The organism is Ruegeria sp. AO1 (assembly GCF_056535985.1).
Genome location: NZ_JBQFJC010000001.1, coordinates 2,202,109 through 2,313,441, shown reverse-complemented (window position 1 = coordinate 2,313,441; position 111,333 = coordinate 2,202,109). Strand labels below are relative to the sequence as shown.

The window sequence follows — 111,333 nt, the reverse complement described above, 5'->3', positions numbered from 1 at the left end:
TATCCCCGGATAGTGAGGCGATTGTCAGCTGGTTCGAAAAGGTTTCGGCCCAGCGGGCGGATGCCGCATAAGGGCAGCCTCACGTAGCGTAATGCGCTGATATCCTGACTTGTTTGGTTGTGCCTTGGCTGCAATCCTCTCTCTGGGAGGACAATAAGCATGTGGTCAAACTGGGCCGGGAACGAAACCGCCACCGCTCCGATTGCGCGCCCTGTGGGATTGGAACAGCTGCAGGCGACGGTGGCGGAGCCTGCAAACGTGCGGGTCGTTGGGGCAGGGCATTCCTTTACCCCAATCGTAGGCGGGGCCGAGCGGATATTGGATTTGTCGGAGTTGCATTTGCCTACGGTTGGACCGGTCGAAGATGGGCAGGTTTGGGTCAACGCAAATGCGCGTTTGCGAGATCTTTCTCCTGCTTTGGCCGAGCAGGGTGTGGCGTTCCGCAATCTGGGCGACATCAACACGCAGTCTCTGGCCGGGGCCGCGTCCACGGCTACTCATGGCACTGGTCGCACTTTGCCCTGCCTTGCGGCCGAGATTACTGATACCAAGTTCATCGGTGCGAGCGGTGACATATTGACCACTTCGCAAATCCCGCTGGAGATGGCGCAGGTGACGCTGGGCTTGCTGGGTATTCTGACCGAGGCGCGGATCAATGTCGTGCCGAAATACAGTCTGCGCCGTCAAGTCACGCTGACCGATCTGCCGGATGTCTTGGCCAACATGCATCAGAACTGGGCCGAGAACCGGAATTTCGAGTTCTTCTACATCCCCTTCACCGGCAAAGCGGTCGAGCTGCGCCACGCCCTCACCGATGCCCCCGAAAGCAAAGCACCGCGCGATCTGGATATGCTGGCGGTCAAGGTGCTGAAGCTCGCCCGAAACGCGGGACGCTTCAGTCCCGGCCTGCGCAATCTTTTGCTAAACCTGCTCACGCTGGCCCAGTCGGATGAAGACTACGTGGGCGAAAGCTGGCGGGTGCTGTGCAGCGACAGGCATATACGGTTCAAGGAGATGGAGTATCATCTACCCGCCGATATCGCTGGTGATGTGTTGGCCGAGGTCTTTCGTCGTCTGGAGCGTGACCACAAGGACATCTATTTTCCGATCGAAGTGCGCCAGACAGCAGGTGACACAGCCTGCCTGTCACCGTTTCAGGGCGGCCCGCGGATCTCGATCGCACTGCACACGGATGCGGGTGAAGATCACAGCCGCTATTTCAACGCGCTAGAGCCATTGTTTCTTGAGGCTGGAGGGCGCCCGCATTGGGGCAAGATGCACAGTCTTTCCTACAAAGACTTGTCCGGCCTGTATCCGGATTTCGACCGGTTCTGCGCCTTGCGTGAGGAATTGGACCCACAGGGCAAATTCATGACGCCCGCCTTGGCCCGGCTGTTCCAGCCGTGAGCGATCCCTACCTCACCGAGTTGTCCGAGGCCCTGCGCAAGTACGGGGTCGATCAGCCTGTCGTCGCAGTAGACCTGGATCGTGTTGAGGCAAATTGCCGGGTAGCGCAGGCCGCAGCTGACGCCGGTCTGGACCGGCGTTTGGTCGCAAAATCCCTGCCTTGTCTGCCCTTGCTGGATCATATCCGCGGGCTGATCCCCAGCTCAGGAGTGATGACCTTTTCCGAGCCTATGTTGACGGAGTTGCTGCTGGCGGAACAAAAGACAGATCATCTTATTGGAAAACCGCTGCCCGTCACCTCTGCCGCGCGCGTGTTACAGACTTGCCCGGACGCCGTGGACCGAGTGCAATGGCTGATCGACACCCCAGAACGATTGCGTGACTTTCTAACCTTGGCGGAGACAAGCCAAACGTCCGTGCGTTTGTCGCTTGAGGTGGATATCGGCCTGCATCGCGGCGGGTTGAAGGTGGATCAGCTTACCGAACTCGCGCGAGCTATCTCGGCGCATCCAAACGCGCGTTTAAGCGGGCTTATGGGGTATGAGGCGCATCTGGCGAAGCTGCCTGGTTTCCTCAAGTCCCGCGCGAGCAAGTCGAGCGCTAAGGCGTTTGCTCAAGCCGTTGCTTCGCTGCCTGAAGGTGCGGACTATTGCCTGAACACTGGCGGTAGCCTTACGTTCCAGAGCTACCGCGCACCCGGGCCAGCCACCGAGGTTGCGTTTGGCTCGATCCTCGTGAAGCCATCCGATTTCGACCACGCGACCACCACTGGCTTTCAACCGGCTGCGTTTCTGGCCACCCCTGTCCTCAAGACCATGCCGTCAAATCCTCTGCCCGGATTGGAATTCCTGCCCCAGCGCAAAACCCATTTTGCGATCTCCGGAGGGCATTTCTCCGGCCAACCCGTTCACCCCGTCGGGTTTACCTATTCCTCGGTCTTTGGGCGGTCGAGCAATCAGGAGGTTTGGACTGGCCGCCCAAGCCATGCCGTCAAACCCGGTGACATCGCGTTGATCCGCCCGAGCCAGAGCGAGGCTGTTCTGAACCTATTCGGGTCGGTTTTGGCAGTGCGAGAGGGGCAGGTGATCTCGGAATGGCCATGCTTGCCGAATTGACTCCGATAGCACAGCGAAACTTGTGCGATTTTTCAGCCGTTTTTCACCGCGAAGCGCATTGAATTCGCAAAGCTATGGGCGTAGGTCTCAACGCGTGCCGACCGCGTGTCGACACAGCTTGCCCGCGTGGTGGAATGGTAGACACAAGAGACTTAAAATCTCTGGGCCGGAAGGCCGTGCCGGTTCGAGTCCGGCCGCGGGTACCACACACAGCTCCTTAGACCGGATAGTCGAGCCTTGTGATCAGCTGCCAGATATCTCGGTTCAGGGTGGACAGATCTTCGACAACCTGTTCGATCTCGCGCAGGGCCTCACCATCCAGAGTATCCGTGCGACCCATTTTGATGTCTGTTTTCCGGTCCGCAATGCGCATCAGAATGGTCTTGGGGTTGCCGCTTTCTGGGTCAAACGAATAGATGCAGTGATTGAACCGGTTGCGAATGCCGGACAGTTTTCCAAGCCGTTTTGTGTGCTCCAGGATCGGGTCCCGAATGTCCTCGGGGCGGCCATCCATTTTCGCCAGCCGCTCAACCAGATCAATCCGGGCGCGGGTCGTGTTCAGGGTCAGAAAGATGATAACGGCAGAGTCTTTGCTGGTTCCAGCCAGACCGGCAATCAGGTGGATCAACAGGCTTTCGGTGTTGGTCCACATATAGTTTAACCGCCCCACCAACAGAATAAGCCGGTCAAACCGTTCTTCCACGAGATCAGCCAACACGGGGGCTTTGCGCATCAAAAGGCGCAACCTCGAAATAGAAATGAGCGGCGGCGGTCCGGTTGCTGACCCCGATTTTGCCGACCACATTGTGCATATGCAGTTTGACGGTATGTTCCGTAATCCCCAGCCCGGCCGCGATGACCTTGTTGCTCTGCCCTTGAGACACCAGCCTGAGAACCTCCTTTTCCCGTTTAGTCAGCTTGTCGAAGAGTTCAACCTGCTGTGTGTCCGCAGGCTTGGGCGTTACAGATGACGCCGGTGCCTTGCACGGGTTCGCCTGAGGGCCTGCGACACAATCGGCGAGGAAGCTGGGCAGGTGAAGCTGCTCATGCATAAGGAGCCTCAGGATCGACCGCCACACATCAGGGGCGACGTTCATAGGCAGAAAGCCGATCTCGCCGTACCGACTGCGATCCCAGCGTTCAAACAGATGCCGGGCTGCCGCGTCCTTGCGATAAGAAAACGCGAGGCATCCAAACGGAACCTGTGCCGCGTATTTACTTGGCCGTTCCAGCAGATCCTCCAGCATGACCTGATCTACGACGAGAACGCGGCTATCCTTTGCTTTGGTAGATGTTAGGTCGTCCAGTGAATCGAAACGCGATGCGCGAACGTCAAACTCGTTCTGGACGCTTCTGAGGGTTTGATTGGAGAGAAAAAGCTCCCGACCAATGAAGTGAATTGAAAGGTCTTCGGTCTTGATATTCTGGTAGGCGTAGTCACGCTCAGACGAGTCAATCATTACTGTCCCCCCCCAACTAAAAAACCGAACTGCAATTCGCAGTTTTTCACACAAGCAATTCGGGCAGTTCGAAAGCCGAAATAGTTTTAAAAATATAGACTTATTGTAGATGAAATGTAGGGGGTCAGCAACCGGATATTCGGATTTGATACTTGGTCCTAGAACCATTGATTAGGGTTGTGTTCCGGTGATTTCGGGTAAGTAGAGGGAATTCAACGGCTTCTTTCGTATAGGCCCAATCGGTAGGGTTTTAGGTCCGCTTTTCGGCGAAAATTCTGACCGAGCTGGCAATATTCCCGGATTTCAACAGACTAGCCGTTCTAGAGCTTTTCGACAGCTTGGCAGCTTTGTCAAAGGCTGCGACGCTTCCTCTACTTCAGATTGCGAAGGTTTTTCCTTTAACGCCCGCTTTTCGCGCATTTTCGCGAATCTCTTTTCAGCGGGGACGTCGGCTTAGCCGGGAAAGGAGGTGCAAAGAGCTCGGAACCAGTAGACCGCAGGGATATGCGCTTAGGCATACCGTGCGGATTTTTGTTTCAACCGCACAGGTAACCACCTTTGAGATGAATGGTGGTCAGGTGCGCCAATAGAGTGGAAATCAATATGTCTGACCGTAGAATTCTATCCCCAGTCACAACCGTCGAAGAAATTGATGTCGAAAACATGGACCCGGTCGTTGATGAACCGGTTGTTGAAGATCCCGAAATGGAGATGGCTGCAAACGCGCAGCAGCAACAACAGCAACAACAGCAGTCCGTTGACAACACCACCGGTGGTGATGACACCAACACCAATGGCGGCAACGACAGCAACACGAACGGTGGCAATGACAGCAACACGAACGGTGGCAATGACAGCAACACCAATGGTGGCAATGACAGCAATACCGTACGCGACAATGGCAACAGCACCAATGACAACGTAAACCGGGTCGATATCGACTTTGGTGAAGGTGAGTGGATCCCGCGTGACGATGACAAAGTCGACGTGGATATTGCCGATTCTGCATCCACCGGTGATGTCATCACGGCAGGTGATGACGTGAACTATGATCCGGGCGACGATCTGAACCTAGACTTCTCGTTGAACGGCGAAGGCAACGACATGGCCTCGTTCAACAACCAGTATGCCAGCCTGACGGACAATGACACGCTGAACGGAGCGACAGTGTCCAACACCGGCACTTTCGAACAGAACGGCCATGCGACCGGAGGTAACGCAACTGCGGAAGAGGGCATTGATTCCTCGTCTGATGGTGGAGCGTCCGGTAGCGGCGGCACCAGCCATGGCGGCGAAGCCTGGGGTGACACCTATGGCAGCACTTCGATGGCTCTTGGTGGCCACTCCGGAGATGCCAACGGCGCGGCAACTGGTGGTGCAGGCGCAAGCTCGGGCGAGGCGCATAACGGCAGCATCGGTCTAGGCCTGTCTGGGGCACAGTCGGATGGTGACGGTACGGGCGCCGCTGGCGGCAACGCCAACAGCACCTCGAACGCGACGAACTCTGGAACATCCAGTGCCAGCGGCTCCGGCAATGGCGGAGAAGGTGGCGCGGCCGGATCTCTTGGTCTTGGCTTAGGTCTTGGCCTGTCTGGTTCAAACGCTGACGGCAACGCCAACGGCGGCGACAATACGTCTGGCTCGCTAGGAACCGGCTTGGGTCTTGCAGGAACAGATGCATCCGCACAAGGCTCGAATGCTGGCAGCGGCAATGCGCAATCCAGCGGCAGTGCCGATAACACAAGCTCTGGTAGCAATCAGGCCAACGGCGCGACCGCAGGCAGTAATAATGCTGCGGGCATCGCGGGTTCTGGCGCATTGGGTGCCAATGACGCAGATGGCGGCAACGGTCCGGGCGGTAGCGGCTCCGGTGGTAATGGGACCGGAGGCAATGGTCCGGGCGGTGCCGGGACCGGCGGTAACGGACCGGGCGGATCCGGCACTGGTGGCGACGGACCGGGTGGTTCGGGCACCGGTGGTAACGGACCAGGCGGCACAGGTTCCGGCGGTAATGGTCCGGGTGGTGCTGGCCCAGGTGGCACAGGCTCTGGCGGAGCCTCTGGAACGGCCGAGGGCGCACTTTCTGCGCTGAACCAGCAGAATCTTGGTCTTGGTTTGAATCTGGCAGATCCTGATCCGACAACGGGCGGTGGTGGCACAGCCGGAGATGCAACTGGAACAGGTGGCGCCGGATCTGGCGGAGCAGGCTCTGGCGGCAATGGCCCCGGTGGCGCAGGCTCTGGCGGTAACGGTCCGGGCGGCACAGGTGCCGGCGGCAATGGTCCTGGCGGTGCGGGTTCGGGCGGTAATGGTCCGGGCGGTGCAGGCACCGGTGGCATGGGCATGGGCGGGAATGGTCCCGGCGGTGCAGGTGCTGGTGGTGCAGGCGGTGGCCGCGTTGACACAAGTTCGGACGCGCAAGGCGTTGGCGACCAGTCCGCGACAGGTCCTGACATCTCGCAAAGCCCGGGTGATGTGACAGGTGCGACCAACAACCTGCAAACTCCGGATGGATCGGGCGGCGGCGGTGGCAGCAATGCGACCGATGGCACAGCCGAAGCAACCGGAACTGGTGAATCGACTGCCGAAGGTACTGGCGGTGCAGGTGGCATGACCTCGCCGACATCGAGCTCGGCCGGTAGTGGCGCCGGATCTGCGGATGCGACCAACACAGCTGGCGATGGTGGTGACAACGAGGTGTTTGCAGAAGCTGACACCGATGGAACCGCTGACAGTCTGGCCGAAGCGATTGCCGGGTATGGCGGCGCGGGGTCTGCTGACAATGATGCGACCTCGACTGGAACCGGCAGCGCGACGGGATCGGCAATGTCCGGTGACGGCGGCTATGGTGGAGCGGCCACAGCGGCTGGCGGCACTAGCGGCGCGGTCATGGGAAGCTCGACCGGCGGCATGACAAACGGTGCAACCAATACCGGTGGCGAGGCCTCGGGCGCCAATTCTGGTGCAGGTGGTGCAGGCGGAAACGCCGGTACCTGGGGCTCCGACAACGGTGGCGATGGCATCGTGAACGGCGAATCCTACGCATCGGCTGCAGCTGTTGTGGATACGGCGGCGTTCAACCAGTCGATCGTCATGGGCGCAAACGTCCTTGGTAACTCGGTCGATACGACCATGGTGGGCGGCTCGATGACGTCGTCCTACGCCAGCGACGATACCGAGGTCTAAGACCCGTTTCGGGCTCTGCCATTTTCAGAGCCCGAGCTTTTTTCAAAACCGCCGGGGGCGCGCCACGTGGCCCCGGCTTAGCAAACCCAAAGCGGAAATTTTCAGCCGTAGCGGGTGACAAGGAACGTTAATATGTCCCTCGACAGTATTACTGAAACGATTGCACATTTTGTTGGAACTTTTGAGCTGACAATCGAACAAGGACGATTGAGAGACCAGTATGAAGAGTTCACCGCGCTACGGCGGAAAGTCGAACTTGAAGACCTGTCAGACCCCACAAGAATTGAGGTCAAGGCCACGTTGAAGGCCGATCCGGGCGACTATGCCCCGATCCCTTTCAAATTCAACACACCTCCGGCCGAGCTGCCGCCACCACCCCCGGCAAACGGCCCGAACTATGAGACAAACATTTTCCTCGACCCACCGGAGGGTCCTTCTGAGGCGGTACGCGAGGCGGCATTGGGGCCGGCAGATGCGCCGCCTTTGATGCTGTTCCAGTTTCAGAACGAACTGATAGGGTCAGCAGTCACCTACACGTTCCAGACACTGTTCCTGCGCGACAATGACGTCGTCGGAGAAGGGGAGTTCCGCGATGTCGGCGCCCTGATCAGTGCAGGGCAGGACATGCTCGAGGCCGCCCTGACATTCCATTCGGTGGCGGCGCCGTCCTTTGCGTTGGCCGATTATGCGTCGCTTGAACTGCTCTCTGAGATTGCCGAGCAGATTGTGAACCCGATGAACTCCGAGATCGAAGGTGTCACGGTTCATCAATTCCACGGCGAAGACGCCGTTGGTGTGATCATAAACGGCGAAAAGGTTGAAGAGGCTCTGGAATGGGACGACCTGCTTCCGGCCTATCACCACCCAGATGAGGAAACCGAAACGCCGGATATGCTGCCCGTAGAATGGGACCGCTCGGATGACGAAGAATTTGCCGACGGCCATATGGTCATCTCGGGCGGCAACCTTGCGGTCAACGAAGTGGCGGCAACGATTGCCTGGATTGATGCGCCCTACATAGCCGTAGGCGGCAAGGCGATGGATTTGACTGTGATCAGCCAGGTCGCTGTGATTTCCGATTGGGACCAGATCGAAGAAGGCGGTAGCAGCGGAACCAAGGTGGTGCAGTCAGCCTCGGTCGGCGTTGAAGCGAAAGCTGCCTTTTGGCTGAACCAGGCCGAGGGGGCCGAAGGGCAACCCGCCTTTGCCTCGGTCGATTGGATCAGCGGCGATCTGGTCGTTGCGAATTTCATCAAGCAAGAGATCGACGCCACGGATATCGACCACATACAGGCCGAAATCTCGGCAAGCACGACGCTTTATGCGATGGGCGACAACCAGATGGTCAACGTCACCGAGATTGTCCAGCTGGGCAGCTACTATGATGTGATCATGATCGGCGGCAATATGATATCCGTCGATATGCTGTTCCAGACCAACGTGTTAGTGGATGACGATATCGTAACGGGCGGCTCGATCTCGGCGCAGGGTGATGAAAACCTTGTCATGAACGAGGCCTCGGTGTCGAAAACGGGTGAGGACAGCCACCAGGAGCTGCACCAGGATATGGCTAATGCCATGGCGCTGGGTGAAGCAGACATGGACGCGCTTGAGGACGCATTGCTCAACGATCCCATGTTCGCAGGGATGGAGCAGATCCGTGCCCTGAAAATCGAGGGCGATCTGCTGCAAGTCAACATCATGGAACAGGTCACCATGCTGCTGGATCAGGACGATGTGCATGTGTCCGGGCCCAAGGCTGCCGAGACGGAAATCACCGCGGGCAGCAATGCTCTGCTGAATGCGGCGAATGTTGCCAAGGCCGGGATCGACTCGGTGGTGATGGCGGCTGAGGAGACCTATTCAGATCTGCTCCTGCATCAGGCGAGCCTGTATGATGTACCTGATCAGGATGACATCTCTGAGCTGACGAATGACGCCATCGCCGTGTTGATGGAAGAGGCCAATAGCGAACTGGCCAAGATCCACGAAACCGTCGCCAAACAAACAGCCCCGACCGAGATGGCGGGCGCTGACGACGGCCTGCAGACCATGCTGGCGTGATTTCCCGTAATTTTAGCGAGTGACCGAAAGGTTAGTTTATGTCGATTGTGTTTTCGTCGCGCCGCACCATCTGTTCCAGCCCTTTGGATCGAAATGGCGGCGTTGCCGTGTCCGAGGCGCCGCGTACCGAAAAGCGATCAAATGCGCCGCAAGAACCCAAAGAGTCAGCCCTGCTTCTGCTGCATGAGGCGCTGCGCGTCGATACGCCAGACGCCTCGCAGGGCAAGGAGCAAAGGGCAGCCAAAACGAGTCCTGCAGAACCGAAGAACACTCACCGCGCCGATTCTCCCCTTCGGCGCGAACAGCCGCAACCTTCGCAAGATACGACCTCGGAAGGTAGCGGCGCTGGGGTGGCCGAAGCCGAGGCCTCTGATCCTGTTGACACCAACATACCCAAAGCGCGTAAGACCCCCTCTGCGCGCACAGATGGTGGGGATCGCATAGGCACTACGATTGAGGCCAAGGCAAACGAACCGTTGCCGCCGACCAAATCTGGCGGTGGTGACGGCAATGGGCCACCCCACACCTTTCACAAGCGAACCCCGCCCGAGGATTTCCGGCGCACATTGCGGGTCTCGATGCGCGCGATCTACCGCAATCTGGTGTTCGTTCTGGTGCTGACTTGTGCCACCAATATTCTGATCCTCGCCATTCCGATCTACCTGTTTCAGATCAGCGACCGGGTCCTGACCAGCCGATCCCTGGATACGCTGATCATGCTGACCACGATCGTCGCCGGTGCGGTGATTTTTCAAGCGGCCTTTGATGCGGTCCGTCGGTTCATGCTGATGCGCACGGCGGTCGAAGTGGCCGCGCGGCTGGGCGCCCCTGTGCTGAGTGCTGCGGCCCATGCCTCATTGCACGGCAATGGTCGCGAGTATCAGACCCTTGGGGATCTGCAGCAGGTGCGCGGTTTCTTGGTCTCGGGTACGCTGATCTCGTTCCTGGATGTGCCCTTTGCTCCGCTTTTCATCCTGATGATCTTTCTGGTGCATCCGCAGCTTGGAATGATCGTGGTCGTGACGGCCTTGCTGCTGATGACAATTGCCCTGATCAACCAGAAAACGACCGCGAAACCGTTTGCCGAGGCGAACAAAGCCCAATCCATGGCGAACCAGCATCTGGATTCGATGTCGCGCAATAGCCAGATCATCAACGCGCTGGCGATGATCCCCGAGGCCGTTCGGATCTGGGGCCGCGACACTGCGCAATCTCTGACATGGCAGGTGCGTGCGCAGGATCGCAACGTGATCTTCGCCGCTATTTCGCGCGCGGTACGCCTGCTGACTCAGATCGCTATCCTGGGGTGGGGGGCGTTTCTGGCTCTGCAGGGTGAGATCACCGGTGGCATGGTCATCGCAGCCTCGATTATCGCCGGGCGTGCCTTTGCGCCCATCGAAGGCTCGATTGAAGGGTGGAACGGCTTTCTTCTTACCCGCGGGGCGTATGGGCGGATCAAGGCGCTCCTGTCCAATTCCGCGCTTCAGTTCGAAAAACTGCGCTTGCCGCGTCCCGAAGGTCGGCTGGATGTTGAACGCCTACTTTACGTTCCCGGAGGGACCAAACGCGTGGTTCTGAACGGTATCACATTCGCACTTAATCCCGGTGAAACGCTGGCGATCATCGGCAATTCCGGCGCGGGCAAGACGACGCTGGGCAAGACGCTTGTGGGTTCGATCCTGCCGACCTCGGGCAGTGTGCGGCTGGACCTGATGGACATCCGCAACTGGGACCCTCGCCAGTTTGGTGAAAGCATCGGCTACTTGCCGCAGGACGTGCAGCTGTTCCCCGGCACCATCAAGGACAATATCGGCCGGATGCGAGAGGACGCGACCGACGAACAAATTCACGACGCTGCCGTTCTGGCCGATGTCCACAACATGATCGCAACCTTGCCGCAGGGGTATGAAACCGTGGTCGCCGCTGACGGATCGCCCCTGTCGGGCGGGCAGAAACAGCGTATTGCGCTGGCGCGCGCCTTCTTTGGCAACCCGCGTCTGGTGGTGTTGGATGAGCCGAACTCGAACCTCGATGTGGCAGGGGATCAAGCGCTGGCGCGGGCGATAGCTCAGGCCAAGGACAGCAAGATCACAGTCGTTGTGATTACGCAAAAGCCGACACTTCTGAATGTGGTGGACAAGATCATGCTGCTGACCGACGGGCGCGTCGCCTTGTTCGGCCAGCGTGAACAGGTGCTGCAGCAACTGAATGCGCCACGAAAACAACCCGGCATTGAAGGCCAGCAGGGGGGCTGATCATGAACGATATCGTACCCGTCAACACGTCTCCGTCCGAGCCGACCGTTTGGTATGCCGAGGTTCCGCGCTCGATCAACCGTCTGATCGTGGTGGGGTTCGTGATGCTGGTCGTGTGTTTCGGCGGCTTCGGTGTCTGGGCATTCAGCGCGCCACTGGCGGCAGCCGTCATCGCGCAGGGCAGCTTTGTTGCCACCGGCCGTAACAAGATCGTCCAGCACCTTGAGGGGGGGATTATCGAGGATATCAAGGTCTCGGAAGGTGAGGCCGTGCAGGCCGGTCAGGTACTGATGACGCTTGATCAGACCTCGGCTGAGGCTAATGAGAGAGAACTGTTTATCCGCAAAATCCGCCTGCAAGCCATGACCGAGCGGTTGCTGGCTGAGTATGGCGAGCGCGAAAAGCTCAACTTTTCCCCCGACCTGATAGAGGCGTCAAATGATGTCGAGGTGATGACGATCCTCGATGGCCAACGGCTCAGCTTTGATGTCTCGCGCAAAACACTGCTGAACGATGTCGCGCTTCTGGCGCGCAATATGGAGGCCTTAAGGATCCGCGCCAGCGGGTTTGAGGCTCAGTTGAAAAGCATGCAGAGACGCTCGGAGATCCTGCAAGAAGAGTTCGAAACAAAGGAAGCCTTGTTCGAAAAAGGATTGGTGCGCAAAGGCGATCTCAACACGATCCGCCGCGTTCAGGCCGAGGCCGATGGCCAGCAGGCGCGCTTGCAGGCCGAAGCCGCCGAAATTAACCAGATGCTGTTGAAATACGAAGAACAGATCTCCCGCACCCGTTCCGCCTATCGCGAGGCCGCGCTGGATGAGTTGGGTGTGATCGAAGCCGACCTCGAAAGTGTGCGCGAGAAATCCCGTCAGGCCCGCAGCGTTCTGGCTCGCGCGGTCGTGCGTGCGCCCGTCACCGGAACCGTCGTGCGCCTGCACTACCACACACCCGGCGGTGTGATCGAAACCGGCGAGCCCATCGCCGAGATCCTGCCCGCCGACGCCCCGCTGATTATCGAGGCGCAGATACCCCGCACCGAGATTGACAGCGTCGTTACCGGCCAGGACGCGACGGTGCGCCTGATCGCGCTCAATCAGCGCACAACCCCGGTTCTGAGCGGTCAGGTCTTCTATGTCTCAGCCGACGCGCTGGTCGAGGATTCCCAAGGCGTCCCGCAAGAGGTCTATCTGGCGCGCATTTCCCTGACACCCGAGGAGCTGAAGCGCGTCCGGGGGTTCGTGCCCACTCCGGGTATGCCGGCCGAGATCATGATCCAGACCGAAGAACGCACCTTCGCCGCATATATCGCCAAACCAGTCTCAGACAGTATGTCTCGGGCGTTTCGCGAGCAATAGGTTGATTTGGCTACACCAACCCGTCATCGCATGCTAATCCTCGCATGTGTGGGCAAAAAAGGGGGGCGGTGCAAATGCCACTGACAGTCAAGGATATGATGGAAGCAGCCAATGCGGTGGTCGCGCGTATCGATGTGGATCAAGCCAAAGCGCTGATCGAGGGCGGAGCGCTACTGCTGGATGTTCGCGACGTGGTCGAGCTTCAGCAATCGGGTCGTGCAACCGGCGCGCATCACATCCCGCGCGGCATGCTTGAGTTCCGTGCCGATGACACGCTGAAATCCCATGACCCCGAGCTGCGCAAAGACCGGGCTGTGATCCTCTACTGCGCCGCCGGAGGGCGTGCGGCGCTGGCAGGGAAGCTCCTCAAGGATATGGGCTATGACGAGGTCTACAACCTTGGCGGCCTGGCAGATTGGGTCAATGGCGGCGGCGACACCGAGTCCGCCTAAAGGCGCAGGTTATGCGTTCAGGAAAGCCCTGACGGCGGCCTCGAATTCACGGGGCTTTTCGGCATGCAGCCAATGCCCGGCCCCGGGGATTTTGGCAAAACGCGCGGCGGGAAACAGGGTTTTGATCTTGTCGCGGTGTTCGGGCAGAACATAGTCGGAATTGGCCCCGGCCAGAAACAGCGCCGGGCCATCCCAATGGGCGTCTATTTCGGGGAACCCCATGATCTTGGGCATCTCGGATGCCAGAGCGTCAAGGTTCAGAAGCCAGCGTTTCCCCTCGATATCCAGCGATTGGGTGAAGAAGCTCTGCAAAGCCGGATCAACCCCTTGCTCTGCCAGCTGCTCCGCCGCGTCCGACCGGCGCGTGACCCGCGAGAAATCGACCGCGCGCATCGCCTCGATGAACTGGATCTGGCTATGGCCGTAGGTCACCGGCGCGATATCGGCGACCACCAGTTTGCGGACCATATCCCCATGCTGTAGAGCCAGCATCATGGCGGCCTTGCCTCCCATCGAATGCCCCACGACATCGGCTGATCCGCCAAGGCTCTCGATCACTTCCGCCAGATCGGACGCGAGATCGGGATAGCCGTGCTCATCACTCCACAAGCTCTGCGAGTGGTTGCGCATGTCGACAGCAATCACCTGCCGCCCGTTGGAAAGACGCCGCGCGATGACGCCCCAGTTGCGGGCCGAGCCATAAAGCCCGTGCGCAATCAATAGGGGAGGGGTGTCCGTCGGGTCGCCATGGATGATCGTGTTAAGCATAGTCTTGTGATACGCGCGACTGCACCGAACAACCAGCCCCATTGTCGCCCCAATGCATGGCGGTTAAGTTGTCCCGTCAGGAGGGGCAGATGACGCAGGAAACAGATATCCAGACTCAGATCGCGCAGACCATTCAGTTGCTGCGCAAGAAACTGGGGGTCAAGGACAAGACGCTGATCGCCTCGGTGCGCCGCGCCAAGCGACGCTTGCCGCGCAACGTCTACAAACAAGCCATGGTGTTGGCGGAAGCCGAACCGATGGCAGAACATCCGAAACTGCGCCTGGTTCTGGACGGGGCGAAGCTTGAGAAAGCCTCGGATGAGGTGCAGAGCCATCTGAATGCGATCAACTTGGCGGAGCGTCGATTGGGTTGGTTTCTGAGCTTTCTTGGCTCAGTCGCGTTGGGTCTGATCGCTTTGGCGGCAGTTACGATGATTGTGCTGCGCTGGCGCGGGTTCATCTGACCCAAACGTTGTTGCAACGAAAAACGGCGCCGTGTGCGGCGCCGTTTTCTTTTTGTGTACCCGAGACGAATTACAGGTTCGGATAGATAGGGAATCTGGCGCAGAGGTCGGCGACTTCTGCTTTGACCTTGGCCTCGACCTCGGCATTGCCGTCTTCGCCATTGGCGGCCAGACCGTCGACCACTTCGATGATCCAGTCCGCGATCTGGCGGAATTCGACCTCGCCGAAGCCGCGCGTGGTGCCAGCTGGAGAACCCAGACGGATGCCCGAGGTGATGGTCGGCTTTTCCGGATCAAACGGCACGCCGTTCTTGTTGCAGGTAATATGCGCCCGGCCCAAAGCCTTCTCGGTCGCGTTGCCCTTCACACCTTTGGGGCGCAGGTCGACCAGCACCACATGGGTGTCGGTGCCATGGGTCACCGTGTCCAGACCGCCCTTGATCAGCTGATCCGACAGCGCCTGCGCGTTGGTGATGACCTGCTTGATATAGGTCTTGAACTCGGGGCGCAGAGCCTCGCCGAAGGCAACCGCCTTGCCTGCGATGACATGCATCAGCGGACCACCCTGAATCCCGGGGAAGATCGCTGAATTCACTTTCTTAGCGATATCTTCATCATTGGTCAGGATCATACCCCCACGCGGTCCGCGCAGGGTCTTGTGGGTTGTCGTGGTCGCCACATGCGCGTGCGGGAAGGGGCTGGGATGCTCGCCTGCGGCCACCAGGCCGGCGAAATGCGCCATGTCCACGTGCAGGTAGGCGCCAACCATGTCGGCGATCTCGCGCATGCGGGCAAAGTCAATCTGACGCGGGATGGCCGAGCCGCCTGCGATGATCAGCTTGGGGTTATGCTCTTTCGCCAGCGCCTCGACCTGATCGTAGTCGAGCATGTTGTCTTCTTTGCGGACACCGTATTGCACGGCGTTGAACCATTTGCCCGATTGGTTCGGGCGGGCACCGTGGGTCAGGTGACCACCGGCATCCAGGCTCATGCCCAGAATGGTGTCGCCGGGCTGGATCAGCGCCTGGAACACGCCCTGGTTCGCCTGGCTGCCCGAGTTCGGCTGCACGTTGGCAAAGCCGCAACCAAACAGCTCTTTCGCGCGGTCGATGGCCAGGTTTTCGGCGATATCGACGAACTGGCAGCCGCCATAGTAGCGACGGCCAGGATAGCCTTCGGCGTATTTGTTGGTCATCACAGAGCCCTGCGCCTCCATCACGGCGGCAGAGACGATGTTTTCCGACGCGATCAGCTCGATCTCGTCGCGCTGACGGCCCAGCTCGGACGTGATCGAGCCAAATAGCTCAGGATCACGGTCCGACAAAGACTGGGTGAAAAAACCTGTGTCACGGAGATTGGCGTTCATGATAGCTCCACATGTCTGGGGTATTGCTTGCGGATTTCCTATCGGAAACCCTGCCGAGGCAACAGCTTTAAAGCGACGAATTGCACGGCGTGGGCGTCAACTCTGGCCTATTGGGGAAAGGTATGTTTGTTTCGGAACCAAATGTGCAGCACCGGAAACCGGAAAATGAAAAAGAGAATCGCTTTTCTCGCAAGCGAGGCTGATGTCGCGCAATCAGCCCGCGAAGTCCTGGTCGCCAAATACGGAAACGCTGCGCCACGTGATGCGGATGTGGTGGTGGCGCTGGGTGGCGATGGGTTCATGCTGCGCACGCTTAAGAACATGCAGCACCTCGATGCGCCGGTATACGGGATGAACCGCGGGACCATCGGGTTCCTGATGAACACCTATTCTGACACTGATCTCTTGGAACGTCTCGATGACGCCGAGGTGGAGGTCATCAATCCTCTGGCCATGCGCGCCATGGATCAATCCGGGAAATTGCATGAGGCGTTGGCGATCAACGAGGTCTCCTTGCTGCGCGCAGGTCCGCAAGCAGCGCGTCTGAAGATCAGCGTCGATGGCCGCGAAAGGATGGGAGAGCTTGTCTGTGACGGCGCGCTTCTGTCTACGCCTGCGGGATCGACAGCGTATAACTATTCGGCCCACGGTCCGATTTTGCCGATCGGGGCGGATGTGTTGGCCCTGACCGCGATTGCTGCATTTCGACCCCGTCGGTGGCGCGGGGCCTTGCTGCCCAAAACCGCAACAGTTCGCATAGACGTGCTGGATGCCGACAAACGCCCGGTGATGGCCGATGCCGATTCTATTTCCTTTCCTGACATTGATTGGGTCGAAATCTGCTCGGAATCCGAAATCACCCATCGCATTCTTTTCGACCCCGGACATGGCCTTGAAGAGCGCCTGATTTCTGAACAATTCACTTAGAATTTCGTCAGTTTTGAAAATTAATTTTTCCTTGTGTGAACAAGTTCACATGCGAGTGAGCATGCAATAGGTAATGTGATCTTGCCTGGAGAACACGCTTAGGTGGGAGTGAGTGGCCACCAAACAGCGTTTTCGACATACTTGCGCATTTTTTGCGCTGGCGAGGGTGGGTGGTGCCACGCTCGTTATCTGAAATCCAGGCATATTTAAGCAAGCGGACCCCGGGCACAAAAACCCGGGGTCGATTTTTTGGGGGGGTCAGTCGGAGCGGGTCATTTGGTCCCAAAGAGGTTTGCACATCTGCCCGACCCGCGCCTCGATCGCCGCCGCCGCCTCGACCGCCAGATCTTCACGCCAACGACGCGCTGCGATCTGAACATTGATGGGCTGCAGGCCGTTGGGCAATTCTGCCAGTCTTGCCGGAACGCAGGCGGCGGGCAGGCCAAGGAAGTTCATCGCATAGGAATAGACCGCGCAGCCCAGAACCTCATGCACGCCTTCGGCCCCTTCGGTGTCGCGGTCCGGCTTGAAAAAGGGTTGAGGCAGGAACGGCGACAGGACCAGAGGGTAGTCTTCAAGGAAGAGGGACCATTCACGGGCATAATGGCTGCGTTTGGCGAGCATTTGCAGCAGTTCAGTCTCAATTATGGGCGGAAATTCCTGAAAATAGACATCGAAGATATCTTGGATGGTTTGGGAACCGGCCGCTTGGATATCGGATTTCAGAAGGGTCAGAACCTCACCCATCAATGTTCGGTATCCGATGCGACCGCATTCGAAGACATCAGGAGGATCGACCTCGTCGACCTGATAGCCCGCATCGACTAGCGCGTCGCGCGCAGTGTCCAGCGCCTTTTCGACCTCTGTATGCAGGGCGTATCCGAATGTGTTCTTGGTAAAGGCCACTTTGATCGGGGTGTCCAAAGCCTCACCCCGCCATGGCAGGGGTACATGAAACGGGTCGCGCGGGTCTGGGGCGATCAGGCTGGGCATCGACAGGGACAGGTCGGCTGCGGATCGCGTGATCAGGCCCTGAACGGACATGGATTGGGCGAGTATTCCGCGCTCGGCCGTTTGACTGGGGTTCCAGGCGGGGACGCGACCAAGGCCGGGTTTGACTGTCACCGCCCCGTTGGCGGCAGCCGGAAACCTGAGGCTTCCGCCAATGTCGTTTCCATGCGCCAAAGCGCCAATCCCGGCCATGACGGCCGCCCCGGCACCGCCCGACGACCCTCCGGCCGAGATATGCCTTCCCCACGGATTATGCGTGCGCCCATAGAGCGGATTGTCAGTGTCGGCGCGGAAGGAAAACTCGGGCGTGTTGGTGCGACCGATCACGATAGCCCCGGCATTCTGAAGGTTTGATACAACCGGCGCGTCATTAGGGGCGATGACATCCTTCAGCGCCACGACCCCGTTTGTCGTCGCGTGGCCCTTTTGGTCGACATTTATCTTGATGGTCACCGGCACCCCATGCAGCGGCCCGGTCGGTGCCCCAGCTGCCCGCGCGTGATCCAAGGCGCGCGCGCGTTCTAAGGCCTGCTGGCTCAGATCCTCGACCACGGCGTTCAGGTCGGGATTGACGGCATTCATACGTGAGATGGAGGAGGCAACGGCGTCCTCAGCACTCAGGTCACCGTTGCGGGTCAGGGTGGTCAGCTCAGTGGCGCTGAGTTGCCAGATTTTGCTTTGAGTCATGGGCCCTCACTGTCTTAGCAAGACAGTAAGGGGCCTGTTTCAGGTTGCAAGAGGGGGGCCGCGCTACTGAGCGTAACCAATCGTCTGCAACGCGTCCTTGATCTCGTCCAGGATGGCGGGATCGTCGATGGTCGCGGGCATCTTGTAGTCTTTGCCATCGGCAATCGACACCATGGTGCCCCGCAGGATCTTGCCCGAGCGGGTCTTGGGCAGGCGGTCCACCACCACGGCCAGTTTAAAGGCAGCCACAGGGCCGATTTTGTCTCGGACCATCTTGACGACTTCGTTCGAAACCTCGGCATGGTCACGGTCGGCACCGGTATTCAGACAAAGGAAACCCACTGGCATCTGGCCTTTCAACTGGTCTGACACTCCGATCACCGCGCATTCGGCCACATCGGGGTGGGCGGCCAGTACCTCTTCCATGCCGCCGGTCGACAGGCGGTGGCCCGCGACGTTGATCACGTCATCGGTGCGCGCCATGATATATAGGTAACCATCCTCGTCGATCATGCCCGCATCGCCGGTCTCATAGTAGCCGGGGAAGTGGTTCAGGTACGAGCTTTTGAACCGCTCTTCGGCGTTCCACAGCGTCGGCAAAGTGCCCGGAGGCAGCGGCAGCTTGACCGCGATCGCGCCTAGCTCACCCGGTTTCAGCGGATGGCCGCCTTCGTCGAGGATCTGAACGTCATAGCCTGGCATCGGCTTGGCCGGAGATCCCAACTTGACCGGAAGCTCCTCGATCCCCAGCGGGTTGCCTGCGATTGCCCAGCCGGTCTCAGTCTGCCACCAGTGGTCAATGATCGGAACGTTCAGCGCGTCCTGCGCCCAGGTGATCGTATCGGGGTCGGCGCGCTCGCCCGCAAGATACATGGCGCGCAGACCGGACAGGTCGTATTTGCCAATCAACTCACCCTTGGGGTCTTCACGCTTGACGGCGCGGATCGCGGTGGGGGCGGTGAAGAAACTGCGCACGTTGTGCTCGGAGATCACCCGCCAGAAGGTGCCCGCGTCGGGGGTGCCGACGGGTTTGCCCTCGAACACGATGGTGGTGTTGCCGTGGATCAGCGGGGCGTAGCAGATGTACGAGTGGCCAACGACCCAACCTACATCCGATGCGGCCCAGAACACATCACCCGGATCGACATTGTAGATATTCTTCATCGACCAGTTCAACGCAACCAGATGCCCGGCGGTCGGGCGCACAACGCCTTTGGGCGCTCCCGTGGTGCCCGAGGTGTAAAGGATATAGGCTGGATCATTGCCCGCGACCGGCACGCATTCGGCAGGTTCGACGCCGTATTGGAAGCCATGCCAGTTGAAGTCGCGCCCTTCGATCAGCTGTGCCACTTCCTGTTCGCGCTGGAAGATGACGCAGAACTCGGGCTTGTGGCTGGCCAGGTCGATGGCGCCGTCAAGCAGGGGTTTGTAATGAACCACGCGGCCCGGCTCTAACCCGCAGGAGGCGGCGATGATGGCCTTCGGCTTGGCGTCGTCGATCCGTACAGCCAGTTCGTTGCTGGCAAAGCCGCCGAACACCACCGAATGCACCGCGCCCAGACGGGCACAGGCCAGCATCGCCTCGAGCGCTTCGGGGATCATCGGCATGTAGATGATGACACGGTCGCCTTTTTCAACGCCTTTGGCGCGCAGCGCACCGGCCAGCGTTGCTACCCGGTTCCGTAATTCGACATACGAGATTTCGCGCTTAGTATGGGTGATCGGGCTGTCGTAGATAATGGCGGTCTGTTCGCCGCGCCCGTTTTCCACGTGGCGGTCGACGGCGTTCCAGCAGGTATTGACCTGAGCATCGCTGAACCATTCGTACAGAGGGGCGTTGTCGGCGAACAAGGCTTTGCTGGGGGCCGAGACCCAATCAATGCCTTTGGCGGCATCCATCCAGAAAGCCTCGGGGTCGTTTTTCCAGCCATCGTAAACGTCTTGATATGCCATCAGGCCCTCCTCCCAAAATTGCTGCGATTGTTGTTAGGCAGCGAAAGGGCAGCGGGCAAGCGGTGCGAGTGACGGCGCGTCAGTTTATCGCAAAATATTTGCAGGATGACCGAAAACAGCCTGCAAATTTTTGCAAACCTCAAGATTTTATGGAATTTAGAAGGTTCAAATTAAGATTTTGCAAACCTGCAAATTTATGAGTGCAAAGGGTATTGGCTGAGTCGGACAGCCAGACACCCGCAGGATGTCTGGCATCGATCTAGCCGCTCTAGCCGTAGTGGGTTACGGGCGTGCCGGCGATTGCAGCCATATTCAGCAACCCCCGTGAGGTGATCGAAGGGGTCACGATATGTGCCTTGTTGCCCATGCCCATCAGGATCGGACCAACTTCGATTCCGTCGGCTTTCATCTTCAGAACGTTGCGCACGCCACTTGCGGCATCCGCATGCGCGAAGATCAGGACATTCGCAGCACCCTCAAGGCGTGAGGCGGGAAAAATACGCTCGCGCAGTTCGGGGTTGAGGGCCGTGTCTAGGTTCATCTCGCCTTCATAAGTGAAGTCGCGCGGTTCGCTGTCCAGAATGGCAATTGCCTCACGCAGTCGCTTGCCCGAGCCTTCGGCCTGGTTGCCGAATTGCGACTGCGAGCAGAAGGCAATCTTCGGCTCAAGCCCGAAACGCCGCACGTGGCGGGCTGCGCCCAGCGTGATCTCTGCCAGTTCCGCCGGATTAGGCAATTGCCGTACATGAGTGTCGGCGATGAATAGAGGGCCGTCCTCGAGAATCATCAACGACAAAGCCCCATGTGGACGCAGGTCTGGGGTGCCCAGAACCTGCTCGACGTAATTCAAATGCCAACGGTATTCGCCGAACGTGCCGCAGATCATGCTGTCGGCTTCGCCGCGCTGAACCATGATTGCGCCAATCGCGGTGGAATTTGTACGCATGATCGCCTTGGCCAGATCAGGGGTGACGCCGCGGCGCTGCATGATCTGGTGGTATGAGTTCCAATAGTCGTAGTAGCGCGGATCGTTTTCCGGGTTCACGATCTGCAGATCCTTGCCGGGACGGACGACCAGACCCAGACGCTCACAACGGGCCTCGATCACTTCGGGGCGGCCAATCAGGATCGGAGTTTCGGTCGTTTCCTCAAGGATGGCCTGTGCAGCGCGCAATACGCGCTCATCCTCGCCCTCGGCGAAGACGATCCGGCGGCTTGAGGCTGCGGCGGCCTCGAACACGGGGCGCATAAGAAGGGCAGATTTGAAGACGGTCTGGTTCAGCTTTTCCTTGTAGGCCTCAAGGTCGTCGATCGGACGTTTGGCAACGCCGCTCTCCATTGCGGCCTTGGCGACCGCCGAAGATACGATCCCCACAAGGCGTGGATCGAAGGGTTTAGGGATCAGGTAGTCCGGGCCAAACGTCAGTTGCTCACCCTTGTAGGCAGCGGCAGCCTCGGCACTTGTGGTGGCGCGGGCCAGTTCTGCAATGCCTTCGACGCAGGCAATCTGCATCTCGTCATTGATCTCGGTCGCGCCGACATCCAATGCCCCCCGGAAGATGAATGGAAAACAGAGCACGTTATTGACTTGATTTGGAAAATCACTGCGTCCGGTCGCGATGATCGCATCCGGCGCGACCTCACGCGCGGCTTCGGGCAGGATTTCGGGCGTCGGGTTGGCCAGAGCGAAGATGATCGGGCGGGCGGCCATTTTCTCGACCATCTCGGGCGTCAGAACATTCGGGCCGCTTAGGCCAAGGAACAGATCGGCCCCACCAATCACGTCGTCCAGTGTGCGAAGGTCGGATTTCTGGGCGAACTGATCTTTGTGTGGGTTCATATCCTCGGCGCGACCCTCGTAGACCAGCCCGTGAATGTCGCACAGCCAGATATTCTCGCGCTGGACGCCAAGTTTGACCAGCATATTGAGGCAGGCGATCCCGGCCGCTCCGCCACCGGTCGAGACGATTTTGATATCCTCGAACTTCTTGCCAGCGACGTGCAGTGCGTTGCGGGCGGCGGCCCCGACTACTATGGCGGTTCCGTGCTGATCGTCGTGAAAAACGGGGATGTTCATGCGCTCGCGACACAGCTTTTCGACGATGAAGCAATCGGGGGCTTTGATGTCCTCAAGGTTGATTGCGCCGAAGGTCGGCTCCAGCGCGCAGACGACATCGGCCAGTTTTTCAGGGTCTGGCTGGTCGACCTCGATGTCAAAGCAGTCGATCCCGGCGAATTTCTTGAACAGGACGGCCTTGCCCTCCATCACCGGTTTCGAGGCGAGGGCACCGATATTGCCCAGCCCCAGCACAGCGGTTCCGTTCGACACCACTGCCACAAGGTTGCCGCGTGCGGTGTAATGCTCCGCGTTCGAGGGGTCGGCCTTGATCTCAAGACTGGCCTCGGCCACGCCGGGTGAATAGGCGCGGGCCAGATCCCGGCCGTTTGCCATCGGCTTTGTAGCCTTGATTTCAAGCTTTCCGGGCTTGGGATGGGCGTGATAGTCAAGCGCGGCCTGCCGCAAGCTGGGTGTGTCAGACATCGGCGGTAAAGCTCCCTTCAAAATTTGATTTAGCCTTAAACTATTTTTTTCGGCTTGGCTATGCCGCGCCTGAAGCTTGGCAAACCCGACCGTTTCCTTGATTAATTGTCGCAAAATTTTTACAAACCGCAAACTCCCGCGAATTGTTCTGAGACACCAAAATGCCCAACGACCTCAAAATGTCATCTTCCGAGGTGTTCACGCCATCCCGCTTCTGCTTTGGGGTGGACCGGTTCTGGTTCTGGGCTGCGCTGGGCGTCGCAGCTCTGATCCTCGGGTGTATCGCCTTGTTCCCCTTGCAGGCTGAGGTGTTCAATCAGGAAGGCGGATTGATCGAGACGATCTCGGCGGCTGGCTTGTTCACGGCTGGGATTGTGGCCTTGTTTAAGTATCGAGGCCTCGCGCGGCTTTACATCGGCGTGGGGTGCCTGCTTCTGGCCGAGCGTGAGCTTGAGGCGGATATTTACGCGGAAGGCTCAGTGCCATTCGCGGTGCTAAGCGGCTTGGACGGACTGCTGGACATGACACTGGTGCGTGTCGCTCTGGCGGTCGTCGTGCTGGGGGGCGTGCTATGGCATGGCATTCCCAACGCGTGGCGGGCGGTCAGGGTTCAGGCGCCCTTTCTTGCGATCTTTGTGCTGGCCGGGCTGGCCGCAGTCGTGGCGCAGGGGCTCGAAGAAATCTCGGGCCTGTATGAGGCCACGATGTCTTCGGTCATGAAGACGCGGCTGTTTGTTCTGGAAGAAACGCTCGAGATGTATTTTTCGATTGGCATTCTGGCGTCGGTTCTGATCGGATGGCCGAAAGAACCGACTGACGAGAGCTTGCATGACCCAGACAGCGCACGCGGCGAACACCCGCGCTGAAATCCGTTTGCCGACGCAGGAATTGCGCGACGATATTCCGTTTTACACCAAGGTGTTGGGGATGCAGATGGATATGATCTATCCTGCTGACGATCCTCGCACTGCCGTGTTTTCCGGCCATGGCCTACGGGTGCGGATCGAGAAGGATGCGCCCGAAACCCCCGGCACGTTACGCATTCTGACCGAAGACCCCGAAGGATTTGCCAATGGCGACCGGGTTCTGGTCGCTCCGAACGGCACACGTATCGAAATCGAGGACCTCGACCCCCCGCTAGTGATGCCCGAAACGGTGCATTCCTTTGTCGTGCGCAGGCTCAAGGATCAGGCGCCGTGGATCATCGGGCGGGCCGGGATGCATTATCGCGATCTGGTGCCGGATCGTTTGGGCGGGTCGATCATTGCCAGTCATATTCGCATCCCCGATGGCGGCCCTGTGCCGGATATGGTGCATTTCCATAAGGTCGGGTTTCAGCTGATCTTCTGCATACATGGCTGGGTTGATGTCGTTTACGAAGATCAGGGAGACAAATTGCGTCTGACCGCCGGGGATTGCTTTATCCAACCGCCGGAAATCCGTCACCGCGTGCTGGAAGCCTCGGACAATGTGCAGGTGATCGAGATCGGCGTTCCAGCCGAACATGTCACCGAAATAGATCATGAGATGGAGCTGCCGACGCCGCATCTGCGCCCCGACCGGGAATGGCAGGGGCAACGCTTTGTTTACAATCAGGCAAAAGATGCGGATTGGGTGCCGTTCCGGCTGCCGGGATACATCTGCCGCGACACCACGATTGCCGAGAACACCAAAGGGGTCGCCGGTGTTCAGGTCGTCCGGCGCGGGCAGAGTGATCCGGTCTGGGCCAGCCACGACACCGACATCCATTTCACCTTCGTCATGAGCGGAGAGGTCACTCTGGAGGGCGAAGGCCGTGACCCCTATCAACTGGAGCAGGGGGATGCCTTTGTGATACCACCGGGTATGCGTACACGCTTGTCACAGCCCTCTGACGATGTGGAACTGCTCGAGGTGACCTTGCCGGGGGTGTTCAAGACGGTTCTGGAATAAATGCGCGGTGGGGCTTCTATTCGCCCCTCGTTTTCCGGTAGGGTCTGGATTTCTGACCAACTGATCAAAAAATGGGGAATCGCCATGTCGCTTAGAGATGCCGCTTTGAAGGTCCGCGAAAACGCCCATGCGCCTTATTCGAACTTCAAGGTGGGCGCGGCGATCCTGTCGGGATCAGGGACGCTTTATGTTGGATGCAACGTAGAAAACGTGGCCTATCCCGAAGGCACTTGTGCTGAGGCAGGCGCAATTGCCGCCATGGTCGCTTCGGGCGAGACCGAGCTGGCCGAGGTCTATGTCGTTGCCCAAAGCCCGCAGCCGGTGCCGCCGTGTGGTGGCTGTCGTCAGAAACTGGCCGAGTTCGGCGCGCGGGATGTGAAGGTCACTTTGGCGACAACCGACGGCGCGGAGTTGGAAACCACGATCGGACAGCTTTTGCCCGGCGCATTTGACGCCTCGCATATGCAGGACAGCTGATCGCATGGACGCCCGTTCGATCATCGTTAAACTGCGCCGCAGCGAAGTACCCACCGGGCCAGAGCTTGCGTGGTTTGCCCAAGGTCTGGCCGATGGCAGCGTCAGTGACGCGCAGGCTGGGGCCTTTGCGATGGCTGTCTGCATGGGCGGGTTGGGCGCGCAGGGTCGTGCCGACCTGACCGTGGCGATGCGAGATAGTGGTGACGTGTTGCGCTGGGATCTGGATGGCCCGGTGATCGACAAACACTCCACGGGCGGTGTTGGCGATTGCGTCAGCCTGATCTTGGCTCCGGCTCTGGCTGAATGTGGGGCCTATGTGCCCATGATCTCGGGCCGCGGGCTGGGCCATACAGGAGGGACGCTGGACAAGCTTGAGGCGATTCCGGGCGTCACCACTCAGGTCGGGCAGGAGCGTCTGGCGCAGGTATTGCGCGACACCGGGGCTGCGATTGTCGGCGCGACGGGGCAGATCGCACCTGCGGACAAACGGCTTTATGCGGTGCGGGACGTAACAGCGACGGTGGAAAGCCTCGATCTGATCACGGCCTCGATCCTGTCCAAAAAACTCGCGGCCAGTCCCGATGCGCTGGTGCTGGATGTCAAAACCGGCAGCGGTGCGTTCATGAAAACCATTGAAGACGCGCGCGAGCTGGCTCAGGCACTGACCGCAACTGCGAATGCTGCTGGATGCCGAACCTCGGCCGTTATTACCGATATGAACCAACCTTTGGCCTCGGCGCTGGGCAACGCGTTGGAGGTGGCCGAGGTCATGAAGGTCCTGACCGAAGGAGGTCCGTCCCCTCTGGCCGAAATCTCTGCCGAATTGGGCGGGGTGTTGCTAGCGGATGCGGGTATCTCTGAAACAGTAGATCTGGGCCGCGCCAAAATTGCAGAGATCATTCGGGATGGCCGCGCCGCAGAACGGTTTGGTCGCATGATGGCCGCCGTTGGAGGCCCCGTGCATTTTGTTGAGACGTGGTCGCGTTTCCTGCCCGAAGCCAGCGTGATCACCGAAGTGGCAGCGCCGTGTGACGGCTACATCACGGCCATTGACGGCGAAGCTTTGGGTTTGGCCGTGGTGGCTCTTGGCGGTGGACGTCAGGTGGAAAGCGATGTGATCGACCCTGCGGTGGGTTTGTCAAACATGGTACGGCTAGGCGAGCGTGTAACCAAAGGCGCGCCTTTGGCCGCTGTTCACGCGGCGCGCGAGGACGCGGCCGCTCAGGCGGCCCAGAGTGTATTGGCGGCGATCACGATCGGCGATACTCCGGTTGCCGTACCCGATCTGGTGCATGAAAGGATCATGGCATGAGCCGCGCCTTTCTCGTCGTGATGGACTCGGTCGGTATCGGCGGGGCACCTGATGCAGGCGTGTTCTTCAACGGGGAGGTGCCTGACACCGGGGCCAACACACTGGCCCATATCGCGCAAGCCTGCGCCGAGGGGCGGGCTGAGGACGGGCGCAGCGGCCCGCTTGTGTTGCCCCATCTGGATGCGCTGGGATTGGGTGCTGCGACGCGTTTGGCTTCGGGCGACGCAACGCCGGGGCTGGCGGCTCAACCAACGGGCCTGTGGGGATGTGCGCGCGAACTATCGCCGGGTAAGGATACGCCCTCGGGCCATTGGGAATTGGCGGGGTTGCCGGTGCCGTGGGACTGGCACTATTTTCCTGACACACAGCCCGCATTTCCTCCCGATTTGAGTCAAGCAGCAGCGCAAGCTGCGGGGACCGAGGGTATTCTGGGCAACTGCCACGCATCTGGAACAGCCATCATTGCCGAGCTGGGGGCCGAGCATATGCGCACCGGCTGGCCGATCTGCTACACGTCCGCTGACAGCGTGTTTCAGATCGCCGCGCATGAGGGAAGCTTTGGCCTCGATCACCTGCTTGCGATGTGCCGAACGCTCGCGCCGCGTCTGCATGAGATGAAGGTGGGCCGTGTCATCGCGCGGCCCTTCGTCGGCTCGTCTGATGCGGGGTTCACGCGCACAACGAACCGCAAGGACTTTGCCATCTTGCCGCCCGCGCCCGTGCTGACGAACTGGGTTCAGGACGCAGGTCGCCGCGTGCATGCCGTTGGCAAAATCGGAGACATCTTTTCGATGCAGGGCATCGACACGCTGCGCAAAGGCTCCGATGCCGAATTGATGGGGCACCTGTCCGATCTGGTAGATGAGGCCGAGGATGGCAGCCTGAGTTTTGTCAATTTCGTCGAGTTCGACAGCCTCTATGGTCATCGTCGCGATATCAGCGGCTATGCCCGTGCGCTGGAATGGTTCGACCGGGAAATCGGAGCCATCCTGCCTAAGCTGCGCCCGGATGACATGCTGGTATTGACGGCGGATCACGGCAATGACCCCAGTTGGATCGGCACCGACCACACCCGTGAACAGGTGCCGGTCTTGGTGGCCGGGCAAGGTTCAGGCCAGCTCGGTCAAATCCATTTCGCCGATGTCGCCGCCAGCATCGCCCATCACCTGAATTTACCGGCGCAAGGGCCAGGAAAGAGCTTTCTATGAGTGTCGCAGACCTTCCGAAAATCGAATTGCACCTGCACCATGAAGGCGCGGCGCCCCCCTCATTCATCCGGCAATTGGCGCATGAAAAACGCATCGATCTGAGCGGTATCTTCAAGCCCGATGGCAGCTATGACTTCCGCGACTTCGCCCATTTCCTCAGCGTCTATGAGGCCGCGTGCGAAGTTCTGAAATCGCCCGAGGATTTCCGCCGTCTGACCCTGGCAATTCTTGAGGAAAGTGCCGCCAATGGGGTGGTGTATTCCGAGACCTTCCTCAGCCCCGATTTCTGCGGCGGTGGCGATCTGCACGCGTGGCGCGACTATTTGAACGCCATTCAGGACGCCGCCGATGAGGCCGAGCGCAAGTTCGACATCACTCTGCGCGGTGTGGTCACCTGTGTCCGCCATTTCGGCCCGGAAAAGGCCAAGATCAGCGCCCGCTGCGCTGCGGAAACCGCAGGCGATTGGATCACCGGTTTCGGTATGGGCGGCAATGAATCCATCGGCACTCAGGGCGACTTCAAATGGGCCTTCGATTGCGCCCGCGAGGCCGGTTTGAGCCTGACCACCCATGCAGGTGAGTTTGGCGGTCCAGAAAGTGTGCGCGACGCGGTCCGTGATTTGGGTGTTGAACGTCTCGGCCACGGCGTGCGCGCCATTGAAGACCCCGATCTGGTGCATGAATTGGTCGACCGGGACGTCACGCTTGAGGTCTGCCCGGGATCAAACGTGGTTCTGGGACTCTACCCCGATTTCGCAGCGCATCCGATTGCGCGGTTGCGCGACGCAGGGGCGAAAGTCACCGTTTCAACGGATGACCCGCCATTTTTCCATACCACAATGCGGCGTGAATATGAGATGTTGCAGGCAGCCTTTGATTGGGGTGCCGAAGACTTCGCAGCCCTGAATGAAACGGCCCTGAACGCCGCCTTTTGCGATGAAGACACCCGTGCGCGGGTCAAGAAAAGACTGGAGAACACATGAGCGAACACCTGACCGTCGTTGACCACCCGCTGGTGCAGCACAAACTGACGCTCATGCGGGACAAGGGAACCTCGACCGCCGAATTCCGCCAGTTGCTGCGGGAAATCACCCTGTTGCTAGCCTATGAGGTAACTCGCGAGCTTAAGCTGACCACCCGCCATATCGAAACCCCGATGGAGGAGATGGACGCACCTATTCTGGCTGGCAAAAAGCTGGCCCTGGTCTCGATCCTGCGCGCCGGGAACGGGATGTTGGACGGGGTGCTGGAACTGATCCCGTCGGCCCGTGTGGGGTTCGTCGGGCTTTACCGCGACGAAGAAACGCTGAAGCCGGTTCAGTATTACTTCAAAGCGCCCGAGGGCCTGAAAGACCGGTTGGTCATCGCAGTTGACCCGATGCTGGCCACCGGCAACAGCTCGGCCGCGGCGATTGATCTCCTGAAAGAGGCGGGCGCAACCGAGATCCTGTTCCTTTGCCTGCTAGCGGCACCAGAAGGGGTGGCGCGGATGAAAGAGGCCCATCCGGACGTGCATATCGTCACGGCAGCGCTGGATCGTGAGCTGAACTCGAAAGGCTATATCATGCCCGGCCTCGGTGATGCCGGAGACCGTATGTTCGGCACCAAATAAGCTCGATCACTCGCTGCAGATGTTTTGAAGCTGGACCCAATCGCGGTCCGGCAACACCTGTTCCAGCGTGCGTCCGGCCATCGGGTCGGCCTCAATCAGGCCAAGAACCGTTTCCCCGGTCACATCCCGCGCAAAGGCATATGGGGTCGAGGGCAGGGCGGCCTGTGCAAAAACTGCCAGCAGCGCCTCATCCGTCAGGGACGGACGGGGTTCCGACAGGACTTGCTCGGTATAGCTGTCGACGATCTCGGGCGTCAGGCCTCCGGTCGTCAGCAGGCGAAAGGCCGAGGACGCGCCGGTTCGGTCCAGAACATCATCCAACGGGTCTTGTGCCGCGATACGGGCGCGCTCGGCAATGACATAGCCGGCGGCCACGGCGGGATCTTCATGATCCTCGACCAAGGCCCGGTTCAACAAGACCGTCCCGCCCGGCAGGCTAAGGCTGTCTTGCACTCCTGCAGGCAGAATGATGATTTGCCGCACGCCCGTGCGCTTGGCCAGCCGATCCAAAGAGGCCTGCGCATCGCGTGAGGCACAGGCGCGTCCCGAAACCCGCTCGATTCGTTTCAGAATCTCATCGCCGATGTCCTGCCGTTTGACCTCGGGCACAACCGAGACCACGTGGTTTTGCAGTGCCCCGGGCAACCAAAGCAGCAACACCGCCAAAACCGCGGCGACGACGCCTGCAACGCTGACCCAACGCAACCGACCGGGATGCGGACGCGAGCGGTCGATGGCGCGCTGCAGCCGGTCGATAGCCTCGAGCATCGTCTTTTCGCTTTCGGCCAGTTCCAGCGTTTCCTCCGGGTCGCCGTCAGGGTTGAAAATCGCAGGGAAACTGCCCGGATTCTGCCGCTCCAACGCGGCCAGAGACCAGTGCGTCAGTGCTCGGTCATTGAAATCCGAGATCGTCAGGGTCGCCTCACCGATTGAGACCACAACCTCGCGCCGCTGTTCATCGGGCGAGGAGCGCCACAGACCGGTGGCTTCGATCCGCTGATACTGTTTCAGGGCCGTCATCTGGATTGGGCTGCTCGTGTTTTTCTTTTGCCAAAGCATAGCATGTGGAAATCGCGGGGCGCAAACCTGTTGCGCAGGCTTTCAGAAATATGCTGGATGGCACAAGCGCTGTTGCGCGCATCTAACCCGAGACAGGACATGCAGCCAGGCAAAGAAACGCTCCCCTTTTTGGCCTCAGTGCTGATGGTCTCGGCAATGGCCATTCTTGGTGTGATCGACAACGTGGTGATCCTGCTGGCCGAAACCATTGGGCTGTGGCAGTTCCACCTCAGCCGTGCCGTTTTGATGTTGCCTCTGATCATCGGGCTGTCCCTGTTGGGTTTGGGAAGTCTGCGGCCAAAACGGCTGCGATTTGTCTTGCTGCGCAGCGTTCTGATCGCGACGGGCATGCTGTTCTATTTCGCCTCGCTGGCGTTGATGCCGATTGCGCAGGCCCTGGCGGGCTTGTTCACCTCGCCGATGTTTGTGCTGTTGATTTCTGCATTGGGCCTAAAACAGGTCATCGGACCCTGGCGCATCGGCGCGGTTCTACTGGGGTTCGTGGGCATCCTGTGCGTGTTGCAACCCAACCCGACCGAGTTTGATGTCAGGACCTTTTTGCCGGTCGTTGGAGGGTTCTTCTACGCGCTCAGCGTGATCGTCACGCGGACCTATTGCTCGGACGAAAGCACAGTCGCCCTTCTGGCCAACAACATGCTTGTTCTGGGCATTGCCGGGGCCATCGGTTTAATCGTTTTCACGGCCTTTCCCGTGTCCGGACCCGACGGTCCCGAAGGTTTTGTGACCCGTGGTCTGGTCCTTGATATGCGCGCTGCCTTGCCATGGGTCGTGGTGCAGGCTGTCGGGTCCACCGTGGCCGTCTTCATGATGATCAAGGCTTATCAGGTCGGAGAGCCCTCATTCGTTGCCGTGTTCGAATATTCGATCATGATCTTCGGTCCTCTGTTCGCCTGGGTCGCTCTTGGACAGACGATCGGAGTGATGCAGATCTTTGGCATCGGCCTGATCGCAACAGCCGGCGCAGTTCTGGGCTGGAGAGCCAGGCGCGCGGCCCCCGAGCAGGAGGTCGCATGATCATCTCTCGCGGCCGCCGCTATGTGTTTGTGCACATGCCTAAGACGGGGGGAACCTCACTGGCCTTGGCGCTGGAGCAGCGGGCCATGAAGGATGACATCCTGTTAGGAGACACGCCCAAGGCCCTGAAACGGCGGCGCCGCGCCAAGGAACTGACCGCGCGGGGGAGGCTGCACAAGCACGCGACGCTTGCGGATATAGACGGGGTGTTGCCGGATGGTGAGCTTGAGGAGATGTTTGCTTTCACGCTGGTCCGCAACCCGTGGGATCGCATGGTCAGCTATTACCACTGGCTGCGATCTCAGAGCTTTGCGCATGAGGCAGTCACCCTGTCGCAGCAATTGGCGTTCGAGCCTTTTGTCCTGCACCCGACCATCCGCCGCTCGTTTCAGGACCATCCGGCACGGCGCTACATGACGCGTGCAGATGGTGTTGAACAGTGCCAGCTGTTCATACGGTTGGAACAGTTCGAACAGGACGCTCAAGCTCTGTTTCGCCATCTGGGGTTTGAGGTGGAATTGCCCCATATCAACCCCTCGGACCGGCAAGCAGACTATCGGGCATACTATTCCGACAGGTCCGCCCAATCCGTGGCAGAAGCCTGCGCAGAAGACATCGAGAGATTCGGCTACGCTTTTGACGTTACGTCCGGCTAATAGTTTCCGATTGGTCAATAAACCCATTCTTGAAGGGCTGTCTGTTGCAGGAAACGCCTTGTTTTAACCCAAATTGGGCGTAAATACGGCCAAACTAAGACGGAAAGCCGCTGCGTCTGCTATCTCTTGAGATGTGAGTATTTGTGCCAAAAGGGGGTTCGGCACGTGTTGGAAGTAGTGAGTTTTTCGGATGTTTCCGAGTATCATGACGATGCGGATCTGCCAGTTGCGCTGGACGCAGTGTCATCGCGCAGAGGAGGGTTCCTGCACGGAACCAAAATCGCGACCACCAGTGGATGGAAGCTAATCGAGCGTATCGCCGCCGGTGATCTGGTTCGAACTCTGGATCACGGTTTCAAGGAGGTGCGCAGGGTCTCGACCAGTTGGGTCAATATCCCGGCAGGTGAGAGGCGATCGGCCTATCTGCCCATCTTTGTGCCTGCGCGGGCGGCCTATAATGGGCGCGCGGTTTGGTTGATGCCGGAACAGGGCGTCGCGCTGGATCGCGGCAAACTGGACCTGACGGATCAAGGTGTAACGGTGTTGCCTGCGCGGGTATTGGACGGGGCCTGTCGGTTGACCTCGCAATCTCCGGGATCGTCGTTCGAGGTCACAACCCTGTTCTTCGACCAGGACGAGGTGATCTATATCGAAGGTGGCTTGCAAGCCTATTGCCCTTCGGGGCGCTTCAGCCGCACGTCTGGTCAGGCAAAAGAGTATGCGGTGGCCGACGAAGACGCGGCGACTGCGTTGGTCGGTGCGCTTGCTGCAAGTGGTGAGATTTCGGCACTGGCGAACCCATTGGGCGCTTTGCCTGCTCCGATCCCGACGGATCCGATTTTCCCGATCCGCCCCGCGGCCGGTATTCGCAGGCCCGGACGGCCGGGTCGACCAAATACGCCGGTTCTGTTTCTCCGGCCTGAATGGCAAACCGCTCCGGCTGTTCAGTAAGGAAGACGCAGGCGCAAGGGGAGTTGCGCCTGCGTCGTTGTTTTAAGCGGCTTTGGCGTCCGGGTTGAACCGGCCGTAGAAGCTCTGACCTTTTTCAGCCATTTCACGCAGCAGCGGCGGGCAGGCAAAACGCTCGCCATAGGCCTCGGCCAGTTGATCGCAACGCTCGGCTGCGTAGGGCGTGCCGATGATGTCCAACCAGCTGAGCGGACCACCGGACCAAGGCGCAAAGCCCCAGCCCAAGATCGCGCCTACGTCACCTTCACGGATGTCTTCCAGAACACCTTCTTCCAGCGCGCGGACCGCCTCTAGAACCTGTGCGAACATCAGACGTTCCTGCACTTCGATCAGGTCAGGCTGCTCGGCGGCCAGCGGGTACTTGTCCTGCAGACCTTTCCAGTACTCGACGCGTTTGCCCTTCTCGTCATAGTCGAAGAAGCCTGCATTGGCCTTGCGACCCAGACGGCCCTGTTCCTCCATCCAGAAGATCAGATCGTCCGAGGGGCTTTCGGGATAGGCATTACCCATCGCCGCCTTGGTCGCCCGTGCAATCTTGGCACCCAGATCAATCGAGGTTTCATCGGTCAGCTGGATCGGTCCTACCGGGAAGCCCAACTGACGCGCCGCGTTGTCGATCAAGATCGGGCTGACGCCCTCGGTGATCATGCGGGCACCTTCGTTGATGTAGGGGATGATGCAGCGGTTGGCGTAGAAGAAGCGCGCATCGTTGACCACGATCGGCGTCTTGCGGATCTGGCGCACGTAGTCCAGAGCCTTGGCGACCGCGCGATCACCGGTTTCCTTGCCCTTGATGATCTCGACCAGGAACATCTTCTCAACGGGTGAGAAGAAGTGGATGCCGATGAACTGCTCAGGCCGAACGGAGGCTTTGGCCAGATCGGTTATCGGCAGGGTCGAGGTGTTCGAGGCAAAGATGCAGTCCTCGGGGATGATCGCCTCGACCTTTTTGGTCATATCGGCCTTGACGCCCGGGTCTTCGAAAACGGCCTCGATGATCAGATCACACCCTTTCAGATGCTCCAGATCAGGGGTCGCGGTGATACGGGCCAGCAGGGCCTCTTTCTTCTCAGCCGTGGCTTTGCCGCGCTTGATGCCCTTGTCCATATAGCTTTCGGAATAGGCTTTGCCCTTGTCGGCGGCAGCCTGATCACGGTCAACCAGAACAACCTCCATCCCGGCCTGCGCCGAGACCAGAGCGATACCCGCACCCATCATGCCTGCGCCCAGAACGCCGACCTTTTTCACGCGTTGATCGGCCACATCTTTGGGGCGGACCGCGCCTTTCTCCAAGGCTTCCTTGTTCAGGAACAGCGACCGGATCATGGCCGATGATGATGGGTTCATCAGGACGTTGGTGAACCAACGCGCCTCGATCTTCAGGGCGGTGTCGAAGTCGACCAGCGCCCCTTCGTAGATCGAACTCAGCAGAGCCTTGGCCGCCGGGAAGGCGCCTTGGGTCTTGCCGTGCACCATGGCGCTGGCACCGACGAAAGTCATGAAACCCGCAGGGTGGTAAGGCGCGCCGCCGGGCATTTTGTAACCCTTCGCGTCCCAAGGCTTGACCAGATCGGCGTCCTTGGCGTTCAGAACCCATTCCTTGGCGGCTGCGACCGGATCGTCCGAAACATCGTCGATCAGCTGCGCACCTTTGGCTTTCTTCGGATCCATCATCTTGCCTTCCAGCAGGACTGGAGCGGCCGCCATCGCGCCGACCATACGGCTAAAGCGCATCGTGCCGCCGCCGCCGGGGAAGATGCCCAGCAGAATCTCGGGCAGGCCGATCTTGGCTTTGGCGTTCGAGGTCATGACACGGTGATGACAGGCCAGCGCGATCTCGGTCCCGATCCCGGCGCAGGTGCCGTTGATGGCACAGGCGATCGGTTTGCCGCCCTTCTTGGTCTTGGGGTCCATGCCCGCCAGTTCCATCTTGCGCAGGATGTGGTGGCCGCCCATGACAAAATCGAACAGCGCTTGCGCCGGTTCATCACCGGCCTCCTGACGGATGGTGGCGAGGGTATTCAGATCCATGCCACCAGCGAAAGAGCCTTCTTTGCCCGAGGTAATAACGATCCCCTTGATCTCATCATCGCTCAGGGCCTGATCGATCAGCTGGCTGACCTCCTGAAAGGCCTCGCGGGTCAGAACGTTCATGGATTTACCCTGAGCATCCCAGGTCACAAAAGCGACGCCGTCTGCGTCTTTGGTCAGAGTGAAATCAGTCATTGTCATCTCCAATCTGGTCAGCCGTCAGCGGGCTGCCGTCTTTTTGGGTGAAAGAGAATCCGTTCTCATCATCCTTCACCATCATGTCTATGTCGCTGTAATAGCCGGTCTCGGTCGGGGTCCGAGTGCCCACCACCAGAAAACTCGCGGGCGCATCGGTCTTGTTCACAAGGTGATGGCCGTTCGCCTCACCTGCGGGCCAGGCGGCGCAGTCACCGGGCAGCATCTCATGCTCGCCATCATCATCAATCAGCACGCAGGTGCCGGACAGCATGATGGCGAACTCGTCCTGCTGCATGTGGTAGTGCCGCAACGAGGACATCCCTGCAGGCTCCAGCCGCACGATGTTGACCCCGTATTGGGTCAGCCCACCCGCATCGCCGACGCGCTGCACGAAACGACCCGCAGTCGCCTTTGCCAGCTTGCCGGGATAGGCCGAGCCGCCCTTGAACGGGATCTGAGAGAGGTCCAGTTTGGGCATCAGACCCGCTCGATAATGGTTGCAGCCCCCATGCCGGACGCAATGCACAGCGTGGCCAGACCGGTTTCCTTGTCCTGACGCTCCAGCTCATCCAGCAGCGTGCCGATGATCATCGCGCCGGTTGCACCCAGCGGGTGGCCCATCGCAATCGAGCCGCCGTTCACGTTGACCAGCGCAGGGTCCACATCGAACGCCTGCTGGAACCGCAGCACGACCGAGGCGAAGGCTTCGTTCACTTCAAACAGGTCCAGATCGCCGATCTGCATGCCGTTGTCGGCCAGAATCTTCTCGGTCACCGGAACCGGGCCGGTCAGCATGATGGTGGGATCGGTGCCGATTTTGGCGGTCGCCTTGATGCGGGCGCGCGGCTTGAGGCCGTATTTCTCACCGAATTCCTTGTTGCCGATCAGAACCGCCGCAGCCCCATCCACGATGCCCGAGCTGTTGCCCGCGTGGTGGATGTGGTTGATCCGCTCCAGATGCGGGTATTTCAGCATCGCCACCTTGTCGAAACCCGGCATCTGTTCCCCCATCATCGCGAAAGAGGGGTTCAGCGCGCCAAGGCTCTGCATATCAGTACCGGGGCGCATGTATTCGTCGCGATCCAGAATGGTTAGGCCGTTCTGATCCTTGATGGAGATGACCGATTTCTCGAACCGGTTGTCTTCCCACGCCGCTGCCGCACGTTTCTGAGATTCAACTGCCAGCGCATCCGCATCATCCCGGCTGAACCCATATTCGGTCGCGATAATATCGGCCGAGATACCCTGTGGCACGAAATAGGTGTCCATCGCCAGCGAGGGGTCAACGGCAATCGCCGCCCCGTCGCTGCCCATGGCCACGCGACCCATCATCTCAACACCGCCGGCGATGTAAGCCTCACCCGCGCCGCCTTTGACCTGGTTCGCGGCCAGGTTCACGGCTTCCATGCCCGAGGCGCAGAAGCGGTTGATCGCCAGACCGGGGATCGATTGGTCGAGGTCCGAGGCCAGAACCGCCGAGCGCGCCAGACAGCCGCCTTGCTCCATCACCTGCGTGACGTTACCCCAGATCACATCCTCAACGGCGTGACCTTCAAGGTTGTTGCGTTCCTTGATCGCGTTCAGGGTCAAGGCGGACAGGCGCACCGAGGTTACCTCGTGCAGGCTGCCATCCTTACGGCCCTTGCCGCGCGGAGTGCGCAGGGCGTCATAAATGTAAGCTTCGGTCATGGGTCTTCTCCTTAAGCTCGATCCGACGGGTTGCCGGGCATCAGGTCATAGGGGTGTTTCCAGCCGGGCTGCTCGGATAGGCGAGTCAGCCAGGCGTCGATGTTGGGCCAGTCGGCGCGGTCAAAGCCGAATGGTTCGGGATAGTAGAGGTAGCCGCAACAGCTGAGATCGGCGTTTGTCACGCCGTCCCCAACGATCCAGTCGCGGCCCTCAAGGTGGTTGTTCAGAACATCGTAGGCCGCTTTCAGACGGCCTTGGTTGAAGGCAATCACATCGGCATTGCGGTGTTCTTCTGGCAGGAAGTTCATCAGAAACCGCGTCATGCCGGCCATCGAGCTGAGTTTGTGGTTGTCCCACAGCACCCAGCGAAAGATCTCGTAGTTCTCTTCCCGCGTCTTGCCGCCGAACTTGCCGGATTTCTCAGTGACATAAGCCTGAATCGCACCAGATTGGGAGGTTTTGAAATCACCGTCGATCAGGAAGGGCGCTTCGCCCATTACGTTGACGTCCGAGCGGAACTCGGGGCTGCGGGTGACGCCTTTGAAGAAATCGACAAAGACCGGCTCCCACTCGAGGCCGGACATTTCCAGCGCCAGAGCGGCCTTGAATGAATTGCCGCTTTCACCGAAGCAGTGCAGTTTTATGGTCATGCGGTCGCCCCTCCCGTGGCGTTTTGTGCATCGTCCGCCCAAGCTTTTCGGCCTTGATGCCTAGCGCTTGCGTGCCTCCAACTCGGAATTGAAGAGGCGCAACCGATGGGTCAGGTTGTCTTCGTCAATGACGCTGTTGAAGTTCTCGAACAGAAAAGACAGCGCTTCGCCTTCATCCAACCCGGCCTCGCGGGCGAAGCCGCGGAGTTTGCGATAGCCGTCCTCGGTCATGGCGACCGGGAAACGGCGGGTCAGGCGAAAGCGTTTGGGCATTCTGTCTCCTCCGAATAGTAGGGCCCGAGTTGTGATGCCCGAGCCCAGACTTTGATCAGAAGTTCGCCGCGTCCAGAACCATCACAGTGTCTGCGCCGGTCTGAATGCGGGAAAGATGCATCGCTGTCGCGGGCAGGCGGCGGGCCATGTAGAACCGGCCGGTGTTGATCTTGGTCTCGTAGAACTCTTTGTCCGAGGCGCCACCGTCCAGCGCGTCTTGAGCTGCCTTCGCCATCTGTGCCCACATCAGGCCCAGGCAGACATGACCGAACATGTGCATAAAGTCATAAGACCCGGACAGAGCGTTGTTGGGGTTCTTCATGCCTTCCTGCATGAAGTACATGCCAGCGGCCTGTAGATCCTTGGACGCCGCTTTCAGCGGTTCGATGAAGGCTTTGTCATAGGCTTCGTTCTGGCCTGCGTTTTCCTTGCAGAAGGTTTTGACCATTTCGAAGAACGCCATGACGTGCTTGCCGCCATCCTGCGCCAGCTTACGGCCGACAAGGTCCAGCGCCTGAACGCCGTTCGCGCCTTCGTAGATCATGGCGATACGGGCATCGCGGGTGTATTGCGACATACCCCATTCTTCGATGTAGCCATGGCCGCCATAGACCTGCTGGGCCTGAACGGTCATGTCGTAGCCTTCGTCGGTCAGGAAACCCTTGATGACCGGTGTCAGCAGCGAAATCAGCCCGTCCGCGTCTTTGTCTTCGGAACGGTGCGCCTTGTCGATCATGGTCGCGCCCCACAGAAGGAACGCTCTTGCGCCTTCGGTAAAGCTTTTCTGATCCATAAGGTTACGGCGGATGTCAGGGTGGACGATCAGCGGATCGGCGGGGCCGTCCGGGTTCTTTACTCCGGTCACATCGCGGCCCTGTAGGCGATCTTTGGCATATTCCAGGGCGTTTTGATAAGCAGCTTCGGCCTGTGAGACCCCCTGCATACCCACACCCAGACGCGCTTCGTTCATCATGGTGAACATGGCGCGCATGCCTTTATGCTCTTCGCCCAGCAGCCAGCCTGTGGCTTCGTCATAGTTCATGACGCAGGTCGAGTTGCCGTGGATGCCCATCTTTTCTTCGATCTTGCCGACCGAAACGCCGTTACGCTCACCCACTGATCCGTCTTCATTCACGATGAACTTGGGCACGATGAACAGCGACACGCCCTTGATGCCCTCGGGGCCACCGGGGATTTTAGCCAAAACCAAATGGATGATGTTGTCGGCCATGTCATGATCACCGGCCGAGATAAAGATCTTCTGGCCCGAGATTTTATAGCTGCCGTCGCCCTGAGGTTCCGCTTTGGTGCGCATCAGACCCAGATCGGTACCGCAATGCGGCTCGGTCAGGTTCATGGTGCCGGTCCATTCACAGCTGATCATGTTCGGCAGGTATTTGTTCTTTTGCTCGTCCGAGCCGTGCGCCAAGATCGCCGAGGCCGCGCCGTGGGTCAGGCCCTGATACATCGTAAACGCTTGGTTCGCGCCCGAGAACATCTCTCCCACGGCCGTTCCAATCACGTAGGGCATGTTCTGGCCACCATACTCTTCCGGCATGTCGAGGCCAGTCCAGCCGCCTTCTTTCATCTGCTCGAAGGCATCTTTGAAGCCTGTGGGTGTGTACACGATACCGTTTTCCAAACGGCATCCTTCGGTGTCGCCGACAACATTCAGCGGGTGAAGAACATTGGTGGCGACCTTGCCAGCTTCTTCCAGAACGGCGCCGGTGAACTCGGCCTCCAGTTCGTTGTAACCCGGAATGTCAGACTCCGAGATTTTCAGGACATCATGCAGGATGAACTGCATATCTTTGGTTGGCGCGTTGTAGACGGGCATGTGAAGCTCCCTTAATTCATATGTCCGGAGGGCAGGGCGAAGTTATTCGGCCGCCTTCTTTTCCTGTTTCATCGAGGCGATAACTTTCTCGCCCCAGCGCAACTGCTCTTTCAGATCGTCGATAGCCTGTGTCAGCTCTTCACGGCGCGATTCCATATCGGCCAGACGTTCGCACGCGATTTCATAGGTGCGCGCCATCTGGGTCACCTGCTGGTCGCCCACGTGATACAGGTCCAGAAGCTGTCGAATTTCCTCAAGGCTGAAACCAAACCGCTTGCCACGCAGAATTAGCTTTAGCCGCGCGCGGTCGCGTTTGGTGAACAGACGCTTCTGACCCTCGCGGATCGGAAACAGAAGTTCTTTCGCCTCATAGAACCGCAAGGTGCGGGGCGTGACATCATAGGTCTCGCACATTTCACGGATGGTCATCAGATCTTCGGTCATTCGTCATACTCTCGTCACTGGCGTCGTCCGAATAGAGTTGCGCAGTTGCTGGACGCTTTACAACATGTAGGTGACGTTTACGTAATCCAGACGCTGCGTCATTTCTAAGTTGACGTAACTTCCAGTCGCGTAATGACGGGTTTTGCGAAATTTTCTTTCCCTAGGGGCAAGAGAAATTCGCCCTCAGATTGGTCCTAGGACTCGATTCCAAGGTGCATTTTTTGGTTTCACCAGAACCCAGAAGGGCAGAGTGTTCTACTTTATGGACTTAGCCGTTTGGTCCCGAAGCTGTTTGAGGGCATCCATCGCCTCGTCAAGCTGCGCGCGCTGCTGTCGCAGCTCTTCCATCTGTCGATCTGCCATTTCTACGAAAGTTGCCATCTGCGCTTCGTTGCCTTGATCTTCGTAGATCAACAGCCACTGGCGAATCTCTTCCAAAGGAAATCCGAATTTCCGGCCGCGCATGATCAGCGTCATGCGGGCGCATTCTCTGGGGCCATAGTACCGGGATCGCCCTTCTCGGTCGGGCTGCAAGAGCTCGATGTATTCGTAGTAACGCAGGGTGCGTGGAGTCACGTCGAACTCGGCACACATCTCTTTGAATGACAAACGGTTGTCGGACATTCGGGGTCTCCTCGGCAGCAACCTAGGACGTCATGCGAACAAGCGCAACAGGTGGGCTTGCCCTTTGATCGGCTGGCGGCTCATAAAGGGGCAAGACAACAGGATATGATCATGGTCGACAAAGCAAAGCTAGCCCGCCAGTTTATCGAAGCCATTCCGCATGCGCGCGCGATGGGCCTTCATCTTAGCCAGATTGGGGAAGGTGAAGCCGAAATAACAATGCCTTACAACGAGGATCTGATCGGAGATCCGCGCACGGGCGTGATCCACGGCGGCGCGATTTCAACCATCCTGGATACCTGCTGCGGGGCCGCAGTCATGAGCCACCCGTCTTCTCCGGGCGGAACAGCGACGATTGATTTGCGCATCGACTATATGCGCGCTGCCACGCCGGGGCAGAGCATCACCGCGCGGGCCAATTGCTATCACATCACCCGAAATGTGGCCTTCGTGCGTGCAACGGCGATGGATGATGATCTTGACCTGCCAGTGGCGACCGCCTCGGGGTCTTTCACGGTTGAGGGGAAGTAATATGGCCCGTTCCCGTCCCGAACCTATGCAGGTGGTCAAACAACGGCGCGACGCCGCCTTGCGCGCTTTGGTTGATGGTGTGCCCTATATCCGGTTTCTCAACATCAGCTTCGACCGGCGCGGGGATGAGCTTACCGGCGTGCTGAACTTTGACGAGAAACTGATCGGAAACCCGTTTCTTCCAGCCCTTCATGGCGGCGTTACCGCGGCGTTTCTTGAGGTCACTGCCGTCATCACGCTGAGCTGGGAACACATGTTCTCGGACATCGAAAGCGGCGAAATTGATGCCGAGGCCATTGTTACGGATGAATCGATCCGCTTTCCCAAAACCATCGACTTTACGGTCGACTATTTGCGCTCGGGCCTGCCCCGCGACGCCTATGCACGCGCCTTCGTGAACCGGGCCGGACGGCGCTACGCCTCAGTTCGTGTTGAGGCCTGGCAGGACAACCATGCCAAGTTGTTTGCGCAGGCGACGGGGCATTTCCTGATGCCGCAACAGCCCCGCGACAAGGGCTGAGAATGCAGGATGCCTCGGCACCCATAACTCACAAACGGGTGCTGAAGATCGCGGTTCCCATTGTGCTGTCGAACGCGACCGTACCGATCCTTGGGGCGGTGGATACCGGCGTTGTCGGGCAGATGGGAGCGGCTGCTCCGATCGGCGCGGTGGGCATGGGCGCGGTGATCCTGTCCGCGATCTACTGGATTTTCGGCTTTCTTCGCATGGGCACAACGGGCCTTGCCGCGCAGGCGCGCGGGGCCGGAGAGAGCGCCGAGATGCGCGCCTTGCTCGTTCGCGGGTTGATGCTCGGCGGGGCGGCAGGCCTTGTGTTTGTCCTTGCCCAGATCGCGATCTTCAGTGGCGCGTTCTGGTTGTCCCCGGCCAGCCCCGAGGTTGAAACACTTGCGCGCTCGTACCTTGAGTTTCGAATCTGGGGAGCACCCGCGACCATTGCCCTATATGCGATCACCGGCTGGCTGATTGCGGTCGAGCGGACACGGGGCGTTTTCCTGCTACAGATCTGGATGAACGGTCTGAACATCGCGCTGGACCTGTGGTTCGTTCTGGGGCTGGGCTGGGGCGTCGAAGGCGTGGCGATTGCGACCCTGATCGCAGAATGGACAGGATTGGCGCTGGGTCTGTGGCTGTGCCGGGACGGGTTTGCCGGGCAAATCTGGCGTGACTGGCCGCGCATTTTCGATGCCACCCGGCTGCGGCGGATGGTGCAGGTGAACGGAGACATCATGATCCGCTCGGTTCTGCTGACTGGCTCGTTCACCACCTTCCTGTTCGTCGGGTCCGATTTAGGAGACGTCAATCTGGCGGCCAATCAGGTACTGCTACAATTCCTGGAAATCACCGCTTTTGCGCTGGACGGATTCGCCTTTTCTGCCGAGGCGCTGGTCGGAGGCGCGGTTGGCGCACGGGACCGATACCAAGTACGGCGCGCCTCGGTCATGGCGTCTCAGTGGGGTGTCGGTGGCGCGGTGCTTCTCAGCGCCGTTTTCTTCTTTGCAGGTCCCGCGCTGATTGATCTGATGTCCACCTCTCCCGAAGTACGCGAGGCGGGACGCACGTTCCTGTTCTGGGCGGCCTTGGCTCCGATCATCGGTGTCGCAAGCTGGATGTTCGACGGTATCTACATCGGAGCCACATGGACCCGCGACATGCGCAATGCGATGCTGCAATCGGTAGCGATCTATGTCGTCGCTTTGTTCATTCTGGTACCCGCGTTCGGCAACCATGGTCTGTGGGCCGCGCTGATGGTTCTGAACCTGGCACGCGGCGTGACGATGGGCTGGCGCTATCCGAAGCTTGAAGCTCAGGTGGCCTAGAGAAGGGCGAGTAGATTTTCAGGCGGGCGGCCAATTGCGGCTTTACCGCCCGAGATGGCCAGAGGACGTTCGATCAGGATCGGGTTGTCTGCCATGGCTTGGATCAGCTCCGCATCCGTCGCTTCCTTTGAAAGGCCCAGCTCCTTGAACCGCTTCTCACCCGTGCGCATCATCTCGATGGCAGGCAGGTCCAGCAGGGATTGCGCGGCGCGCAATTCGTCGACCGAGGGGGCGTTCTCAAGGTACTTGCGAACCTCGATCTCTGCACCGCGCTCTTCCAGCAAAGCCAATCCCATGCGGGATTTTGAACAACGCGGGTTGTGCCAATATTCGATCACAGCCAATCCTCTCGTTTGCTGCCCACAGCCTGTGCAACGGTGTCAAACCCATCGCGGGCCAATAAGTCATCAAGACCCTGTGCGATATCGGCAGCCAGGGACAGGCCGCCATAGACCATCGCGGTGTAAAATTGCACCGCCGACGCGCCTGCGCAGATCTTGGCGTAGGCCTGTTCCGGCGAGCTGACACCGCCCACACCGATCAGAGGGATTTTGCCGTCGGTCAGCTGGCTCAACCGGGCCAGAACGCGGGTGGATTTCTCAAACAGAGGCGCACCGGACAGGCCGCCTTTTTCGTCCTTGTGCGGGCTGCGCAGCCCGTCGCGCGACAGGGTCGTGTTGGTGGCGATGACCGCATCCACGCCCGTCTCAGCAGCCACTTCGGCGATGTCCTGTAATTCATCTTCGGTCAGGTCAGGCGCGATTTTCAGGAAAATGGGCAGTGGGCGCGGCAGAGCGTCCCGCGTCTCGATCACACCACTCAACAAAGCACCAAGGGCCGCCTTGCCCTGAAGATCGCGCAGTTTTTCGGTGTTGGGGGAAGAGACATTGACCGTCGCGAAATCCAGATGCGCGGCGCAATGGGCCAGCACTTTGGCAAAGTCGCCGGGCCGGTCATCGCTATCCTTGTTGGCCCCGAGGTTCAGGCCGATCACCGCATCCTTAGGACGGTTGGCCAGCCGTTCGGCCATCACTTCCATACCTTCATTGTTGAAGCCAAAGCGGTTGATGGCGGCTTTGTCCTCGGTCAGGCGGAACAGGCGGGGTTTCGGGTTGCCGGGTTGCGGGCGCGGGGTCACCGCTCCGACCTCGATGAAACCGAAACCGGCACGGGAGAGAGGGGCCAGAACCTCTCCGTTCTTGTCGAACCCGGCGGCGAGGCCTACGGGGTTGGGCAGGCGCAGCCCTGCGAGCTCGGTCCTTAAACGCGATGACGTCACCGGTCCGGGCGTCGGGGCCAGACCGGCCTGCAGGGCCTTGATCGACAGACCATGGGCCGCTTCAGGGTCCATACGGTGCAGGGCGGCGAGGCCCAGTTTTTCGGTTAGTTTCATCCGAAGGACGCGCCTCCTTGCGCGGTGCCACAGCGGATCAGGCGGGAGGTTGCGACGGCGGCCTGACGGTGGACCACCGCAGACCGGTAGGTTGGATCTGTTACCATCTCAAGAAACGCGTGAGCGGTAGGATAGCGGGCAATGAACACTTCGTCCCAAGCCTCGTGTTGCGGTCCGATCAATGTGGTCTGAAACGCCCCACGCCACAGGATCGACGCACCGATTCTGGCGATGATCGGGGCGGTCTCAGCCCCGTAGTGGCGATAGGCTTCTGCTCCCGTCAAATTTTTATCCGCCAAGGCGTGGCCCACCGGATAGTCGGCCTTGGCACGAAACCTGACAAGGTTCAGCATCTCGATGGGTTGATCCCGATCCAATGCCTTGAAGGCTTCGAACTGTTCACGATCGGGATCAATATAGGCGGTCATACCATCTCGCTCGGGAATTGGTGGGTTTGGCCATCGAAGGGCAGGGGGCGGGACCAAACCACATCGCTGAGCCGGATTTGGCGGTAGAGATGCGGAAACAAGGCCCCACCGCGCGACACTTCCCATTTCAAGTCGTCGCCCATGGCGTCAGCGTTGCAGCCAAGCAGTGTCAGACCTTCAACCCCAGCAAAGTGTTTGGCTGCGGTTTCAGCCGCCTGTTCGGCTGTCGAAAAGTGGACGAACCCGTCAGCGATATCAATTGGCGCGCCATCAGTTGCGCCATTTGCCTGCAACGCGGCCCATTCCTCGGCCCGGAATATCTTGTAGATCAGCATGAGGGTCTGATGCCCCGCATGGCCCGCGGAATCAAGCCGGATTTCCCCCTTTGACTCTTCCGCCGCATCAGCGCACGATCCCGAAAAACAAAGACAGGGAGTTTCAACATGGTAAGCCGTCTATTGACGTCGGTCGCGATCCTCGGCCTGAGCGCAGGCATCGCCGCCGCCGACTACAAGCTGACCATTCTGCACACTAACGACATTCACAGCCGGATCGAGTCGATAAACAAATACGATTCCACTTGCGATGCCGAAGATGAAGCCGAAGGGAAGTGCTTTGGCGGCGTGGCGCGTCTGAAAACAGCCGTTGACGCCAAGCGCGCTGAACTGGCGGATGAGAATGTACTGTTGCTGGACGCAGGCGATCCGTTTCAGGGCTCACTGTTCTACACGACCTACAAAGGTGCTGCCGAGGCTGAGTTCATGGAAGCGATCGGTTATGACGTGATGGCCGTCGGCAACCACGAATTCGATGACGGGCCTGAAGGTCTCGCGGCCTTTATCGACGCGGTCAGCTTTCCCGTGATCTCGGGCAATCTGGACCTGTCGTCTTCGGCTGAGCTGAAGGACAAGGTGCAAAACCACGTGGTGCTTGAGGTGGGTGGCCAGAAGATCGGCATCATCTCGGCCCTGGCCACGGATACGGTGGACACGTCCAGCCCGGGCAAGGACGTTGTTTTTCAGGATGAGGTCGAAAGCCTGAAGGCGGATGTGGCGGCTTTGGAAGCCGAAGGTGTGGACATCATCATCGCGCTGAACCACGTCGGTCTGGCTCAGGATATTAAGATCGCCGAACAGGTGCCCGGCCTTGATCTGGTTGTCGGTGGGCACTCGCACACCCTGCTGTCCAACACGGATGAGGACGCGGCAGGCGCGTACCCGGTGATGGTGGGCGAAGTTCCGGTGGTTCAGGCCTATGCCTATTCGAAATATCTCGGCGAAATCACACTGACCTTTGATGATGACGGCAATCTGATTTCGGCAGAAGGTGAGCCAATTCTGTTAGATGCCTCCGTCACACCGGACGAGGGCATCGCGGCCCGTGTCGCAGAAATGGGCGCCCCGATTGAAGAGATGAAGGGCCGCGTCGTAGCCAGCTCAGCTGCAACCATCGAAGGCTCGCGTGATGTCTGCCGTGTGCAAGAATGCGAGATGGGCAATCTGGTTGCAGATGCCATGTTGGCCCGCGTTGCGGATCAGGGCGCTCAGATCGCGATTGCGAATGCGGGTGGTCTGCGTGCCTCGATCGACGAAGGCGAGGTCACCATGGGCGAAGTCCTGACGGTTCTGCCGTTCCAGAACACCCTGTCGACTTTTGAGATCACCGGGCAGGGCGTAATCGACGCACTGGAAAATGGCGTAAGCCAAGTCGAAGAGGTCAAGGGCCGCTTCCCGCAGGTCGCAGGCCTGACCTTTACATGGGACCCCTCAGCCGCCCCGAATGAAGGGCGCATCACCGAGGTGATGGTTGCCGATGGTGACGGTTTCGTTCCGATTGATCCCTCGGCCACATATCTGGTTGTGACCAATAACTACGTGCGCAACGGTGGTGACGGCTACAGCGTCTTCGAAGGCGACGACAAGAATGCCTATGATTTCGGCCCGGATCTGGCGGATGTGACGGCGGAATACCTGGCCGAAAACGCGCCGTACCAGCCTTATCTGGATGGTCGCATCAAGCAGAAGTAAGACCTGAAAAGCCGTGCCCGTTTGGGTGCGGCTTTTTCTTTTGGCTGAAATCGCATCCCGCGATGATCCGGGATTGGACAACGGACTGATGTGCGGACGGTTTGCAATCACTTTGCCCAATGACGCGATGGCGCAGCTGTTTGCCGCGCGCCCTGCCAATGCCTTGCCCGACGTGCCCAACTATAACGTTTGCCCGACCAATCAGGTGCACGTCGTTCGTGCAGGAGATGCTGGCCGTCGCTTGGATGCGCTGCGCTGGGGCTTTCTGCCCCATTGGTACAAGGCCGAAAATGCAGGCCCCTTGTTGATCAACGCACGAGCCGAGACACTGGCTGAAAAACCCGCTTTTCGCGACGCCTGCCGATCGCGGCGCTGCCTGATCGTGGCAACAGGGTTCTATGAATGGACCAAGACCCAGCAGGGCACGCGCCTGCCGTGGTACATCCACCGCAAGGACGGTGCGCCCATCGCCTTTGCGGGAGTTTGGCAGGATTGGGGGCCGGAAGAGGCACGGCAATCCACCTGTGCCATCGTGACGACCCAGGCGAACCAGAACCTGTCGACCATTCACCATCGGATGCCATTAATCTTAGAATCCGACGATTGGCCGCTTTGGTTGGGAGAAGCAGGCAAAGGTGCCGCGCGTTTGATGCAACCCGGCGCTGAAGATGTGCTGGAGTTTCATCGTGTCGACCCCGCCGTTAACTCCAATCGGGCGTCTGGCCCGGACCTGATTGAAGTCATCGAGGACTAGCTGCAGATGCGTTCCATTTACTTGCGACTAAGAGATGTGCGCTTGGTATGGCACTGAAATTCACAGAATTACCGCAGCTCTACGCGCACGGGTTCGATACAGTTATCGACGTCCGCAGCCCGGCAGAGTTCGCCGAAGACCACCTGCCGGGGGCGATCAATCTGCCGGTTCTGGACAATGAAGAGCGCGCGCGGGTCGGCACGATTTACAAACAGAAAAGCCCTTTTCTGGCGCGAAAGCTAGGGGCGGCGCTGGTGTTTCGCAATGCAGCGAACCATATCGAACATCGCCTCAGCCATCATGAGGGGAACTGGCGGCCCTTGGTTTATTGCTGGCGCGGCGGGCAACGCTCGGGCTCGTTTACATGGACGTTGCAGCAGATTGGCTGGCAGGCGGATGTCGTCGATGGAGGTTATCGGACCTATCGCCGGCTAGTGAAGGCCTACCTGTACGACCAGCCGCTGCCCTTCCAACTGATCGCGCTGGATGGCTACACTGGCACCGCCAAGACTGAGTTGTTGCACCATCTGGATCAACGCGGCGTGCAAGTGGTTGATTTGGAGAGGCTAGCCAACCATCGCGGCTCGCTGCTTGGCGAAAGGCCAGGTGGGCAGCCCAGTCAGAAAGCCTTCGAATCTGCTCTGTCTGCCACCTTTTGCGCCCTAGACCCATCTCGCCCTGTGGTGGTCGAGGCGGAGTCGTCGAAAATAGGCGATCGTATCCTGCCGCCCAGCGTCTGGACAGCGATGTGCGCCGCGCCTCGTATTCATATCGACGCGCCTTTGTCCGCCCGGTCGGCTTACCTGACCCAGGCCTATGACGATATCCTGTCGGATACCGAGCGTCTTCGGGATCGTTTGTCTCCACTGCGATCTCATCGCGGGCATGAGGTCGTGGACGGGTGGTTGAGCCTCATCTCGTCGGGCGAAAAACAGGCTTTGACGCGTGCGTTGATGGAGCAGCACTATGATCCGGCCTACGCCAAATCCCAGCGTCAACACCCGGCCAAGACTTTGGTGCGGATCAATATCGCTCAGTTGGATGACAATGGCTTGAGGGGTGCGGCGGATCGCATCAAAAATACGCTGGATCAGCTTTGAAGCTTTAACCCCGGAGTGCCGGTCAAATGCCCGATCCGCGCGGCCGGGTAACCCGTCGCTCGCAGATCCTCTAGCAATTTGTCGGCGATCTCGGGTGCTACCGCAGCCAGCAGTCCGCCCGCTGTTTGTGGGTCGAACAACAGCGCCGCTTTGCCGTCCATGGGCAGCTCGGGCGCGATAGAACGGTTATCTGCAAAAAGGGTCGATTGGATGCCGGCGTCGCTCAGCTCGATGGCTCCGGGCATCACGGGGACGGCCTCAAGATCAAGCACCGCTCCGCAATCTGAAGCCTCGCACAACCCGTTCAAGTGCCCGGCCAAGCCGAACCCTGTGACGTCGGTCATCGCGTGGGCCTCTGCCAGAATGCGCGACGCTGCGCCTTGCGGTTTGGTCATCATCTTATAGGCTTGCGCGACCGTTGCGCCCTCGGCGCGTCCGGCCATTTCGGCAGCCATCACAACGCCGCTGCCGATGGGTTTGGTCAGGATCAGCGCATCGCTGGGCCCGCCACCGGCCAGAGTGATCGGGTCTTTGTCGCAAAGCCCAGTCACCGTGAAGCCAATCGTCATCTCATCGCCCATTGAGCTGTGGCCGCCGACGATCTCGGCCCCGGCGCCTCGCATGACGTCGCTGGCGGTTTGCATGATCTCGGAAAGCGTCCGTTCCTGCAGGTCAGAGGACATGCGGGGCAGGATGAGAGTGGCCGTTGCAGCCTGCGGCTCTGCGCCCATCGCCCAAATGTCCCCCAGTGCATGGACGGCGGCGATACGGGTCATCAGGACCGGGTCATCGGTGACACTGCGCAGGTGGTCCGTGGTCATGACCTGCCGCGCTGTCCCAATTGTCAACAGCGCGGCGTCGTCTCCGGGCAGCGCTGTCACATCTTGACGCAATGGTTCGGGCAGCGCTGACAGTGCGCCACGCAGAGCGCCGCGACCGAGTTTCGCCCCACAGCCGCCGCACATTGGTTTGTCACCAAGGGTTTCGGCCATACCGGCAGCATGCGCGCGCGGGAGGGCGGGGGTCCCCATGGCAGGGAGATCGCGGAACTTGTTCATGAAGCTCTGGTCGATATGGTCCTTCCAGCACCACATCAGAGCGCCGCTGAAGGACGTGCCCAGACGCTCGGCCAATGCGGACTTTCCACCCAATGAGATCAGCTTGAGATAATCCTTCTGCGGCACATAGCGCTGCATGGTCCCAGCCCCCAGCGCAGCGCGCAGATTGTTGAAAAGCACTGGCGCTTCGCGCACTGCGTAGACGCCCGCCTTGGGGCGCGGATTCTCGGTCAGGTGGGCGCAGTCTCCGGCGGCGAAGATGGCGGCGTCGCTGGATTGCAGGTGGCCGTTCACACGGATGAAACCTTCGTGCAGATCCAGCCCGGTGTGCTGGATCCAGCTATAGGGTCTCGCCCCCGCAGCGCCGGTCACAAACTCGGCAGGGATCTGGCGGCCATCGTCCAGTGCGACATGATCTGCGGCGATCTCTTTTATTGAAACTCCCTCGAGCACGTCGATGCCAAGACCGGCCATAGCCTTGCGGATCGTCGCTGCGGCCTTGGGGCCGGTCGCTGTCAGGGCCGAGGCATTGTCGATCAGCGTGATCCGCGCGGGTCTGCCCTTGGTTTCCAGCGCGTGGGCCATGGCCATCGCCAGCTCGACCCCAGCGACGCCTCCGCCTATCACGGCCACCGAGGCAGGGCCGGTGCTGTCTAGATATGCAGACCAACGCGCGGCAAAGACGCCCAAGGGTTTGGCCGGAACGGCATGGTCTGCAAAACCTGGCAGGGCGGGCATGTCCGAGGTGATCCCGACGTTGACCGAGGCGACATCGAATGCCACCGGAGGTCGTCCTGGCACATGCACATGGCGCTGGGCGGTGTCGATCCCCTCAACCGCGCCCAGAATGACCCGCGCGCCCGCGAAACGGGCCAGCCGGACCAGATCAATATCCAGATCAGAGCGGAAGTAGTGACCGGCGACAAAACCGGGCAGCATCCCTGAATAGGGCGCAGTCGGGCCGGGGTTGATCACCGTTACGCGCGCGCCTGGCAGAGGGTTCATCCCCCATTTGCGCAGCAGCAAAGCATGGGTATGACCTCCGCCAATCAAAACCAGATCACGGGTCAGGGGCAGCGGAGGGTTATGCATCAGGCTCAGTTCGTGCTGTGATCAGGGACGTCTTCAACCTGCTCGACCGCGTGGGTGGCCCAAAGCTCGTCCTCGCCCGCATCCGGCAGATCCTGCGGCTTTTCATGACGATGAATGTGCCACTTGGCAATGAACAGGGCCGTGATCGGGGCCGTCAGGAACAAAAACAGCGTGATCAGCAGCTCATGCATCGACAGTTTGCCCTCAAGCAACACGGAATGTGCAATCGAGGCCAGTAGCACGCCGCCCACACCCAGCGTTGTCGCTTTGGTCGGCGCGTGCAGGCGCGACATCGGGTCTTTCAGTTTGATCATCCCAAACGATCCAACGAAGCCGAAGATACCCGACATGATCAGGAAGGCGGCAATCAGCAATTCGACAAGAAATGTCATGTCGCCCTCACTCGATGATGTTGCCGCGCAGCATGAAGCGCGCATAGGCCACGGTTGAAACGAAACCCAGCATGGCGATGATCATGGCAGCCTCGAAAAAGATCTCGGTGCCTTGATCCAAACCGTACAGGATCATCAGCGCGATGGTGTTGATCACCATCGTGTCCAGCGCCAGAACGCGGGTGCCGACACCATCGGCGGTGATGATCCGCCACAGGCACATCATGATGGCGGCTCCGAAGCAGGCGAAGGCGAAGTAGATCGCATAATCAATCATTCGAAAATCTCCTTCAGGCGGCGTTCGTAGCGCTGTTTGATCTGATCGCGCACGGCCTCAGGGTCAGGAGCATCAAGGCAATGGACCAGAAGGTTATGCCCCTGCGCCGACAAATCGCAGCTGACGGTACCCGGCGTCATGGTGATTGTCCCGGCCAGTACGGTGATTGCCTCGGGCGTACGCAGTTCAAGCGGGACGCAGATCCAGTTTGGTTGGCGAGCGTTGTCGCGTTTGAACAGGATGATCCGGGCGACGGTGATATTGGCGATAACGATATCCCACAGGACCACCAGGATGTACTCGGCCACCATGGGCCAGTTGCGTAGTTTGGGACGGTCGGGCCAGTAGGGTTGGGTAATAAAGGGAATGATGATCCCCAGAATCAAACCAAAAACGAGCGAGTTTAACGACCCGTTATTGGCAAGCAGAACCCAGACCAGTGTCAGCAAAAAGCTCAGGTGAGGGTGCGGGAATATGCGATGTAGCAGCTTGATCATTCTGCCTCTCCCAATACGGCCGAGATGTAGTCTTCGGGTGTGAACAGTTGCTCGGCGGTTTTGCTGGTGTATTCGAGTGCGGGGCCAGCAAACAAGGTCAGCAGGATCAGACCGCCGACCAAACCGAAGACCGATGTAAACGCCAGACCCGGGTGCGGTTCAGGGGTGGGTTGAGGCTCGGCGTCTTCCCCCTCGGGCTGAGGGTTATGGTCCGCGTCGTGGCTTTTCCAGAAGATCAACGTGCCGGTCCGTGCGAGACCAACGATTGTGACAAAGGATCCGATCAGGATGACCGCCCAGACAGAGGTTGCGTCGGGTGCATCCCGGGCCGCGTCCAGAACCAGCAGCTTGCCGATAAAGCCGGACAGCGGAGGCATCCCGGCCATGGCAATCGCTCCGACGAAAAACAGCGCTGAGATCAATCCGGTCTGCGCCATTGGTCTCGTAGGCGCGATCGCACCACCGCGGCGTTCCATCACCAGATCGGCGACAAGGAACAACAGGGCCGTCGCAAGCGTCGAATGGAACACGTAGTACAGCGCGGCTGCACTGGCATCCGGCGTGAACAGTGAAATGGCAATCAGCAGCGTCCCCATCGAGGCGATGGCACAAAAGGCGACCATCCGCGCGATATGTTGCGAGCCGAGGATGCCGATAGCTCCGACGGCAAGGGTGACCAGCGCAGCAGGTTGCAGCCAATTGCCGACCAGACCTTGCGTTGCCTCGACCTCCGGGCCGAAGGCCAGAGTGTACATCCGGATGATCGAATACGCCCCAACCTTGGTCATAATCGCGAACAAGGCCGCCACGGGTAGGGGAGCGTTGGCGTAGCTGGCCGGTAGCCAGAAATGCAACGGCAGAACGGCGGCCTTGATACAGAACACCAACAACAGCAACACAGCGCCAACCCGCAGCAGCGCGGTATCCTCGGGCGGTATCTCGGCCACGCGCAGGGCAATGTCGGCCATGTTGAGCGTGCCGGTCACACCATAGAGCGTCCCCAAGGCAAACAGGAACAGGGTCGATCCCAACAGGTTATAGGCCACGTATTGCACGCCCGCCTTCAGCCTGACCGCTCCGCCGCCATGGGTCATCAGACCGTAGGAGGCGATCAGCAGGACCTCGAAGAACACAAAGAGGTTGAAGGCGTCTCCGGTCAGGAAGGCCCCGCACACGCCCATAAGCTGGAAATGAAACAGGGCGTGAAAATGCTTGCCACGCTCATCCCAACCCGAGCCGATGGCGTAGAGCACAATGGGCAGAGCCAGCAGCGCGGTCAGCAGAACCATCATGGCTGAAAGCCGGTCCAGTACCATGACAATCCCGAAGGGGGCGGGCCAGTTGCCCAGCTCATAGACCTGAATGTCGCCTCCCGCAGCCTGCGCGGTGATGGTCAAGGCAATACCCAGCAGGGCAACAACCCCCGCGACCGAGAAGATGCGCTGCAGGTCGAGGTGGTAGCGCAGGACCATGATGATGAACGGGGCCAGGATCGCAGGAAGGACGATCGGCGCAACGATCCAATGGTTCATGCGTCTTCTCCCGGCGCGTCCACGCTGTCATGCGGGCTCATGTCGATATGGTCATCCTTCGAGGATAGATAGGCCGAGAGCGAGATCATCACGATCACCGCCGTCATCCCGAATGAGATCACGATGGCCGTCAGCACCAGTGCCTGCGGCAGCGGATCGGTATAGGGGACGTCTTCGTATTTGTTCAAAACGGCAGGCGAATTCAGCGCCAGACGTCCGGTTGCGAACAGGAATACGTTCACCGCGTAGGTGATCAGCGAAAGGCCAAGAATGACCGGGAATGTCCGGCGACGCAGGATCAGGAAAATCCCGGCGGCGGTCAGAATACCTACGGCAGAGGCAACGAGCGCTTCCATCAGGCCTGCTCCTTCTCTTGTTCTTCTTCCGGCGGAGCGTCCCGCAGCGGGTTGATATCCATCGGGAACTCCTGCGCCATGCCCGGCTGCCACGCAAAGCGGGACAGGCTGTCCAAGGCCAGCATCACCGCGCCCAGAACAGCGAGGAAGACACCGGTGTCGAACAACATCGCGGTGGCCCATTCGAATTCTTCCAGCGGGGGCCAGTTGATGTAGCCGAAATCGCTTGTCAGGAAGGGGCGTTCATTGAACCAAGCGCCCAGACCAGTAGCGGCGGCGATCAGCACACCCCAGCCGATGGTGCCGTGATAGTAGAACCTCTGCCTTTCGATCGCCCAGGTGTAGCCGCTCGCCATGTATTGCATCAGATAAGCGATGGCGACGATCAGGCCTGCGATGAAGCCTCCTCCGGGCTGGTTGTGGCCGCGGAAGAAGATGTAGGCGCCCACCATCAGGGCAATCGGCATCATCACGCGGGTCACGACGACCATCATCAGCGGATGCGAGTCGCCCGATTGCGGCCAGTGCGGCTTGCGGTTCAGCAGGTAGCCTCGGACATTGCTGCTCAGGACCGCTTCGGTCAGGGCAAAGATGATCAGCGCGGCAATGCCCAGAACGATGATCTCGCCAAAGGTATCAAAGCCCCGGAAATCCACGAGGATGACGTTCACCACGTTGGTGCCGCCACCACCTTTGTACGAGTTGGCAAGGTGGAACTCGGAAATCGTCGGGAAGGCAAAATCACGCAGCATGATCGCATAGACCAGAGCACCTGTCCCAAGCCCGGCCACGACCGAGATCGCAGCGTCCCGCCAGCGCCGCGCGGCGGTACTGTCCCATGGGGTCTCGGTCGGCAGGAAGTTCAGCGACAGCAGCAACAGGATCATCGTCACCACCTCGACTGAGATCTGCGTCAGTGCCAGATCCGGAGCCGAGAGGTAGTTGAACGCAACCGAAACGATCAGCCCGACAACACCAATTAGAACCAGCGACAACAAGCGGTTACGGTGGAACCACATGATGCCCAGCGTTGCGCCCACGAGACAGATCCAGCCAACGATCGGAATGATCTGCGCAGGCAGCGGCACGCGGGTTTCAACTCCGATCGTCCCTGTGGAATAGGCGTAGTAGCCAAGGCCGACGGTAAAGGCCACAAAGATGATCGCATACCGGCTGAGGACACCATTGTGCAGCTCATCCGTGATCCATTGGCTGAGCCGCGTAAACGCATTGATAATGGCCTCAAAGATCACTTTGGCCTCAGGCCGGGGCAGGGTGTTCCAAAGCTGCTGCGCGCGTTTGTGTTGCGACATCAGGAACAGACCGCCCAACGTCGCGACAACGGACATATACAGCGCAGGGGTAAAGCCGTGCCACAGTTTCAGCGAATAATAGGGCAGCTTTTCGCCACCGATCACGGCGCTGGATACGACGGCCACCAGCGGGCCGACGATAGCCGCTGAATAAAGGCCGATCAGCACGACCAGAACGACCATAAACGCGGGTGCCAGCCACAGCCCGACCGGAGGGTCATGCGGATGGGCCGGGTAATCCTCGCGCTTTGGTCCAAGGAAGACATGGCTGACAAAGCGGAAGGAGTAGGCCGCCGAGAACAGCGCTGCCAACAGGGCCAGACCCGGCACGAGATAGTGAGAGTTCAGCCATGTGGTGTGGACGGTCTCCTCCAGCATCATCTCTTTTGACAGGAACCCGTTGAGCGGAGGTAGCCCGGCCATGGACAAAGCTGCGATGGTGCCGATGGTGAAGGTGATCGGCATCAGATGACGCAAGCCGCCCAGCCGTTTGACATCGCGGGTTCCGGTTTCGTGATCCACGATCCCGGCGGTCATGAACAGCGCGGCTTTGAACGTCGCGTGGTTGATGATGTGGAACACCGCGGCCACGGCTGCAAACTTGGTGCCAAAGCCCAGCAGCATTGTGATCAAGCCCAGATGTGACACGGTTGAGAACGCTAGCAGCGCCTTCAGATCGTCCTTGAACAGGGCGATTACGGCCCCCAACAACATGGTCACCAAACCGGTTGTTGCGACGATATAGAACCACGCCTCCGTCCCCGCCAGAACCGGCCACATCCGCGCCATCAAGAACAACCCGGCCTTTACCATGGTGGCCGAGTGCAGATAGGCGGAAACCGGCGTCGGGGCAGCCATGGCGTGAGGCAGCCAGAAATGGAATGGGAACTGTGCCGATTTGGTAAAACAGCCCAACAGGATCAGGATCAGCGCGGGTAGATAGTAGGGCGAGGCCTGGATCAGCTCTTTGTTCTGCAAAATCACGCTGAGGTCATAGGACCCGACGATATTCCCCAAAATCAGCATCCCGGCGATCATCGCCAATCCGCCGCCTCCGGTGACGGCCAGCGCCATGCGCGCGCCTTGTCGGCCTTCGGGCAGGTGTTTCCAATAGCCGATCAGGAGGAATGAGCTGAGCGAGGTCAGCTCCCAGAAAATGAGCAAAAGCAGGATGTTATCGGATAAAACAATCCCAACCATCGCGCCCTGAAACAGCAGCAGATAGGTGTAGAACTGCCCCATCGGGTCTTCACGCGACAGGTAGAACCGCGCATACAGGATGATCAGCAGGCCGATGCCGAGGATCAGCAGGGCAAACAGAAAACCAAGCCCGTCCAGCATGAAATTCGCGTTCAGCCCCAGCCCCGGTATCCAGTCAAACCGCGCTGTCACGACATCGCCGCGCATCACGCTGGGGATATGGATCAGCAACCCCATCAGGGCCAGGAAAGTGGTCAACCCTGCGGCCGAAGCGGCTGCATTTCGTCCCGCCCGTATCAGGAGGGCTGGGAAAACAGCTCCGAGGAAGGGAAGGGCCGCGATGAGGAATAGGGACAAGTGCGATACTCCGGTCTGGGCGGTCAATATGACAGATTTTGTAGGATAATTTAATGATTGTCCAAAAATTGCAAGGTTTTGACAGATGTTAAAAGGTGTATATCGAACCTATCTTTCTGCGTGATAATGACGCGAACTTGATCCCGCTGCCGGAATTCCCCGGCGCGCGGTTGCAACCCTTGTGATAGAACCAAGCCATGAGTGCAGGAGAACGCCATATGGCAGACGGGAAAAGCCGAACGCGACGGTGGGTATTGATGGGCGGGGCAGGCGCAATTGCCGCAGGAATTGCCATTCGTGAGTACCGTTTGATCCCGCAGGACTACACGGGCGGCCAACTGGAAGTGACGCAGGCGCATCAGAAAGCCGTCGCCGGAGATGTGTTGCTGGTGGACATCCGCACACCTCGGGAATGGAGGGCCACAGGCGTCGGACAGGGGGCGCAGCCTCTGGACATGCGGCGCGAGGATTTTATTCCGGCCCTTGTGCAAATGGCTGGCGGTGACAAGTCCGCCCCTGTGGCTCTGATCTGCGCGCGTGGGGTCCGTTCGGCACGGTTGAGCAATCAACTGACCGCAGCCGGGTTTACCAATATTATTGACGTGCCAGAGGGCATGTTGGGTTCGGCCGCCGGGCCGGGCTGGGTGCGGGCCGGTCTGCCGGTTGAGACCTTTGTTGAGGGGACGTGATGAAACACAAATGCTGGCTATCGTTCTGTCTGGCCGCAGCGGCGCAACCGGTCTTGGCCGATTGTGGCCCGGATGAAGGCACCTGCGAGATTGCTTTGGGCGCGTATCACATCGAACTGCCCGAAGCTGAAAACCCGCCTCTGGTCGTGTTCCTACATGGCTACGGAGGCAGCGGCTCAGGAACGATGAACAATCGCAGCATGGTCGAGCCTCTGCTGGCGCGCGGCTATGCGGTGATGGCGCCGGAGGGGTTGGAGCGGCCGGACCGGGGCGGCATTCAAAGCTGGAACTTCTATGCCGGCTTTGGCGAGCGTGACGAAACGGCCTTTCTCAGCGAAGCGGTGGATGACGCCGCTGAGCGGTTTGGCATTGACGGTGAACGCGTTGTTCTAGGAGGGTTTTCCGCCGGCGGCTTCATGGTGAATTACCTCGCCTGCGATGCGCCTGAGACCTTCTCGGCCTATGTCCCCGTCTCAGGTGGCTTCTGGCGTCCGCATCCCGAATCCTGCGCCGGACCGATCCGCATGTTTCACACCCATGGCTGGATCGACAATGTCGTTCCGCTCGAGGGGCGTTTGCTGGGCGGTGGCCGTTTCCATCAAGGCGATATCTTTGCCGGGCTGGAGATCTGGCGCGAGGCAAATGGCTGCGTTGATACCAAGCCCAGCGGGTTCTCGACCACGGGCCAGTTCATGCGGCGCAACTGGATGGGATGTGCCGAGGGCAGCGCGCTGGAATTCGCGCTGTTCCCCGGCGGCCATACGGTGCCCAGCGGGTGGGCGGATATGATGCTGGACTGGTACGAAGGATTGCCCGGCGGTTGATTATTCCGCCGGGGTCATGCTGCCCTTGCCCTCGATCAGGCGCTTCAACTCATTGCGATGACGACGGGCCGAGCGGGTGATGGCGGGCTCAGCAAAATCCTCGCGCATACCAACCATACGGCGGGCGGCACCAGCCGACACACCGCTGAGCGCCGACAGCGGGATCGCCAGTGCAAGGCTGATCGCAATCGGGGCCAACCAAACCGAGACCAGCCCGGCCAGAATACCAACGCTAAGTGCTATGCCACTGACGGTTTCCAGCGCATGGCACAGGACCAGCGTGCGTAAGGAATAGCTGCCACCGTCACGCGCCTGCGGGGACCAGCCCTTCTGGATGCCCAATGCCGTGCGGAACACAGCGATCATTTGCTGCACCATTAGGATTGGCGCATAGAGGATCGACAGGATGACCTCGAACAGGAACGAGGTGAAGAATCGTCTCCAACCGCCGAAATCGGAATAGCGCACTCCGCTGAGGGGGAGGGCGGCAACGCCCAGAACCTTGGGGGCCAGCAGCATCGCATACATGACGAGAATGATCAGCACATGGCGTGTCTCAGACATCTCTGGCCATTGCGGGAACAGAGGGTTGTCGGGGCTGAAATAATGCAGGACCGAGGCTTCCTCACCCTGACCAATCAACGCCCACATAAGCAGTAGCGCAAACCACAGCGGGGACATCAAATAGCCGACCGCCCCGTGGAACATATGAAACCGCGAGACGGACCGGAACCCGCGCGAGCCCAGCAGTTTCAGATGTTGCAGGTTCCCCTGACACCAGCGGCGGTCCCGCATGGCGTGGTCGATAAGGGTGGGTGGTGTTTCTTCGTATGAACCACGAATGCGCGGCAGGAACCGAACGGCCCACCCGGCACGGCGCAGCAGACCGGCCTCGACAAAGTCGTGGCTCATTATCAGTTTTTCCTGCCCGTTGAAGGCGCGCAGCTTGGGCAGTCCGGCACAGGTGGCAAAGGCCTTGGTGCGGATGATGGCGTTGTGGCCCCAATAGTTGCCCTCTTGCCCACACCAGCGGGCCAGACCTTCGGCAAAGGCGATGCCGTAGACGCCATTGGCGAATTGCTGCATCCGGGCAAAGACGGACTGTGCGCCAATGAGTTGCGGGTAGCTTTGAATCAAGCCCGCGCTGGGATCACGCGCCAAAGAATCCGTCAGTCGAGCAATCGCGCGGCCTGTCATCAGGCTGTCGGCATCCAGCACCAGCATCGCGTCCCAATCCGCGCCCCAGCGGCTGACCCAATCGGCGATATTGCCAACTTTTCGGTCAGTATTCTGTTCGCGACGGCGGTAGTAGAGCTTCAGGTCGGGGGCTAGCGTGGTGCGCAGTGCCTCAATACTGGCTTGCTCTTGCGCCGCGATGTCCGGATCGCGGGTGTCCGAGAGGATGAACATCGCATATTCATGCTGCCCGCCCCGGGCGCGCAGTTCTTCCAGCATGGTGCGGGCATTGCCCAGTACAAACCACGGAACCTCATTGTAGGTCGGCATCAGCAGGGCAACGCGCAGCGGTTGCGCGCGGTCTTGTCTGATCGGACGCTCTTGCCGGGACAGAGAGATCATACCCAACAGCACGGTGCAGACCGTGAAGGAGATCCAGAAGAAGTTGAACGAGATCAGGGCCAGCAGAATGGCTTCGACAAGGTTTATGCCCTCGGACCCAAACCAATCGCTCATGACCCATAACAAACCCAATGTGGCTGCCATTGCGGGCGAAAACGCCAGCGCGCGCCAGAATCCGGCCGATGGGCGGGCACCCGCAGGGACCTGCGCATCCCGGAATCCTGCGCGGAAATCCTGCGCTGGCATTGCTAGCGGTGCCTCGGGTGGCATGATATGCAGGTCGCGGCTCATGCGGTCCAACGGTACAGCCACACTTCGGATGCGGGTTGCTTGCCGACCAAAAGCTGCGCGCGCAGCTCCACATGGTCGCGGTCACCCGGCTGGAACGAGAACGCCAGACGCACACCGCCGGTATCCGGATTGCGCTGCAACACACCGTCCGAGGTTTCTGAATGAGGCGAATTGGCAAAAATGCTGACCGCCTCCAGATCGTCGAACAGAGGGCTGGGCTCAAAGTCGATCACGGCCAGACGGCCTTCGCCAAAGGTGTTCTCACCCATCGCCGTGTTGATGACCCGTGGCATCGGCGTGCGCTGAGGTTCCTCGCCCCAGACAAGGCGATAGCTCAGGTCAACCTGGCTACCGGCGGCATAGGGTTCGGCGGGGCGCCAGTAGGCGACGATATTGTCGTAGATCTCCTGATCGGCGGGTATCTCGACCAGCGTCACCGTGCCCTTGCCCCAATCGGAGCCGGGCTCGACCCACAGGCTGGGACGCTTATGATAGTTCGCCTCAAGATCCGCGTAGTCCGAGAATTCGCGCTTGCGCTGCATCAGGCCAAAGCCCTGAGGGTTCATGTCCACGAAAGACGAGATTTGCAAACGGGTTGGGTTCGCCAGCGGACGCCAGATCACCTCACCTGCGCCGTTGCGGATCAGCAGCCCGTCGCTGTCATGCACAGCGGGGCGGAAATCGTCGAACCGGCTGTGATTGGTCTGATCGAACAGGAACATCGAGGTGCCGGGCGCGATACCCACATGCGGCAGTACTTCGCGGGGGAAGAGGGTGGCCTCGATATCCATGATGCAATCGGCACCGGCGGTGACGTTAAAGCGGTATGCACCGGTCACGCTCGGGCTGTCCATCAGGGCGTGGACAACCATGTTGCGCTGACCGGGTTCGGGTCGTTCCAGCCAAAAGCGGATGAATTCGGGGAATTCCTCGCCATCCGGGTCGCCGGTTTTCAGGGCTAGGCCGCGGGCAGACAGGCCGTAGACTTCGTGCAGACCAATGGCGCGGAAATAGCTGGCCCCCTGCCAAACGCAGAATTCATCGGTCTTACCGGGGCGGTGCATTTCCGTACGCAGACGCAGGCCCGAGAACCCAAGCGTTTCGTCGATTGGAAGGGTCGGGACCTCTTCGGCCTTGTCAAACATCTCAAGGTCGAAAGCGACCGGCTTGGCCATCCCGTTCTCGACAGTCGAGACCTTGACTGTGCGCGGGAAATACAGGCCGGGGGTGAAGAAATCGACGTTGAAGGGGGTCTCGGTCTCGTACCAAAGCGCGCGGTCCAGCCGGAACCGGATCGAGCGGTATTGCGTATAAGTCAGGTCCTGCCATTCCTGCGGCACCATCTCGCGCTCGGCAAACGGACGGCTGGCCAGTTCACGGGCGAGTTCGATCACGTCATTGCGGTCGAACGGAACCTCTGACCCCGAGGCAAAGGTGGCCGGCGCCAGAAACAGCGCAGAGGTCGAGGCCAGAAATGCGCGGCGAGTCAAAGTCATTTCTTTGATTTCCATGGCTGAGATTTGAACCAGGCGGCCAGATAGGCCACCCCGATGATCATGGCAAAGCCAATCATGTTAGCGACAAAGACACTGGCAACATCCCGCTCGGTCTGATCCAGCGCGACCCCGATCAGGCGGGCTGCGGCCATCGAGAAGACAAAGACCGCGAGCGATTGCTGTCCCACTTTGGTGATCAGTTTCAGAACCACCTGCCAGATGCGCGCGCCCAATGAGTGCCCAGTGGCGATTAGACGGTGACCATGCTCACCGGCAACAACCCACCCCAGATAGGCCAGTGACAGGAAGTGGATGTAGCGGAACAGGCCGAACTCGGTTTTTCCACGCAGTTCTTTCGTCAAAGGCCAAAGTTCGCGGATTTGCTCGGCCAGACCGGGGGCCGCGGATTGAACCCACAGGAAAACCTTCCACGACCCGAAGGGCGCAGACAGAACCAGAAATGCAATGGCCGCCCAGATCAGTGCTTTTGATACCGGAGGCGCCGGAAGCCAGCCGCGCATAAAGGCGAACCCAGTGAAGAACAGCAGTTGCCAACCGAATGGGTTGAAGAACCATTGACGGTCCGACCACGGCTCAGCCGGAAGGGCCAGCACTCCGGTCTGGGCGACAAGCCAGATCGCGACCGATACAGCCGCCATCAGCCAAAAGCTGACGCGGTAAAGGGCCATGTAGAGCGGCATCATCGCCAGAACGACCAGATACATCGGCAGGATGTCGAAGTAGTTCGGCACATAGGTCAGGGTGAAAATCCCGACCATTTGCGGCAGCGGGTCATTGAAGAAATGCTGCAGGTTCAGCGACGATACGTAGCTTTTTTCAAACAGGCCGGAATTGTCCAGAGCGGCCATGCTCATGGCGACAAAGAAGAACAGACAGATATGCGCCCAGTAGACCTGCCAGATGCGGAACGCCACGCGGGCCGTCCCCATCCACCAGCCTTTGCGCAGGAAGGCGCCGCCAAAGGCGATGGCCGAGGCCATGCCCGAGCAGAACACAAAGATCTCGGTCGCGTCCGAAAACCCGAAACGGGCCGGGATCCATTTGGCCCAAGGATCGTTCGGGATATGGGCGATCAGGATGATGAACATCGCGATGCCGCGATAGAAATCCAGTCGCGGATCGCGCACACGGGCAGTGGGCGCTGCGGCCGAGGCCGCAACAGTCGCAAAATCAGAAGCGGGCGAAACAGTCGCCATACGTTTTCTGTCCTTCTTGGTCTTTTTGTTATTCAGCCGGGACGCTTTGTGCGTCGCCGTTGTCGCGGGCTGCGTTGATCAGGGCGCGGCGCGCGAGTGCGTAATTGTCCTCGCCTCCGGCGCGTTTGGCGCGGCGGTCATCCAGAATACGCTCGACCGCATCCAGGCGCCCGGCGCGCAGGCCGGAATCAATTGTGATGCGCTCGAATACATCACGTTGGGCGTGACTGCCACCGGCCAACTGCATGCCCGAGCGGGCGGTCGACAGGAAATCAAACGCCGCGCCGTACAGACCGTCCCCAAAGGCCTCAAGCCCTTTGGCGGCGGCAATGCCCGGGTCAGACATGCGGATCGGTGTGTCGCCTTGGTTGCGCTGGGCGTCTTTCTGGATGCGCTGCAGCATCTTGCCCGTCGCGTCCGAGCGGTTGTCGCCGGTCAGCGCCAGCAGATAGTGCAGGTCGGCGAAAATCAGGCAGCCATCTTCGGTTCTGGCGGCGCTGAGATCGGCCAGCTCCTCCCATCGGTCGCCGACATCAATGCCTTCAAGTTCCATCCGGGACAGCAGCGAGGTTGCGTTGGAGATATCGCGATAATCGTCGGTCTTGTCCTTGCGGATATGCTGGTCATAGAGGTCGATGACCTGATCAACCTGACCTAGATCCAGATGCATCAGCGCCTTGTGCCACCAAACGTGATAGCGGAAGTTGTTGCAATGGGCCCAGGCGTCCTCTCGACCTGCCAGCCAATCCAGGCCGAGCTGAGCATTGCCCGTCATCTCGTGAACATGGGCGACCGCGTGCAGACCCCAGGCATCGTCGGACACCATCCACAGTGCCTGACGACCGGCAATCTCGGCCTTTTCGTAGGAACCGGTCTCTTCCAGTGCGAAGGAATGACAGCCCAGCAGATAGCCACGGCCCGCATGATCCGGCTCATAAGCGGGCATGACGCGTTCGATCGAGCGCCGCATGCCTTCCGCGTCGCCCAGCACAAACCGGGTCGCATGGCTGAGCTTCATCGCCAGCGAGTCTGTCGGATGGGCGCGCAGCACCTCTTCGAATTTCTGCACGGCTTGCGAGGGCAGGTCCGTCAGATAGAGGGACAGGGCCTCAACAAATAGCTGCTCTCGCTTCGAGATGGGCTGGCGTTTCATCGCTTCATTGGCGGCGCTCAGCGCGTCGACGGCTACGGGTAGCATCTCGCGTCGGCCCAGAAGAACCATGAACAGGCCCTTGACCGCGTGGCCCAAAGCGAAGTCGGGCTCAAGCTCCAACACTTTTCCCAGATGCTGAGGGGTAATCGCCGCATGCGCCATGAACCCAAGCAGAACACCGTCCCATGCCTCGACGGCCGCCGGGTGGGTCAGAGTGTTCATCTGTCCAAAAACGTCTTGTTTCATACTTGGGTCCAATCTGGTTGCGGTATTTGACACTGTTCGATTTACCAGAGTCTGCGACGGCCTCGTAACAGTATCGACCCTGCTCTCGAATTGGTGAAATCGCGTGTGTGAAAAAAGTGAAAAAAACCGCCGATTCAAGGGCATGTTTCAGCAAGTTGCTGCCGAAACATGCAAGTGTTTCAATCTTCGAACGGGTTTTCAGCGCTTAAAATATCATCAGTATCGGCCCCGAAGACCGGTGGCGCATGCCGATATGTTACAGGTGTGCGCGACAGGTTGAGCGGATTTCCGATCAGATTTACCTCTCCCGGTTGGGCCTGCATGGCGATCTTCATCTGCCGCGCGGCGACCTGATCGGTGTCAAACACCTGATCCACCGTTTGCACCGGGCCCACGGGCACCTTGAGGGCCTCAAGCTCGGAAATCACAGTCGTCGTCGGACGCTGTTTCATCGCCGGGCGCAGGATCGCGTTCAGTGCGTCGCGGTGCTCCAGTCGCGCCGGATTGGTGGCAAAGCGTACGTCGTCGGCAAGATCAGCGTGGCCGATGAACGCGCAGAACCTGCGGAACTGGCTGTCATTTCCAACGGCCAAAATCACGTGACCATCTGCTGTCTCATAAACCTCATATGGGACAATATTGGGATGTCCGTTGCCGCGTCGCTGAGGTACCTGGCCCGAGGTCAGGTAGTTTGTGCCCTCATTGATCAACCACGAGATCTGTGCATCCACCAAGGCAAGGTCGATCTGTTGCCCTTCACCGGTCAGGTCGCGGTGGCGCAGCGCGGCCAGAATGCCGACGGTTGCGTACATGCCGCACATCACATCGGCGATGCCCACGCCCACCTTCATTGGCGCGCCTTCGGGGTCGCCGGTCAGGGACATGATCCCACCATACCCTTGCGCCATCAGGTCATAGCCGGGCTTGCTGGAGTTGGGGCCCGTCTGCCCATAGCCGGAAATCGAGCAATAGACGAGGCCGGGAAGATCCTGCGACAAGCTGTTGTAATCCAGTCCGTACTTCGCCAAACCACCGGGTTTGAAATTCTCGATCAGGATATCCGCATGCGAGGCCAGCCGCTTGATCTCGGCTTGCCCTTCTGGCGTTGCAATGTCGATGGCAACGGATTTCTTGTTCCGGTTGGCCGACATGAAATACGCGCTCAGGTCGGAACGGTTGCCCGCTTCATCCTCAACATACGGAGGGCCCCATTGCCGCGTATCATCCCCACCGGTCGAGGGGTTTTCGATCTTGATGACGCTTGCGCCCAGATCGCCCAGAAGTTGGGTGCAGGTCGGTCCGGCCAGAATGCGCGACAGGTCCAGAACCTTTACGCCTTTGAGCGGCCCATTAGATTCGGCCATCATATCCTCCACGCTCGATCTCGGCAGCGATGACGGTGAACCGGTCGGCTTTGACCGCCTCATCCAGTGCTGCACGCAGTTCTGCGCGGTTGCGGACCGTGTGTCCATAGCCTCCGAACGCGCGGCCCAGGGCGGCAAAGTCATGGCGGTCAAAATCGACCCCGTTGTTACCCATCTGCCGTTGGCGTTGTTTCAACTCGATCAGGGCGAGGGAGGCGTCGACAAAGACGAGAAAGATCGGGTTGCCGCCCATTTCGGCGGCAGTCGAAAGCTCTCCGGCGACCATCAGGAATCCGGCATCGCCCGAAAAGCTGATCACCGGACGGTTCGGTTCCACCAGATTCAGCCCGATCGCCATTGGAACAGCGCAGCCCATGGTGCAAAGGGCCGAGGACTGGATCAGCCCGCGTGGCTCCGAACACGCCCACATCTGGCTGAGGAGAATGCGGTGCGCGCCGCTATCCGCCGTTGCCAAAGTATTCGCGGGCAGGGCGGCACGGGTTTCGGCGATCACGCCAGCTGGCCCCCAATCGTCAATCTGTGGGAAGGCTTCTGCCAATGCGGCTTTGACCTTCGCAGGCTCTCCGGCAGGCCATGTGGCGCGGGCGGGGTTGCCTTTGGCGATGGCCTCGAGGGTCTCGCCAGTATCGGCGACAAGGTTTAGCCCGGCCTGATGCATGTAGTGATCATTGACCACGGCCGAGATATCGATCACGCGCGTTTCTTCGGGATCCCAGATCTCGCGCCAGCCGGGGCGCATTTCGATAGGGTCATAGCCCAGGCACAGAACCAGATCGGCCTGTTCCACCAGCGGGACAAGGTGTTTGTCGGCCAGAGGGGACAACCCGGCACCGCCCAGACACAAGGGATGATCTTCGGGCACTACGCCTTTTGCTTTGTAGGTCGTGACGAAGGGGATGCTGAAATGCTCCAGAAACGCCTGAACCACGCTGCGCGAGTCGTCATATAGGACGTCCAGCCCGATGATCGCAATCGGACGCTCGGCTTCGGCCACCCAGCGTCGGGCTTTGGATAGGCAATCGCCTTCGGGGGCCACTGCGGCCACTTTGGCCAGACGGCGGCGTTTCGTCGATAAGACGCGGGTATCCGCGACCGAGATCGGTACGTCGATATGCACCGGGCCGGGGCGGGGCTGGTTGGCAAGCGACACCGCTTTGTCTGCGATGATATCCGCGCCCTCGGCGGTGAGGGTAAAGGTCCCTTTGGTGATCGAGCGATAGACTTGGCTGTGGTCCATGACCTGATGCGTGTAGGTCAGCGCTTCATCCGCGTCGACGCAGCCGGTCAGCACGATCATCGGCACCCGGTCTTGCAGCGCGTTGGCAACCACGTTGATCCCGTTCATCGCGCCGGGACCAAGGGTTGCAACCAGTATCGCAGGCGCGCCATCGCGGTGATGGACTGCTTCGGCCATGAACCCGGCTGCGTTCTCGTGTTTGGTCAGATGAAAGGTGATGCCAGCTTGTTCCAGCGCACCCACCAGCGTCAGAACCTCACCGCCCGGCATGCCGAACGCATGGCGACACCCTGCCTCATACAATCTTTGAGCCAGTAGATCCGCCGCGCGGGGAGAGAGGTCCTGCATCAGTCATGCTCCGAGAAAAAGATATGTGACAGCAAATGTCTGACACACCGGCAAGAGGCAAGCGGGTTCACATCAGTGTGACTATTTGACGGCTGTTTTCGCGATGGATTGAAACTTTTGGTCCAGTTCTGCGGCAATATCGGACAGGGCCTGCCCGCCCTGACTCGTGTAGGGCTCAAACACAAAGCTGGGGGTTTTGTAGGACAAGCGCGCGCTGCCGTCGTCATTTTCGGTCACATAGAGGCGAATCGGCGCCTCGATCATCGCAGCGGTCGAGGTTTCGAGTACCCGCACCGCATAGTCGTTGTTGAATACGCCGATCACGCGATTGCCCGGAATGGTGATCCCACGGGCCGCCGCCGCTTTGGTCGGCCCGGCCTGAGTGACAACGATCAGCCCGTGTTCCTTGACGGCAGCCTTGGTGTCGGCCACCAGCGCGTCATAGGATTTCCCCGTGTCATGAACCGCCCATCCCGGCAGGGCCTGATCCGCAAGGGCAGGCGAGGCCAGCAAGCAGATTGCAGCGCAGATTGCTCTCATCACAGGGTCTCCGTCTTGTTGGTGCCCAACTAGAGCAGGTTTCGCCCATCGCTGCATTCACATTTTCGTATGCGTCTTCAGGGTGACCGTTTTTGCAGCAGGTAGATATCCATGATCCAACCATGATCGGCGCGGGCCTGCGCACGGGTGGTCAAAATGGTCTCGGCCACCTCATCCAGCGGGCCGTGGATCAGGATCTCTTCCTTCATGCCGACATAAGCGCCCCACCAGATATCGAACGCCTCCATGTCCAGAGCCTGGAACGAACACTCGCCGTCCAGCATCACGGCAACCTTGGTGGCGTCCGAGGGCCAGCCTTCGTCGCGAATACGACGGCCAGTGGTAACAACATAAGGCGCGCCGATATCGTTGATGGGAATGGTATGGGCTGCTGTCAGCGCTTGTAGCGCGGTAATCCCCGGAATCACGCGTTTGCGCGGTTGCGGGTCCAGCCGAGAGGCAATCCGAAGCGAGCTGTCATAAAGCGAGGGATCCCCCCAGATCAATAGGGCGATCTTTGAGGCCTCAGGATGTTCCGCCATCGCTTCTTGCCAGCGCAGTGCAATAGCATCGTGCCACTCGTCGACGCCTTGCAGATATCCGTCGTCCGAGCGGCGCTTGGGGATATCGAAATACGCGATCTGCGGAGGCATCTCAGTGACCTTGGCGATGATCTCCTCCCGCAGTCCGGCCAGATCGGCTTTGTTCTCACCCTTGCGCGGGATCAGGATCAGATCCGCCTCGCGGATTGCCTGCGCGCCTTGCAGGGTTACGTGATCGGGATTTCCGGTGCCAATTCCGACCAGGGACAGCTCATACATCCTCGAACTCCGCCAAGGGCCCATAGAGGATAAGGGCAGGGGCCGTTCCGATCTCGGATTTCAGCGTGTCGGCCAACGCGCCAATGGTCGAGCGGTGCAGCTTCTGATCCGGTGTGGAAACGGATTCCGCCATCAGTGCAGGCGTATCCAGTGGCAGGCCGTTGGCGTGCAGGGCCTCGACCAGCAGCGGAAAGGTCCGTTTGCCCATGAACACAACGGTGGTCGCCGCAGCGTCCGCCAAAGCGGTCAGGTTCAGATCGGGGGGCAGTTGCCCGCTGACATCGTGGCCGGTGACAAACTGTACACGCCGGGCCGTCAGCCTGCGGGTCAGCGGAATACCGGCAGCGGCTGCGGCTGCGATGGCCGAGGGGATGCCGGGGATGATCTCATAGTCGATCCCGGCTGTACGCAGGGCGACGATCTCTTCCTCAAGCCGTCCGAACATGCCGCCATCACCGGATTTCAACCGCACGATACGTTGTCCGGTCTGCGCGTATTCCACGAGCAGGCGGCTGACATGATCCTGTTTCGGCGAGGGCCGCCCGGCCCGTTTGCCGACGCCCACAAGATCCGCATCCGGTTGCGCGTGGCTCAGAATGGGCCCGCTGCTCAGATCGTCGAACAGAACGGCGTCGGCCTTCTGCATCCGGTCCACGGCCTTCAGGGTCAGCAATTCCGGGTCTCCCGGACCGGACCCGATGAATGACACAAACCCACTCATGCCGAGGCCTCGGCGATGAGGTGAAAGAACGTACCGGTGACATTGCCACGGCGTGATCCGGTCTGCGGGCCTTCATCTCCTTCGGCATCGAACACGCGCGCCAGCGGTGCATCAGGCTGTTCGATGATCGAGGAATAGTGGAACTCATGCCCGCGCAGCGATGCGCCTTGCGCAAACCCCGGCATCGGAGACAGCAGTTCGGCCCGGCGATACCCCAGGTTGAACTTGCGCTTCTGGTACGAGGTCTGCAGCCCCAGCAATCCAGCCATCTGGTGCGGCACGCCCTCTTTGTCGATCAGAACCTCACCAAGGGCCATATAGCCACCGCATTCCCCATGCACCGGCTTGGTTTCCGCGTGTTTCCGCAAACCGGTCAGGAACGTGCCCGCGGCAGCCAAAGTGCCCGCGTGCAGCTCCGGATACCCGCCCGGCAACCAAACCAGATCGGCATCATCGGCGGGGGCTTCATTGGCCAACGGCGAAAACGGCAAGATCTCAGCCCCCGCCGCGCGCCATCCCTCCAACAGATGCGGATAGGTGAACGAAAACACGGCATCTCGGGCCAGCGCGATTCGTTGCGCCGGAGGCCGCGGCAGCGCGGCTGACGATGGCCCTTTGGGGTCTGAGGAAGCCGCCAGTTTGATCGCTTCAAGGTTCACATGTTCACGTAGGAACGCTGCATAACCGACGATGGCGCTTTCCAGATCGGGATGCTCAACCGCTTGGATCAACCCCAGATGACGTTCCGGCAGGGTCAGGTCTCCGCGACGGGGCAATACGCCCAGAACCGGCAGGCCTGCCCGCTCCATACCCAACCGTGTCAACCGCTCATGCCGAGGGCTGGCGCAACGGTTCAGGATCACTCCGGCAAAAGGCAGGTCGGGGTTAAACATCTTGAACCCCAGAGCGGTCGCCGCTGCCGATTGGGCCTGACCGCCCACGTCCAACACCAGCACGACAGGCCAGCCCATCCGCTGTGCTGTCTCGGCGCTGGACCCATGCCCCAGCTCTCCGGGTTTGGCGACGCCGTCAAACAAGCCCATCGAGCCTTCGGCCACCACGATATCCGCCCCTTCGGCCTGATCCGAGATCGCGCCAAGCAGCCCGTCGCCCATCGCCCAACTATCAAGGTTGAACGAAGCTCGCCCCGCTGCGGCGCGGTGGAAGGCTGGGTCGATATAGTCGGGGCCGCTCTTGAACGGCTGTACGGTGAGGCCATCCTCGGCCAGCGCCCGCAAAAGGCCCAGCATCACGGTGGTTTTGCCGGTCCCCGAAGAGGGGGCCGAGATCAGAATGCCCGGAGGGTTAGTCATCACCATGACTCCAGCTCGACCATGGGCTGTCCGCGCTCTGAGGGCGGTAGCGGCGGTCATAGTCTTTTGAATACAGGCAGCTCTCGTCGAACCCTTCACCCGCCAGCGCAGGCCCGACCATGATCAGCGCGGTGCGCGAAATGCTCTCATCCAACGCGTCTTTAAGGGTGGCCAATGTCGCGCGGATGATCCGCTCATCCGGCCAACTGGCCCGGTAGACGACCGCTACTGGGCAGTCCGCGCCATAAGCAGGGCTCAGATCGGCAATCACCTTGTCCAGGTTGCCGATCGACAAATGAATGGCCAGCGTCGCACCGGTGCGGGCGAAGTTCTCCAGTGTTTCGCCTTCGGGCATTGAGGACGCACGGCCCGGGGTCCGCGTTAGGACCACCGATTGCGCCAGGCCGGGCAAGGTCAACTCTGTGCCCAAAGACGCCGCAGCTGCCGCGAATGAAGGCACCCCCGGGGTCACGCTGACGGGAATGCCCATCTCTTTCAGACGGCGGATTTGCTCACCCATCGCCGACCAGACGGACAGATCACCAGAATGCAGACGCGCGACGTCATGGCCGGCCTGATGGGCCGCGTCGATCTCGGCCATGATCTGATCCAGATCCATCGGCGCAGTGTTTATGATCTTCGCGCCTTCAGGGCAGTGGCCTAAAATCTCTTCCGGCACCAGAGATCCCGCATAGAGGCAAACGTGGCAGCAGGCGATGATATCACGCCCACGCAGGGTCAGCAGATCGGCGGCGCCCGGTCCAGCGCCAATGAAATGAACGGTCATGAGTGTCCTCCGATGGCAATGGCGCATGTCGCCAGCCGGTCGTCCGAGATATGTCTGGGTGAAAGAAGCCGCGCGCCATTTCCGGCGGCGGCCAATGCGGATGCTTCGGCCACGCTGCCGGTGCCATAGGTGGCGCGGCTGCGGTTCGAACATGTCAGGGTGCGTTGCCCGGCCAGATCGGCTGCGGCAACGAAATGCAAGGGCAGGGCAAGGCCTTCTGCGAAACTGGCCAGAGCCAGGTGACCCTCTTTGTCGGCAACGGTTGCCAAGGCTTGAACGTCATGCGCAGCGGCGGCAGCGTCATAGGCCGCGCGCAGGCTGTCCACTGTTGCGCTCGATGAAAAGCCAAGGCCCGCGACGATCATAGCGTCACACTCCACTGCACGACCGGATAGGCCGATTTCCACCCACGCCGAGGGCCGAGTGGTGCCGATTGCGCGAGCTCAATCCGCAATAGATCTCCGCCCAACTCTTCGTGCCAGCGGGCCAGCAGCGCTTCGCTTTCCAAAGTGACGGCATTGGCGACCAACCGGGTGCCCGCGGGAAGGGCATCGCGGAGCCAGGCTAGGAGGTCGGCGCTGAGGCCACCGCCGATGAAAACAACATCAGGTAGAGGCAGACCTGACAGCGCCTCTGGCGCAGTGCCGTGCACGACGTTCAGGCGGTCTTGGCCCAACGCATCGGCATTGCGGCGAATACGTTCGGCACGGTCTTCGCGGGGTTCAATTGTTGTGGCCGTCAAAGTTGGATCACACATCAGCCATTCAATGCTGATCGACCCGGTGCCGCCACCGATATCCCACAGATGCTCGCCGCGTTGCGGGGCCAGCGCCGACAGGGTCAGCGCACGGATCGGGCGTTTGGTGATCTGGCCGTCGGTCTCGAAAATCTCGTCGGGTTTACCGGATGCCTTGGGGAAAACGCGCCCTTCGCCCGCAACCTCCAGCCCGACGCAGACCGGGTGATCGAACGTGCCCAGAAGCGCTTCGGTCAACGAGACCGAGCGCGCGCGTTCACGCGGGCCGCCCAATGCCTCCATCACGTGCAACTGGGTATCGGCGAACCCGGTCTCAGTCAGATAGGTCGCAAGCTCTGCAACGGCAGCACCATTGCGCAACAGGATGATCGCCCGCAGCCCCGGAGACAGGTGCGGTCGCAAACGCGTCAGAGGAGCGGCGTGCAGGCCAAAGGTCTGGGTGCCCTCCAGCGGCCACCCCAAACGCGCGGCGGCCAGCGAAAAGGTCGATTGGCCGGGTCGGGCGGTCCACTCGGCAGCGTCGAAGTTGCGTGCAATCACCGAACCCGCCCCGAACCAGAACGGATCGCCCGAGGCGAGAACCACGGTCGCACGACCCCGAAGCCCGGTCAGGATCGGCAGCCCGTCGGAGAAAGGCACCGGCCATTCGATCCGCTCAGTCCCTGTTTCCGGCACCAGCGAAAGGTGGCGAGGCGGGCCCATGATGACCTCGGCCCGATCCAGCACTTGACGATTTGCGGGCGACAGGCCATCAAGCCCATCTTCACCCAGGCCCAGAACGGTTAGCCACGGAGTATCAGACATGACCAACCCCCTGATCTCCAATGTGCTTATTCTGGGCGGCACGACCGAGGCAAATGCTTTGGCCAAAGCCGTTTCCGAACAAAGGCTTGCGGCGATATACTCCTACGCAGGACGGGTCGAGAAACCGCGCCCGCAGCCCTTGCCGGTTCGGGTCGGCGGGTTTGGCGGCGTGCAGGGTCTGGTTGCTTACATCCGCGACAACGGGATCAGCCATGTGATCGACGCGTCGCATCCTTTCGCCTCGCAGATGAGCCGAAACGCGATTGAGGCCTGCTGTGAGGCGCAAACGCCACTGGCCGCGCTGACTCGACCCGCTTGGCGCGCGCAGCCCGGTGATGACTGGCGACACGTTCCCGATATCCCCGCCGCAGTTGATGCGTTGAACGTCGAGGCGCAACGCGTGTTCCTCGCGGTTGGCCGGATGCATCTCGAGGAGTTCGCGGCCCAGCCCCAGCATCACTATCTGCTGCGTCTGGTCGATGAGCCCGATGAACTGCCCTTGCCGAATGCCGAAGTGGTTGTCGCCCGCGGCCCGTTTGCCGAGGCCGATGACCGCGCGCTGATGCAGAGGCACGAGACGCAGTTGGTTGTATCCAAGAACGCAGGCGGTACGGGCGCGCGGGCCAAGCTGGACGCGGCGCGGGCGCTTGGCCTGCCGGTGCTGATGATCGACCGTCCGGTCCTGCCAGAGCGGACCGAGCTGTCGACAATTGCACAGGTTCTGGACTGGCTGGCTCATTCCGGGGTGAACCTCGGGGTGTAGACGATCGGCGCGCCGTCGCGTTTGATCACGCGGGTGCGCGATGATCCGACAATGACCACCGTCTGCATATCCGCCATCTCGGGCGTGGCCTCGGCCAGAGTGGAGATCCGGATCGCTTCGTCCTCGCGCGACACGGCGCGCGCGAACAGGATCAGACGTTCAGGCTCACATTCCTCGCGCAGGATTTCCAGCGTCTTTACAAACCCTTCCGGCCGCGACTTCGAGCGCGGATTGTAAAAGGCCATCGAGAAGTCCGCCTGCGCCGCCAGACGCAGCCGCTTTTCGATCAGGGACCAGGGCTTGAGGTTGTCACTAAGGTTGATAGCGCAGAAATCATGCCCCATGGGTGCACCGGCGCGGGCAGACGCGGCCAGCATCGCAGTGATCCCCGGCAGCACGTCGATCTGAATGTTACGCCATTCTTCAGGGCCGTTCTCCAGCGCCTCGAACACTGCAGCGGCCATCGCAAAGACACCCGGGTCACCCGAGGACACAACGACCACGCGCTTCCCCTCGGCAGCCATCTGCAGCGCGTGTTGCGAACGATCGATCTCAACCCGGTTGTCACTGGCATGCAGAGTCAGGCCGGGGCGTTCGGCCACGCGCGCGACATAGGGGATGTAGCCCACCACATCGGTCGCCTCGGCCAGCGCAGCGGAGACTTCGGGCGTGACCAGGTCTTCATTGCCCGGCCCGAGGCCTGCGATCTTGACCCAGCCGCTCATGGCCGTCGCCCTTGACCGTGCACCAGGATGATCGAGAAATAGGGGGTGATCCCCTCATAATTCTCGGACAATTTGCAGACGCGTTGGTTCGGCATTTGCGCGTATTCCACGATCCACGCGCGGTCATACATTCCGGCGGTCTTGAGCGCGCGCTTCACCTTGTCGATATTGCGTCCAATCTTCATCACGACCAGCGCGTCAGTCTTCGCCATGCGTTCGGCCAGAACCTCTTCGGGTAGGGTGGCGGCAAGAACGGTCAGAATATCGTCGCCCCATGTGATCGGATCGCCGGTTGCTGTCCAAGCGCCGGACATGCCGGTAATGGCCGGGACGACTTCGACGGGGGCGATGTCGCGCAAGCGGGTATAGAGATGCATGAACGAGCCGTAGAAAAACGGGTCGCCCTCGCAGAGAACAACGACGTCTTCGCCCTTCTCAACAAGGGCTTTCAGATGGTGCGCGCAGTCCTCGTAGAACGCCGCCAGCAACTCATTGTAGCGCGGATCGTTAAGAGGGATCTCGGTTGTGACGGGGTATTCCATCGGGAACTCCACCGCGCCTTCCGGGATCATACCGTTGACGATCTGGCGGGCCTGACCACTGCGGCCCGGCTTGCGGAAAAACGCCACGTGGCGGGCATTGCGCAGCAGGCGGTCGGCCCGCACGCTCATCAGGTCGGGGTCACCGGGGCCGAGGCCAACGCCATATATCTTGCCGGCGCTCATTCGGCGCGGCTCGCGATGGCGTTGATGGCGGCGACTGTGATGGCGCTGCCACCGAGACGGCCTTTTACGATGCAGGACGGCACCGGCTGTGCCTCCCACAAGGCGTCCTTGGATTCGACCGCGCCGACAAAGCCCACAGGGCAACCGATGATGGCGGCGGGGCGCGGGCAGTCGGGGTCTTCCAGCATGTTCAGCAGGTGAAAAAGGGCCGTCGGCGCATTGCCGATAGCGACCACAGCGCCCTCAAGATGCGGGCGCCACAGCTCAAGCGCTGCGGCAGAGCGTGTGTTGCTCATTTCTGCAGCCAGAGGGCGCACGCGCTCGTCATGCAGGGTGCAGATCACCTCATTCTCGGTGGGCAGGCGGAACCGGGTCACGCCCTCGCTGACCATGCGCGCGTCACACAGGATCGGCGCGCCGTTTTCCAGCGCGGTGCGCGCGGCACTGACGAAACCGGGCGAGAAATGGACGAACTCTTCCAGCCCGACCATGCCAGCTGCGTGGATCATCCGAACGGCGACCTGCTCTTCATCGGAGTCGAACCGGGCCAGATCGGCCTCGGACCTGATGGTTGCAAAGCTCTCCTTGTAGATCGCCGCGCCGTCGGTTTCGTAAGTGTAGGGCATCAGGTGAAGTCCATCGTCATCAGTGTTTCGGGGGTCAGCCCGCGCAGGATTGGCTCATCCCCTGCGCGGCCCTGTTTGACAAGATCAAATCGTTCATTCTGACCGACTAATGTCACATCTGCGGGGCCCATCCGGGCGCACCCCTTGGAACAGCCCGAGACATGAAAGGTGCCGGGTACACGCGGGGCCAACGCACGGGCAATATCGCGGGTTTCCGCTTGGGCCTGCGGGCAGAACGGCGCGCCGGGGCAGGCGTCGGTGGTCATAAGCGGGTCGGTGCCGTCCGTGACAAAACCCGGTGCAGGTATCGCCGCCCCGCCTTCCAGGAGGATCAGTCGCCAAGGGGTGACACGCAGGGCAGAGGCGCCGCTGTCGAGGATCAGCGCGTGGAGCTCATTTGCGGGCAATTGCCCAAAGGCCGCACCGTAGAGGCTACCTAGATCGCAAGCGCCTGGTTGTAACGACGCGCCAATTGGTCCGGGGTCGCGGCACTGCCATTCCGCAGGCAGACCAAAAGCCGCCACGACCCGCGCCATGCGGCGGGTGTCTGGCGTGAAGGCTTCCGCAAACCAAGTGGCCAGAGCAATCAGGTGATCAATGGCCTCAGCCTCGGAAACTGCGTGCCCTGTCTCTGCCCCGTCGGCGCGCAGGATGAGCCCATCGGCGGAACGCTCCAACCGGATATCGGCCGAGTCCGCCGCCAGCAGGCGCGCCGGTCCTGTGTCGATGGCAAAGCCGAATTTGGCTGGTAGATCAGGCAATTCGCTCAGGCGGTCGATCAATTCCTGTGTCAACCGCGCGGTCAGATCGCCCGGCTGGTAAAGCGGTGAGACCAGAATGTTGCGCCGGACCTCAATGCCCGGCTCCGCGTCCAACGGCCCAAGCGCGGACAGCTCGGACAGCAATGCCTGGTGATCACCTTCCTGCACGCCGCGCAACTGTAGGTTCGCGCGGTTGGTCAGGTCGATTGTGCCGTTGCCGAATTGCTGGGCCAGTTCACACAGACCAAGCGCTTGTGGCGCGGTCAGCCGAGCCAGCCGAGGGCGCACGCGCACCACCAGCCCATCCCCAGACATCATCGGTCGGTGGGCGCCGGGGCACCAACCTTGGACGACTGGTTTTGGGGTGGGCGCGCTCATCCCAGCCCCTCCAGATCCGCCCGGATCGAGTTGCGCCGGGTATTCCACAGCCCAGCATCCAACAGCGCGCGGAACCGGTCCTGCATGGCCTGATGGGCCTGTGGATTGGCCTGCTGCAGGAAGGCATCCACGTCTTCATCGCCCAGCGTGGCATCGTGGTAGAGGTCGAACAGATGCGGCGCAACGGTACCCGACAGATGCGCAAACGAGGCCATGTGATCCAAAGTCGCCGCGATCTCGGCCGCGCCTCGGAATCCATGCCGCTGCATCCCGGCGATCCAGTCCGGATTGGCAGCGCGGGCGTGGACGACGCGGCTGATCTCTTCCGGCAGGGTGCGGGCGCGTGGGTTCTCGGGGTTGGTGTTGTCCAGATGATACAGCTGCGCGGTGCCACCCGTGGCCTTCTTGGCGGCGGCAAAACCGGCCTCATGCGTGGCGTAGTCATTGGCCAGCAGCAGGTCTGTTTCGGTCAGGTCCTGCAGGTGAACAAAACTGTCGGCATGTGCCACACGCTGGGTGATACCCGCCTTGTCCTGAAAGATATTCTCGCCCTCCAGCGCAAAAGAGCTGGCCTCAAGCCATGCCTCACCCGCCTGCGCGCGGGCCTCTTCAGTATAGACCTCGGACAGCTGGGTCATGTTGACGCCATAGCTGCCGGGCGCGGGGCCGAACACACGGGCCGACGGGGCCTGACCGGCATAGGGGTTCCAGTCGGTCGCCTCATCCCGCGCCGCCAATGCGCGGATCGCCTGACCGTAAAGTGTCGAGAGGGTTGGGAAGACGTCCCGGAACAGGCCCGACACACGCAGCGTCACGTCCAAGCGCGGGCGGCTGAGATCGGTGATCGGCAGCACCTCGATCCCCGAGACTCGTTCCGAGCCTTTGTCCCAGACCGGTTTCACGCCCAGCAGGTGCAACGCCATGGCGAATTCCTCGCCTGCCGTGCGCATCGTGGCCGAGCCCCACAGGTCTACTATTAGCCCCTTGGGATAGTCGCCTTCTTCCTGAAGGTGACGGCGGACCAGTTCCTCGGCCAGTTTGACGCCTTGGGTGTAGGCCGCCCGCGTGGGAACCGAGCGGGGGTCGGTGGTATAGAGGTTCCGCCCGGTCGGCAGAACATCCGAGCGACCGCGATAGGGGGAACCGGACGGCCCGGCCTCGATCCGTTTCCCGGCCAGCGCGTCGATCAGAGCGTTGCGTTCCGCATGGGCCGAAGGCGCGGGGTCGAAAGTACCGGGAACCTCAGGCGCACGGCCATAGATATGCAGCCCGTCGCCGAACTGGCTTTCTTTGATATCGCAGACAAAGCGGTCGATGCGGGTAATCGCCTCGGCGGTGCAGGTGGCCTGATCGAGACCCAGATCGCTTTCCAACCCGATGGCTTGTGCCTCGTCGCGGATATTTTCCTGCAGGCGGTCACGGCGTTTGGGATCAAGCCCGTCTGCGTTCGAGAACTCATCAAGCAGAGATTCCAGACGTACCATACGATCTGGGGTGCCGCTTTCCTTCATCGGGGGCGGGATATGGCCCAGCGTCACGGCCCCGATCCGACGCTTGGCTTGCGCGGCCTCGCCTGGGTCGTTGACGATGAAGGGGTAGATCACTGGCAAGTCGCGGATCAGCGCCTCGGGCCAGCAATTCGCCGACAGAGCAACGGACTTGCCCGGAAGCCATTCCAGAGTGCCATGCGCGCCGATATGGATCAAAGCGTCTGCGCCCAGCCCTTTGCGGAGCCACAGATAAAAGGCGACATAGCTGTGACACGGGGTGCGAGATAGGTCGTGATAGTCGTCATCGCGCAGCTCGGGCGTACCGCGTTCGGGTTGGAGTGCAACCAGCGCGTTGCCTCGGCGCAGGGCGGTGAAGTGGAATGCGCCTTCGGTTAAAAAAGGGTCGTCTTCGGGCTTGCCCCAAACGGTTTGGAGATCGGCCCGCATTTGCTCAGGCAGGTCAGCTAGGGCTGCCTGGTAATCTTCCAAAGACCACGAAATGCGCGCGTCCAGCAGGGTTTCCGCAATCGGCTCAGCCGGCGCGGTGCTGTAGCCCTCGGCCTGAAGATCGGTCAGCATCGCCTCGGCCGAAGCCAGCGCGTCGAGGCCCACCGCATGCGCCATTTGCCAGTCTTTGCCAGGATAGGTCGACAGCACCAGCGCGGGCACCTGATCCGCCTTGGGCTTGTCATGCAGGGTTAGCCAGCCGGCGACACGGTCGATAATCGCTTCGATCCGCTCTTGCTCAGCCCGGTGGGCAAAGCGGGAATATTCCAGATGCGGATCGCGCTTGCCCGGTTCCTTGAACGAGGCAATGCCCGCCGAAATGCGCCCGTCGACTTCGGGCAGCACCACATGCATGGCAAGATCGGCAGGGGAAAGGCCCCGTTCGGCCTCGGCCCAAGCCTTGCGGCGGGATGTGGCGAGGGCCATCTGAAACACGGGCACGCCCGCCGCGTCCAAAGGAGACGTTCCCGATGCGCCTTTGCCCGAGAACGAGGTGGCGTTGATGATCGCCGAAGGCTTCAGAGCGACGATGTTTTCACGCAACCATTCAGCGGCAGCAGGTGCTTTGAGCGAGGGCGCGAAGAGACCCACAGCCTCGAACCCCCGATCCCGCAAGCTGCGGATCACGGCGGCGACAGGGGCCGTGTCCGCCGAGGTCAGGTAGGCGCGATAGAAGGTGACGACGATACGTTTTGCGTCGCCCGAAAAGGCTGTCTCAACCGGGATCACGCCGCGATCAGGACACCACGCGCCAGATTCGGGCAGGGTTTTAGCCCCCATAACAAGGCCGGCATAAAGCCCCGCCGCCAATGCCATCTGCGCCAAGGCGGCCTGTGCCGCGACTTCGCCGCCTGTGTCGCAGAGATGTGCCAGACGGCGCAGGGTCGAGACGGGCAGGGTGGAATAGTCATCCAGCCGCGGGTCCTCACGCCCGTCGGCGGGTAGGACGGCCAACGCGATGCCCTTGGCCTTCGCCAGCGACAGCACTTGCTGCAGCCCGTAAGCCCAGTAAGGCACGCCGCCAATCAGGCGGATCAGAATGCCCTTCGCACCCTCCAGCGTCTGCTCCACGTAGGTGTCGACGGACAGAGGATGTTTCAACGCCGTCAGGTTCGCCAACCGCATCGTGGGCATACGCCCATCCGGCCCGCCACCGCGATGCCAGCCCGCCGCGAAAGCGCCAAGGTCGCTGTCCGAGAAGGACAGCACCACCAAATCCGCCGGGCTCTGGCCCAGATCGGTTGGGATTTCCGTTTCTTCTAACCCGTGGCTTTCGCGGAAGACGACGTGCATGGGCCTTACTCGGCGGCCTCGGTCACACCCGCGAGGATATCGCGGATTTCCGCTTCTTTGATATCATCGTGCTCGGCGATCACCACCATGCGCGAGCGGCGTTCCTCACCGGGGCCCCATGGACGGTCGTATTGATGACGCACACGGGCACCCACGGCCTGCACCAGCAGGCGCATCGGCTTGCCTTGCACGGCGGCATAGCCTTTGACGCGCAGGATGTTCAGCTCATTGGCCAGACGTTCGATCTTGGCGACCAAATCGGCAGGATCGGACTGTTCCGGCAGATCAACGATGATGCTTTCGAAATCGTCATGCTCGTGATCGTGGTGACCGTCGTGATGCGAAGGACGAGCGTCCATGTCATCCTCGGCTGCGGCCTCAAGACCCAGAACGACGCGCACATCCACGGCGCCTTCGGCCACTTCGACAACGGGCAGCGGGCGAGGGGCCTCGGCGGCGATGATCTCTTTGGCTTTTGCCACGCCTTCGGGACCGGCCAGATCAGGCTTGGTCAGCAGGATGATATCGGCGCAGGAAATCTGATCCTCAAACACCTCGGATAAGGGCGTTTCATGGTCGATCGAGTCATCAGCCATGCGCTGAGCGTCCACCGCTTCGACATTCGGAGCAAAGCGACCAGCGGCGACGGCCTCGGCATCGGCCAGCGCGATCACGCCATCAACAGTGATTTTCGATCGGATATCGGGCCAGTCGAACGCCTTCAGCAGCGGCTTGGGCAGGGCGAGGCCCGAGGTTTCGATCAGGATGTGATCGGGGCGCGGCTCCAGCGCCATAAGGGCTTCGATGGTCGGGATGAAATCATCGGCCACAGTGCAGCAGATGCAGCCGTTCGCCAGTTCCATGATGTTTTCCACCGGACAATCCGGGATCGCGCAGGATTTCAGGATATCGCCATCGACGCCGACATCGCCGAACTCATTAACAACCACGGCCAGACGCTTGCCTTGCGGGTTCTGCATCAGGTGCTTAACGAGAGTTGTTTTGCCCGAGCCCAAGAAGCCAGTGATCACGGTGACGGGGAGTTTTTCCAAGTTGCTCATTTCAGGGCTCCAATCGGGGGAATACGGGCTGCGCAGTTTTTGCGGAAGTGTTCAGGGCGCTCACGCCATTTGACCAGACCATCTTCGGTCGCGAGGTACTTGGTGGCGCCGTCAACGATCACGTCGACATGGTCGGTTTCGTTCAAATGTTCATAGACAAAGGTCCAGCGATCCGGGCCGCCACGCAGCACGATGGAACAGCCCTCGTTGCAGTTGGACAAGCATTCCACGGCTTTGAGGGTAATCCCTTCCGGTAGGTCCGCCTGTTCAAGCGCTTTGTGCAACAGGGTGCCGGGGCGTTTCGCATCGTCTTCAGCGGGCAGCCCGCGACGACAGGTGGTGCAAACCAGTAATTCGACCGGAGCGGTCTCGGTCATGTCTCTCATCCCCCCAAATCCTCATCGTGGGGGACGGGGTTTCATGCGGGTCCCTTGACCCGACACCGGAACACCCCGTCCGGTTTCATCTTCGGGCGCTGGCAGGTCTCCCGGCTTGCGGATGTCAGAGGCGTACTCTGTCGGATGTCCCGCCTTCCCGGCTTTTCGCCAGTGGCTTGGGCATCCTCTCCGGTCACGGTCGCGGGGGCGGCTGCGCTTGGCGGAAAACCCGTTGACGCATTCCCTTTTCATCTGTTCGCACAGACACCAACACGAGGCTCATGCGGCACGCACCCGCAGCTTGTCAAGCGTGATGCAGCTCAGACCGCTGCGGCACGTTGAAAAGCGACCTGCCAGCGTCGCTAGGCGGCATGAACATGGCGCTGATGCATGGTCGCATGGCCTCAAATCGTAAACGGAGGCGAAATCCATGAAAGTAGGTTTTATCGGGCTTGGGAATGTGGGCGGTAAGCTGTCAGGGTCATTGCTGCGCAATGGAATCGACCTGACGGTTCATGACCTGAGCTCCGATCTGGTTGAGGGTTTTGTCGCGCAGGGGGCCAAAGCGGCTGAAAACCCGGCCCAGATGATGCGCGAATGCGATGCCGTGATCACCTGCCTGCCGTCGCCAGCGGCCTCGGACGCGGTGATGCAGGAGATGCTGCCCGAAGTTGGCCCCGGTAAAATCTGGATGGAGATGTCCACCACTGACGAGGCTGAGGTCAAGCGGCTGGGTGCCTTGGTTCTGGAGCGCGGAGGGGCCGCCGTCGATTGCCCTGTCTCGGGTGGCTGCCACCGTGCGGCGACGGGCAATATCTCTATCTTCGCTGGCTGCGACCGCGATACGTTCGAACGCATTCTGCCCTTCTTGACGACCATGGGTCGGCGGGTTCTGCACACCGGAGAGCTCGGCTCAGCCTCGGTCCTGAAGGTGCTGACCAACTATCTGGCCACAGCCAACCTGATCACTTGTGCTGAAGCGCTGGTCACCGCCAAGGCCGCCGGGATGGATTTGAACACCACCTACGAGGCCATCAAAATCTCGTCAGGGACCTCGTTTGTTCACGAAACCGAAAGCCAGGTGATCTTGAACGGCTCGCGCGATATTTCGTTTACTATGGATTTGGTGAAAAAGGATATCGGCCTGTTTCAGGACGTCGCCGACCGCGCCGGTGTTCCGCTGGAAATCAATCCGGTGATGATCAAGATCTTTGAGGATGGCATCGCCCGGTTTGGCGAGCGTGAGCTGTCGCCAAACATCATAAAACGTCTGGAAGAGGCCACAGGCCTGGACATCCGCGCACCGGGTTTTCCTACGGAAATGCTGGACGATGAGCCGGAAGAACCAGGTTACGAGGTTGTGCCTCAGGGGCGTTCCTCCTGAAAACTGAATTCCGGAGCCGGTATTTAAAGGAGGGGGATGTGGAGGCGAGTACCGGAATCGAACCGGTGTACACGGATTTGCAATCCGCTGCGTCACCACTCCGCCAACTCGCCTTTTCAAGTAAAATCAAATACTTGCCGTGGTGTGGTGGGCGTTTTAGCAGCTTTCATCGGGGGCGTCCAGAGGATTGCCGTCGATTTTGGGCCGCAAATCAATATTTGTGTGCGGCTGGTCTAAACGGATCGTGAACCAGGCTTGCGGCATCTGGGCCGTTGTCGAGTCAGGTCGAGTGTGGCACAAGCCAAATACCCAAGGGATTGAAAAGAGAGATCAGATGTCAGATTTCGCAGCCCGGCGCCGCACCATGGTTGATACGCAGGTACGACCCTCGGATGTGACCAAGTTTCCAATTATCGACGCGATGCTGTCCGTTCCGCGTGAAAGCTTTGTGCCAACTGCACAGCGCGAAGCGGCCTATGTCGAAGGGTTGATCGATCTGGGCAACAACCGCTGCATTCTTGAGCCGCGCACTCTAGCCAAGATGTTGGATGCGCTGAATATCTCCAATGACGAAATGGTCCTCGATATCGCGTCGGCCTACGGGTATTCGACCGCAATCGCCGCTCGAATGGCGCAGCTGGTGGTAGGCGTCGAATCCGACGAACATCTTGCCTCTGAGGCGCAAAGCGTGCTGACGGAAGAAAACGTCGATAATGCCGTCATCCATGTAGGTCCTCTTGGAGAAGGGGCTGCCGAGCATGGCCCTTATGACGTGATTATGATACAAGGCGGTGTCGAACAGGTGCCCGACACGGTACTGGACCAATTGAAGGATCAGGGCCGGATCGCCTGTCTGTTTGTGGATGGGCGACTGGGTACGGTTCGCATAGGTCGCAAGGCCGGTGGTGTGGTCAGTTGGCGGGATGCCTTCAACGCCAGTGCGCTGGTTTTGGACGGTTTTTCCCAAGAGTGTGCATTTTCGCTATAGTCCGCTGACTGTTGTTTCCACCACCTTGATTAGTTGAACATAAAGACGCAAACTGCCGGAGAGGCAGCGTAATTTCGATTTGAGAGGATTTGGTATGCGTGGAAAGACAGCGGGAAAGCTGGTCAAAGCGCTTGCAGTGACTGCGGCCATTGCCCTGAGTACTGTTCCCGGACGGGCCGTCTGGGCTGACAACCTGACAGATGCGTTCATCGGAGCGTATAACACCAGCGGTCTGCTGGAACAGAACCGAGCCCTGTTGCGGGCGGCGGATGAAGACGTGGCAATTGCGCTTTCCGCGCTGCGCCCGATCATCAACTGGACGGTACAGGTCAGTCAGGATTACACGAGAACCCGGACCAGCGGTGTCAGAACCAGTACCGACCCGTCGCGATTCTTCTCGGGTCTGACGCTCAGCCAGCTTTTGTATGATGGCGGGGCATCGGTGCTGGGCAAGCAGTCCGCACAAGAAACGGTTCTGTCGACGCGCCAGTCGCTGATTGATATCGAACAGCAAGTTCTTTTCCGGGCCGCAACCGCGTATCTGAGCGTTCTCCTTCAAGAGGAAACAGTTCAGATTCGGCAAAACAACGTCGATCTGTCGAGCGAGGAACTTCGGGCCTCGAACGACCGCTTCGAAGTGGGTGAAGTCACGCGGACTGACGTGGCTCTTTCTGAGGCGCAGCTGGCCAGTTCGCGCGCGGATCTTGCGGATGCCAGAGGGGATCTCAGCACCGCTCAGGCCGAGTATGTTAATGCGGTCGGCAAACTGCCGGGGCGTACGGCTGGGCAGCCGGGGCTTCCGAACCTCCCACGCTCGCAATCCGAGGCAATCAGCCTCGCGCAACGCAATCACCCGGCGATTCTATCGGCTCAGCACCAGGTGCGGGCGCTGGATTTGATCGTGCAGCAGCAACGTGCCAACCTTGGGCCCAATGTCAGCCTGAACGCGGATGCGGGTGTGACGCAGCGGTATGACAATGATGACTACATCAACGACGCCACGGTTTCGCTGAACTTCAATCAGCCGATCTATGCAGGCGGTCGTCTTGCAGCCAACGTACGTCGCGCGATGGCAACCCGGGATTCGTCGCGGGCCAATCTGCTGAACGTGCAGAAGAACATCACTCAGGGTGTGACAGATGCCTTTGTCCGGTTCCAAACGGCAACGGCCAGCCTGACGGCCTCAACCGAGCGGGTTCGCGCCTCGCAGGTGGCCTTTGACGGGATTCGCGAAGAAGCAACGCTGGGCGCGCGAACCACGCTGGACGTGCTGACCGCTCAGCAGGATCTTCTGGACGCGCAATTGGCCGAGGTCGCCTCGCGCACCGAACGGTCCTTGGCGGCATACCAGCTGCTGCAGGCGCAAGGTCTTCTAACGGCTGAACGTCTGGGGCTTGCGGTGCAGATTTATGACCCGACGCTGTATTACAACCTGGTCAAAAAGGCTCCGGCGCAGGTCAGCAAGCAAAGCAAGGATCTAGATCGCGTTCTCAAAGCGTTGCGGCGGGACTGATCTATACTACTGGTTGTGACGCCCGACGTGTTTGGCTACACTTGGTCTCAAGAATAGAGCGGTAGAGAACAATGTCGGATAGCGTCATGACCTCAGGTATCGAGGATGTACTGTCGTCGGTAAAACGACTGGTGAGCGAAGACGGTCGCAAAGTGTCGGATGACGATACTGCGACCGCTCCACGCAAGCCGGGCAGATTGGTCTTGACGGACGCGCTGCGCGTTGGTGACGCGCCAAAATCCGAACCCCTGAAACTGGAACCTAAATACAGTCCCGAGGATTCGGCCAAGCCGATGCTCCTGCGGGCCTGCGATATTGTTCAGCCGGGCGAAGCAGCCAATCACGATGGTGCTGAGGAGGTCGGCGACGAGACCACGTCGAAAAACCTATCTGGCAGCCTGAGTGCCAAGATTGAAGCCCTTGAGGCCGCCATCGCGCGAACTGAGGACCAATGGGAGCCGGACGGAGACAGCGACGACGCGTATTCCGGCACGCCCTCGAAAGCGCTGCATTGGATACCTGCGCCCACCTTTGAAGAAGAGGACGCCGAGGGTGTGGATGTGCCCTCAGGCGAGGCGGATGCCGCGACAGAAGAACCGGCGACATTCGTTCGGCATGGGGATACTCCTAAAGCAGACCCAGTGGAAGACGACGCGTCTGAGGAAACGATCGAGGACGAGATCGGGTTGTCTGCGTCCGAGGAAGAAGCTCTGCGTGAGATGATCGCCGAAGTTGTCCGGTCCGAACTTCAGGGCGCGTTGGGGGAACGCATCACCCGCAATGTCCGCAAGATGGTCCGGCGCGAGATTCACCGCGCGCTGACCGCTAAAGAGCTGGAATAATCACTCAGGCCCGTTGCGGCGTCTGAGCAAGCTCCAGCAGCAGATCCAGATCCATATGCTGTTCAAGATGGTCTGCCAGATCATCCAGCGCCTGTTCTACACCGTCTTCGTATGCGGTCTCGGAGGTGACACCCAAACGCGATAGGTATTGCGCGCGGAAGGCATCGGATGAGAAAATCCCGTGCAGATAGCTGCCCAGAATGCGCCCATTGGCACTGGCTGCTCCTTCAGGGCGTCCTTGCACCTCAAGCCAGGCACGGGCGCAATCGGGCCCTTCGGTGCGGCCCATGTGAATCTCGTAGCCGCTGACGGGTTCGCGATTTGGCAAGGCGCAGGCCTCGGTCAGAGTCACCTGTTTCTTGCCCGCCATGACCGTGTCAACGTCCAGCAGCCCGAGGCCCTCAACCGTGCCGGGGCGGCCATCCACGCCTTCGGGGTCTGAGATCGTTTTCCCCAGCATCTGATACCCGCCGCAAAGGCCCAGCACGTGACCACCACGGCGTACATGCGCGTATAGGTCGATATCCCAGCCCTGCTTCCGGAAATAGGTCAGATCACCGATGGTCGATTTGCTGCCGGGCAACAGCACCAGATCGGCATCACCGGGCAGAGGACGGCCTGCGGGAATGATCTCGACACTGACGTCGGGCTCAGCCGACAGAGGGTCCAGATCGTCGAAATTGGCCATGCGCTCCAGCTGAGGCACCACAACCTTGCAGGCCCCACCCGTATGAGAGCGGATATCCATCATATCCTCGGCGGGCAGCTTCCAGGCATCGTGGAACCATGGCACAACACCCAGGCAAGGCCAGCCGGTCCGTGAGGCGATATCATCGCGTCCTTCATCAAACAGAGATACATCGCCTTTGAAGCGGTTGACGGCAAAGCCACGGATCATCGCCAGATCGCCCTCGTCCAGCACGGCCTGAGTGCCGACGATCTGCGCAATAACGCCGCCGCGATGGATGTCGCCCACTAGCACCACGGGAACCCCGGCGGCGCAAGCGAAACCCATATTGGCGATGTCACCCTTGCGCAGGTTGGTCTCAGCCGGGCTGCCCGCGCCCTCGATCAGGACCAGATCAGCGTCGCCGCACAGCCGGTCAAAGCTTTCCAGCGCGACCCCCAGCAGTTTGGATTTGTCCTTGCGGTAATCGCCGGCCTTCATCGTGCCTGCGCGCTGGCCCTGAACGATGATCTGCGCGCCGGTATCCGTTTCGGGTTTTAGCAGGATCGGGTTCATATCCGTATGCGTCGGGCGTTTGGCTGCGCGCGCTTGCAGGGCCTGCGCGCGTCCGATCTCGCCTCCGTTTTCTGTCACAGCTGCGTTGTTCGACATGTTCTGCGGCTTGAACGGAGCGACCTTCAGACCGCGCCGCGTGAATGCCCGCGCCAGCCCTGCAACCAGAACCGATTTGCCGACATTGCTGCCGGTGCCTTGAATCATGATGGCGCGAACCATTGGCGTCTCCTATACGTTGAGGGCAAATGACCTGATTTGACGCCAAAGGGAAAGCCCCAGATGAACACGCCTGCGCATCTTTTGATCGGCGCAGCCGCCTTTGCGCGGCCTGCACGCGGGCGCATACTTTGGGCGGCCGTGCTGGGGTCGCTGTTGCCGGATCTGTCGCTGTACCTGATGGCAGGAGTATCGCTGCATATTCTGAACATTCCACCCCATGTGGTGTTCGATGAACTCTATTTTTCACCGCAATGGCAGACGGTTTTCGCAATCGACAACTCGTTCATCCTGTGGGGGCTGGCACTGGCGCTGGGGCTCTGGCGGGGATGGCGGGTCCTGACGGTTGCGGCGTCGGCCGGATTATTGCATCTGCTGATGGATTTCGGTCTGCATGCGGGGGACGGGCGCCCTCATTTCTGGCCGCTGAGCGATTGGGTCTTTCACAGTCCGGTCAGCTATTGGGACACGTCGCATCACTCGATTTGGGTCATGCCGGTGTCAATTGCGCTTTGCGTCGGCTCTTATGTCGTGCTTTGGAGCAGGGGGCTGTCGCTGTCCGCAAAGCTCTTCTTTGCGCTGCTGCTGGCGGCCGAGATCTGGGTCGCGCGGCAGTGGATTCTGTTTTTCTAGACAGAGCCAAAGAAAAACGCGCCCCAAAGTCTGGAGGCGCGCTTTTTCGTAGTGAAATCGCCTTGGGTCAGGCGGCTTCGGCTTGTTGAGCGGCGTTGCGACGCTCGCTTTCTTCGCGTGACAGGGCGACGGAAGTCCGCACACCACGGCCAACGAAGTCCATCAGTCCGCTAACAACCCGCTCGTTCGGGTCAATACCCGCGCAGGACAGCACCTCGCGACCATCGCGCGAGCGGGCCCAGCGGGCGATTTGTTCGGGGCCATTGCCGTATTTCTTGTCATCGGCGATGGCATCATCCAGTGCGGCCAGCACAACAGCCGCGAAAAGTTTACGCGCACGATTGCCTTGCTCATTGTTAAAGGCAGTGCCGTCAACGAAATCTCTCATCTCGTCTTCCTTGTTGTTCTTGCTCTTGCATTTTCGGCGTGACGGTCCTTATGACCTATTAGCTCCGATTCGGATACAGCTAAAATGCATAGTTGCGTTGCGTCATTTGCATGGCTTGCTGCATGTGCAGCACTAGGTGTCGTTGTCTTGTCAGGGATGGTCCTGCCAGATATAGGGACGACAACTGACGCATCAACCGTTTGTGAAGGAATTATGTCATGCCCAAGATCAATGGGAACGAAATTCGCCCCGGCAACGTGCTTGAGCATAATGACGGGCTGTGGGCGGCTGTAAAAGTAGACCACGTAAAGCCGGGTAAAGGCGGTGCTTTTGCGCAGGTCGAATTGCGCAACCTGCGCAACGGGTCAAAACTGAACGAACGGTTCCGGTCGGCGGATAAGGTCGAGCGTGTTCGGCTGGAGCAGAAAGATCAGCAGTTCCTGTACGAATCTGATGGCATGCTGGTGTTCATGGATGCAGAGACCTATGAGCAGATCGAACTGCCTGCCGACCTGCTGGGCGAGCGTCGCCCGTTTCTGCAGGACGGCATGACCATCGTGGTCGAGTTCTACGAATCCGAGGCGCTGAACGCCACGCTGCCCCAAAAGGTCACCTGCCAGATCGTTGAGACCGAACCGGTGGTCAAAGGTCAGACGGCTGCGAACTCGTTCAAACCGGCGGTTCTGGACAATGGCGTGAAGGTCATGGTGCCTCCGTTCATCGGTCAGGACGAGATGATCGTGGTGAACACCGAAACCATGGAATATTCCGAGCGCGCCTGATTGCCGCCCATATGTACTCGCAAAAGACCGCGCCAGCCTGTCGCTGCGCGGTCTTTTTTTATGCGCGGTGGCGATAGCGTGTCGGGTCTGGGCCGAATAGCTCTAGCATCAGCTCATACTTGATCCTGTTGGCACTGACTTGCCGATAAAAGGCGATCAGGAAGGCCGTTGGTCCCTGAATGCGGCCGAGGCCACTGGTGGCAGCCACAACGGTCCCCACATCGGTTTTGCCTTCAAGCACCAGCCAGCCGCCCAGCATCAATATGCCGACCGTTCCCGCGCCATTGATCACACTCAGCAGGAACTTGGCCGAGAGCTTCCACAGAAACATTCGCTTGCGGGTTTCATAGATGTCGTCGAACAGGGCATTGATATCCTGCTCGACCGCGTCAAGATCCTCGGTTGTCAGCTGATCGGTCGCACTGCGCAGGATGCGGACGCGTTCGGCCACGAAGACATTCACTTTGCGCTGCGAGACCAGAACGATGATGATCTGCGGCACGATCATCGAAAAGGCGATCAGGCCCAGCCCCGGCTGCGTGGATGAGATATAGCCGATGACACTGATCAACGTGCCGATCTGGACCACCGGGTCCGAGAATGCGCCGCCTGCGAATTTGCCCAGCTCCTCCGCCTCGGCCGAGATTGCCGTGGTCATGGTGCCCTTGCGCACGCTCTCGCCGGTTTCGTTGATGTCTGAGGACCGCCAAAGCAGGCGTTGGCGGATCAAGCGGATCATGTCCTCGCCCAAAGTACCCGCGCGGTAGCCCAGAACCCATTTCAACGCGAGGCTCAGCAAGATCACCCCCATCATGCCAAGCCCCAGATAGACCAGGCGTTCCGCCCCAACATCGAGCGAGGTCAGATGGTTGACGATTGCGCGTTGAAACTCCAGCGGAACAGCGGCCAGAGCGGCCACGGCCACCGAGAGTAGGATCAGTAGGATCTGACGCCCGGCGCTTGCGCGCCAGATTGCGGAATAAAGTCTGAGCATGCGGGTATCCGGTTCATTCGAATAGCCGCACTGTGGCAGGGCAGGGACCGGGGTTCAAAGGGTCAGCGTTGAGACCGCTTTGGTCACGTGCCGATTGGGCAACAAGTATCAGTCGATCAGACGGATCGTGGCAGCGTCGGCCTGCATGTCACCTGTAGCCCGATCAAAGCGCAGATAGGCGATGGCGTGGCCGCCCGATTGTGTGAACAGGGTGCCCACCGGCTTGCCATTGGCCTCAATCGCGCTGCCCACAGGTGCTGCCCCGTCGATGGCGACGCGACACAGTCCTTTGCGCAGCTCAGTCTTGTGTTTCATGCGCGCGGTCACTTCCTGACCAACATAGCAGCCCTTTTTGAAGTCGACGCCTCGCAGCGGCTCCAATCGGGATTCGAGGATATAGCTGTCGGGGTGCAATTCGATGCCGGTTTCGGGGATGCAATGGCGCACGCGGATTGCTTCCCAATCGGTACCATCATCGCTTTCCGACGACGCGATGTAAGCCCGCCATCCCAAGTCAGGATGACGCGGGTCAGGCAAGGCGCCCTCTGGCGCAGGCCCGGTGCCGCGCTGCAGGTTCAGATCCGAGACCTCGATCGCCACATCCGCCCGCAGCTTGTACATGCTCAGCCGTTTGATCAGGCCATCCGCCAACGACTCGGCCACGTCCAACAACACGGCGTCGCCGTCGCGTTTCAGGAAGAAATCGGCCAGGTATTTGCCCTGCGGCGTCAATAGGGCGGCATAGACCAGCCCTGCATCCAGCCCGCTGATGTCATTGGTGATCAGGTCCTGCAAAAAGCTCTCGGTATCCGAGCCGGTCAGGCGCAATATGCGACGGGTTGGCATGGCGTGGTCCTTATCATCTGCCTCGGCCCCGAGATATAGGGAGTTTTGCGGTCAAGACCAGTGGGTTTCGGCGCTTTGCAACGCCTGAGCTAGCTGTCCGTCTGCGCCTTGTTTGGACTTTCAGGCGCTGTTTCGGTCACCTCCTGCGGCGCGTCAGGATGCAGTGTTGTCCGCAGCTCGACAATGGATTTCCCCAATCGGAAGGGCGCGGCAAAGCTGACAAGACACAGCGCCACGATCTGTAGAACAAGAATGTGGGCGTTGGCCTGCAGATACTCCCATTCATCTTTCAGCTTGCTGACCTGCTCGATCAACTCATCATAGCTTTGGGCGAGGATCAGATAGTCTCCGGCAATCGCGGGGACCTTGCGGCGCATATTGTCAATGGCGGTCTGGGTTTCTTCATCCAGCGAGGTGAAGACCAGAAACTGTTCAATATCGAAGGCGTTGGCCGTGGCGGCCATCTCTTCCATCTCGTCCTTGTCTTGCCGTCCGAACAGGAAGTGCAACCCTTGTAGGGGGGCCACCTCATTCGTGACGGCGATGAATAGGGGCAGGTCGGTATTGCTGGCAGTTGAGGCCGACAGAAACTCGACCTTTTCGCACAAGACACCGGTATCTGGATCATAGGCCGGGTCGCAAAACCGCAACCGGAACCGCGCGGCATCACGGTCAAACGCCGAGGATGCCGCATAGGCCACGTCTATCTGCCGATCCAGTCGCGAGCTGTCGGAAGTATAAAGCCCTGCCAGAACGGCCACCAGCGCGCCGATCCCGCCGAGGACAACCCAAACCAGATCAGCCAACTTCCACGCCCTGTGCCCGGCCGGTTTACGAAACAGAAAGCCCGTTCCGACCGATCCGATCAGGAAGAACAGGATCAGCAGAGGCAATTGGTTTTCGGTCACAAAAGTCATGAGACAAGTTTAAGTGGTCCGCCCCCTCACGCAACAGCGATCACGCGCAGTTGTTTCGTCTTTCAGGATGATCATACTGGGCGGAAATAGGTGGGAGGTTTTGATGACGAAGCATATTGTCCTGATCCACGGCGCATTTGCCGGTCCTTGGTGTATGGAGAGTTACGCCGGTTTCTACCGTGACCGAGGTTGGACAGTCCACACCCCGGCGCTGCGGTATCACGACGCCGACCCCAAGGCCGAGCCGGACCCGGGCCTGACCGACACAAGCGTCATGGACTATGCGGATGATATCGCGGCGTTGGTTGAAGGGCTCGACAGCAAACCCGTGCTGTTGGGCCACGCCATTGCCGGTGTCGTGGCGCAACAGGTCGCCGCGCGCGGCCTGGCCAGCGCCATTGTTCTGATTAACCCTAACGCGGCCTGGGGCACTCTGCCCGAGACCGACGACGAACGCGCCGTTCCACGTGCGTTGATGGAGGGTGGGGCCTTCTGGAAGCAGCCGATGCGGGTTGATTTCGATCTCATGGCCCCGTTCGCGCTGAATAAGCTGCCCGAGGCGCAACAACACGCGGTCTTCGATCGGCTCGGCCCGGAAAGCGGGCGCGTTATGTTCGAGATGTTCTTCTGGATGTTCGACGACCATCACGCGATGAAAGTGGACATCGATAAGGTCGACTGCCCCGTGCTGATCGTCTCCGGTACCGAGGACCGGGCCGTGAACCCCAGCACCTGCCACGCCCTAGCGGACCTCTACGGAGACCGTGCGACTTTCATGCCCGCCGAAAACCACGCACATTTCCTGTTCATGGAGCCAGGGTGGGAGGGACCAGCAGCGCAGATCGCGGACTGGCTGGACCAGAAGCTAGGGTAGGCACTGGATGCCTCTACCACTCCAGCCAGTCTGACTTTTTTCAAGTCGTATCGAGTGCCAATTGCGCGAGTAGGTCTAACTCTAGCACCTGAGGTCACGCACTGATCGTCTCGGCAACGTTCCAGCAATTCGGCGGCAAAGTCGAAGACGTCAGGATCGACCGGATTGTGACCTTCCCGAATGAGCCTTCGAGCTCGTGTACAAAAAACCATGTGATAGCGCCTGAAATGACGCGCCTGCACCCGATAAAATACTCTCGAAACAGGGTCTGCTCCTTTCAGGGCCAATCTACTTCGTTCAGAATGGAGCTTGTATCGTCGCAGATTGGGGCTTCATTGTCAGACTGAGGTCCATCGGCCGCAATATACAGTCGTACCGGTTCGTCTCAAACACGGTCCTGTTTTGTCTGGGTGCTTGAAGATCAGAATGAGAATCGGAGGCATTGATAGGTGTTTGCGTTCGTTGCTATGCGCTAGGGTTCGATCCTTACTTTCATGCAGAGAACAAACCGGTCTTTCTGAGGCGCTTTTGGGTGTACCAAATGCGACTTGTAGACCCCTCAACAGTCTCAAGCAATCGATCCTACTTGAGGCATGTGCACAAAGGTGTCCTTGAGCGAGCATTCAGATCGTGCGAGCAGGGCAGGCTTTCTGCCCCGCCACAACAGAGAAAAATGAAGGGCGGTGTGGGGCAGGAATGCCGTGAGAGAATATGTCGCCTACAGCAGTATTCTGTGTTGCGAATAGCCCTTTAGTTGTTGGTCGAAAATGTGCTTTGTGGTCTCCACTTAAGCGTGCCGTCACTGTCTCGATGACAACGCAGCAGGCGCTCTTGTACGGTCGTGATCGTGTTGGTGACGGTGTTGTCGCCCACCATCAAAACGAAAGCGTCCTCGGAATAGGCCAAGCCTTCGTAATAGCAGAACCGGGTCTCGGCCCCATCCGGCATAGGTGATGCAAGGCTAAGCGTTTGCTGCGCGCTAGTCGTTGAGGCCAGCAGGGTTACCGCCAGCCCGAGGGTGAATGCTTTCATATCGTCCTCCCTTATTGGAAATCAGTTGGTCAAATGGGTCGTGGACGCTCTGAACCTCAGATGTCGTTCTTGGATAACGGACTGCATGTAAGTGTGAACGAGATCAACAGGTTAGGCAAGGGGATTGCGCGCGCCAGCAGAAATGTAGCTTTTCAAGGGCGGGAGCAGCTTTGCAGCGCGAGTGAGATAGGACACGCTCGCCATTCTATCCGATCGTTTGGACTCTCGTCGAAATTCACCTGTGGCGAACGGGGCACAAGCTCAATAGTTCTTGATCAGCCCTTCAATCTGCATCAAATCATAAAGGCACAATCTACGAGCAGCTTTACCGCGCTGTCGCAACAAGGGAAGTCAGTATGAAAACAGGCGCAAAGGGTGATACCTACTACGGCAAAACCGCCCGGAACTACGAAAAACGCCGGACCAAGCAGGAATGGTGGGGCGTGGAGCAGCGCGAAATGGCCAGCCTGCTTGATCTGCTTCCGGACGGTTTGCGCGTGTTGGATGTGCCTTTTGGTACGGGTCGCTTTGTGCCCTACTACCTGAAAAAGAGCTTCACCGTTCAGGGCCTCGATGCCTCCCACGAGATGCTGGCGACAGCCAAGGACATTCTGGGTGATGATTTCGCCAAATGCACGACCTCAACCGGCACTGCCATGTCGCTGGAGTTCGATGACGGCGCCTTTGACCTCGTTGTCAGCACCCGGTTCATTCGGGACATCATTGTAGCAAGTGACGCGAAAAAAGCGCTGGCAGAGTTTGCGCGGGTGACCCGGAAATATGCGATCATTCAACTGGGCGAAAACACGCGCGATCAAAGTGATCCAGTGGACCCAAATGTGGTGTTTGGCAGCCGGTTGTCCGCTGCGGATAACGCCGAAATGCTGGCCTCTGTTGGCCTGAAGGTCGTCGAGAAACGTCTGGTGAAAAGCGACGAGAAGGAAAACTCTCACATCTATCACGTGCTGTGTGAAAAAGCCGCCTGATGATCGTTGAGATGGTAGGTCTTCCTGGCTCTGGGAAGACAACTCTGGCAAAGGCGGTGCGCACGGCGGGCAAGCGTGAGGGGGTGGATATCCTGCTGCCCTACGGCTCGGACCTCGAGACGCAGCTGAACCCTCGTACGCCGCGCTATGTGAAGCGCCACGGCCATCGCAGGCTTTTGTACAGCAGCATCCTGTTTGCCAATGACCACCCCGAACTTATCTCCTTTTGCAGACAGATGCGGCCTTCGGGGGCCGAGGCGGATGAGTTTTTGTTCTCCCTAAACGGCGCGCTCTACCAGAACGCTCGGGACAAGGGCGAGGGCGTGTACTTGTTTGACGAAAGCTTCCTTCAGCGTGGTGTGAACCTGCTGATGGACCAATCGCGGCTTGAGGCTTATCTGCCGCTTGTCCCTCTGCCGGATCTGGTCGTGCATCTGCACGTCGAGGCGCAAGTCGCCTTTGACCGTTGCATTGACCGTCGTGGAAGCGGTGACGATATCCGCGAGAAAGTGACCTCCAAATTCGGGGATGCAGGCCAATTCGAGCATCGTGCGGCATTGAACCAGTTCAGCGTTGATGCGGTTGAAGGGAGAGGGGCCGAGGTCCTGCAACTCGACGGAACAGAGGCCGTTGACCTCCTGGCGCAAGTCGTTGTCGAAGCGTGTCTGGCGAAATCAAACAGCTGATCGGATTGGGTTTGATGTCAGCAGACACCAGTTTTAGGCTGCTTTTCTTATTGCTGCACGCTACCCGACCAAGGCTTGATACATAGCATCATGAACGCGCCCGACTCACCCCTCAAGGCGGGCGCGATAAGTGTAGCTCTTTTGAATGGGTGTTTCCGCCCACCTGGATTCACCCAAACGATAGGCGCGAGTACCGTGCCTTCGTCGGCGGTTGAGTGGATTTTAGTTAATTGAGTTTAGTTGGGGTGCTGACACTCACTCCAGAAACTCTGAAGTTTTGGTCAAAGCTTAAAATCAACCGGTATTCGAATATCAATTCATAGCGAGTCAGCGAAGAGAGCCAGGATGGACTAACTTCTCTATACTGCTCGATCGTCCAGCGGGCGGTTACTTGGTAAATCGGCTGAGTGTCAAAGCGCGGTTGGAAATTCTGGGACCATTGCCTATTCAAGCCACTAAATCGAAACTTTTGATACTCTAGCCATGTCAAGGTGCGGTCAGCGCTCCCTAGACTACTTGCAACACGAAAAACGCAAACCTCTGCACCTGATCCCGTTCCCACCCGCTCCCAATCCAATTCAAGTAAGTTTGGCTCTTCTTTTTCGCGCTCATTTTTTTCCAAACAACTCACAACGTCTGGATAGCGCCACAGAGCTAGTCTGTATCTCATCCATTGCGGATGCAGGTTATCTACAACTTTTCCTAAAAAAGGAAGGGATCGGTTTCTTGATTGGCTAAGTGATCATATTCAATAGTGCAGCTATTGTCGGTGCGGCAACTTTCCCAGAAACCGAGGGGGTTTTCTTCCTCAAGAATAATAAAACAGCTACAAACCCACACGAGTGACGATGCAACTGCCAAGACCTGAGTGCGCTAAATATTCATTGACCTTACCGAAACGTAGCAAAGAGTATTTGGAAGCTCTGCTACCAATCTAAAAGTCCCAAAAATTGAAGCTAGTCGGAAATAGCTTGCCAGCGGTAAGTGCTATCTATCTTGTTAAAAACGCGGGTAATTGTTCAACGAACAATCACGCCCGTTGATCAAACATCAAGCTCCTCCACAAACCGCGCGTTCTCCTGAATGTACTGGAACCGCAGTTCGGGTTTTTTGCCCATCAGTCGCTCGACCAGGTCGCCGGTCTCGCCGGGTTCGTCCTCGTCGATGGTGACGCGGATCAGTTTGCGCGAAGCGGGGTCCATCGTGGTCTCTTTCAGGTCCTTGGCGTCCATTTCGCCCAGACCTTTGAAGCGTGAGACGTCGATCTTGCCTTTGCCGCCCAGTCCTTTTTCCAGCCACTCGTCGCGCTCGGCCTCGTCCAGGCAATAGACGCGCTTGGCGCCCTGGGTCAGGCGGTAGAGGGGCGGGCAGGCCAGATACAGGTGACCCGCGTCGATCATGGAGCGCATCTGGGTGAAGAAGAACGTCATCAATAGCGAGGCAATATGCGCCCCGTCCACATCAGCGTCGGTCATGATGATGATCTTGTCATAGCGCAGGTCATCGACGTTGAACTTGGTGCCAAGGCCCACACCCAGAGCTTGGGTCAGGTCGTTGATCTCGGCATTGGTACCCAGTTTCGAACTGGCCGCGCCCAGCACATTCAGGATTTTGCCGCGCAGGGGCAAAAGGGCCTGTGTCTTGCGATCGCGACCCATTTTGGCAGAACCGCCCGCCGAGTCGCCCTCGACGATGAATAACTCGGTGCCGTCGCGTGTTGAACTAGAGCAATCCACCAGCTTGCCGGGGAGACGAAGTTTCTTAGTGGCGGATTTGCGTTGTGTTTCCTTCTCGGCCCGTCGGCGCAGACGTTCCTCAGCCCTCAGGATGAGGAAGTCCAGAATCGCGCCGGCAGATTTCGTGTCAGCCGCCAACCAGTTGTCGAAATGGTCACGGACCGAGTTTTCGACCAGCCGCTGTGCCTCGACCGTTGCAAGACGATCCTTGGTCTGGCCGACGAATTCGGGCTCGGAGATGAAACACGACACCAGCGCGCAACCGCCGGTGATCAGGTCGTCGCGGGTGATCTGACCGGCTTTCTTGTTGTTGATCAGCTCACCGTAGGCCTTGATCCCCTTGAGAACCGCCGCCCAGAATCCGGCCACATGGGTGCCGCCTTCGGGCGTAGGGACGGTGTTACAGTAGGATTGAATGAACCCGTCGCGCGAGGGCGTCCAGTTTATCGCCCATTCGACCTTGCCAGGTGTTCCGAATTTCTCGTTAAAGTCCACGGTGCCGGCAAAGGGCTGCTCGGCGTAGGTCGAGGAGCCGTTCATCGTTTCCTTCAGGTAATCGCTGAGGCCGCCGGGGAAGTGAAAGGTGGCCTCGGTCGGGGTCTCGCCGTCGTCGATGGCGGATTTCCAGCGGATTTCGACGCCCGAGAAAAGGTAGGCCTTGGAGCGGATGGATTTGAACAGCCGCGCCGGTTTGAACTTGTGATGGCCGAAGATCTCGGCATCCGCGTGGAAGGTCACGGTAGTGCCGCGCCGGTTCGGGGCCGCGCCGACCTTTTCGACCGGACCCAGAGGGATTCCACGCGAGAACCGTTGTTCAAACAGCGTCTTGTCCCGCGCCACTTGCACGACCATCGAATCCGACAGCGCGTTCACGACCGACGCACCCACGCCGTGCAGACCGCCCGAGGTCTGATAGGCCTTGCCCGAGAATTTACCGCCCGCGTGCAGGGTGCATAGGATGACCTCAAGCGCGGATTTATCTGGAAATTTGGGGTGCGGGTCGATCGGAATGCCACGCCCGTTGTCGCGCACCGTCAGGGCGTAGTCTGCGTGCAGCTCGACCTCGATCCGGTTGGCGTGACCAGCGACCGCCTCGTCCATCGAGTTGTCGAGGATCTCGGCGACCATATGGTGCAAAGCGCGCTCATCCGTGCCGCCGATATACATACCGGGGCGTTTTCGGACCGGCTCCAACCCTTCAAGCACCTCGATCGAGGAGGCGTCGTAGGTGGCGGTCGCGCTGGGCGTCAACAGATCGTCGGGCATCGGTGCTGCTCTTGTTTTTGAGTTTCCCCCATTATGGCAGGTGATGTGGGTCGGGGGAAGAGGGACCCGAGGTATTGTGGATGGATTGCCCAAATGTCGGCGATTGACACCCTACAAAGACAGCCAAAGCGCCCCATCCCTGTATCCACCACGCACGGAATATTCCGGTTGCAAAACCGCGCCAAACTCCTCGGCCCAGTCGCGGAAGCGGTCGTTTGATACGACAATTGCTCCGAAATCTTTAGCAACTTGCAGCACCAGGGGGTCGGCGGGCGAGCCGCTGGGGGCCACCATGACGCGATCCTCGGGCAGGTTTAGCAGATCGGCAAGGGCGTTGTGGTGCAAGTAGCGGCCCTTGATCTTGTAGCCCACGTTAGCGTCGAAGACCACGCCGGGCGTTAGACCGGCGCCGGTCAGTTTCTCGACTACTTCCCGCACCGTTTCTATGCGAGGCTCGCCATCCTTCCAATGCATGACATTCGATCCATCGACAACAGCCCAGCTGCGAGGCTTGCGTTTAAGCCATCTTGCCAGGATCAAAAGCGCACTGGCCATGGCGCAAGGGGCAGTTAGCAAAAGCCAATCGGTAGAAATCAGAGAGAGCGCGGCAAAGGCAGTAGCGGCGGAGGATAGAAGAAAAGCAATAATGAGAATACGCACGGTGGCCTCTGGCAAGGAATCGCGTCTGGGGTGAAGAATATGGAGGGAGTTCAACCCTTTTGGCATCTGTTTTCAATAGCGGTTGATTGTTTGCCTCAAATGTAGCCAAGCTGTGTGTGACCTAAAATGTTCAAGGAAAAAGGGGCCTCGTTTCAATGAGCTGGATCAAAACCGTGCCATTTCAGGAAGCGACTGGTAAGCTGAAAAAGTTGTATGACCGGGTGACCGGGCCCGACAATAATGTGGACAACATCATGATGGCGCATTCCCTGCGCCCGCATTCGATGGAAGGCCACATGACGCTGTACAAGAATGTGCTGCACCATTCCGCCAACACGATCCCTAAATGGTTTCTAGAGACGCTTGGCGTTTGGGTCAGTGCGTTGAACACCTGTTCCTATTGCGTCGAGCATCACTTCAACGGTCTGCAACGGCTGCTGGCCGATCCGCCAAGGGGTGACGCGATCCGCGCGGCGATTGAGGCGGGCGATCCAGAGGCCGCGCCTTTGAACGCGGCGCAGATCGCAGCGATGCACTATGCGCGCAAGTTGACCGAAGCACCCGGCGCCATGGTCGAGGCCGATGTCACAGCCCTGCGCGACGCCGGGTGGGACGACGGAGAAATCCTCGAGATCAACCAGGTCTGCGCCTATTTCAACTACGCCAACCGGACGGTTCTGGGTTTGGGCTGTTCGACTAAGGGGGATGCGCTGGGGCTGTCGCCCAACAATTCCGACAATCCCGATGATTGGGGGCATCGCTAGGTTGCTCGTCTCGGAAACCCCGGTTTTTTCGTCGAAATTCGTTCCAATTTGATCCCAATCAACGCAGGATCTTGCGCTTTCTGCTAGCTGGTTCTCAAGACAAGAACAACAAGAGGACAGCTGAATGGAAACGACCGCCCAGAAGAAACCCGAAGCCGTTAGCATCAAGGTAGTGCCCACACCTGCACCCGAACCGGCCGTGCCCAGCGCCGAGAAGATTCGGCACGCGTTCGAAAGCGGGAAGTACCCCTATGGTCGTAAGATGGCGCGCAAGGACTACGAGGCGCAGAAGGCCAAGTTGCAGGCCGAATTGCTGAAGGTTCAGCATTGGGCTCAGGATACCGGTCAGCGGTTCGTGTTGTTGTTCGAGGGTCGCGACGCTGCGGGCAAGGGCGGTACCATCAAGCGCTTCATGGAACATCTCAACCCGCGTCAGGCACGTGTTGTTGCGCTGAACAAGCCCACGTGGGAGGAGAAAGGCCAGTGGTACTACCAGCGCTACATTCAGGAACTGCCCACCGTTGGTGAAATGGTGTTCTACGACCGCTCCTGGTACAACCGCGCGGGTGTTGAGCGGGTGATGGGGTTCTGTGATCCTAACGAGTATCTGGAATTCATGCGTCAAACCCCGGATTTGGAGCGGATGCTGGTGCGCTCGGGCATCAATCTCTACAAATACTGGTTCTCGGTCACGCAGGAAGAGCAACAACGCCGCTTCAAGAGCCGTGAAACCGATCCGTTGAAACAGTGGAAGCTGTCGCCCATCGACAAGGCGAGCCTAGACAAGTGGGACGACTACACTGAGGCGAAAGAGGCGATGTTCTTCTACACCGACACCGCTGACGCGCCATGGACCGTTGTCAAATCCAACGACAAGAAACGCGCGCGCCTGAACTGCATGCGCCATTTCCTGTCGACGCTGGATTATCCGGACAAAGACGTGTCCATAGTTGATCGGCCTGATCCGCTGATCGTCGGTCAGGCGCATCATGTGATTCACCGCTCGGATCATATTCTGGGAACAGCGCTGCACCCGGACGCCAAATCCAACTAAAACGCAAAGTGGAAAGAAGCCGTTGAGTGCCAAATTTCAACGGCTTCTTTCTTTCGGCGGGCATCCATCCAAAGTCTCACACTGAGTTTTTCTTTTCTGCCTTGATTTTGGGCAGGGCGCGGGCCTATGGCTGGCGAGATGACGAAAGTGATGACATATCCCGCCCATTTCCGGGCGATTGCTGTGCTTGGCTTGCCGCTGGTTGGCGGGCATTTGGCGCAGTTCGCAATCGGCCTGACCGATACGGTGATGCTCGGCTGGTACGGGGTTGAGGCCCTGGCCGCAGTGACGCTGGCGAGCAGCTACTACTTTGTGTTGTTTCTGTTTGGGGCCGGATTTGGCTGGGCCGTTATGCCAATGGTTGCGACGGCCGCGGCGGAAGAGGACGAGACTAGCATCCGACGCTCGACTCGCATGGGTTTGTGGCTGTCACTGCTCTACGCCGCGTTGATGATGCCGCTGCTGTGGTGGTCCTATCCCATCCTGATTGCCCTGAAACAGGAGCCGCAGGTGGCGCAGACCGCCTCGGAATATCTTCGCGTTGCAGGATGGGGGCTGTTTCCTGCGCTGCTGGTGATGGTGCTGAAGTCCTATCTGGCCGCGTTGGAGCGTACTCAGATCGTGTTGTGGATTACCGTGATCGCCGCGGTCGTGAATGGTGTCACCAATTATGCCCTGATCTTCGGCAATTGGGGCGCGCCCGAGCTTGGGGTCATGGGGGCAGCGATTGCGTCCGTGGTGACGCAGATTGTGTCTCTGGTTGCGGTTATTATCTATGCGGTTCGGGTGCTGCCGGAACACAGCTTGTTTCAACGCTTCTGGCGGCCGGATTGGGACATGTTTGGCCGGGTTCTGCGGCTGGGCGTTCCGATTGGACTGACCACACTGGCCGAAGTCACTCTGTTTGCGACCTCGGCGATCATGATGGGTTGGCTGGGGCAGGTGCCGCTGGCGGCGCATGGGATTGCGCTCAACCTCGCTTCGGCGACCTTCATGGTTCATCTGGGCCTGTCAAACGCGGCGACCATTCGCGCGGGCAATGCGCTGGGCCGCCGCGACCGCGCTCATCTGGAGCGTGGCGCGATTGCGGTTACCGGCATGTCTCTGGTCGTGTCCGTGCTGACGATCATACTGTTCCTGACTTGTGCCGAGCCTCTGATCTCATTGTTTATGGAGGCCGACAACGCGCAGCGCGGCGAGATTTTGGCGATTGGCACAGGCCTTTTGGCCATGGCAGCCCTGTTTCAGCTGGTCGATGGTGCGCAGGTTATAGCGCTGGGCCTGCTGCGCGGGTTGCAGGATGCACAAGTGCCGATGATCATGGCTGCCCTCAGCTATTGGGTGATCGGAATCCCGGCCTCTTACTATTTCGGCTTCGTGCAGGGCATGGACGGGATCGGCGTCTGGATGGGCCTTGTGCTTGGGCTGGCCTTTGCGGCGGTCCTGCTGATGGCCCGCTTCTGGATGCGATCTGTCCGCGAGGTTGGCGTACCGGCCGAGTAGCCCTCAGCCGCCCTTCAGCCGGTCCGCTTTCTTGCGCACCAGAACCGAGCGCAGATCGTGCATCGCCATCAACAGCCGGTCGGTTACCTCTTCAAGTTGTTCTTCCGAGGCTTTTGACTGCGCCCATTGCGTGGTCAGGTTCAGGTAGTCGACGGCCCGGTGAATATCGTCGATATCGCGCTGGGCCAGCAGGGCTTTGCGCGCATCCATCCATCGGGCGATCTCGGCCTTGTCGGCCTCGGTCAGGCTGCGTTGACCATGCGGCTTGACCTCTCCGTTTCGGATATTGATGACCGCGATCTGATCCATCTCGATCCGCTGCTGCCGGTTCTCAGTGTCGATCTTGAACACCACGGCCCCGTTTTCTCGGACACGGAAATAATACTCTGGCAGCTCTGCGGTCATGCGTGGCTCCGGCTTAGATCGCTTTGCGTTTGATTTGAATCGAATTACGCTGCCTCTCCCTTCGGTCGAACGCGCATTTCGACAATCTTGCTTCAGATAAAACGCAAAACGCTTTAGGTCAAAGAGGCACAGAAACGCTGGATACGCGTGCAGGCCTCGGTCAATGCCTCATCCGAGGTGGCGTAGCTGACCCGGAAGTTCGGCGACAGGCCAAAGGCTGCACCGAAGACGACGGCAACGTCATGTTCTTCCAGTAGGGCGGTGGCAAAGGACTCATCCGAGTCGATCACCGTGCCTTGCGGCGTGGTCTTGCCAATCAGCCCCGCGATTGAGGGGTAGACGTAAAACGCGCCCTCGGGCGTCGGGCAGGTGATCCCGTCGATGGCGTTCAACATGCCGACGACCAGATCGCGACGGCGTTTGAATGTCTCATTGTTGGGGGCCAGAAAGTCCTGCGTGCCGTTCAACGCCTCTACCGCTGCCCATTGGCTGACCGAGCAAGGGTTCGACGTAGACTGGGACTGGATCTTACGCATAGCGGCAATGATCTCGACCGGACCAGCGGCATAGCCGATCCGCCAGCCGGTCATCGCATAGGCTTTGGAGACGCCGTTGCAGGTCAGCGTGCGATCATAGAGGCCGGACTCAACTTCGGCCGGGGTGCAGAACTCAAACCCGTCATAGGCGAGGTGTTCATACATATCGTCCGACATGATCCAGACATGCGGGTGGCGCATCAGAACGTCGGTCAGCGCTTTCAACTCGTCCCGGCTGTAGCCCGCGCCTGTGGGATTCGAGGGCGAGTTGAAAATGAACCACTTGGTCTTGGGGGTGATCGCGGCTTCGAGCTGCTCGGCCGTCAGTTTGAAGCTGTTTTCCAACGTGGTCTCGACCACAACAGGCGTTCCGCCTGCCAGCAGAACCATATCGGGATAGCTGACCCAATAGGGCGCCGGAATCAGAACCTCATCGCCTTCGTTCATCGTTGCCATCAGCGCGTTGTAGAGCGTCTGCTTACCGCCCGTTCCGACTGAGATCTGCGCGGGCGTATAGTCCAGCCCGTGATCGCGTTTCATCTTGGCGCAGGCCGCCTGTTTCAGCTCGGCAATGCCATCGGGCGCAGTGTATTTGGTCTTGCCCGCAGCGATGGCTGCGACAGCTGCATCCTTGATGTTCTGCGGCGTATCGAAATCCGGCTCACCCGCGCTAAGGGCGATGATATCGCGCCCGGCGGCTTTCAACTCGGCCGCTTTTGCGGTCATCGCGACGGTCGGAGAGGGTTTTACGCGTGACAATGTCGCAGACAGGAAACTCATGAGCGGCCTCGGTTTGTATGTTCAACTTGTCTGTCATAGGGTGCGCCCGATTGACGATCAAGCTGTATGACACACCAGAATTGGAGACCCCGATGAACGACGAAACCGACTGGTACGGACCGGATGCTGCAACGTTCGGAGACAGACTGGCCGGGGCGCGCGAAGCGGCGGGGATGACACAAGCACAATTGGCGCGTCGTCTGGGTGTCAAGAAGGCAACGATCGCGGCCTGGGAAAACGACCTGTCCGAACCGCGCGCCAATCGCTTGTCGATGATGGCGGGCATGATCAACGTCTCGATCATGTGGCTGCTGACCGGTGAAGGCGAAGGCATGGAGGCCCCCGTTGAAGAAGGCGAAGCCAGTCTGGAACTGGCAGGCGCGGTTGCCGAATTGCGTGCCATTCGTGGCGAGATGCGGGCCAGCGCAGAGCGGGCCGCCCGCTTGGAAAAGAAACTGCGTTTGATGCTGGAGCAGGACAAGAATGACTGAAACACGCGAGGTCCGGATCAAACGCCTGCAAATGCGCTCCATGCGGCGGGGGATCAAAGAGATGGATCTGATCCTGTCGGCTTATGCCGAACGCAACCTGAACACGATGGATACGGCCGGGCTGGATTTGTATGACGCGCTTCTGCAGGAAAACGATCAGGACCTGTATCAATGGGTCACAGGGCAGGTCAATACGCCTGATCCTTTCGCTGATCTGATCGCAGATATCGCGCAAACATTTCAAAAATAAAGAAAATCAGACTTAACCGATTTTTCGGAAATTCAGGTCATCGTGTCTGAAACGACACGGCTGAATCGGAGGGTCGGATGAGTATGGAAATGCAGGTCTCTGCGTCGGGGGCCAAAGGCTTCATGACCAGTTATCTTAAGGCGCTCGCTCTGGTCGAGCGTCTGCATCGTCTGTTGCTGGACGTCATCAAGGATGAGTTCGAACGGGTGGGCGTGCTGGAAATCAACGCGGTTCAGGCGCTTTTGCTGTTCAACATCGGCGATCATGAGGTGACCGCCGGCGAATTGAAAAGCCGCGGCTACTATCAGGGCAGCAATGTCAGCTACAACCTCAAGAAACTGGTCGAGATGGGGTATATGCACCACCAACGCTGCGAGATTGACCGGCGCTCGGTCCGCGTCCGTCTGACGCCACAGGGGCGCGAGATTCGGGATATCGTGTCCGAGCTGTTCCTGCGCCATGCCGAAGGGTTGCAGAATCGCGGCGTGCTGGGGTCGGAGGGGATCGAGGATATCACCACTTCGCTGCGTCGGGTCGAACGCTATTGGACGGACCAGATTCGTTATATCTACTGATCAGAGGCTTGGGATAGGATGATTCCTTGCAGCTCTCGGATCAGTTTGCGGGTCATGGCGTCCTCATAGGCCTGAAAACCCAGTGCGACCTCGACAAACGCATCAGGGCCAAGGATGACCCAAGCGTTGTAGTAGGCGGACAGCTCTCCAATCTGGACATCCCGTTGGTCGCCGTAGTTGGAGTCGTCGACACCGATCACCAAACCGTTGATGGTAATGCCAGTATCCTGAAGCAGTGCTTTGGCGGCACGTGGATGGAGGCCGAGATTGTGTTTCCCATCTCCGGACAAATCCAGAGTGCGCTTCCAACACTCCGGTTGTTGGCTCAAAAGGTCCGCGCCAAACAGCATCGCATCGCCCACTGCTGTACCTTGCGGCGCGGCGCTGCGGGTCACGTCGCCCAGTCTCGCCGCGATCCTGCCTAGATCAGATTCGGTGCGGATTTCGGTCCATTTTACAAGCACGCGCTGATGGCCGGGTTCGCTCCACTCGAACACGGCCAGGCGAACGGGATATGCCGGGTTTGCCAAAAGGATTTTGCGGATTTCAGGGCGTCGCAACGCAGCAGCCAAACCATCAATCTGCAACCTGTACTCGTGAACGTCCACAGAGCCGGACACGTCCAACCCAAGCGCCAGAGCTTGACGGCATTGCGCCGAAACGGATCCTGCTAAAAGGCAAACAACAAGCGCGAGCAACCTTGTCATCTATGGCCTGTTTCTTGCAGAGATCCCAATTGCAGGCCGCTCAATTCTCGTTCCAGCTTGCGGCGCATGGCACGCTCAAAGTCTTCAAACCCCTGCGCGATTTCAAGAAAAGCACCCGGTCCGTGCAGGACGTTTTCTTCGAAGAAAGGAACCAGAAATAACTCGCCCTCGAAATCGGCGGCATTGATCACCAACCCGTTCACCGTGACAGCGTCGAAAGGGAAATGCTTGTAGGCGATTTTGGGGCCATAACCATCATTATTCGCCCCGTCGCCGGACAGATCGATGGTTTGAAACAGACAGTCTGGACCATCCTTTAGCATAGTGGCCCCGTAAGCCAGCGCATGCCCCATGGCGGTGGCAGACCCGGAATCTGACCGATCGGACTGGCTGATCCGGGTTGCCGCGGCCAGCAGGTCGCCTTCGTTTTCGATCAACTTCCAGGGTAAGACAACGTGCTGGGTGGATCGGCCGCTCCATTCATAAACGGCCAGCGCAACAGGGGCGGGAGACGAGAAAAAAGCGGCCTGAACCTCGGGCGCGAGCATCGCGGCGGCAAGGCCCCGACGTTGCAGCGCATCCTCGGCCTGATCTACGGAGACCGAGATATCCAGCGCCAGCAAAAGGGCCAACCGGCAGTCTTCGGCCTGCGCGGGGCTGGCCAACGCGGCCAACCCCAGTGCTGTCAGAGTGCGGATCACCAGTGCCCGGTACTCTCCATGCTGCTCCATGGCTCGGCGGGCTCAAGTGCGTCACCGTTTTGCAGCAACTCGACCGAGATGTTGTCGGGCGAGCGAATGAACGCCATCCGACCGTCGCGTGGCGGGCGGTTGATCACGACGCCATTGTCCTGCAGGTGCTGGCAGGTCTCGTAGATGTTGTCGACCCCATAGGCGAGATGACCGAAATGACGACTGTCACTCGGCAGCGCATCGTCACCGTCCCAGTTATAGGTCAGCTCGAGCGGGCGATCCTCCTGCCCGGGAGGGGCCATGAAGATCAGCGTGAACCGGCCTTGTTCACTTTCGTGGCGCCGCGTTTCCTTCAGGCCCAGCAGCTCATAGAACGCCATTGATTTCTCAAGATCCTTCACGCGGACCATGGTGTGCAAATATCTCAGCCCCATCTTGGCCTTCCTCCTTTTCTTCGCTTGATGCGCAGCTTAGCGCGGTTGCGCGAGGTGTCGAGAGGGGCCGGGAACACGATTTCGAACTTCGCGCCGTTTACGGCAGATATCGCGGTTCCAGTGGTGGAGTTGACGATATATAGTGGGCGTCGACTCATTCTTGGAAAGGATAATTTCATGCCTCTGTCTGCCGACCAACTGGCCGAGATCGAAGCGCAGCGTGCGCAATCGCATCCAACTCGCCGCGTTGTTGCACCGGGCATGGAAGATCATCTGTACACGGCCCATCAGGTGCTGGACCACGGTTTTGTCCGGGTCATCGACTATATGGGCGACGATGCAGCCATTTGTCAGGCGGCGCGCGTGTCTTACGGCAAGGGCACCAAATCCGTGCAAAATGATGAGGGCCTGATCCGCTATCTGATGCGTCACTGGCATTCGACGCCGTTTGAGATGTGCGAGATCAAGCTGCATGTAAAGCTGCCGGTTTTCGTCGCGCGCCAGTGGATTCGCCACCGGACCGCCAATGTGAACGAATACTCGGCGCGCTATTCAATTCTCGACCGTGAGTTCTATATTCCCGCCCCTGACCACGTGGCCGCGCAGTCCGAGGTCAACAACCAGGGCCGTGGGTCCGCCTTGGAAGGGGAAGAGGCCGCGCGTGTGCTGGAAATCCTCAAGGCCGACAGCGCCCGCTGTTATGACAATTACGAGGCGATGATCAATCAGGATGGGCAACAGGGTTTGGCGCGCGAACTGGCGCGGATGAACCTGCCGGCAAACATCTATACGCAGTGGTATTGGAAGGTGGACCTGCACAATCTGTTCCACTTCCTGCGTCTGCGCGCTGACCCGCATGCCCAATACGAGATCCGGGTCTATGCCGATATGATGTGCAAGATCGTCGCCGATTGGGTGCCTTTCGCCTATAGGGCGTTCGAGGATTATCGGCTGGGTGCCGTTAACCTCTCGGCCCAAATGGTCGACAGCCTGCGCCGGATGTTGGCAGGTGAGACTGTGACCCAGGAGAACTCGGGCATGACGGCGCGAGAATGGCGTGAGTTCGAGGTTGTAATCCGCAAGGATTGAGCCTCAGAAGCATATCTTTTGTATATACGTTTTGTCATGAAGCTGTTACATTGGCTTCATGACTTATCTGTTTCGCCTGATCCCACTGTGTCTTGTGCTGGCGTCACCTACGCAGGCAAAATCACCTATAGCCGAAATACTGTGTGAAGCGACCCCTAGGCTGCAAGAGAAACTGACCCGCCAATTCGGCGCCGAACGCGTGGCAACCGGCATGCGCGGGCCCGAGCAGATCATGGAGGTCTGGAGCAGCGACCGCGGCGACTGGACCATGGTCGTTACTTACGCGACAGGAACGTCCTGCATCGTGGCAATGGGCGAAGACTGGCATGCCCGCACCAACGAGAAATCGACACGTGGGTAACGCCGATTTCTAGGGAATATTTGGCTGACGGCCTGAAATTGGCCGTCAGCCTTGATTGGAAACACCCCACATCTGGCGGGGTGGAGGTTACAACGGCTTCAAATCAGCTGCCATCTGGCGGCCGTCACGCCCGTCCTGCAACTCGTACGAGACTTTCTGATTGTCTGCGAGTCCGGTGAGGCCGGATCGTTCTACGGCCGAGATATGAACAAACACATCTTTGCCCCCCTCATCAGGGGCAATAAACCCATAGCCTTTGGTAGTGTTAAACCATTTCACGGTGCCGGTTGGCATGTCCCGTGTCTCCTTCTACTTGCGCATTGTCCCACAAATTGGTGGGGGCTTTGGTCGACTTAATGGCGTATCGGGCTGATTTCTGGGTCAGATACAGTCCGAAACGCACGTTTCGTCTTTTTCAACATTGCACGGTGAAGTAAAAAATCAAGAAATACCGCTGGGAACCAACCAGTTTGCATAAAAAAGTTACAAATGCAGGAGCAGCCCAAAAATGCGCCTTTATGGTTTGAAAAACTGCGATACTTGCCGTAAGGCACTGAAATCGCTGCCAGAAGCGACCCTCGTGGATGTAAGGGCGGACGGAGTTCCGGCTGAGACCCTTTCGCAAGCTTTTGCCGCGTTCGGCGAGGCTTTGCTCAATACACGGTCAACAACCTGGCGTGGATTGGACGATACCGAGCGCGCGCGGCCACCGTTGGAGTTGCTGGCCGATCATCCGACGCTGATGAAGCGCCCTCTCATCGAAAAGGACGGAGAGTTGTTTCTGGGCTGGACCGCTGAAACGCGGGCCTCTCTTGGTGTTGCGTAGCCGCGCACCTATCTGCTGATACGAACTGTAAAGGAAGATACATGCGAAACGCTGCAATGATTTTGGGCGTCATCGCCGGTTTGATCGGTATGATTGTCGGGTTTTTCGGATATGGCTATGTCGAAGCCATCAAGCATTTTGGCGATATCGAAGGGATTGCCGAGCAGGTGGATAACCCCGACCTGATTCAAGCGGCCTCGATCCTTGCGCCTTTGTTGGCGATCGCGGGTGGGGCCATGGCCCATGCGCGGGCGTTGATTGCGGGGATATTGCTGTTGGCCTCGGCAGCAGGAATGTACTACGCGTTCGGTTTCGGTGTATTCACCATGTTCCCGATTGCGTTTGCTGCAGTGGCTGGGGTGCTTGGGCTCGCCGCGGGAAAACCGGACGAACCCAAGGCTCATTTCTGAGTTATTTCAGGCGCAGGATGCGATCCAGGGACAGCGGGCCTGCGCCATTGATAACCATCACCAGGAACAGGAAGGTCCACATGGTGCGCTGATCCACCAGGTCGGGCGCAGCATTGAACAGGCTACCAAGTTTCACGCCATGGCCGGTCACGTCGACAATGGTCTGCACCCAGACAAATCCGATCATTGCAACTGCAGCCAGACGTGTGAACAGTCCGACCAGCAGCAGTGCGGGCAGGACGAACTCGGCAACGGTGCCAAGGAAGATCACGATACGCTGGAAGAACGTCATCTGCGTGACGTCCCACAGCACGGCTTCGGCGGCTTTCGGAAAAATCTGTCCAAATGCACCACTGGAGGGCGAGAAGATCGACCCATCAATCTTCAGCATCG

General features: G+C 59.6%; 110 protein-coding genes, 2 tRNA genes and 1 riboswitch (2 of these 113 cut by a window edge). Of the genes, 49 read left to right on the top strand and 63 right to left on the bottom strand.

Going from position 1 to position 111,333, the window contains the following annotated elements:
- The 4 genes from ACR3FB_RS11435 to ACR3FB_RS11420 form a co-directional block, all read left to right on the top strand.
- On the top strand, window positions 1–71 hold the end of the coding sequence (locus tag ACR3FB_RS11435) for a DUF2478 domain-containing protein (RefSeq protein ID WP_480563745.1). Its footprint begins 451 nt before the window's first position; 71 of the gene's 522 nt are visible here — the last part of the coding sequence; its start codon lies beyond the left edge, outside the window; the stop codon is at window positions 69–71.
- A gap of 88 nt (window positions 72–159) precedes the next feature.
- Complete coding sequence (locus ACR3FB_RS11430) at window positions 160–1,407, top strand: D-arabinono-1,4-lactone oxidase (RefSeq protein ID WP_480563747.1); 1,248 nt, start codon at window positions 160–162, stop codon at window positions 1,405–1,407.
- On the top strand, window positions 1,404–2,522 hold the full coding sequence (locus ACR3FB_RS11425; RefSeq protein ID WP_480563749.1) for an alanine racemase: 1,119 nt from the start codon (window positions 1,404–1,406) through the stop codon (window positions 2,520–2,522). Before ACR3FB_RS11430 ends, ACR3FB_RS11425 begins: the two co-directional genes overlap by 4 nt.
- Window positions 2,523–2,642: 120 nt before the next feature.
- Window positions 2,643–2,728, top strand: a tRNA-Leu gene (locus ACR3FB_RS11420).
- Between the two features lie 11 nt (window positions 2,729–2,739).
- Here the strand turns inward: ACR3FB_RS11420 and ACR3FB_RS11415 are convergent.
- Window positions 2,740–3,255 carry a hypothetical protein gene (locus tag ACR3FB_RS11415; protein ID WP_480563751.1) on the bottom strand — a complete coding sequence of 172 codons (516 nt, stop codon included), beginning with the start codon at window positions 3,253–3,255 and terminating at the stop codon, window positions 2,740–2,742.
- Window positions 3,230–3,982, bottom strand: a complete 753-nt coding sequence (locus tag ACR3FB_RS11410) for a helix-turn-helix domain-containing protein (protein ID WP_480563753.1) — start codon at window positions 3,980–3,982, stop codon at window positions 3,230–3,232. Before ACR3FB_RS11410 ends, ACR3FB_RS11415 begins: the two co-directional genes overlap by 26 nt.
- Before the next feature lie 603 nt (window positions 3,983–4,585).
- On the opposite strand from ACR3FB_RS11410, the gene ACR3FB_RS11405 reads away from it, so the two are divergent.
- The 5 genes from ACR3FB_RS11405 (at window position 4,586) to ACR3FB_RS11385 (ending at window position 13,294) form a co-directional block, all read left to right on the top strand.
- The gene (locus ACR3FB_RS11405) at window positions 4,586–7,168 is read left to right on the top strand and encodes a beta strand repeat-containing protein (protein ID WP_480563755.1); all 2,583 of its coding nucleotides are present in this window, start codon (window positions 4,586–4,588) and stop codon (window positions 7,166–7,168) included.
- 132 nt (window positions 7,169–7,300) lie between these two features.
- Window positions 7,301–9,232: a type I secretion protein gene (locus ACR3FB_RS11400; RefSeq protein ID WP_480563757.1), complete on the top strand. Its 1,932-nt coding sequence runs from the start codon at window positions 7,301–7,303 to the stop codon at window positions 9,230–9,232.
- A 38-nt stretch (window positions 9,233–9,270) separates the two neighbouring features.
- Window positions 9,271–11,487: a type I secretion system permease/ATPase gene (locus ACR3FB_RS11395; RefSeq protein WP_480563759.1), complete on the top strand. Its 2,217-nt coding sequence runs from the start codon at window positions 9,271–9,273 to the stop codon at window positions 11,485–11,487.
- 2 nt (window positions 11,488–11,489) lie between these two features.
- Window positions 11,490–12,842: an HlyD family type I secretion periplasmic adaptor subunit gene (locus ACR3FB_RS11390; RefSeq protein ID WP_170665526.1), complete on the top strand. Its 1,353-nt coding sequence runs from the start codon at window positions 11,490–11,492 to the stop codon at window positions 12,840–12,842.
- 74 nt (window positions 12,843–12,916) lie between these two features.
- Window positions 12,917–13,294, top strand: a complete 378-nt coding sequence (locus ACR3FB_RS11385; protein WP_480563761.1) for a rhodanese-like domain-containing protein — start codon at window positions 12,917–12,919, stop codon at window positions 13,292–13,294.
- 9 nt (window positions 13,295–13,303) lie between these two features.
- Here ACR3FB_RS11385 and ACR3FB_RS11380 read toward each other — a convergent pair whose 3' ends face one another.
- Complete coding sequence (locus tag ACR3FB_RS11380; protein WP_480563763.1) at window positions 13,304–14,062, bottom strand: alpha/beta fold hydrolase; 759 nt, start codon at window positions 14,060–14,062, stop codon at window positions 13,304–13,306.
- Window positions 14,063–14,151: 89 nt separating this feature from the next.
- Between ACR3FB_RS11380 and ACR3FB_RS11375 the strand changes: the two genes are divergently transcribed.
- Window positions 14,152–14,526: a hypothetical protein gene (locus tag ACR3FB_RS11375; protein ID WP_480563765.1), complete on the top strand. Its 375-nt coding sequence runs from the start codon at window positions 14,152–14,154 to the stop codon at window positions 14,524–14,526.
- Window positions 14,527–14,596: 70 nt separating this feature from the next.
- On the opposite strand, the gene glyA is transcribed toward ACR3FB_RS11375, so the two are convergent.
- Window positions 14,597–15,892: a serine hydroxymethyltransferase gene (gene glyA / locus ACR3FB_RS11370; protein WP_480563767.1), complete on the bottom strand. Its 1,296-nt coding sequence runs from the start codon at window positions 15,890–15,892 to the stop codon at window positions 14,597–14,599.
- Between the two features lie 141 nt (window positions 15,893–16,033).
- Between glyA and ACR3FB_RS11365 the strand changes: the two genes are divergently transcribed.
- Complete coding sequence (locus ACR3FB_RS11365) at window positions 16,034–16,819, top strand: NAD kinase (RefSeq protein WP_425083212.1); 786 nt, start codon at window positions 16,034–16,036, stop codon at window positions 16,817–16,819.
- Window positions 16,820–17,077: 258 nt separating this feature from the next.
- On the opposite strand, the gene ACR3FB_RS11360 is transcribed toward ACR3FB_RS11365, so the two are convergent.
- The 3 genes from ACR3FB_RS11360 to ACR3FB_RS11350 form a co-directional block, all read right to left on the bottom strand.
- A complete protein-coding gene (locus tag ACR3FB_RS11360) occupies window positions 17,078–18,517 on the bottom strand; it encodes an amidase family protein (protein WP_480563770.1) in 1,440 nt (479 codons plus the stop codon).
- A gap of 63 nt (window positions 18,518–18,580) precedes the next feature.
- The gene (gene prpE / locus ACR3FB_RS11355) at window positions 18,581–20,470 is read right to left on the bottom strand and encodes a propionate-CoA ligase PrpE (RefSeq protein ID WP_209254588.1); all 1,890 of its coding nucleotides are present in this window, start codon (window positions 20,468–20,470) and stop codon (window positions 18,581–18,583) included.
- A 268-nt stretch (window positions 20,471–20,738) separates the two neighbouring features.
- Entirely contained in the window at window positions 20,739–23,012 is a 2,274-nt protein-coding gene (locus ACR3FB_RS11350; RefSeq protein WP_480563772.1) for an NADP-dependent malic enzyme, read from the bottom strand.
- Between the two features lie 161 nt (window positions 23,013–23,173).
- Between ACR3FB_RS11350 and ACR3FB_RS11345 the strand changes: the two genes are divergently transcribed.
- From ACR3FB_RS11345 to upp, 7 genes are all read left to right on the top strand, one after another.
- On the top strand, window positions 23,174–23,878 hold the full coding sequence (locus ACR3FB_RS11345) for a hypothetical protein (RefSeq protein ID WP_480563774.1): 705 nt from the start codon (window positions 23,174–23,176) through the stop codon (window positions 23,876–23,878).
- A complete protein-coding gene (locus ACR3FB_RS11340; RefSeq protein ID WP_480563776.1) occupies window positions 23,841–24,944 on the top strand; it encodes a cupin domain-containing protein in 1,104 nt (367 codons plus the stop codon). The genes ACR3FB_RS11345 and ACR3FB_RS11340 overlap by 38 nt, the downstream gene beginning before the upstream one ends.
- An 84-nt stretch (window positions 24,945–25,028) precedes the next feature.
- Window positions 25,029–25,421 carry a cytidine deaminase gene (locus ACR3FB_RS11335; protein WP_480563778.1) on the top strand — a complete coding sequence of 131 codons (393 nt, stop codon included), beginning with the start codon at window positions 25,029–25,031 and terminating at the stop codon, window positions 25,419–25,421.
- Window positions 25,422–25,425: 4 nt separating this feature from the next.
- Window positions 25,426–26,733 (top strand): thymidine phosphorylase, encoded by a 1,308-nt coding sequence (locus ACR3FB_RS11330; protein ID WP_480563780.1) that lies wholly within the window; start codon window positions 25,426–25,428, stop codon window positions 26,731–26,733.
- Window positions 26,730–27,941 (top strand): phosphopentomutase, encoded by a 1,212-nt coding sequence (locus tag ACR3FB_RS11325; protein WP_480563782.1) that lies wholly within the window; start codon window positions 26,730–26,732, stop codon window positions 27,939–27,941. Before ACR3FB_RS11330 ends, ACR3FB_RS11325 begins: the two co-directional genes overlap by 4 nt.
- Window positions 27,938–28,924, top strand: coding sequence for an adenosine deaminase (locus ACR3FB_RS11320; protein ID WP_480563784.1), 987 nt, complete (start codon window positions 27,938–27,940; stop codon window positions 28,922–28,924). The genes ACR3FB_RS11325 and ACR3FB_RS11320 overlap by 4 nt, the downstream gene beginning before the upstream one ends.
- Window positions 28,921–29,553 (top strand): uracil phosphoribosyltransferase, encoded by a 633-nt coding sequence (upp, locus tag ACR3FB_RS11315; RefSeq protein ID WP_170374268.1) that lies wholly within the window; start codon window positions 28,921–28,923, stop codon window positions 29,551–29,553. Before ACR3FB_RS11320 ends, upp begins: the two co-directional genes overlap by 4 nt.
- A 6-nt stretch (window positions 29,554–29,559) precedes the next feature.
- On the opposite strand, the gene ACR3FB_RS11310 is transcribed toward upp, so the two are convergent.
- The gene (locus ACR3FB_RS11310) at window positions 29,560–30,573 is read right to left on the bottom strand and encodes a hypothetical protein (protein ID WP_480563786.1); all 1,014 of its coding nucleotides are present in this window, start codon (window positions 30,571–30,573) and stop codon (window positions 29,560–29,562) included.
- Window positions 30,574–30,711: 138 nt separating this feature from the next.
- On the opposite strand from ACR3FB_RS11310, the gene ACR3FB_RS11305 reads away from it, so the two are divergent.
- The 3 genes from ACR3FB_RS11305 to ACR3FB_RS11295 all read left to right on the top strand — a co-directional run bounded on the left by ACR3FB_RS11305 (window position 30,712) and on the right by ACR3FB_RS11295 (window position 33,254).
- A complete protein-coding gene (locus tag ACR3FB_RS11305; RefSeq protein ID WP_425083183.1) occupies window positions 30,712–31,647 on the top strand; it encodes a DMT family transporter in 936 nt (311 codons plus the stop codon).
- Entirely contained in the window at window positions 31,644–32,303 is a 660-nt protein-coding gene (locus ACR3FB_RS11300; protein WP_480563789.1) for a sulfotransferase family 2 domain-containing protein, read from the top strand. Before ACR3FB_RS11305 ends, ACR3FB_RS11300 begins: the two co-directional genes overlap by 4 nt.
- Before the next feature lie 165 nt (window positions 32,304–32,468).
- The gene (locus ACR3FB_RS11295) at window positions 32,469–33,254 is read left to right on the top strand and encodes a Hint domain-containing protein (protein WP_480563791.1); all 786 of its coding nucleotides are present in this window, start codon (window positions 32,469–32,471) and stop codon (window positions 33,252–33,254) included.
- Window positions 33,255–33,296: 42 nt separating this feature from the next.
- Here the strand turns inward: ACR3FB_RS11295 and ACR3FB_RS11290 are convergent, their stop codons facing one another.
- The 8 genes from ACR3FB_RS11290 to ACR3FB_RS11255 all read right to left on the bottom strand — a co-directional run bounded on the left by ACR3FB_RS11290 (window position 33,297) and on the right by ACR3FB_RS11255 (window position 41,018).
- On the bottom strand, window positions 33,297–35,498 hold the full coding sequence (locus ACR3FB_RS11290; RefSeq protein WP_480563793.1) for a 3-hydroxyacyl-CoA dehydrogenase NAD-binding domain-containing protein: 2,202 nt from the start codon (window positions 35,496–35,498) through the stop codon (window positions 33,297–33,299).
- The gene (locus ACR3FB_RS11285) at window positions 35,491–35,979 is read right to left on the bottom strand and encodes a cupin domain-containing protein (RefSeq protein WP_480563795.1); all 489 of its coding nucleotides are present in this window, start codon (window positions 35,977–35,979) and stop codon (window positions 35,491–35,493) included. The genes ACR3FB_RS11290 and ACR3FB_RS11285 overlap by 8 nt, the downstream gene beginning before the upstream one ends.
- Window positions 35,979–37,190 carry an acetyl-CoA C-acetyltransferase gene (locus ACR3FB_RS11280; protein ID WP_480563797.1) on the bottom strand — a complete coding sequence of 404 codons (1,212 nt, stop codon included), beginning with the start codon at window positions 37,188–37,190 and terminating at the stop codon, window positions 35,979–35,981. Before ACR3FB_RS11280 ends, ACR3FB_RS11285 begins: the two co-directional genes overlap by 1 nt.
- Window positions 37,191–37,201: 11 nt before the next feature.
- Window positions 37,202–37,840, bottom strand: a complete 639-nt coding sequence (locus ACR3FB_RS11275; protein WP_480563799.1) for a glutathione S-transferase family protein — start codon at window positions 37,838–37,840, stop codon at window positions 37,202–37,204.
- 60 nt (window positions 37,841–37,900) lie between these two features.
- The gene (locus tag ACR3FB_RS11270; protein WP_170374251.1) at window positions 37,901–38,113 is read right to left on the bottom strand and encodes a hypothetical protein; all 213 of its coding nucleotides are present in this window, start codon (window positions 38,111–38,113) and stop codon (window positions 37,901–37,903) included.
- A gap of 55 nt (window positions 38,114–38,168) precedes the next feature.
- Window positions 38,169–39,950 carry an acyl-CoA dehydrogenase C-terminal domain-containing protein gene (locus tag ACR3FB_RS11265; RefSeq protein ID WP_480563801.1) on the bottom strand — a complete coding sequence of 594 codons (1,782 nt, stop codon included), beginning with the start codon at window positions 39,948–39,950 and terminating at the stop codon, window positions 38,169–38,171.
- Window positions 39,951–39,992: 42 nt separating this feature from the next.
- Window positions 39,993–40,394: a MerR family transcriptional regulator gene (locus ACR3FB_RS11260; protein WP_170459194.1), complete on the bottom strand. Its 402-nt coding sequence runs from the start codon at window positions 40,392–40,394 to the stop codon at window positions 39,993–39,995.
- A 255-nt stretch (window positions 40,395–40,649) separates the two neighbouring features.
- Entirely contained in the window at window positions 40,650–41,018 is a 369-nt protein-coding gene (locus ACR3FB_RS11255; RefSeq protein WP_170374244.1) for a MerR family transcriptional regulator, read from the bottom strand.
- Window positions 41,019–41,129: 111 nt separating this feature from the next.
- Here ACR3FB_RS11255 and ACR3FB_RS11250 point away from each other — a divergent pair, with 111 nt between their 5' ends.
- From ACR3FB_RS11250 to ACR3FB_RS11240, 3 genes are read left to right on the top strand one after another with little or no spacing between them, the layout of a single operon-like run.
- Entirely contained in the window at window positions 41,130–41,549 is a 420-nt protein-coding gene (locus tag ACR3FB_RS11250; RefSeq protein WP_170465671.1) for a PaaI family thioesterase, read from the top strand.
- Window position 41,550: 1 nt separating this feature from the next.
- On the top strand, window positions 41,551–42,069 hold the full coding sequence (locus ACR3FB_RS11245; protein WP_170374239.1) for a PaaI family thioesterase: 519 nt from the start codon (window positions 41,551–41,553) through the stop codon (window positions 42,067–42,069).
- A 2-nt stretch (window positions 42,070–42,071) separates the two neighbouring features.
- The gene (locus tag ACR3FB_RS11240) at window positions 42,072–43,388 is read left to right on the top strand and encodes an MATE family efflux transporter (protein ID WP_480563803.1); all 1,317 of its coding nucleotides are present in this window, start codon (window positions 42,072–42,074) and stop codon (window positions 43,386–43,388) included.
- On the opposite strand, the gene arsC is transcribed toward ACR3FB_RS11240, so the two are convergent.
- The 4 genes from arsC to ACR3FB_RS11220 are packed head-to-tail and all read right to left on the bottom strand — an operon-like array spanning window position 43,385 to window position 45,544.
- On the bottom strand, window positions 43,385–43,726 hold the full coding sequence (gene arsC / locus ACR3FB_RS11235) for an arsenate reductase (glutaredoxin) (RefSeq protein WP_480564979.1): 342 nt from the start codon (window positions 43,724–43,726) through the stop codon (window positions 43,385–43,387). The two genes, ACR3FB_RS11240 and arsC, sit on opposite strands and share 4 nt — an antisense overlap.
- Window positions 43,723–44,781, bottom strand: coding sequence for a quinone-dependent dihydroorotate dehydrogenase (locus ACR3FB_RS11230; RefSeq protein WP_480563805.1), 1,059 nt, complete (start codon window positions 44,779–44,781; stop codon window positions 43,723–43,725). Before ACR3FB_RS11230 ends, arsC begins: the two co-directional genes overlap by 4 nt.
- On the bottom strand, window positions 44,778–45,209 hold the full coding sequence (locus ACR3FB_RS11225; RefSeq protein WP_480563807.1) for a DUF1330 domain-containing protein: 432 nt from the start codon (window positions 45,207–45,209) through the stop codon (window positions 44,778–44,780). Before ACR3FB_RS11225 ends, ACR3FB_RS11230 begins: the two co-directional genes overlap by 4 nt.
- Window positions 45,206–45,544, bottom strand: coding sequence for a DUF952 domain-containing protein (locus ACR3FB_RS11220; RefSeq protein ID WP_170374228.1), 339 nt, complete (start codon window positions 45,542–45,544; stop codon window positions 45,206–45,208). The genes ACR3FB_RS11225 and ACR3FB_RS11220 overlap by 4 nt, the downstream gene beginning before the upstream one ends.
- Before the next feature lie 108 nt (window positions 45,545–45,652).
- Here ACR3FB_RS11220 and ACR3FB_RS11215 point away from each other — a divergent pair, with 108 nt between their 5' ends.
- From ACR3FB_RS11215 to mnmH, 3 genes are all read left to right on the top strand, one after another.
- A complete protein-coding gene (locus tag ACR3FB_RS11215) occupies window positions 45,653–47,236 on the top strand; it encodes a bifunctional metallophosphatase/5'-nucleotidase (RefSeq protein WP_480563809.1) in 1,584 nt (527 codons plus the stop codon).
- An 88-nt stretch (window positions 47,237–47,324) separates the two neighbouring features.
- A complete protein-coding gene (locus ACR3FB_RS11210; protein ID WP_170688996.1) occupies window positions 47,325–47,990 on the top strand; it encodes an SOS response-associated peptidase in 666 nt (221 codons plus the stop codon).
- A 47-nt stretch (window positions 47,991–48,037) separates the two neighbouring features.
- On the top strand, window positions 48,038–49,090 hold the full coding sequence (gene mnmH / locus ACR3FB_RS11205) for a tRNA 2-selenouridine(34) synthase MnmH (protein ID WP_480563811.1): 1,053 nt from the start codon (window positions 48,038–48,040) through the stop codon (window positions 49,088–49,090).
- On the opposite strand, the gene selD is transcribed toward mnmH, so the two are convergent.
- Genes selD through ACR3FB_RS11170 form a run of 7 tightly spaced genes read right to left on the bottom strand, consistent with a single transcriptional unit; the run spans window position 49,081 to window position 57,164 of the window.
- On the bottom strand, window positions 49,081–51,240 hold the full coding sequence (gene selD, locus ACR3FB_RS11200) for a selenide, water dikinase SelD (RefSeq protein WP_480563813.1): 2,160 nt from the start codon (window positions 51,238–51,240) through the stop codon (window positions 49,081–49,083). The genes mnmH and selD overlap by 10 nt on opposite strands.
- A 5-nt stretch (window positions 51,241–51,245) precedes the next feature.
- Window positions 51,246–51,632 (bottom strand): Na+/H+ antiporter subunit G, encoded by a 387-nt coding sequence (locus tag ACR3FB_RS11195; RefSeq protein ID WP_170374220.1) that lies wholly within the window; start codon window positions 51,630–51,632, stop codon window positions 51,246–51,248.
- Window positions 51,633–51,639: 7 nt separating this feature from the next.
- Complete coding sequence (locus ACR3FB_RS11190) at window positions 51,640–51,909, bottom strand: K+/H+ antiporter subunit F (protein ID WP_152457439.1); 270 nt, start codon at window positions 51,907–51,909, stop codon at window positions 51,640–51,642.
- A complete protein-coding gene (locus ACR3FB_RS11185) occupies window positions 51,906–52,403 on the bottom strand; it encodes a Na+/H+ antiporter subunit E (protein WP_480564982.1) in 498 nt (165 codons plus the stop codon). The genes ACR3FB_RS11190 and ACR3FB_RS11185 overlap by 4 nt, the downstream gene beginning before the upstream one ends.
- Window positions 52,403–53,938, bottom strand: coding sequence for a monovalent cation/H+ antiporter subunit D (locus ACR3FB_RS11180; RefSeq protein WP_480563815.1), 1,536 nt, complete (start codon window positions 53,936–53,938; stop codon window positions 52,403–52,405). The genes ACR3FB_RS11185 and ACR3FB_RS11180 overlap by 1 nt, the downstream gene beginning before the upstream one ends.
- The gene (locus ACR3FB_RS11175; RefSeq protein ID WP_170374216.1) at window positions 53,935–54,294 is read right to left on the bottom strand and encodes a Na+/H+ antiporter subunit C; all 360 of its coding nucleotides are present in this window, start codon (window positions 54,292–54,294) and stop codon (window positions 53,935–53,937) included. Before ACR3FB_RS11175 ends, ACR3FB_RS11180 begins: the two co-directional genes overlap by 4 nt.
- Entirely contained in the window at window positions 54,294–57,164 is a 2,871-nt protein-coding gene (locus tag ACR3FB_RS11170) for a monovalent cation/H+ antiporter subunit A (RefSeq protein WP_480563816.1), read from the bottom strand. The genes ACR3FB_RS11175 and ACR3FB_RS11170 overlap by 1 nt, the downstream gene beginning before the upstream one ends.
- A gap of 218 nt (window positions 57,165–57,382) precedes the next feature.
- Here ACR3FB_RS11170 and ACR3FB_RS11165 point away from each other — a divergent pair, with 218 nt between their 5' ends.
- Window positions 57,383–57,853: a rhodanese-like domain-containing protein gene (locus tag ACR3FB_RS11165; RefSeq protein ID WP_170676638.1), complete on the top strand. Its 471-nt coding sequence runs from the start codon at window positions 57,383–57,385 to the stop codon at window positions 57,851–57,853.
- Entirely contained in the window at window positions 57,853–58,677 is an 825-nt protein-coding gene (locus tag ACR3FB_RS11160) for a CE1 family esterase (protein ID WP_480563818.1), read from the top strand. The genes ACR3FB_RS11165 and ACR3FB_RS11160 overlap by 1 nt, the downstream gene beginning before the upstream one ends.
- Here ACR3FB_RS11160 and mdoH read toward each other — a convergent pair whose 3' ends face one another.
- The 13 genes from mdoH to cbiE form a co-directional block, all read right to left on the bottom strand.
- A complete protein-coding gene (gene mdoH / locus ACR3FB_RS11155) occupies window positions 58,678–60,546 on the bottom strand; it encodes a glucans biosynthesis glucosyltransferase MdoH (RefSeq protein ID WP_480564985.1) in 1,869 nt (622 codons plus the stop codon).
- Window positions 60,543–62,042, bottom strand: coding sequence for an OpgD/OpgG family glucan biosynthesis protein (locus tag ACR3FB_RS11150; RefSeq protein ID WP_480563820.1), 1,500 nt, complete (start codon window positions 62,040–62,042; stop codon window positions 60,543–60,545). Before ACR3FB_RS11150 ends, mdoH begins: the two co-directional genes overlap by 4 nt.
- Window positions 62,039–63,259, bottom strand: a complete 1,221-nt coding sequence (locus ACR3FB_RS11145) for an OpgC family protein (RefSeq protein WP_480563822.1) — start codon at window positions 63,257–63,259, stop codon at window positions 62,039–62,041. Before ACR3FB_RS11145 ends, ACR3FB_RS11150 begins: the two co-directional genes overlap by 4 nt.
- A 28-nt stretch (window positions 63,260–63,287) precedes the next feature.
- On the bottom strand, window positions 63,288–64,658 hold the full coding sequence (locus ACR3FB_RS11140; RefSeq protein WP_480563824.1) for a tetratricopeptide repeat protein: 1,371 nt from the start codon (window positions 64,656–64,658) through the stop codon (window positions 63,288–63,290).
- Between the two features lie 179 nt (window positions 64,659–64,837).
- The gene (locus tag ACR3FB_RS11135) at window positions 64,838–66,022 is read right to left on the bottom strand and encodes a CaiB/BaiF CoA transferase family protein (RefSeq protein WP_480563826.1); all 1,185 of its coding nucleotides are present in this window, start codon (window positions 66,020–66,022) and stop codon (window positions 64,838–64,840) included.
- Window positions 66,009–67,628 (bottom strand): thiamine pyrophosphate-binding protein, encoded by a 1,620-nt coding sequence (locus ACR3FB_RS11130; protein WP_480563828.1) that lies wholly within the window; start codon window positions 67,626–67,628, stop codon window positions 66,009–66,011. The genes ACR3FB_RS11135 and ACR3FB_RS11130 overlap by 14 nt, the downstream gene beginning before the upstream one ends.
- An 81-nt stretch (window positions 67,629–67,709) precedes the next feature.
- Window positions 67,710–68,168: a DUF302 domain-containing protein gene (locus tag ACR3FB_RS11125; RefSeq protein WP_425083159.1), complete on the bottom strand. Its 459-nt coding sequence runs from the start codon at window positions 68,166–68,168 to the stop codon at window positions 67,710–67,712.
- A 77-nt stretch (window positions 68,169–68,245) separates the two neighbouring features.
- Window positions 68,246–68,989, bottom strand: a complete 744-nt coding sequence (gene cobF / locus ACR3FB_RS11120) for a precorrin-6A synthase (deacetylating) (RefSeq protein ID WP_480563830.1) — start codon at window positions 68,987–68,989, stop codon at window positions 68,246–68,248.
- The gene (gene cobA / locus ACR3FB_RS11115; RefSeq protein WP_170676621.1) at window positions 68,982–69,710 is read right to left on the bottom strand and encodes a uroporphyrinogen-III C-methyltransferase; all 729 of its coding nucleotides are present in this window, start codon (window positions 69,708–69,710) and stop codon (window positions 68,982–68,984) included. Before cobA ends, cobF begins: the two co-directional genes overlap by 8 nt.
- Complete coding sequence (locus ACR3FB_RS11110) at window positions 69,707–71,029, bottom strand: cobyrinic acid a,c-diamide synthase CobB (RefSeq protein ID WP_480564988.1); 1,323 nt, start codon at window positions 71,027–71,029, stop codon at window positions 69,707–69,709. The genes cobA and ACR3FB_RS11110 overlap by 4 nt, the downstream gene beginning before the upstream one ends.
- Window positions 71,016–71,810, bottom strand: coding sequence for a precorrin-4 C(11)-methyltransferase (gene cobM, locus ACR3FB_RS11105; RefSeq protein WP_480563832.1), 795 nt, complete (start codon window positions 71,808–71,810; stop codon window positions 71,016–71,018). The genes ACR3FB_RS11110 and cobM overlap by 14 nt, the downstream gene beginning before the upstream one ends.
- The gene (locus tag ACR3FB_RS11100) at window positions 71,807–72,175 is read right to left on the bottom strand and encodes a cobalamin biosynthesis protein (RefSeq protein ID WP_480563834.1); all 369 of its coding nucleotides are present in this window, start codon (window positions 72,173–72,175) and stop codon (window positions 71,807–71,809) included. Before ACR3FB_RS11100 ends, cobM begins: the two co-directional genes overlap by 4 nt.
- Window positions 72,172–73,371, bottom strand: a complete 1,200-nt coding sequence (cbiE, locus tag ACR3FB_RS11095) for a precorrin-6y C5,15-methyltransferase (decarboxylating) subunit CbiE (RefSeq protein WP_480563836.1) — start codon at window positions 73,369–73,371, stop codon at window positions 72,172–72,174. The genes ACR3FB_RS11100 and cbiE overlap by 4 nt, the downstream gene beginning before the upstream one ends.
- Here cbiE and ACR3FB_RS11090 point away from each other — a divergent pair.
- Window positions 73,370–74,134 carry a cobalt-precorrin-6A reductase gene (locus tag ACR3FB_RS11090; protein ID WP_480563838.1) on the top strand — a complete coding sequence of 255 codons (765 nt, stop codon included), beginning with the start codon at window positions 73,370–73,372 and terminating at the stop codon, window positions 74,132–74,134. The two genes, cbiE and ACR3FB_RS11090, sit on opposite strands and share 2 nt — an antisense overlap.
- Here the strand turns inward: ACR3FB_RS11090 and cobJ are convergent.
- The 7 genes from cobJ to ACR3FB_RS11055 are packed head-to-tail and all read right to left on the bottom strand — an operon-like array spanning window position 74,107 to window position 82,077.
- A complete protein-coding gene (gene cobJ / locus ACR3FB_RS11085) occupies window positions 74,107–74,859 on the bottom strand; it encodes a precorrin-3B C(17)-methyltransferase (protein WP_480563840.1) in 753 nt (250 codons plus the stop codon). The genes ACR3FB_RS11090 and cobJ overlap by 28 nt on opposite strands.
- On the bottom strand, window positions 74,856–75,584 hold the full coding sequence (locus tag ACR3FB_RS11080; RefSeq protein ID WP_480563842.1) for a precorrin-2 C(20)-methyltransferase: 729 nt from the start codon (window positions 75,582–75,584) through the stop codon (window positions 74,856–74,858). Before ACR3FB_RS11080 ends, cobJ begins: the two co-directional genes overlap by 4 nt.
- The gene (locus ACR3FB_RS11075) at window positions 75,581–76,210 is read right to left on the bottom strand and encodes a precorrin-8X methylmutase (protein WP_480563844.1); all 630 of its coding nucleotides are present in this window, start codon (window positions 76,208–76,210) and stop codon (window positions 75,581–75,583) included. Before ACR3FB_RS11075 ends, ACR3FB_RS11080 begins: the two co-directional genes overlap by 4 nt.
- Window positions 76,210–77,349 carry a precorrin-3B synthase gene (cobG, locus tag ACR3FB_RS11070; protein WP_480563846.1) on the bottom strand — a complete coding sequence of 380 codons (1,140 nt, stop codon included), beginning with the start codon at window positions 77,347–77,349 and terminating at the stop codon, window positions 76,210–76,212. Before cobG ends, ACR3FB_RS11075 begins: the two co-directional genes overlap by 1 nt.
- On the bottom strand, window positions 77,346–80,639 hold the full coding sequence (gene cobN, locus ACR3FB_RS11065) for a cobaltochelatase subunit CobN (RefSeq protein ID WP_480563848.1): 3,294 nt from the start codon (window positions 80,637–80,639) through the stop codon (window positions 77,346–77,348). The genes cobG and cobN overlap by 4 nt, the downstream gene beginning before the upstream one ends.
- A 5-nt stretch (window positions 80,640–80,644) precedes the next feature.
- Window positions 80,645–81,700, bottom strand: a complete 1,056-nt coding sequence (gene cobW / locus ACR3FB_RS11060; protein WP_480563850.1) for a cobalamin biosynthesis protein CobW — start codon at window positions 81,698–81,700, stop codon at window positions 80,645–80,647.
- Window positions 81,697–82,077, bottom strand: a complete 381-nt coding sequence (locus ACR3FB_RS11055; protein WP_480563852.1) for a DUF1636 family protein — start codon at window positions 82,075–82,077, stop codon at window positions 81,697–81,699. The genes cobW and ACR3FB_RS11055 overlap by 4 nt, the downstream gene beginning before the upstream one ends.
- Window positions 82,078–82,160: 83 nt before the next feature.
- Window positions 82,161–82,364: riboswitch (cobalamin riboswitch) on the bottom strand.
- Window positions 82,365–82,507: 143 nt separating this feature from the next.
- Between ACR3FB_RS11055 and ACR3FB_RS11050 the strand changes: the two genes are divergently transcribed.
- On the top strand, window positions 82,508–83,461 hold the full coding sequence (locus ACR3FB_RS11050) for an NAD(P)-dependent oxidoreductase (RefSeq protein ID WP_480563854.1): 954 nt from the start codon (window positions 82,508–82,510) through the stop codon (window positions 83,459–83,461).
- 39 nt (window positions 83,462–83,500) lie between these two features.
- On the opposite strand, the gene ACR3FB_RS11045 is transcribed toward ACR3FB_RS11050, so the two are convergent.
- Window positions 83,501–83,574 (bottom strand) — tRNA-Cys (locus tag ACR3FB_RS11045).
- Window positions 83,575–83,795: 221 nt separating this feature from the next.
- Here ACR3FB_RS11045 and ACR3FB_RS11040 point away from each other — a divergent pair.
- The 3 genes from ACR3FB_RS11040 to ACR3FB_RS11030 all read left to right on the top strand — a co-directional run bounded on the left by ACR3FB_RS11040 (window position 83,796) and on the right by ACR3FB_RS11030 (window position 86,804).
- Entirely contained in the window at window positions 83,796–84,449 is a 654-nt protein-coding gene (locus tag ACR3FB_RS11040) for a protein-L-isoaspartate O-methyltransferase family protein (protein WP_480563856.1), read from the top strand.
- A gap of 94 nt (window positions 84,450–84,543) precedes the next feature.
- The gene (locus ACR3FB_RS11035) at window positions 84,544–85,962 is read left to right on the top strand and encodes a TolC family outer membrane protein (protein WP_170374166.1); all 1,419 of its coding nucleotides are present in this window, start codon (window positions 84,544–84,546) and stop codon (window positions 85,960–85,962) included.
- Window positions 85,963–86,048: 86 nt separating this feature from the next.
- The gene (locus tag ACR3FB_RS11030) at window positions 86,049–86,804 is read left to right on the top strand and encodes a hypothetical protein (protein WP_480563858.1); all 756 of its coding nucleotides are present in this window, start codon (window positions 86,049–86,051) and stop codon (window positions 86,802–86,804) included.
- Window positions 86,805–86,808: 4 nt separating this feature from the next.
- Here the strand turns inward: ACR3FB_RS11030 and ACR3FB_RS11025 are convergent, their stop codons facing one another.
- Window positions 86,809–88,266 (bottom strand): cobyric acid synthase, encoded by a 1,458-nt coding sequence (locus tag ACR3FB_RS11025; RefSeq protein WP_480563860.1) that lies wholly within the window; start codon window positions 88,264–88,266, stop codon window positions 86,809–86,811.
- A 60-nt stretch (window positions 88,267–88,326) separates the two neighbouring features.
- On the opposite strand from ACR3FB_RS11025, the gene ACR3FB_RS11020 reads away from it, so the two are divergent.
- Entirely contained in the window at window positions 88,327–88,896 is a 570-nt protein-coding gene (locus ACR3FB_RS11020) for a cobalamin biosynthesis protein CobQ (RefSeq protein ID WP_170767010.1), read from the top strand.
- Window positions 88,897–88,963: 67 nt separating this feature from the next.
- On the opposite strand, the gene ACR3FB_RS11015 is transcribed toward ACR3FB_RS11020, so the two are convergent.
- On the bottom strand, window positions 88,964–89,284 hold the full coding sequence (locus ACR3FB_RS11015; protein WP_108785849.1) for a DUF6280 family protein: 321 nt from the start codon (window positions 89,282–89,284) through the stop codon (window positions 88,964–88,966).
- Between the two features lie 218 nt (window positions 89,285–89,502).
- Here ACR3FB_RS11015 and efp point away from each other — a divergent pair, with 218 nt between their 5' ends.
- Window positions 89,503–90,066: an elongation factor P gene (gene efp, locus ACR3FB_RS11010; RefSeq protein ID WP_170459112.1), complete on the top strand. Its 564-nt coding sequence runs from the start codon at window positions 89,503–89,505 to the stop codon at window positions 90,064–90,066.
- A 58-nt stretch (window positions 90,067–90,124) separates the two neighbouring features.
- Here the strand turns inward: efp and ACR3FB_RS11005 are convergent, their stop codons facing one another.
- The 3 genes from ACR3FB_RS11005 to ACR3FB_RS10995 form a co-directional block, all read right to left on the bottom strand.
- Window positions 90,125–91,060: an ABC transporter transmembrane domain-containing protein gene (locus ACR3FB_RS11005; RefSeq protein WP_170465832.1), complete on the bottom strand. Its 936-nt coding sequence runs from the start codon at window positions 91,058–91,060 to the stop codon at window positions 90,125–90,127.
- 108 nt (window positions 91,061–91,168) lie between these two features.
- Window positions 91,169–91,906 (bottom strand): CAF17-like 4Fe-4S cluster assembly/insertion protein YgfZ, encoded by a 738-nt coding sequence (ygfZ, locus tag ACR3FB_RS11000; RefSeq protein ID WP_480563862.1) that lies wholly within the window; start codon window positions 91,904–91,906, stop codon window positions 91,169–91,171.
- Window positions 91,907–91,995: 89 nt separating this feature from the next.
- Complete coding sequence (locus ACR3FB_RS10995; protein WP_480563864.1) at window positions 91,996–92,823, bottom strand: hypothetical protein; 828 nt, start codon at window positions 92,821–92,823, stop codon at window positions 91,996–91,998.
- Between the two features lie 103 nt (window positions 92,824–92,926).
- Between ACR3FB_RS10995 and ACR3FB_RS10990 the strand changes: the two genes are divergently transcribed.
- Window positions 92,927–93,697, top strand: a complete 771-nt coding sequence (locus tag ACR3FB_RS10990; protein ID WP_480563866.1) for an alpha/beta hydrolase — start codon at window positions 92,927–92,929, stop codon at window positions 93,695–93,697.
- 750 nt (window positions 93,698–94,447) lie between these two features.
- Here the strand turns inward: ACR3FB_RS10990 and ACR3FB_RS10985 are convergent.
- Complete coding sequence (locus ACR3FB_RS10985) at window positions 94,448–94,729, bottom strand: DUF1496 domain-containing protein (RefSeq protein ID WP_480563868.1); 282 nt, start codon at window positions 94,727–94,729, stop codon at window positions 94,448–94,450.
- Window positions 94,730–95,085: 356 nt separating this feature from the next.
- On the opposite strand from ACR3FB_RS10985, the gene ACR3FB_RS10980 reads away from it, so the two are divergent.
- Together ACR3FB_RS10980 and ACR3FB_RS10975 are read left to right on the top strand one after the other, a co-directional pair.
- Window positions 95,086–95,715, top strand: coding sequence for a class I SAM-dependent methyltransferase (locus tag ACR3FB_RS10980; protein WP_425083136.1), 630 nt, complete (start codon window positions 95,086–95,088; stop codon window positions 95,713–95,715).
- Window positions 95,715–96,401, top strand: coding sequence for an ATP-binding protein (locus tag ACR3FB_RS10975; protein WP_480563870.1), 687 nt, complete (start codon window positions 95,715–95,717; stop codon window positions 96,399–96,401). The genes ACR3FB_RS10980 and ACR3FB_RS10975 overlap by 1 nt, the downstream gene beginning before the upstream one ends.
- A 1,043-nt stretch (window positions 96,402–97,444) precedes the next feature.
- Here the strand turns inward: ACR3FB_RS10975 and parE are convergent.
- Together parE and ACR3FB_RS10965 are read right to left on the bottom strand one after the other, a co-directional pair.
- Window positions 97,445–99,403 (bottom strand): DNA topoisomerase IV subunit B, encoded by a 1,959-nt coding sequence (gene parE, locus ACR3FB_RS10970; RefSeq protein WP_480563875.1) that lies wholly within the window; start codon window positions 99,401–99,403, stop codon window positions 97,445–97,447.
- Window positions 99,404–99,514: 111 nt separating this feature from the next.
- Complete coding sequence (locus ACR3FB_RS10965) at window positions 99,515–100,063, bottom strand: NYN domain-containing protein (RefSeq protein WP_480563877.1); 549 nt, start codon at window positions 100,061–100,063, stop codon at window positions 99,515–99,517.
- A 155-nt stretch (window positions 100,064–100,218) separates the two neighbouring features.
- On the opposite strand from ACR3FB_RS10965, the gene ACR3FB_RS10960 reads away from it, so the two are divergent.
- From ACR3FB_RS10960 to ACR3FB_RS10950, 3 genes are all read left to right on the top strand, one after another.
- Window positions 100,219–100,827: a peroxidase-related enzyme gene (locus tag ACR3FB_RS10960; RefSeq protein ID WP_170640922.1), complete on the top strand. Its 609-nt coding sequence runs from the start codon at window positions 100,219–100,221 to the stop codon at window positions 100,825–100,827.
- Window positions 100,828–100,951: 124 nt separating this feature from the next.
- Window positions 100,952–101,881 (top strand): polyphosphate kinase 2, encoded by a 930-nt coding sequence (gene ppk2, locus ACR3FB_RS10955; protein WP_480563880.1) that lies wholly within the window; start codon window positions 100,952–100,954, stop codon window positions 101,879–101,881.
- 150 nt (window positions 101,882–102,031) lie between these two features.
- Window positions 102,032–103,384 carry an MATE family efflux transporter gene (locus tag ACR3FB_RS10950; protein ID WP_425083131.1) on the top strand — a complete coding sequence of 451 codons (1,353 nt, stop codon included), beginning with the start codon at window positions 102,032–102,034 and terminating at the stop codon, window positions 103,382–103,384.
- Between the two features lie 3 nt (window positions 103,385–103,387).
- Here the strand turns inward: ACR3FB_RS10950 and ACR3FB_RS10945 are convergent, their stop codons facing one another.
- On the bottom strand, window positions 103,388–103,789 hold the full coding sequence (locus ACR3FB_RS10945; RefSeq protein WP_170721660.1) for a hypothetical protein: 402 nt from the start codon (window positions 103,787–103,789) through the stop codon (window positions 103,388–103,390).
- Between the two features lie 113 nt (window positions 103,790–103,902).
- Window positions 103,903–105,105, bottom strand: coding sequence for a pyridoxal phosphate-dependent aminotransferase (locus ACR3FB_RS10940; protein WP_170666396.1), 1,203 nt, complete (start codon window positions 105,103–105,105; stop codon window positions 103,903–103,905).
- 92 nt (window positions 105,106–105,197) lie between these two features.
- On the opposite strand from ACR3FB_RS10940, the gene ACR3FB_RS10935 reads away from it, so the two are divergent.
- The 3 genes from ACR3FB_RS10935 (at window position 105,198) to ACR3FB_RS10925 (ending at window position 106,421) form a co-directional block, all read left to right on the top strand.
- Entirely contained in the window at window positions 105,198–105,596 is a 399-nt protein-coding gene (locus ACR3FB_RS10935) for a helix-turn-helix transcriptional regulator (protein WP_170374367.1), read from the top strand.
- On the top strand, window positions 105,589–105,846 hold the full coding sequence (locus ACR3FB_RS10930; RefSeq protein ID WP_480563883.1) for a succinate dehydrogenase assembly factor 2: 258 nt from the start codon (window positions 105,589–105,591) through the stop codon (window positions 105,844–105,846). The genes ACR3FB_RS10935 and ACR3FB_RS10930 overlap by 8 nt, the downstream gene beginning before the upstream one ends.
- 77 nt (window positions 105,847–105,923) lie before the next feature.
- Window positions 105,924–106,421, top strand: a complete 498-nt coding sequence (locus ACR3FB_RS10925; RefSeq protein WP_480563885.1) for a MarR family winged helix-turn-helix transcriptional regulator — start codon at window positions 105,924–105,926, stop codon at window positions 106,419–106,421.
- Here ACR3FB_RS10925 and ACR3FB_RS10920 read toward each other — a convergent pair.
- From ACR3FB_RS10920 to ACR3FB_RS10910, 3 genes are read right to left on the bottom strand one after another with little or no spacing between them, the layout of a single operon-like run.
- Window positions 106,415–107,128: a DUF1194 domain-containing protein gene (locus ACR3FB_RS10920; protein WP_480563887.1), complete on the bottom strand. Its 714-nt coding sequence runs from the start codon at window positions 107,126–107,128 to the stop codon at window positions 106,415–106,417. The two genes, ACR3FB_RS10925 and ACR3FB_RS10920, sit on opposite strands and share 7 nt — an antisense overlap.
- On the bottom strand, window positions 107,125–107,859 hold the full coding sequence (locus ACR3FB_RS10915) for a DUF1194 domain-containing protein (RefSeq protein ID WP_480563889.1): 735 nt from the start codon (window positions 107,857–107,859) through the stop codon (window positions 107,125–107,127). Before ACR3FB_RS10915 ends, ACR3FB_RS10920 begins: the two co-directional genes overlap by 4 nt.
- On the bottom strand, window positions 107,826–108,254 hold the full coding sequence (locus ACR3FB_RS10910; protein ID WP_170374130.1) for a VOC family protein: 429 nt from the start codon (window positions 108,252–108,254) through the stop codon (window positions 107,826–107,828). Before ACR3FB_RS10910 ends, ACR3FB_RS10915 begins: the two co-directional genes overlap by 34 nt.
- 177 nt (window positions 108,255–108,431) lie before the next feature.
- Between ACR3FB_RS10910 and thyX the strand changes: the two genes are divergently transcribed.
- Together thyX and ACR3FB_RS10900 are read left to right on the top strand one after the other, a co-directional pair.
- A complete protein-coding gene (gene thyX / locus ACR3FB_RS10905; RefSeq protein WP_419739974.1) occupies window positions 108,432–109,343 on the top strand; it encodes an FAD-dependent thymidylate synthase in 912 nt (303 codons plus the stop codon).
- 58 nt (window positions 109,344–109,401) lie between these two features.
- A complete protein-coding gene (locus tag ACR3FB_RS10900; protein WP_170640906.1) occupies window positions 109,402–109,704 on the top strand; it encodes a hypothetical protein in 303 nt (100 codons plus the stop codon).
- Between the two features lie 87 nt (window positions 109,705–109,791).
- On the opposite strand, the gene ACR3FB_RS10895 is transcribed toward ACR3FB_RS10900, so the two are convergent.
- The gene (locus ACR3FB_RS10895; RefSeq protein WP_008758035.1) at window positions 109,792–109,998 is read right to left on the bottom strand and encodes a cold-shock protein; all 207 of its coding nucleotides are present in this window, start codon (window positions 109,996–109,998) and stop codon (window positions 109,792–109,794) included.
- 214 nt (window positions 109,999–110,212) lie between these two features.
- On the opposite strand from ACR3FB_RS10895, the gene ACR3FB_RS10890 reads away from it, so the two are divergent.
- A complete protein-coding gene (locus ACR3FB_RS10890) occupies window positions 110,213–110,530 on the top strand; it encodes an ArsC/Spx/MgsR family protein (protein ID WP_480563892.1) in 318 nt (105 codons plus the stop codon).
- Window positions 110,531–110,571: 41 nt separating this feature from the next.
- Complete coding sequence (locus tag ACR3FB_RS10885; protein WP_170459066.1) at window positions 110,572–110,940, top strand: hypothetical protein; 369 nt, start codon at window positions 110,572–110,574, stop codon at window positions 110,938–110,940.
- Between the two features lies 1 nt (window position 110,941).
- Here the strand turns inward: ACR3FB_RS10885 and ACR3FB_RS10880 are convergent, their stop codons facing one another.
- Window positions 110,942–111,333 carry the 3' portion of a DoxX family protein gene (locus ACR3FB_RS10880; RefSeq protein ID WP_170459064.1) on the bottom strand. Its footprint extends 127 nt past the window's final position, so the window shows 392 of its 519 coding nt (coding positions 128–519); the start codon falls outside the window, past its right edge — the gene reads right to left on this strand; the stop codon is at window positions 110,942–110,944.

Coding starts and splice junctions, on each gene's coding strand:
- ACR3FB_RS11430 (WP_480563747.1), top strand. CDS start 160: ATGTGGTCAAACTGGGCCGGGAACGAAACCGCCACCGCTCCGATTGCG.
- ACR3FB_RS11415 (WP_480563751.1), bottom strand. CDS start 3,255: ATGCGCAAAGCCCCCGTGTTGGCTGATCTCGTGGAAGAACGGTTTGAC.
- ACR3FB_RS11410 (WP_480563753.1), bottom strand. CDS start 3,982: ATGATTGACTCGTCTGAGCGTGACTACGCCTACCAGAATATCAAGACC.
- ACR3FB_RS11405 (WP_480563755.1), top strand. CDS start 4,586: ATGTCTGACCGTAGAATTCTATCCCCAGTCACAACCGTCGAAGAAATT.
- ACR3FB_RS11400 (WP_480563757.1), top strand. CDS start 7,301: ATGTCCCTCGACAGTATTACTGAAACGATTGCACATTTTGTTGGAACT.
- ACR3FB_RS11395 (WP_480563759.1), top strand. CDS start 9,271: ATGTCGATTGTGTTTTCGTCGCGCCGCACCATCTGTTCCAGCCCTTTG.
- ACR3FB_RS11390 (WP_170665526.1), top strand. CDS start 11,490: ATGAACGATATCGTACCCGTCAACACGTCTCCGTCCGAGCCGACCGTT.
- ACR3FB_RS11385 (WP_480563761.1), top strand. CDS start 12,917: ATGCCACTGACAGTCAAGGATATGATGGAAGCAGCCAATGCGGTGGTC.
- ACR3FB_RS11380 (WP_480563763.1), bottom strand. CDS start 14,062: ATGCTTAACACGATCATCCATGGCGACCCGACGGACACCCCTCCCCTA.
- ACR3FB_RS11375 (WP_480563765.1), top strand. CDS start 14,152: ATGACGCAGGAAACAGATATCCAGACTCAGATCGCGCAGACCATTCAG.
- glyA (WP_480563767.1), bottom strand. CDS start 15,892: ATGAACGCCAATCTCCGTGACACAGGTTTTTTCACCCAGTCTTTGTCG.
- ACR3FB_RS11365 (WP_425083212.1), top strand. CDS start 16,034: ATGTGCAGCACCGGAAACCGGAAAATGAAAAAGAGAATCGCTTTTCTC.
- ACR3FB_RS11360 (WP_480563770.1), bottom strand. CDS start 18,517: ATGACTCAAAGCAAAATCTGGCAACTCAGCGCCACTGAGCTGACCACC.
- prpE (WP_209254588.1), bottom strand. CDS start 20,470: ATGGCATATCAAGACGTTTACGATGGCTGGAAAAACGACCCCGAGGCT.
- ACR3FB_RS11350 (WP_480563772.1), bottom strand. CDS start 23,012: ATGTCTGACACACCCAGCTTGCGGCAGGCCGCGCTTGACTATCACGCC.
- ACR3FB_RS11345 (WP_480563774.1), top strand. CDS start 23,174: ATGCCCAACGACCTCAAAATGTCATCTTCCGAGGTGTTCACGCCATCC.
- ACR3FB_RS11340 (WP_480563776.1), top strand. CDS start 23,841: ATGACCCAGACAGCGCACGCGGCGAACACCCGCGCTGAAATCCGTTTG.
- ACR3FB_RS11335 (WP_480563778.1), top strand. CDS start 25,029: ATGTCGCTTAGAGATGCCGCTTTGAAGGTCCGCGAAAACGCCCATGCG.
- ACR3FB_RS11330 (WP_480563780.1), top strand. CDS start 25,426: ATGGACGCCCGTTCGATCATCGTTAAACTGCGCCGCAGCGAAGTACCC.
- ACR3FB_RS11325 (WP_480563782.1), top strand. CDS start 26,730: ATGAGCCGCGCCTTTCTCGTCGTGATGGACTCGGTCGGTATCGGCGGG.
- ACR3FB_RS11320 (WP_480563784.1), top strand. CDS start 27,938: ATGAGTGTCGCAGACCTTCCGAAAATCGAATTGCACCTGCACCATGAA.
- upp (WP_170374268.1), top strand. CDS start 28,921: ATGAGCGAACACCTGACCGTCGTTGACCACCCGCTGGTGCAGCACAAA.
- ACR3FB_RS11310 (WP_480563786.1), bottom strand. CDS start 30,573: ATGACGGCCCTGAAACAGTATCAGCGGATCGAAGCCACCGGTCTGTGG.
- ACR3FB_RS11305 (WP_425083183.1), top strand. CDS start 30,712: ATGCAGCCAGGCAAAGAAACGCTCCCCTTTTTGGCCTCAGTGCTGATG.
- ACR3FB_RS11300 (WP_480563789.1), top strand. CDS start 31,644: ATGATCATCTCTCGCGGCCGCCGCTATGTGTTTGTGCACATGCCTAAG.
- ACR3FB_RS11290 (WP_480563793.1), bottom strand. CDS start 35,498: ATGACTGATTTCACTCTGACCAAAGACGCAGACGGCGTCGCTTTTGTG.
- ACR3FB_RS11285 (WP_480563795.1), bottom strand. CDS start 35,979: ATGCCCAAACTGGACCTCTCTCAGATCCCGTTCAAGGGCGGCTCGGCC.
- ACR3FB_RS11280 (WP_480563797.1), bottom strand. CDS start 37,190: ATGACCGAAGCTTACATTTATGACGCCCTGCGCACTCCGCGCGGCAAG.
- ACR3FB_RS11275 (WP_480563799.1), bottom strand. CDS start 37,840: ATGACCATAAAACTGCACTGCTTCGGTGAAAGCGGCAATTCATTCAAG.
- ACR3FB_RS11270 (WP_170374251.1), bottom strand. CDS start 38,113: ATGCCCAAACGCTTTCGCCTGACCCGCCGTTTCCCGGTCGCCATGACC.
- ACR3FB_RS11265 (WP_480563801.1), bottom strand. CDS start 39,950: ATGCCCGTCTACAACGCGCCAACCAAAGATATGCAGTTCATCCTGCAT.
- ACR3FB_RS11260 (WP_170459194.1), bottom strand. CDS start 40,394: ATGACCGAAGATCTGATGACCATCCGTGAAATGTGCGAGACCTATGAT.
- ACR3FB_RS11255 (WP_170374244.1), bottom strand. CDS start 41,018: ATGTCCGACAACCGTTTGTCATTCAAAGAGATGTGTGCCGAGTTCGAC.
- ACR3FB_RS11250 (WP_170465671.1), top strand. CDS start 41,130: ATGGTCGACAAAGCAAAGCTAGCCCGCCAGTTTATCGAAGCCATTCCG.
- ACR3FB_RS11245 (WP_170374239.1), top strand. CDS start 41,551: ATGGCCCGTTCCCGTCCCGAACCTATGCAGGTGGTCAAACAACGGCGC.
- ACR3FB_RS11240 (WP_480563803.1), top strand. CDS start 42,072: ATGCAGGATGCCTCGGCACCCATAACTCACAAACGGGTGCTGAAGATC.
- ACR3FB_RS11230 (WP_480563805.1), bottom strand. CDS start 44,781: ATGAAACTAACCGAAAAACTGGGCCTCGCCGCCCTGCACCGTATGGAC.
- ACR3FB_RS11225 (WP_480563807.1), bottom strand. CDS start 45,209: ATGACCGCCTATATTGATCCCGATCGTGAACAGTTCGAAGCCTTCAAG.
- ACR3FB_RS11220 (WP_170374228.1), bottom strand. CDS start 45,544: ATGCTGATCTACAAGATATTCCGGGCCGAGGAATGGGCCGCGTTGCAG.
- ACR3FB_RS11215 (WP_480563809.1), top strand. CDS start 45,653: ATGGTAAGCCGTCTATTGACGTCGGTCGCGATCCTCGGCCTGAGCGCA.
- ACR3FB_RS11210 (WP_170688996.1), top strand. CDS start 47,325: ATGTGCGGACGGTTTGCAATCACTTTGCCCAATGACGCGATGGCGCAG.
- mnmH (WP_480563811.1), top strand. CDS start 48,038: ATGGCACTGAAATTCACAGAATTACCGCAGCTCTACGCGCACGGGTTC.
- selD (WP_480563813.1), bottom strand. CDS start 51,240: ATGCATAACCCTCCGCTGCCCCTGACCCGTGATCTGGTTTTGATTGGC.
- ACR3FB_RS11195 (WP_170374220.1), bottom strand. CDS start 51,632: ATGACATTTCTTGTCGAATTGCTGATTGCCGCCTTCCTGATCATGTCG.
- ACR3FB_RS11190 (WP_152457439.1), bottom strand. CDS start 51,909: ATGATTGATTATGCGATCTACTTCGCCTTCGCCTGCTTCGGAGCCGCC.
- ACR3FB_RS11180 (WP_480563815.1), bottom strand. CDS start 53,938: ATGAACCATTGGATCGTTGCGCCGATCGTCCTTCCTGCGATCCTGGCC.
- ACR3FB_RS11175 (WP_170374216.1), bottom strand. CDS start 54,294: ATGGAAGCGCTCGTTGCCTCTGCCGTAGGTATTCTGACCGCCGCCGGG.
- ACR3FB_RS11165 (WP_170676638.1), top strand. CDS start 57,383: ATGGCAGACGGGAAAAGCCGAACGCGACGGTGGGTATTGATGGGCGGG.
- ACR3FB_RS11160 (WP_480563818.1), top strand. CDS start 57,853: ATGAAACACAAATGCTGGCTATCGTTCTGTCTGGCCGCAGCGGCGCAA.
- mdoH (WP_480564985.1), bottom strand. CDS start 60,546: ATGAGCCGCGACCTGCATATCATGCCACCCGAGGCACCGCTAGCAATG.
- ACR3FB_RS11150 (WP_480563820.1), bottom strand. CDS start 62,042: ATGACTTTGACTCGCCGCGCATTTCTGGCCTCGACCTCTGCGCTGTTT.
- ACR3FB_RS11145 (WP_480563822.1), bottom strand. CDS start 63,259: ATGGCGACTGTTTCGCCCGCTTCTGATTTTGCGACTGTTGCGGCCTCG.
- ACR3FB_RS11140 (WP_480563824.1), bottom strand. CDS start 64,658: ATGAAACAAGACGTTTTTGGACAGATGAACACTCTGACCCACCCGGCG.
- ACR3FB_RS11135 (WP_480563826.1), bottom strand. CDS start 66,022: ATGGCCGAATCTAATGGGCCGCTCAAAGGCGTAAAGGTTCTGGACCTG.
- ACR3FB_RS11130 (WP_480563828.1), bottom strand. CDS start 67,628: ATGCAGGACCTCTCTCCCCGCGCGGCGGATCTACTGGCTCAAAGATTG.
- ACR3FB_RS11125 (WP_425083159.1), bottom strand. CDS start 68,168: ATGAGAGCAATCTGCGCTGCAATCTGCTTGCTGGCCTCGCCTGCCCTT.
- cobF (WP_480563830.1), bottom strand. CDS start 68,989: ATGTATGAGCTGTCCCTGGTCGGAATTGGCACCGGAAATCCCGATCAC.
- cobA (WP_170676621.1), bottom strand. CDS start 69,710: ATGAGTGGGTTTGTGTCATTCATCGGGTCCGGTCCGGGAGACCCGGAA.
- ACR3FB_RS11110 (WP_480564988.1), bottom strand. CDS start 71,029: ATGGTGATGACTAACCCTCCGGGCATTCTGATCTCGGCCCCCTCTTCG.
- cobM (WP_480563832.1), bottom strand. CDS start 71,810: ATGACCGTTCATTTCATTGGCGCTGGACCGGGCGCCGCCGATCTGCTG.
- ACR3FB_RS11100 (WP_480563834.1), bottom strand. CDS start 72,175: ATGATCGTCGCGGGCCTTGGCTTTTCATCGAGCGCAACAGTGGACAGC.
- ACR3FB_RS11090 (WP_480563838.1), top strand. CDS start 73,370: ATGACCAACCCCCTGATCTCCAATGTGCTTATTCTGGGCGGCACGACC.
- cbiE (WP_480563836.1), bottom strand. CDS start 73,371: ATGTCTGATACTCCGTGGCTAACCGTTCTGGGCCTGGGTGAAGATGGG.
- cobJ (WP_480563840.1), bottom strand. CDS start 74,859: ATGAGCGGCTGGGTCAAGATCGCAGGCCTCGGGCCGGGCAATGAAGAC.
- ACR3FB_RS11080 (WP_480563842.1), bottom strand. CDS start 75,584: ATGAGCGCCGGCAAGATATATGGCGTTGGCCTCGGCCCCGGTGACCCC.
- ACR3FB_RS11075 (WP_480563844.1), bottom strand. CDS start 76,210: ATGCCCTACACTTACGAAACCGACGGCGCGGCGATCTACAAGGAGAGC.
- cobG (WP_480563846.1), bottom strand. CDS start 77,349: ATGAGCGCGCCCACCCCAAAACCAGTCGTCCAAGGTTGGTGCCCCGGC.
- cobN (WP_480563848.1), bottom strand. CDS start 80,639: ATGCACGTCGTCTTCCGCGAAAGCCACGGGTTAGAAGAAACGGAAATC.
- cobW (WP_480563850.1), bottom strand. CDS start 81,700: ATGAGCAACTTGGAAAAACTCCCCGTCACCGTGATCACTGGCTTCTTG.
- ACR3FB_RS11055 (WP_480563852.1), bottom strand. CDS start 82,077: ATGACCGAGACCGCTCCGGTCGAATTACTGGTTTGCACCACCTGTCGT.
- ACR3FB_RS11050 (WP_480563854.1), top strand. CDS start 82,508: ATGAAAGTAGGTTTTATCGGGCTTGGGAATGTGGGCGGTAAGCTGTCA.
- ACR3FB_RS11040 (WP_480563856.1), top strand. CDS start 83,796: ATGTCAGATTTCGCAGCCCGGCGCCGCACCATGGTTGATACGCAGGTA.
- ACR3FB_RS11035 (WP_170374166.1), top strand. CDS start 84,544: ATGCGTGGAAAGACAGCGGGAAAGCTGGTCAAAGCGCTTGCAGTGACT.
- ACR3FB_RS11030 (WP_480563858.1), top strand. CDS start 86,049: ATGACCTCAGGTATCGAGGATGTACTGTCGTCGGTAAAACGACTGGTG.
- ACR3FB_RS11025 (WP_480563860.1), bottom strand. CDS start 88,266: ATGGTTCGCGCCATCATGATTCAAGGCACCGGCAGCAATGTCGGCAAA.
- ACR3FB_RS11020 (WP_170767010.1), top strand. CDS start 88,327: ATGAACACGCCTGCGCATCTTTTGATCGGCGCAGCCGCCTTTGCGCGG.
- ACR3FB_RS11015 (WP_108785849.1), bottom strand. CDS start 89,284: ATGAGAGATTTCGTTGACGGCACTGCCTTTAACAATGAGCAAGGCAAT.
- efp (WP_170459112.1), top strand. CDS start 89,503: ATGCCCAAGATCAATGGGAACGAAATTCGCCCCGGCAACGTGCTTGAG.
- ACR3FB_RS11005 (WP_170465832.1), bottom strand. CDS start 91,060: ATGCTCAGACTTTATTCCGCAATCTGGCGCGCAAGCGCCGGGCGTCAG.
- ygfZ (WP_480563862.1), bottom strand. CDS start 91,906: ATGCCAACCCGTCGCATATTGCGCCTGACCGGCTCGGATACCGAGAGC.
- ACR3FB_RS10995 (WP_480563864.1), bottom strand. CDS start 92,823: ATGACTTTTGTGACCGAAAACCAATTGCCTCTGCTGATCCTGTTCTTC.
- ACR3FB_RS10990 (WP_480563866.1), top strand. CDS start 92,927: ATGACGAAGCATATTGTCCTGATCCACGGCGCATTTGCCGGTCCTTGG.
- ACR3FB_RS10985 (WP_480563868.1), bottom strand. CDS start 94,729: ATGAAAGCATTCACCCTCGGGCTGGCGGTAACCCTGCTGGCCTCAACG.
- ACR3FB_RS10980 (WP_425083136.1), top strand. CDS start 95,086: ATGAAAACAGGCGCAAAGGGTGATACCTACTACGGCAAAACCGCCCGG.
- ACR3FB_RS10975 (WP_480563870.1), top strand. CDS start 95,715: ATGATCGTTGAGATGGTAGGTCTTCCTGGCTCTGGGAAGACAACTCTG.
- parE (WP_480563875.1), bottom strand. CDS start 99,403: ATGCCCGACGATCTGTTGACGCCCAGCGCGACCGCCACCTACGACGCC.
- ACR3FB_RS10960 (WP_170640922.1), top strand. CDS start 100,219: ATGAGCTGGATCAAAACCGTGCCATTTCAGGAAGCGACTGGTAAGCTG.
- ppk2 (WP_480563880.1), top strand. CDS start 100,952: ATGGAAACGACCGCCCAGAAGAAACCCGAAGCCGTTAGCATCAAGGTA.
- ACR3FB_RS10950 (WP_425083131.1), top strand. CDS start 102,032: ATGACATATCCCGCCCATTTCCGGGCGATTGCTGTGCTTGGCTTGCCG.
- ACR3FB_RS10945 (WP_170721660.1), bottom strand. CDS start 103,789: ATGACCGCAGAGCTGCCAGAGTATTATTTCCGTGTCCGAGAAAACGGG.
- ACR3FB_RS10940 (WP_170666396.1), bottom strand. CDS start 105,105: ATGAGTTTCCTGTCTGCGACATTGTCACGCGTAAAACCCTCTCCGACC.
- ACR3FB_RS10935 (WP_170374367.1), top strand. CDS start 105,198: ATGAACGACGAAACCGACTGGTACGGACCGGATGCTGCAACGTTCGGA.
- ACR3FB_RS10930 (WP_480563883.1), top strand. CDS start 105,589: ATGACTGAAACACGCGAGGTCCGGATCAAACGCCTGCAAATGCGCTCC.
- ACR3FB_RS10925 (WP_480563885.1), top strand. CDS start 105,924: ATGAGTATGGAAATGCAGGTCTCTGCGTCGGGGGCCAAAGGCTTCATG.
- ACR3FB_RS10920 (WP_480563887.1), bottom strand. CDS start 107,128: ATGACAAGGTTGCTCGCGCTTGTTGTTTGCCTTTTAGCAGGATCCGTT.
- ACR3FB_RS10915 (WP_480563889.1), bottom strand. CDS start 107,859: ATGGAGCAGCATGGAGAGTACCGGGCACTGGTGATCCGCACTCTGACA.
- ACR3FB_RS10910 (WP_170374130.1), bottom strand. CDS start 108,254: ATGGGGCTGAGATATTTGCACACCATGGTCCGCGTGAAGGATCTTGAG.
- thyX (WP_419739974.1), top strand. CDS start 108,432: ATGCCTCTGTCTGCCGACCAACTGGCCGAGATCGAAGCGCAGCGTGCG.
- ACR3FB_RS10900 (WP_170640906.1), top strand. CDS start 109,402: ATGACTTATCTGTTTCGCCTGATCCCACTGTGTCTTGTGCTGGCGTCA.
- ACR3FB_RS10895 (WP_008758035.1), bottom strand. CDS start 109,998: ATGCCAACCGGCACCGTGAAATGGTTTAACACTACCAAAGGCTATGGG.
- ACR3FB_RS10890 (WP_480563892.1), top strand. CDS start 110,213: ATGCGCCTTTATGGTTTGAAAAACTGCGATACTTGCCGTAAGGCACTG.
- ACR3FB_RS10885 (WP_170459066.1), top strand. CDS start 110,572: ATGCGAAACGCTGCAATGATTTTGGGCGTCATCGCCGGTTTGATCGGT.